Source organism: Bradyrhizobium sp. S3.3.6, from assembly GCF_040546905.1.
Classification (GTDB): Bacteria; Pseudomonadota; Alphaproteobacteria; order Rhizobiales; family Xanthobacteraceae; genus Bradyrhizobium; species Bradyrhizobium cytisi.
The window spans coordinates 1-112519 of the sequence record NZ_JBEPOT010000017.1 but is presented as its reverse complement, the minus strand read 5'-3'; the positions used below and the strand labels follow the sequence as shown (position 1 = coordinate 112519).

Sequence of the window (112519 nt, the reverse complement as noted above, 5' to 3'; positions counted from 1 at the left end):
CGAGCCGCTTGCGCTCGGTGCTCTGCTCCTCCTCGGCGTCGCCCTCATGATCGCGCTCGGGTTTGAGTTCGTGAATGGATTCCACGACACCGCGAATGCGGTGGCGACCGTCATCTATACGCACAGCCTTCCACCGCTGACCGCGGTGATCTGGTCGGGCGCGTTCAATTTCCTCGGCGTGCTGGTCTCCACCGGTGCGGTGGCCTACAGCGTGATCACGCTCCTGCCCGTCGACCTGATCCTTAATGTCGGCAGCACCGCCGGTTACGCCATGATCTTTGCGTTGTTGATCGCGGCGATGATCTGGAATCTGGCGACGTGGTCGATGGGCATCCCGAACAGCTCCTCGCATTGCCTGATCGGCTCGATCATGGGAGTAGGCCTTGCCAACGAACTGGTCGCGCCCGCCGCGCAGGCGACTTCCGGCGTCGACTGGTCTCAGGCCGTCAGCGTGGGCAAGGCTCTCCTGTTCAGCCCGGCAGTCGGCTTCGCGCTGTCGGCTCTGCTGCTGCTCCTGCTGAAAGTCATCGTCCCCGTGCGTAAGCTGTACGAGGAGCCGAGAGGCAAGACGCCGTGGTGGATCCGCGGCATCCTGATCCTGACCTGCACCGGCGTGTCGTTTGCGCATGGCGGCAATGACGGGCAGAAGGGCATGGGCCTGATCATGCTGATCCTGATCGGCGTGGCACCGACGGCCTATGCGCTGAACCGGACCATGCCGGACTCGAGCACGCCTGTATTCATCGACATCACCGCCAAGGCAAAGGGCGTTTTCGCCGCCCATGCCGAAGGCGCACAGCCGGCCAATCCCAACGATGCCAGAGGCCTGATCGGCGACGCGCTCAAGAGGCGCGATCTGAACCGCGCGGAGGTGTATGCGGCATTGGCGGCTCTCTCGGACGATGTCGCCAACGGCGTGAAGAGCTACGGCTCGATCAGCCGCATCCCGGCCGCGGCGACGCCGAACATGCGCAACGACATGTATCTGGCCGCCGATGCCATCCGCCTGCTGCCCGACGCTGGTGCGAATTTCAGCGCCGGTGACGCCGCGATCCTGAAGGACTATCGCGCCAGCCTGGAGGCCGGGACGCGCTTCATCCCGAACTGGGTCAAGGTCTCGGTCGCGATCGCGCTCGGGCTGGGCACCATGGTCGGCTGGCGAAGGATCGTGATTACGGTCGGCGAGCGCATCGGCAAGCAGCATCTGACCTACGCACAGGGCGCGTCGGCCGAGCTGGTGGCAGCGGGAACGATTCTGGGCGCGGAGTTCTACGGCCTGCCGGTGTCCACCACGCACATCCTGTCGAGCGGCGTCGCCGGCACCATGGCGGCCAACGGCTCCGGGCTGCAGACGCCGACGATCCGGAACATCGTGCTGGCGTGGATCCTCACCCTGCCGGCGGCGATGATCATCTCCGGCTGCCTGTATTTGATCTTCCGTTCCGTCATTTGACTAGGACGCGGACTCATTAAGGCGCAGCCATAGCCTGATCGACGCGAGTTGAACCAAGGCAAGATAGTTGGCGGCAAGCCTGTCGTAGCGCGTCGCCACCCGACGACATTGTGAAAATGACCCAAAGCCGAGCTTGTGCAGTGCACATCCCCATTGATATGCTCGATCCGTTCAGTCAGCGGGGAGTCCGAACGATGTCCGATATCTCGCGTCGGGACCTGACACTTGGCGCAGCCGGTGCTTATGCCGCGTTTGGACTCGACAAGCCGATCACGTTTGTCGACACGGCTCACGCTCAACAGTCCGTCACTCAACCTTTCCGCAAATACAAGGTCGGCGACATTGAAATCTTCTCTCTGATCGATGGCATGCGTGACGTTCCGCTGCGGGAGGGCATGGTCAGGAATGTCAGCGTCGAACAGGTCAAGACCGTGTTGCGTGGTGCCGGTTTTCCCGACAATAAGGCGCCCCTGCGGTTTATCGTCATGGCGCTCAAGCTGCGCGATCAAGTGGTCCTGATCGACTCGGGTACGGGCGGTCATCCAATTTATGGTGAGGGCAACGGCCGGTTATTCGAGAGCATGGCGGCGGCGGGCCTTGACCCCAAGGCAGTCAAGACGATCCTCATCTCCCATCTCCACGGCGACCACATTTATGGCCTCATGAGCAATGAGAGCGATGCGCAGGTCTTCCCGGATGCCGACATCGTGGTGCCCGCCGCGGAATTGAAATGGTGGACGCGCCCGGGGGTCGAGTCGATCGATCTCGGACCGACGCGCAAAGGCCTCGCCCAGCGAATTCAGGCCACGGTGGCGACTTGGAAAAACGTCAGGACCTTTGAGGGAGAACCAGAACTCCTGCCCGGTGTGCACGCCGTTCAGGCGCCCGGCCATAGCCCGGGAATGGTCGCGCATCTGGTCACCTCCGGCGGCGAACAGTTCCTGATCAGCGCTGACGTGGTCAATCTTGCGCCACACATTTCAACAAATCCCGAGTGGCAGCTCGCTATCGACCAGGATCCGCAAATGGCTGTCGAAACGCGAAGGAAGATCTTCGATCGCGCGGTCGCCGACAAGCTCACTATTTCGGGTACTCACTGGTTGATGCCGAACGTCGGCACGCTGGCCAAGGATGGCAACAGGTACGTATTCGTAGCCGAGGGGTAATATTCCCGCGACACTATCTGGTAATTGGAACACGACCGCTGCTCGTAGCGGAGAACCGGTCGGCATCTGAGTCAGCTTTTGTCCCATCGCGACATATTGCGCCGCCGCACGAACTCAGCCGAAACCGGAATGGCTTTAGGCTGAATCAACCGGCCGCGGGCTCGTTCACCTCTCCCGCTTGCGGGCCCGCAAGCGAGGGAGGGAGCGCATCTCGCTCGTTGCGACATCGAGCCTGCGCTTTAGGTCTGAGATTTCCGCTGCACAATCCGGAATGATGGGGCTGCAGCTGCCGCCATTGGCACGCCTTCGCCAATCATGTACCCCACCCAAAATACTCCTGGGACGGGACGCTCATGACCACCGCCACCACTGACGATGCGGGTGACAGCACCCGCGCGCTGATCTTTGCGCTGGTGGCGCTCGCCTGCGGGCACATGCTGTCGACCTTGCTGCGCACGATCCCGGCGCTCAGCCTCGATCTGATGGCGGCGGATTTCCACGTGCAGCCACAGGCGCTGGCGAGCCTCACCTCGGTCTATCATTTCGCGTTCGCGGCCTCGCAGATTCCGGTCGGCGCGGCGATGGACCGCTTTGGCGTGCGGCCGGTGTCGCTGAGCCTGCTTGCGGGCACCGTGGTCGGCGCGATCGCGTCGGGCTTTGCGACGGGGCCTTCGAGCTTTGCGTTCGGGCAGTTGCTGCTGGGGATCGCCACCTCTGGCATGCTGATGTGCCCGATGACGCTGGCGGCCAAGCAATTGTCGGCGGCGCGGTTCGGGCTGTGGTCGGGCGCGATCCTGTCGATCGGCAATATCGGCATGCTGCTGTCGTCGAGCCCGCTCGCTTTCGTGGTCGATCACTACGGCTGGCGCGCCGGGTTCTGGATCGCAGCAGCCGGCGGCGTCGTGGTCGCGCTCGCCGTGCTCGCGCTGGTGCCGAACCAGCCGGCCGAGCACAAGGACGAGGCTTCGCCGCTCTCGCAGATGATCGAGGTGCTCAGGCTCGGCCTGTCGCGGCCGTTGCGTGGGCTGATCGCCCTGGCGCTGGTGTCGCTGGCGACCTCGCTGGTGCTGCGCGGATTGTGGGGCGGACCGTGGCTGATGCAGGTCAAGGGATTGACGCGGGTCGAGGCCGGCAACCAGCTCGGCGCCTACACGCTGGCGATGATCGCGGGCCCGCTTCTGATGGGCATGATTGACCGCAAGGTCGGCCGCCGCCGCGAACTGGTGGCCGGCACGCACACGATCGCCGCGCTGCTGGTCGCGCTGATGGCGCTCGGTGCGCCGCATTTTGCGGTTGCATGGCTGTTCGGCGTGGCGGTCATGCCGCCGCAATACGATCTCGTGCTGTTCGTGCTGATCGGGCTTGCGACGTCCGCGCAGCCTCTGCTGTTCGGCATGTGCCGGCAACTGGTCGACGCGCAAGTAGCGGGCAAGGCGCTGGCGGCGGTGAACCTCGCCTTCTTCCTCGGCACCGCCCTGATGCAGTCGACCACCGGCGCGGTCGCGGCGTTTGCGGGGCTGCCGGCGGTGCTGCTGTTCATGGCGGCGGCGCTTCTCGTGGGGGTGATGATCTTTTTGACTTGTACCTCGCCGCGTTCGTAGGATGGGCAGAGCGAAAGCGAAACCCATCATTCTTGCCGGGAAATGATGGGTTTCGCGAAGAGCTCTACCCATCCTACGAGTCTGCGCAAGGAAATGGATCATGCCTGTCGACACCAAAGCCGCCACCGACCGCCTCATGCGCTTCCTCGCGATCGAGGGCGTCACCGGACAGGAGGCGGCGATCGGGCGTGAGCTCACCGCCGCGCTGAAGGAGAGCGGCGTGCCGGCCAAGGCGATCCGGCTCGACGACGCCAACACCCGCATTCCCGTGCCGACCGAGACCGGCAACCTCATCGTCGACCTGCCCGGCCGCGGCGCCCTGCACAACCAGCCGCGCATCATGTTCATGACCCACATGGACACCGTGCCGCTCTGCGCCGGCGCCCGGCCGAAGAAATCCGGCCGAAGAATCGTCAACGAGGCCAGGACCGCACTGGGCGGCGACAATCGCTGCGGCTGCGGCGTGCTGGTGACGCTGGCGGCCGAGCTCGAGAAGCAGAAGCTCGACCATCCGCCGATCACGCTTTTGTTCTGCGTGCGCGAGGAGAGCGGGCTCTACGGCGCGCGCCACGTCAAGCTGGACGAGCTCGGCTCGCCGGTGATGGCCTTCAACTATGACGGCGGCCCAGCCTCCAACGTCACCATCGGCGCCGTCGGTGCCGATCGCTGGAGCGTCGAGATCTTTGGCCGCGCCTCGCATGCCGGCGTCGCGCCGGAGCGCGGCATCTCCTCGACCATGATCATGGCGCTGGCGCTGGCCGACGTGAAGGCCGGCTGCTGGTTCGGCAAGGTGGTGAAGGGCAAGCGGCAGGGCACCAGCAATGTCGGCCCCGTCACCGGCGGCGAGGGCCGCCCCGCGGGCGATGCCACCAATGTCGTCACCGACTACGTCCATGTGCGCGGCGAAAGCCGCAGCCATGACGGAAAGTTCTTCAAGGAGATCACCAAGGCCTACAAGGCCGCGTTCGAGAAGGCGGCCAAGAAGGTGACGAATGCGCAAGGAAAGTCCGGCAAGATCAAGTTCAAGGCCGAGACCGACTATTATCCGTTCCGCATGAAGGACAGCCAGCCCGTGATCAAGCGCGCGGTCGAGGCGGTGTCCGCGGTCGGCGGCACCCCGAACGTCCGCACCGCCAATGGCGGCCTCGACGCCAACTGGATGGTCCGCCACGGCGTTCCCACCGTGACCTTCGGCGCCGGCCAGAACGAGGCCCACACGATCGACGAGTGGATCAATCTCGACGAATACGACCGCGCCTGCGCGCTCGCCGTGCAGCTTGCGACGATGCGGTAATGGATTCGTACGAACCAAAAAACAAAAATCGGGAGGCCATATGCCACGCATCGCGACCCTCGAGACCGGGCTCTACCGGATCCCCCTCCCCGTCACGTTGTCCGACTCCACCCATGGCGAGATCGCGGCGTTCGAGCTGATTACCTGCCGCATCCGCGATGCCGACGGCGCCGAGGGCGTCGGCTACACCTATACGGTCGGGCGCAATGGCGGCGCTGTCGCCGATATCCTGAAGCGCGAGATCCCGCCGCTGGTCGAAGGACGCGAGGCCGACGACACCGAAGCCGTCTGGCATCACGTCTGGTGGGGCCTGCATTATGGCGGTCGCGGTGGCCCTGCGGTGCTGGCGTTGTCCGCGCTCGACATCGCGCTGTGGGATTTGAAGGCGCGGCGCGCCAGATTGCCGCTGTACCAGTTGCTCGGCGGTTTTGATGCGCACGTACCGTGTTATGCGGGCGGCATCGATCTCGATCTTTCGGTCGAGGCGCTGCTCAAGCAGACCGACGGCAATCTCGCAAAGGGCTTTCGCGCCATCAAGATGAAGGTCGGCCGGCCCGATCTCAAATCCGATGTCGCGCGCGTCGCGGCGATGCGGCAGCATCTCGGCGACGGCTTTCCGCTGATGGCGGATGCCAACATGAAGTGGACGGTCGAGGAGGCGATCCGCGCCGCCCGCGCCTTCGTGCCCTACGACCTCACCTGGCTGGAAGAGCCTGTTATCCCCGACGACGTCGCAGGCCACGCGCGCATCATGCAGGCCGGCGGCGTGCCGATCGCAGCGGGTGAAAATCTGCGCTCGCTGTGGGAGTTCAAGAACTACATCACATCAGGCGCGGTGTCCTATCCCGAGCCCGACGTCACCAATTGCGGCGGCGTCAGCACCTTCATGAAGATCGCGCGGCTGGCGGAGGCCTTCAACCTGCCCGTCACCAGCCACGGCGCCCACGACATCACCGTGCATCTGCTCGCGGCCTGCCCGAACCGCTCCTATCTGGAGGCGCATGGCTTCGGGCTCGACACCTATATCGAGCATCCGCTGGCGCTCGAGGACGGCAAGGCGCTCGCGCCGGCCCGCCCGGGCCACGGCATCAGCTTTGACTGGAACGGGCTGGCGAAGCTGGCGGCGTAGCCCATGAGGTCGTCATGCCCGGGCTTGTCCCGGGCATCCACGTTCTTTGTGCCGCAAGCAAGACGTGGATGGCCGGGTCAAGCCCGGCCATGACGATAGAGCGGCGTACTTTGCTGCACGCGAGGCATTCCAAGGGGCTTGATGCACCGCGCGGATAATCCGCTATGCTGCCAGCAGCCGTCACCCTTCGCGAGAGCCACGCCTTGACCCCCGAGCTGCACCAGAAACTGACCGCGTGGCGCCAGCATCTGCATGCCCACCCCGAGCTGTCCCTGCAGGAAAAGGCGACCGCGGCCTTCGTGCAAGAGAAACTCACCGAGCTCGGCATTGCCTTCGAGGCCGGCATCGGCGGTCACGGCGTGGTCGCGACGCTGACGCGCGGGTCGGCGCAAGGGCGCGTCGGCCTGCGCGCCGACATGGACGCGCTGCCGATCACCGAGGATACCGGGCTTGCCTACGCCTCGAAAACGCCCGGCGTGATGCATGCCTGCGGGCATGACGGACACACCGCCTCGCTGCTCGGTGCCGCTGCGCTGCTCGCCGCAGACACAAGCTGGAGCGGCACCGTCGACTTCATCTTTCAGCCGGCCGAGGAAGGTTTTGGCGGCTCGCGCGCGATGGTCGCGGCCGGGCTGTTCGAGCGATTCCCGATGGACCGCGTGTTCGGCTTCCACAACTGGCCGGGCCTAGAGGCCGGCACCATCGCGGTCCATGACGGCGTGGTCATGGCCTCCGGCGGACGCATCACCATCACCATCGAGGGCCATGCGGGACACGCCGGCATGCCGCATCTGACCCGCGATCCCGTGATGGCAGCCGGCCATCTGATCGTGGCGCTGCAATCGATCGTGTCGCGCAGCGTCGATCCGCTCGACACCGCCGTGCTCTCGCTGTGCACGATCGAGGGCGGCACCGCGCCCAATCAAATCGCGGGCAAGGTCGTGATCCGCGGCACGCTGCGGCATCACCGCAATGAGGTGAAGGACATCCTTCTCGCTCGCATCGCAGACATCTGCGCCGGCATCGCCACGAGCCTTGACGTCAAGGTCACGCCCGACATCGTCATGGGCGTCGGCGTGACGATCAACACGCCGGAAGAGGCCGGCTTCGCGCGCATGGCCGCGGACAAGGTGCAGGCGCCGATGCGGCGCGATCTTGCGCCCAGCATGGCCGGCGAGGATTTTGCCTTCTATCTCCAGCAGCGCCCCGGCGCTTTCGTCTGGATCGGCAACGGTCCCTTGCGCGACGGCGCCGAGCTGCACGGCCCGCGCTACGATTTCAACGACGCGATCCTCCCGGTGGCATCGACCTGGATGGCCGAAGTCGCCAGGACGGCGCTGTCGGCGAACTGAGGCGGGCCCCGTGGCTCCCCCGGATCGGTTGCGCTAGGATCAAAGCTCCTTCGAACCAGCGAGATCCGGATGAACCGGCGCGAATTCGTGTCAAGGTTGACGGCGGCAACCGCGTTTGCGGGCGTGGCGTCGCCGGCGGCAGCAGCGGAAGGCAGGCGGGTCGCGCTGGTCATCGGCAACGGTGCCTACAGCAACGTGCCCGCGCTGCTCAATCCGCCGAACGACGCGAGCGACATCGCCGCGGCGCTGAAGCGGCTTGGCTTCACCGTCTCCCTGGCGGCGAACGCCGGCTTCGACGAGATGCGCCGCGGCCTGATCGCATTAGGGCGTGACGCCGCCGGCGCCGACATGGCGGCTGTGTATTTCGCCGGCCATGGCATGGAGATCAATGGCGAGAACTGGCTGATCCCTGTTGACGCAGAACTGAAGCGCGACACCGACGCGGCGAATGAAGCCATCAACCTGCAAAGCGTGATGTTGCAGGTGTCGAACACCACGAGCCTTGGCCTCGTCATCCTCGACGCCTGCCGCAACAATCCGTTTGCCGCCAGGATGAATCGCTCGATTGCCACGCGGGCGGCCACCATGAGCGGGCTCGGCCGCATCGAGCCCGTCGGTAACGTTCTCGTCGCCTATGCCGCACGCGACGGCACCACGGCGCTTGATGGCGACGCGCGCAACAGCCCGTTTGCAACGGCGCTGCTGCGCAACATCGAGCTGCCCGGCGTCGAGGTGACGTTCATGTTCCGCAACGTCCGCGACGACGTGATGGAGGCGACCCGCAACGCGCAGCAGCCGTTCGTCTACGGTTCGCTGTCGCGCCAGGCGATCTACCTTGCCGGCCGGCCAACGGCCGGTGCCGATGGAGCGCCGACCCCGCTTCCGGCCGTCGCCTTGCCTGCTCCACAGCACACGCCGACCTCGCCAACGATCGATCCCGCGCTGGTCGGCACCTGGGAGATCATGGTGCCGAGCGGCCGCGGGCAGTCGCGCTGGATCTGGCAGATCATGGGCGACGGCACCTACAGATTCCACGCCGAGCCGCAGCGCTCGGCTCGTCCGCACGAAGGCACGATCACGGCCGCGAACGGCCACTGGACGCTGCACGCCCTCAGAGGCCTGTCGGGCTACAGCGACGGCGGCGCCTACGAGATCCGCAATGCGCTGGCTGTCATCACAGGCAAGCTGGGCACCGGCGCCTGGAAGCGCAGCGCCGAGTAGATGCTCCTGCGCGCGATGATGCGACCCGAAGGGCCGCGTCATGGCTGCCACCCTGCTCGCTGGAACCCGGATGTCCCCGGCGCCTTGACGCGTGCGCTTGACGCACCGCGCCCGGGCAGCTTTAATGGATTACAAGAACATTTGTTCGCATTCCGAACATTCTGCCGTCGGGCAAAAGCGGGCTCACAACACCGCGTCCGGCACCACCAGAGGAAACGTCACCGATGCAAGCCCTCCTCTCCGGCGAAAGCACGCTCGTCGTCACGATGATCGTCGCCTATATCGCCTTCACCTCCTGGCTCACGCTGAAGCTGCGCAGCCGGACCAGCGATCAGTTCATGACCGCGTCCCGCGCGATGCCGGCCGTCGTCGTCGGCGTGCTGATGATGTCCGAATTCGTTGGCGCCAAATCCACCGTCGGCACGGCGCAGGAAGCGTTCCAGTCCGGCATGGCGGCCGGGTGGGCCGTGCTCGGCGCCTCGCTCGGCTTCCTGCTGTTCGGCCTGTTGATGGTGAAGAAGCTGTACAATTCCGGCGAATACACCATCTCGGCCGCGATCGCGCAGAAATACGGCAAGTCGACCATGCTCACCGTCTCCGTGATCATGATCTACGCGCTGCTGCTGGTGAATGTCGGCAACTATGTCAGCGGCGCAGCCGCGATCGCCACCGCGCTGCATGTCAGCCTCCCCGTTGCGATGTGCATCATCGCTGCGGTTTCGACCTTCTACTATGTGTTCGGCGGGCTGAAAGGCGTCGCCTGGGTGACCATCCTGCACAGCGCCTTCAAGGTGGTCGGCATCATCATCATCGTCGCGGTCGCGATGTCGCTGACCGGCGGCATCGCGCCGATCAAGGCCAAGCTGCCGGCGTATTACTTCTCGTGGGACGGCAAGATCGGCTTCACGACGATCTTCGCCTGGACCTTCGGCACGGTCGGCGCGATCTTCTCGACGCAATTCATCGTCCAGGCGATCTCCTCGACGCCGAGCGCCGCCGAGGCCCGCAAGGCGACGTACTATGCCGCAGCGTTCTGCCTTCCGCTCGGCTTCCTGCTCGCGCTGATCGGGGTTGCCGCAAAATATCTCTACCCCGACATGAACAGCCTCTACGCGCTGCCGGTGTTCCTGGAGAAGATGCCGCCGCTGGCCTCCGCCTTCGTGACGACCTCGCTGGTCGCCTCGATCTTCGTCAGCGTCTGCACGGTGGCGCTCGCGATCGCCTCGCTCGTGGTGCGCGACTTCTACGTGCCTTACTGGAAGCCGACGCCGGAGCGCGAGCTGAAGATGACCCGCGTGTTCTCGATCGTGATCGCGATCGTGCCGCTCATCTTCGTGTTCTTCATTCCGGAGATCCTGAAGCTGTCGTTCTTCACGCGCGCGCTGCGCCTGTCGGTGACGATGGTGGCGATGATGGGCTTCTATCTGCCGCTGTTCGCCAGCAACCGCGGCGCCACCGCCGGCCTGATCGGCGCTGCCGTCGCGACCACGGTCTGGTACCTGCTCGGCAACCCCTTCGGCATCGACAACATGTACATCGCTGCCGCAACGCCGTTGGTCGTGATGGCGATCGAGCGCATGGTGATGGGCCAGGCGCCCGCCGCCGCGCCGCAGGCCGCGCAACCCAATGCTTTCGTTGAAAGGACTTCGACATGACGACCGAGATCGAGGTCACCGCCGAGGGCACAGTTCGGCCGGCGGCCGGCGATCCCGACCGGTTCGACGCCTTCATTCCTTCGCCTTGCGTGCAGAACCACGCCGCCAACCTGATGCCGCTCGCCAATGGCGATCTCGCCTGCGTCTGGTTCGGCGGCACGCAGGAGGGCATGTCGGATATCTCGGTGTATTTCTCGCGGCTTCCGCGCGGCGCGACGCAATGGTCGGCGGCCGAAAAGCTGTCCGACGATTCCGGCCGTTCCGAGCAGAACCCGGTGCTGTTCCCGGCCCCCGACGGCACGCTGTGGCTGATGTGGACGGCGCAGCTGGCGGGCAACCAGGACACCGCGCTGATCCGCCGCCGCCTCTCGCGCGACCATGGCAAGAGCTGGGCCCCGATCGAGACGCTGTTTCCGGAGCATCGCGGCCGCGGCACTTTCATCCGGCAGCCAATCGTCGTGCTCGACAATGGCGACTGGCTGTTGCCGGTGTTCTATTGCCACAGCACGCCGGGCAAGAAATGGAACGGCGACGAGGACACCAGCGCGGTGAAGATCTCGTCCGATGCTGGCGCAACCTGGCGCGACATCGACGTCCCCGGCAGCCGCGGCTGCGTGCATATGTGCATCGCGCGCCTCGACGACGGCTCGCTGATTGCGGTCTATCGCAGCCGCTGGGCCGACAACATCTATCAGAGCCGCTCGACCGATCACGGCCGCAGCTGGTCGGCGCCGGTTGCGACCGCGTTGCCCAACAACAACTCCTCGATCCAGCTCACGCGGCTCGGCAACGGTCATCTCGCGCTGGTCTTCAACGATTCCAGCGCGAGGGATGCGAGCGGGCGCCGCCTGTCGCTCTATGACGAGATCGAGGACGACCTTCCGCCCGTGCTCGCCGGCGATGGCGGCAAGTCGGACGGACGCACCGCATTCTGGGGCGCGCCGCGGGCGCCGATGACGCTGGCGATCTCGACCGACGGCGGACGCTCGTGGGCCAAGCGCAACGTCGAGACCGGCGACGGCTATTGCATGACCAACAATTCGCGCGACCAGACCAATCGCGAGCTGTCCTACCCCTCCGTCAAGCAGACCGCCGACGGCGCGATCCACACGGCCTTCACCTTCCATCGCCGCGCGATCAAGTATGTGCGCGTGACCGAGCCATGGGTGAAGCGGGGCTGAGAGGATGGACAAGAGGCACGCACTCGTCACGGGCGCCAGTTCAGGCATTGGCGCTGCGATCGTCGAGCGCCTGTTGCGCGACGGTTGGCGCGTCACCGGGATCAGCCGGCGCCCTGTAACGTTCGACCATCCGGCGTTCGATCATCTGTCGCTTGACCTGAACGACGTCGACAGCATTGCAGGCGCCGTCGCGGGCCTCACACCGACGGCGCTCGTTCATGCCGCGGGCATGCTGAAGGTCGGTCCGCTGGGATCGCTGAGCCATGGCGACGGTGCTGCGATGTGGCGGCTGCATGTCGATGTCGCCGCACGCCTCGCCGACGCGCTGGCGCCGCGCCTGCCGCAGGGCGGGCGCATCGTCTTCATCGGCAGCCGCACCGCATCGGGCGCGGCCGGCCGCGGCCAATATGCCGCGACGAAAGCCGCGCTGGTCGCGATGGCGCGGTCGTGGGCGAGCGAGCTCGCGCCGCGCGGCATCACGGTGAATGTCGTTGCGCCCGCCGCGACCGAGACGCCGATGCTCAACGACCCGACGCGTGCCACTGTCGCGCCAAAGCTGCCGCCGATCGGCCGCTTCATTAGACCTGACGAAGTCGCAGCCGCCGTGGCGTTCCTGCTCTCGCCCGACGCTGCCGCCATCACCGGACAGCAGCTCGTCATTTGCGGCGGCAGCTCGCTCTGAGGCGGCAGCTCTCCCGTCACGCCTCGTCGAGCAGCTCGAACAATTCCTCGACCATGTCGAACGGGGCATCGCGCGTCTGGCTGTGGTAGACGACGCGATCGCCGTCGCGTTGCAGCGATTTTCCTTTCGACTTCCGCAACCGTCCCGGCAGGAACGTCGCGGCCACCGCGCTTTGCCCGACGTCGAGGCGGACGATGCCTCTGCGCTTGCAGTCGAGCCTCAGCCGCGCGGCTGCAAAGACGTCGCGCGCAGCCGGCGGCAATGGCCCGAAGCGGCGCGAGGTTTCCTCCTCGAGATCGTCGAGGTCGTCCTCGCTGGCGCAGCGCGCGGCACGGGCGTAGAGCTCCAGCCGCACCGGCGCGGATTGCACATAGCTCTCGGGAAGCATGTCCGCGACCGGCAGGTTGAGGTCGGGCACCCACACCACGGACCTGCCGTCATCGACTTTCTCCGAGGCCATTTTCAGAAGATGGCTGTAGAGCACGGGGCCGAAGACCTGGACGTGGCCGGATTGCTGCTCCGAGAACAGATCGCCTGCGCCCCGGAGATCGAGGTCGCGCTCGCTGATGGCAAAACCTGCGCCCGGCCGGCTGAACTCCTCCAGCACGGCGAGCCGCTTCTCGGAGTGCCCCGAGGCCGACTCGGTCAGCAGAAATGCGAAGGCACGGATGCCGCCACGCCCGACGCGCCCGCGCAGCTGATGCAGCTGAGCGAGGCCGAATTTTTCGGGCCAGCACACCACGATGGTGTTGGCGCGCGGGATATCGAGGCCGCTCTCGACGATGTTGGTGGCGAGCAGGACGTCGGCGTTGCCTTCGACGAAGGTCATCATCCGGTCGTCGATCTCGTCGGCCGGCAATCTGCCGTGCAGGCAGACGATCTTGAGATCGGGCGCCACCGCCTGCACGCGCGCCAGCATGGGCTCGAGATCCTGGATGCGCGGGCAGATCAGGAAGCTTTGCCCGTGCCGCCGCTGCTCGCGCAGCAAGGCCGAGGCGATGGCGGCATCCGACAACGGCGCGATCTTGGTCGCGACCGGAAGCCGGTGCACCGGCGGCGAAGCGATGACACTCAGGTCCCTGAAGCCGGCAAGACCCGCGGCGAGCGTGCGCGGGATCGGCGTGGCGCTCATCCAGAGCGTATGCGCATTCCTGGCAAGCCCGGAAAGCTTTGCCTTCTCGGCGGCGCCAAAATGCTGCTCCTCGTCGATGATGACGAGACCGAGGTCATCGAATTTCACGTCCTTCGAGGTGAGCGCCTGCGTTCCGACCACGACCTTCACCCGGCCGCTGCGCAAGCCCTCCCTGGTCTCCCGCGTCTCGGCACCGGAGGTGGCGCGCGAGAGGTTGCCGACCTCGATGTCAAAAGGCGCAAACCGCTTGCGGAAGGTCGCAACGTGCTGCCGCGCCAGCACCGTCGTCGGCACCGCGATCGCCACCTGCTTTCCCGACAGCACCACGGCGGCCGCCGCCCGCAGCGCCACCTCGGTCTTGCCGAAGCCGACATCGCCGCAAATCACCCGGTCCATGGGATGCCCCGACGCGAGATCATCCAGCACGTCGTTGATCGCCTTGGCCTGATCGATCGTCGTGAAATACGGAAAGCGCGCGACGAATTTTTCGTAGGCCGATCCCGGCGGGACCAGCTTGGCCGCCTTCCGCCGCTTGCGCTGGCTGATGTGCTTGGCGAGGACCTTGCCGGCGAGCTGGATCTCCTGCTCGGCGGCGGTGCGGCGGGCCCACCATGTGCTGCCATCCGCCTTGTCGAGCGCGAGCTTGCCGCGCTCCGCTGAATAAGGCCACATCTGCGCCAGATCGGGCGGCGGCACCAGCACCGCGTTGTCGCCGGCGAAGGACAACCTGACCATCTCGCGCAAGGCGCCGCCGCCGGTGTTCACGGTCTGCAGGCCATCGAGCACGGCAAGGCCGCGCTGAAGATGCACGACCACCGTGCCCTGTTCCGGCACGTCGGCATGATCGAAGGCCGCAATCCAGCTTCGCGCCATCGGCTGCGGATGATGCGCACGGCTGCCGAGCACGTCACTCGCTGTCAGCACGACGGCAGCTTTCTTGCCTGGAATGACGAAGCCGGCGTCGAGATCTGCGATCAATGCCACGTCGCGATGGCGCGCACTCGCGGCCTCGTCCCAATCCGCGACGCGCTCCGCGCGCACGCCGCTCATCCGCTCCATCGCGCGCAGATCTTCCTCCTGCGCCGCGACGAGGATCAGGCGCGAACCGGCGCGCCTGGTGTCCTCGACGAAGGCGCGCAGAGCCTTTCTGGCTGACGTCAGCTTGGAAAATTCCGGCGTCGGCTGGAACGGAGCGCTGCGCGGCAGCACCTTCATGCCACGGGTTGCCTGCTTCCAGTCGGGGCGTCCCAGATATTCGCGCTCCCTGTCCGCGCGACCCGCGCCCTCCTCGATCGTGCTCAGCCAGGCATCGGCATGCACCGAAACGCCGGCATCCGCGATCCACCCGGCCTTGCCGCAATAGTCGAACAGCGCCGCGCGCTTGGCCCGAGCGCCAGCGATGGCGAGCCGCTCCGACATGGGATCGACGAGAAGCTCCCTGGTCTCGAAGATGATGTCATGCTCTTTCGGATCGAATGCCACGATGCGGCGGATGGCGCGCGCGGAATGCTCCACCCGGAACGGACCCAGCGCGCCTGCGGGAAATATCTCGAAGGTCTGGCCGTGAAACAGCACGCCGCCCGGATAATCCGGCTCGTCATCGAGGTCATAGCCCAGCTCTTCGAGACGGACGCGAAGCTCGCTCTCGGAGAAATGGCCGCCGACCTTCAAGCCCGTGTTCAAGCGCAACAGGCTCGCCGGCGTCGGCAGGCGCTCCATCACCGCTTCCGCCGTCGAGATGAGAAAGATCGGCTGCTTGGATTTTGCGAGGCGCCGCAGCACCGAGGCGCGACGGCCGGCGATCTCGCGCGATGGCTCCAGTTGATCGAACGGCAGGGTGTTCAGCCGCGGAAACACCAGCACTTCGCAGGACGGATCGAGTGCATGAATGACGCTGCCGAGCCGTTCTGCCCTGTTCTCGCTCTCGGCGAGGAACACGAGACCGCTGCGCCCGGATTCCTTCCACTGCGCCAGCAGATGCAGCGCCATCATGCCGAGCGGCGACGACGACGAGATCGTGGCGCGCTGCGAGCCCTTGCTCGTCGTCGGAGAACTTTTGCTTAGCGGGCGCCTGCTTGTCGAACTTTTGGCGGGCGAACGCTTTTTGGGCGAGCTTTTGACTTGCGAGCCCTTCTTTAGAGAACTCTTGTTTAGAGAACCCTTGGCTGGCCGCAGTTTCTTGGAATGACGCACGTTAATCCGTTTCTCGTCGTAGGCAGTCGTCAATGGCACGCGCAGCCGAGTTCGTCCCGATTCGGTCGCGGATGGTCATGCATATATGGGACAGGGCGCGCGAACGCGCGCCTCCCAAAACATCTCGCGCGACATAGAAGTCGCCGGCACACGCAAAAGCGCCAAGCCCAAAGCGCGATGTATCACCGCGCTTCAGTTTGTTGTTTGAGTATGATCTTTTTCGGAAAATCGATACGCGCTTTTCCGGATCATGCTCGTGCCGCCAGTCGTCTAGCAGACACGCCGGCCCATTTCCACTCTTGTGATCACGTCGCGGCTAAATGATGCCGCCCTGCCGAAGCGCTGCAATCGCGGCCGTGTCGTAGCCGAGTTCCGCCAGCACGGCATCGGTATGCTCGCCGAGCGTCGGCGGGCGCGTCGCGATTTCGCCCGGCGTTTCCGAGAGTCGAATCGCGGCGCGGGCAACCGGGGCCTGCTTCGGCAAGCCGGGATAGTCGACGTCTTGCAAGAAGCCGGCGGCGCGGATGTGGGGATGGTCCAGCGCCTGCTGCGGGCTCAAAACCGGCCCGGTCGGAATCATCGCCTTGCCGAGGGTGTCGACGGCCTCCTGGGTGGTTCGCTCGGCGCACCAGTGCGCCATCCGCTCGCTGATGACGGGTCCGTTGTTGCCGCGGCTGATGTCGTCGGCAAAGCGCGGATCGTTCAGCCACTGCTCCTCCTCGCCCATCAGCCTGGCCCAGCGCTTGAACAGCGGATGACCGGTGACCTGGCACAGCACCCAGCCGTCCCGGGTGCGGTAAATGTCGGCGGGCGCGGCAGTCTGGCCGAGATTGCCTGATGGGACGCGATTGACGTTGATGACGGCCTGCTCGATCAGCGTCGCATTGGTGAACGACAACGCTGTCGCCAGCAGCGCGCCCTCGACGATCTGCCCGCGCCCGGATTTGCCGCGCTCGATCAGTGCGGCGAGCGTCCCGAAGGCGCAATGCAGCGCGGTGCCGAAATCGACCCAATTCACCGCCGCGCGGTAAGGCGGATTGCCCGCGCCGGTCATGTAGACCGAGCCCGACATGACCTGGCCTACGCCATCGAAACCGACGCGGTCGGACCACGGCCCCGGCCCCCCGAACGCAGTGGCCGTGGTGAGGATGATGTCCGATTTGATCGCCTTCAACGAATCGTAATCGAGCTTCATGGCGCCCAAGGTCTGCGGCGGCAGATTGGCGACGACGACATCAGCGGTCTTGACCAGCCGGCGCATCACCTCCTGGCCTTCAGGCGTCATCGGATCGAGCGTGATGCACTTCTTGTTGCGGTTGACCTGGAGGAACAGCGCGCCCTCGCCGCCTTCGCCGACCGGCGCCACGAAGCGATCCTCGCTGCCGTCACGCTTCTCGACGCGAATGACCTCGGCGCCGAACTCGGCCAGCAATGTCGCGCAATACGGCCCCGCGATGTAGCGCCCGAAATCGAGGACGCGCACGCCTTCCAGAACTCCCCCCATCGACCTCTTCTTTCCCTCACTACTTCCGGTCAGATTACAGGGAATGGGTGCCACGGCAAGGTGCAGCGCACACCATGCCCTGTCCTCAAGATGCTGCCTTCAAGATGTCATCATCCAGCCGTTTCGGCCGGCGGAAATTCTGCTCTAGTATAGGCCTGTCGGTCCCTCCAGCCAGAAGCGCACATCCATGCCGCAACAATTCGATCGATCCGCAGAAGATCTCGGCAACGCCATTCATTTCGAGCACGTCAACATCCAGGTTCCGGACCAGCGCCTCGCCACCCTGTTCTACGTCACCGGGCTTGGACTGACCCGCGATCCCTATCTGATGGTGTCCGACACCAACATGTGGATCAATGCCGGAAGGAGCCAGTTTCATCTGCCGAGCGGCAAGGCGCAGGTGCTGCGCGGCCATACCGGGCTCGTCATCGAGGGCCGCGAGGCGCTGCTGGCGCGATTGGCCTCGGTCGCCGGGAAGCTCGAAGGCACCGCCTTCGCATACGCCGAGCACAACGATTATGTCGAAGCGACCTGCCCCTGGGGCAACCGCCTGCGCATCCACGAGCCGGACGCGGCACGCTTCGGGCGCATCACGCTCGGCATCCCCTATGTCGAGTTCGAGGTGCCGGCCGGATCGGCACAGGCAATCTGCGCCTTCTATCCCGAGATCATGGGCATGCCGGCGAGCTTGCGCAACCGCGGCGGCAAGGTTGCCGCGGTGAAGACCGGCCGCGACCAGCATCTGCTGTTCCGGGAGACCGATCGGCCGCAGCCCGCCTATGACGGCCACCATGTGCAGATGTACATCACCGATTTCTCCGGCCCTTATCGCAAGCTGCTGGCGCGCGACCTGATCTCCCGCGAGGACAACCAGTATCAGTACCGGTTCTGCGACATCGTCGATCTCGACAGCGGCAAGCATCTGTTCACGGTCGAGCACGAGGTACGCAGCGCGACGCATCCGATGTGCATGCGGCCGATGGTCAATCGCAATCCTGTCGTCAACAACCGCAACTACGCCTACGGCCACGATCAGGCATCCTGGGCGATGGGGCCGGATCAATATGAGGGATAGGGCTCCCGCGACAAGGCCGCCGACGAAGCGGCTTTGTCAGCTCGAGCCTGGATCCGTCACACCTGGTCGCCCGTCCTCGCCGGCAGCGCGTCCACGCCGCGCGGCGGTGCGCCCGGCTGTCCTTGCACAGGTGTCGATCTCGGCGCCGTGCGGGCGATGCCGGCCAGCGCCTGCTTGCGCCGGCGTCGTTCCTGCAATTGCTGGTCTGCCAACACGCCGATCAGAATCACCGTCCCCATCACCGCGAAGTTCAGCGAATTGGGGATGCCGAGGATATTCACGAGGTTCTGGAGCACCTGCAGCAGCGCGGTCCCCAGCACGATACCGAGAATTGAGCCCTCGCCGCCGCGCAGGCTGCACCCGCCCAGCACGGCAGCCGCGATCGCATAGAGCTCATAGAAATTGCCGAAAGAGCTCGGAGACACCGAGTTCGTGTAGAACACGAACAGGACCGTCGCAACTCCGGCGAGCCCACCGCTGATGATATAGGCGGTTGCGATCACCATGTTGGTGTTGATGCCGGAGAAGCGCGCCGCCTCCTCGTTCTTGCCGACGGCATAAAGCCAGCGTCCGTAGACCGAGCGGTGCAGCACCACGCTGAGGACGAACGCAAGGACGATCAGGAGGATGAAGGTGTTCGGGATGCCCGCCACATGGCCGGAGGCAATGTTGCTCAGTGTCGCTGCCTCGTCGCCGTAGCCGAAGCCGCGCGTCGAGTCGGTCGTGTAGTAGCGGGCGGCGCCGCGATAGATCAGCAACCCGCACAGCGTCACGATGAAGGGCTGCATCTTCAGCCGGGTGATCAGGACGCCCTGAATCGCCCCCAGCACCAGTCCACCCAGCAACACGGCCAGCAGCGCCAAGGGCCAGGGAACCTGGTACGTCGTCAGAAGGTCGACGAAGACGACACCAAGCAGCGCGAACATCGAGCCGAGCGAAAGGTCGATGCCGCCGGTGATGATCACGAGCCCTTCGCCAAGCGCAAACACGCCGAACAGGCCGATCAGATTGGCCATGTTCAGCAGGTTCACCACCGACAGGAAGGCCGGATTGATCATGCCCGTGATGACGGAAATCACCACGAGCAGCAGACCGAGACCGAGTTCTTTCTTGTTCATGGGGCAGCGGCTTCCACGGTTTCCAGCGCCTGGCCCATCGCAAGCCGCAGCACGTTGTATTCACTGAATTGCGGTCGCTCCAGCACACCGCTGACGCTGCCTTCATGCATCACCGCGACCCGGTCTGAGACACCGATGACCTCCTCCATGTCCGAGGAGATCATCACGATCGCGACGCCCTGGTCGGCGAGCTCGCGCATCAGCGCGTAAATCTCGCTCTTGGCACCGACATCGATGCCGCGGGTGGGCTCGTCGAAGAACATCACGCGCGGCTGCATGGAGAGCCACTTGCCCAGCACGACTTTCTGCTGGTTACCGCCGGAGAGGGTCACGGCCTCCATATCGACGCTCGGCACCTTGATGGAGAGCCGCCTGACCTGCTCCTTCGCGACATTGTGCTCGGCCGCGCCGTTGACCAGCCACATCCGCGCGTAATTGCGCAGGCTCGCCAGCGTCACATTCTCGCGGATCGGCAGCTCCAGCACCAGCCCGGTTTTCTTGCGGTCCTCCGGCACCAGATAGATGCCTTGCCTGATCGCATCCCGGGGCGATGCGACATCGACCGGCGCGTTGTCGATCCTGATCTCGCCACCCAGCACCGGATCGATGCCGAAGGCCGCGCGGGCCAGCGAGGTACGACCAGCGCCCACCAGTCCTGCCAGTCCGAGGATCTCGCCATGCCGCACGGAAAGATCGATCTGCCGGTCGGGGAAGGCTGACGTCACGAGGCCGACGATGTCGCAGCCGCCCGGCTGCGGCGGCCGTTTCGGCGGCGTATGCAGCGCTTTGAGGTCGCGGCCGATCATCAGCCGGATCATTGTGGCATGGCTGAGCTGGTCCCGCGCCAGCTCTCCCACCGTGCGCCCGTCGCGCAGCACCACGACGCGGTCGGCGCAGGTCATGATCTCGCCGAGCCGGTGGGAGATGTAGATCACTGCGATGCCGTGCGCCTTCAGATCGGCAATCACCGCCAGCAGCCGCTCGGTCTCCGAAATCGTCAGGCTCGAGGTCGGCTCGTCCATGATGATCACGCGGGCGTCGATCGAGAGCGCCTTGGCGATCTCCACCATCTGACGTTCCGCGATCGAGAGATTTTCGACCAGCGTGTCAGGGCCGAAATCGGCGCCCAGCCGCTGCAGCAGCGGCGTCACGCGGGCGCGCATCTGCGCGCTGTCCACCAGCTTCAGCGGGCCGCCGACGAGCTTCTCGCGTCCGATGAAGACGTTCGCGGCGACGTCGAGATTCTCGAACAGGTTCAGCTCCTGATGCACGAAGGCGATGCCGGTCTGCGTCGCCTCGTTCACCGTCATTTGGGCATGGTCAGTGCCGCCGATGCGGATCACGCCCGCGCTCGGCTCAATCACGCCGCCGAGCACGCGCATCAATGTCGACTTGCCGGCGCCGTTCTCGCCGATCAGGCCCAACACCTCGCCGTGGTGCACGCGCAGGCTGACATCGTTGAGGGCCATGACCCCGGGATAGGACTTGCTGATCCCGACAAGTTCGAACAGGATTTCCGCCATTCACTTCCTCCTGCTCGACGCCCGACGGCTATGGCCGCCGGGCGTCGAAAGGCACTCAGAGTCACTTCTTCAGCAGATCCTTCATGTGAGCGGTGAAATCCGCGACGTTGGTCTTGCTGATCACCTGGGTCGGCACGATCAGCTTGCTGTCGCCCGGAATCCAGGACTTGTCGCCGTTCAGCGTCTTGATGATGTTGGTGGCGGAGAGATAACCGAATTCGAACGGCTGCTGCACCACCGTCGACTCGATCGTGCCGTCGGAGATTCCCCGCAGCGTGCGCTGATCCTCGTCGAAGCCGACGATCTTCACCTTGCCGGCCTTGCCCGCCGCCTTGACCGCATCATAGATCAGCGGGGTCTCGTAGCTCCAAAGGCCGGACAATAGGGCAATGTCGGGATATTTGACGAGCACGTTCTCCATGTTTGCCTTGGCCTTGGCGGAGTCGACCTGGTCGGTGAACACGTCGACCAGCTCGATCTTGGTGCCGGCGATCGCTTCCTTGATACCCTGCACCCGCTCGCGGGCGTTGTCCGCGTCCATCGTGCCGACGAACAGCGCGATCTTGCCGCCGTTCGGCAACGCCTTCTTGAACTCCTCGCCGGCTTGCCGCCCGGCCGCGACGTTGTCGGTGCCGATATAGGCGAGACGCTTGCTCTGCGGCGCGTCGCTGTCCGTCGTGATCAAGATGGTCTGGGACGCGACCTTGTTGAGCTCTTCGGTTGCGTGCGGCGCATCGTCGACCGAGATCGAGATGCCGGCGACGCCGCGCACCAGCAGGTCGTCCAGCTCGCGCCGCTGGCCCGCCGCGGTCGCATCGTTGGTGACGATCAACTGGATATCGTATTCCGGGTGCTCCTTCTGAGCCTTCTCGAGCCCGCGGCCGGCGATGACCCAGAAATCGGCCGCTGCATTGGTCACCAGCGCGATGGTCTTCTTCTGCTGGGCCTGCGCCGCACCCGTGGCCAGCGCGAACGCGGCGGCGGTCGCGAGCAACGGCACTAGCAATGTCTTCATTGATCCGTTCATGTGTACCTCCCTTTGGTCCCCCAGATGCGGGGCTTTACAGCGCTTTTGCGCTCTATTTTATTCACGCAGCGAAGAAATGTTGCAGAGCAGAACATCAAAATCAGGATGCGCTGGCCACTTCTTCAAGCGGAAATAGTACATGAGGCATGATATTAGTAAATATGGCCGCCTCGTCGCGCTCCGCGCTGTGCTTTTCCAATCACACCGCCTCAATACGCGCTCATTAAATTCATGCTCTGAATTAAATAGGACAGCATGACTGACCAGACTGAGTTGCCGAGACGAATTTCAGGCATGACCCGTGGCTCGAACCGGGGCCGCCTGGTGGAAGTCCTGCGACGCCACGGGCCGTTGCCGCGTGTGGAACTGGCCCGGAGCACGGGACTGAGCTTCCCCGCCGTTTCCGGCCTGACCTCCAGGCTGATCGCGGAAGAGTTGCTGTGCGAGACCGAGACCGCGGCCCCCCCATGGTCCGACGATCCCGACGAAGAGGATCCGGATGGGTTGAATGGCCGCCGCCGTGGCCGGCCGGCCGTGCTGCTGACCCTGAACCCGAAGTTCGGCCGCGTCATCGCGGTCTCGCTGCGCATGAATCTGATCGAGACACTGATTGCGGATTTCAGCGGCTTCAGCCTGGCACAATCACGACTCGAAATCGCGACCCGGGCTCTCGATGCGGGCGCATTGTGCGACCTCGTGATCACGCAGATCAATGCGATGCTGGCGGCGACGGCCACACCGCGCCATCGACTGCTGGGAATAGGGATTGCCCTCCAGGGCATCGTGAACGCGGATACTGGCCGGCATCTGTGGAGCCCGGTGTTGTCCGTCACCGACATCGATCTGGCGAAGCCGGTGCGCGAGGCTTTCGGCACCGAAGTCGTGATAGCGAATGATGCTGTCGCGGTTGCGCTCGCTCTCGCCGCCGCGGAGCCGTCACTGGCGCAGGGCCTCATGGCCACGATCCTGATCGGTCACGGCGTCGGCATGGGCGTCGTGGTCGACGGTGAAGCGCGTCTGGGCGCCGGCGCCGGCAGCGAGATCGGCCATACCAAGCTGGGATCGAACGGGCCGCAATGCCGCTGCGGCCAGCGCGGCTGCATCGAGGCCCATCTCGCCGACTATGCGCTCTACCGCGACGCCCGCACCTTTCTCGACTTGCCGCCAGCGGCGTCGCAGCAGCCTTCCGAGGCGCAGATGACCCTCCTGCACGAGCGGGCACGGAGCGGTGATCCCCGTCTCGAGCACGTCTTCCAGCAGGCAGGTCGAGCGCTTGCCGAGGCGGTCGCGGCAACGATATCCGTGCTGCGCCCGCACCATGTCGTCCTGGCAGGTCGCGGCCTGCAGGCATTTGACATGATGCGCCACGCCTATGAGGAGCGGCTCGAGCAGGCGGTGTTGCCATGGCTGCTCAAGTCCACGACGATCCATCTGCGTCCAAGCGATTCGGCGGCCATCGTCGATGGCATGATGCAACGGACGCTGCGGGTCGTGGACCGCAACCACATAGAGACAACCGAATAAGCAACGGCCCCCCCGCCGATCATGAAGGCGATCCTGCGAAGTTGAGGGCGAACTGCGGCAGCCCGCGATCATCTCGCGATTCCCACGGCCCGATTGTATTATCCGCGCATGAGCGAATCCGGCACCGTGGAAGGCGACGCAAGGCGCGTTCGCAAGATCATCCATATCGACATGGATGCCTTCTACGCATCGGTGGAACAGCGCGACAATCCGGAGCTGCGCGGCAAGCCCGTCGCTGTCGGCGGTTCGGCCGAGCGCGGCGTGGTCGCCGCGGCGAGCTATGAAGCGCGTAAATTCGGCGTTCGGTCCGCGATGGCGTCGGTGACCGCGAAGCGGCAATGTCCCGACCTGATCTTCGTGAAGCCTCGCTTCGAGGTCTACAAGGCGATCAGCCGGCAGATCCGCGAGATTTTTGCCGAGCACACGGAGATCATCGAGCCCTTGTCCCTCGACGAGGCCTATCTCGACGTGACGGAGAACCTGCAAGGCATCCCGCTCGCGCGCGACATCGCGCTGCGGATCCGCGAGAAGATCAAGGCGGAGACCGGCCTCAACGCTTCGGCGGGCATTTCCTACAACAAGTTCCTGGCCAAGCTCGCCTCCGATCACCGCAAGCCCAATGGCCAGTTCGTGATCTCCCCGGAGATGGGACCCGCCTTCGTGGAGACGCTGCCCGTCGGCAAGTTCCACGGGATCGGGCCGGCAACAGCTGCGAAGATGAACGCCCTCGGCCTTTTTACCGGTCTCGACATCCGCAACCAGACGCTCGAGTTCATGAACGCGAACTTCGGCAAGTCGGGCGCCTATTATTACTGGATCTCGCGCGGCGTCGACGAACGGCCTGTGCGGGCCAACCGGATCCGCAAATCCATCGGTGCGGAGACCACGTTCTCGACCGACCTTGCCGAATTCGACGCGCTGGTCGCCGAGCTTCGCCCCCTCGTCGACAAGGTCTGGCGCCATTGCGAGACGACCGGCAGCCGGGGCCGCACCGTCACCTTGAAGATCAAGTTTGCCGACTTCGAGATCATCACGCGCAGCAGGTCTCTGCTCGCGCCGGTCGCAGGCCGGGACGAGCTGGAGCGCCTCGCCTGCGGCCTGCTCGACGTCGAGATGCCGCTGCCCAAACGCGTCAGGCTCCTGGGTGTAGCGCTGTCCACCCTCCAGCTCGCAGACGATGCGGAGCCGCAACTGACCTTCGGCATCTGATCCAGAGCCGCATGCGGCAAATGCACAGCTTTGTCCGCGCACGCGGCGGGAGGGAGCGGTGGTCCTCATCTTGATTCAGAGGCATTTGTTGCCCGCCTTAAACGAAATTTGGAATGGCCAGGCCGCTCCATTTCGCTTCTCCTACGCATCTCGCCATCCGCCTGGTGCAACAGGAGCTATTCGTGACCGAACGCCTTCCTTCGTTTTTGATCTCCCGGCGTCGCCTATTGATCACGACGTCCGTGATGGCGGCCGCTGCCCTGACGGCAATGGCGGGTCTGTCACCGGTTCGAAGTGCCGGCGTCTCATCGAACGGCGGTGACATCACCTTCCTTATCGACTCGCTCGGCGGCACCTGGATTCCGAACAACAGCTCCATCTCCAGCTTCCAGGGCCACATCTGGGGCCACGTGACCGACAAGCTCGTCTATGTCGATGCCGACGGCAAGGTCAGTCCCTGGATCGCCGAGAGCTGGGAGCAGAGCAGCGACGCCACCCAGTTCACCCTACACCTCAAAAAAGCTGTGACGTTCTCCGATGGCACTGCACTCGACGCATCGGCTGTCGTCGCCAATCTCGACATCTGGTACGCCGGACGGAAGAGCGAGGGCATCAACCCGGTTGGCCTCTTCCCGAAGACCTACGACCGCGCCGAGGCGGTCGACGCAACCACCGTGAAGGTTGTCTTCAAGGCGCCGACACTCGGCTTCATTCCGACCCTCGGCTATCACGGCTCGATTCTCATCTCCCCAAAGACGCTCGCGCAGCCGGCAGCCCAGCAGGCCGACCTTGGCAAGACATCCGGCAGCGGGCCGTATGTGGTCGCCTCCTGGAAGGAGGGCGACTTCGTAAAGCTGGTCAAGCGCAAGGACTACAATTGGGGTCCCGCAGCCGTCGGCCACACCGGCCCGGCCTATCTTGATTCGATCACATACAAGATCGTCTCCGAACCATCGTTGCGGGTCGCCGCCGTCCAGTCCGGCCAGGCCGATGTCGCCTACAGCCCCTCACCGCAGGAATTGAAATCGCTCAAGGATGCCGGCTTCACCACCGCAACCCCACGCTATCTCGGCTTCGTCAACGGCCTTGCGGTCAACACCAGGCTGGAGCCGTATAACGATGTGAAGGTACGACAAGCGCTCCAGGCCGGGATCGACCGGAAGGAGATCATCGACACCATCTATACGCCCGACTGGAAGCTGGCGACGTCCTTCATCCAGAGCAACGTGCCCGGTGCGACCGACCACAGCGACCTCCTGGCCTACAACCCAGGCAAGGCCGAGAAGCTGCTCGACGAAGCTGGCTGGGTCAAAGGGGCCAATGGCATCCGCACCAAGGGCGGCAAGCAGCTGTCGCTCACGCTTCACTCCAACCCCTACCTTGCGACGGCGAAGTCGATCGACGAGCTCATCGCCCAGCAGCTCGGCAGGATCGGCTGGAAAGTCACCATCCGCGCCTATGACGTCGTGACGTTCGGCGAGAAGGTGCGGTTCGGCGGGCCAGCCGTGCCGGCCTACGAGGTGACCCGCAGTTTCATCGATGCCGGCACGGTCGCCAGCATCCTCACCGACGCGAACAATGGCGAGAACTGGTTCAATCTCGGCGACAGCGACAAGAAGCTCAACGAGCTACGCGACAAGATTGCCGGCGCCGCCTCTCTCGACGTTCGCAATCCGCTGCTCGATGAGTTGCAGACCTACGTCCTGGAGCAGGGCTACTTCATCCCGCGCACGCAGATCGTCCAGCGGATCTACGTGCAGTCCCCGAGGCTCAAGGGCGAGGTCTACAACGGCATCGCGTACGCCAGCTATTACACGGCCACGAAGGGCGAGTGAGGCACCATGCGAGCGAATAACGCGACGAGGGCGCCGGCATGAGCAATGCTTACCTTGCCGACGCCGCAAGGCGCCTCGCGCAGGCCTTCATCGTGATCCTGCTCGCTTACGTCCTTACGTTCGTCGTCGTCAGCATTTTGCCGGGCGACCCCATCACGAACGTCCTGCGTGATCCCCAAAACGGGTTCAGCGAGGACGAGATCAAGGCGATCATCGCCGCGCAGGGCCTGGACCAGCCGATTCCGGTTCAGCTCTGGACATCGCTGTCCCACTTCGTCATCGGCGACTTCGGCCTGTCGATGCGGTCCAGCCGGCCCGTCGCAACCCTGATCGCCGAGGTTCTTCCTTCAACCCTGATCCTCGCATCCGCCGCGTTCGCGATCGCGCTGCTGCTGGCGATGACGATCGCCTATGGTACGCAATTCATTCCGAAGCAATTGGGCCAGGGTTTGCTGCGCGGCTTCCCGTCGTTTTTCCTGTCGGTGCCCAATTTCGTCATCGGCCTGATGCTGATCCACGTGTTCGGCTTCCAGCTCGGCCTGTTCCGCGTGATCGCACCCAACAGCTTCTGGGCGACCCTCTTCGCCGCGGTCGCGCTGGGCATCCCCGTCTCCGCGCGGATCGCCGAGGTGCTGATCGCGAACCTCGACAAGGAGTCCGAGCAGGAATACGCGGCGGTCGCGCGCGGCCGCGGTCTGACGCAGATGCGTCTCTTTGCGAAACATTTGCTCAAGCCGTCTTCGCTCCCGGTCGTCACCGTAATCGCACTCGCCATCGGCGAACTTCTCGGCGGCTCGCTGATCACCGAGACGGTGTTCGGGCGCACCGGCATCGGCAGCCTGGTGCAACGCTCGGTGAGCACGCAGGATTTGCCTGTCCTGCAGGCGGTCGTTTCGCTCGCGGCAGTCGTGTTCGTGCTCGTCAATTTGATCGCGGATCTCGTCTATCCGCTGCTCGACCCGCGCGTGAAGCTGGTCGACGGTCCCGGGGTGCGTCCGACCACCGCTGACGACAGCGCGACTGCGAAATCCGCGGCGGTGACATCATGACCCTCGCCTCCTTCTCCTCTGCTTCGCGCGTCACGTCGATCGGCCGGCAGACAGCTCTTCGGGTAGCGCCGACCGTAGCGCTTTCCTTTGCGGTCATCGCGATTGTGATTGCCTGGTCTGTGGCACCAAGCTTGTTCACGGGCCATAGCCCGATCGTCGGCGTCCCCGCCGACAAGCTGCTCAGCCCCAGCACGGCGCACTGGTTCGGCACCGATCACCTCGGCCGGGATCTCTATACCCGCGTCGTCTACGGCACAGCGTCCTCGGTGACGAGCGCGCTCATCGCCGTCGTCATTGCCGCCGTAGCAGGCGGACTCATAGGCCTCCTGGCGGGCTTTCTCGGCGGCCGGGTTGACATCGTGCTCGCCCGCCTGGTCGACGTGCTGCTGGCGATCCCGAATTTCCTGCTGGCAGTCATCGTCGTCACCGCGCTCGGTTTCGACACGACGAACGCTGCCATTGCGACCGGCGTCTCGGCGGTGGCCGTGTTCGCGCGAGTAATGCGCGCGGAAGTGATCAAGACCCGACAGGCGATTTTCGTCGAGGCGGCGTTCCTGTTGGGCGGCTCACGCTGGCACATCCTGTTACGACATGTGTTGCCGAACGCGTCGCGCTCTGTACTCCCGCTCGCGGTGCTGCAATTCGGCCTTTCGATCCTGGTGATCGCGAGCCTCGCTTTCCTCGGTTACGGCGATCCGCCGCCCGCTTCCGACTGGGGCCTGCTGATCTCGATCGGCAAGGACTACCTCAAATGGCCGTGGCTGGTGTATGCGCCCGCCTTCGTGACGATCGCGACCGTCCTCTCCGTGAACAGGATCAGCCGATGGCTGCGCAAGACAGACTGACCGCCGATACACTGACGCGCGCCGAGCTCATCGCACCGGTGCCGTTGCGCCCGCTTCCGCTGCTCCGGGTCGATGGCCTGTCGGTCTGCTACGGGCCGCACGAGGTCGTGACCAATGTGGGGTTCGAGCTCGGCCGCGGCGAGAGCCTTGCTCTCATCGGCGAGTCGGGCTCGGGCAAGTCGACGATCGCCCGCGCGGTACTGCGGCTGCTCCCCAGCGGCGGGCACGCCACCGGCTGCGTGGCCTTCGACGGCCAGGAGGTGCTGGGGATTTCCGAGCGCGGCTTCCGGCCGCTGCGGGGACGAGCCATCGGTTTCGTGCCGCAGGATCCCGCCAACTCACTCAACCCGGTGCGTACGATCGGCGCCCAGGCGCAGGAGGCGGCCGCGCTGCTCGACGAGGCCGACAAGGCGTTCCGTAAGCAGCTCATCCTGGAGACGTTCGCCGAGGTCGGTCTCGACAATCCCCGGCGGGTCTACGACTCCTACCCGCACCAGCTGTCCGGCGGCATGCTCCAGCGCGTGCTGATCGGCCTTGCGATCCTGCCACGGCCAGCATTGCTGGTCGCGGACGAGCCGACCTCCGCGCTGGACGTCACGATCCAGAAGCGGATTCTCGACCTGCTCACGCGGCTGCAGCACGACCTCAAGATCAGCTTGCTTCTCATCACCCACGATCTGGCGATCGCGGCCGAGCGCGCGAACTCGCTGGTGGTGCTCAAGGACGGCGTCATTCACGAAGCCGGCCGGACTGCTTCCGTCTTCTCCTCGCCTGAGTCGGCCTACGCCAGGAAGCTGCGCGCGGATGTCCCGGCGCTCAACCCTGACCGTTACGCAGCGTTGCGCGATAGCGGTTTTCATGCCATCAAGACAGGCTTCGGCGACACACCGAAGATCGACGTCGGCGCCGTCACGAAGACCTTCATCGTCGACGGCAAGACGCTGACGGCCGTCGACGACGTCTCATTCATCGTCCCGGCCGGAACCACGCACGCACTGGTCGGCGAGTCCGGCTCGGGCAAGACGACGGCGGTCCGGCTGCTGCTGGGCCTCGAGCAACCCGACACCGGGACCATCTCGGTCGCCGGCGAGCAGATCACCGGCCGCTCGCCGGAGGCGCTGCGCGCGGCGTGGCGCCACCTTCAACTCGTCTATCAAAATCCGTTCACCTCGCTCGATCCGACCTGGACAATCGAGCGGCTCGTGCGCGAGCCGCTCGACCGTTTCAGGGTCGGAACCAGCAAGGAGCGGGTCGCGCGCGTTCGCGAGGCGCTGGCCGATGTCGGGCTCGGCGGGCACCTGCTTTCGCGCAAGCCTGGAACCCTGTCAGGCGGCCAGCGCCAGCGCGTGGCTATCGCCCGGGCGCTGGTTCTCAAGCCTGATGTGATCGTGCTCGACGAGCCCACATCCGCCCTCGACGTCAGCGTCCAGGCCGACATCGTCGAAGTCCTGCTCTCGCTACAGGCCAATTTGGGCCTGACCTATGTGTTCCTCTCTCACGACCTCGCCCTGGTGCGCCAGCTCGCTCACACCGTTTCGGTGATGCACCGCGGACGCATCGTCGAACATGGGACCGTCGCCGAGATCTTCGACAATCCGCAGCAGCCCTATACGAGGTCGCTGCTGGCCTCGATCCCGTCGGGTATCGCCGGCGCCGCACACCTACCGCAGGCGCGCCTTCGGCTGATGGCGACTGCGGATTGAGTGACCGCAGTAAACTTCTGCTTGCTCACTTCTCATCATCCAGCGCGAGAACGGCGAAGCTCGCGAGCCAGTGCTCTCCCATGTAATGTTTCTCTATCCCCGTTCGAGCACCTGTGCGATCTCCCAGACATGACCTGAAGGATCGGCAAAGGACGCGGTTCGCCTTCCCCAAGGGCGATCGATCGGCCCATTGAGCAGATCGACGCCGATCTCCCGAAGGGCCGCGCACACTTGGTCGACGTCGACAACCCTGATCGTCAGGAGCACGCGCGGGCCGGCGGAGGACACCCCGACGCGCAGCGGCTCAACGAGCGGAGACGCCTGCGAAACGTCGAGAAGGTTGACCAAGAGCCCACCAAATCTGAGCACGGATGAGACCTTATCCTCCCAGATGGTCTCACATGCGAAAACCCTCGTGTAGAAGGTCCGCGATGACGCGATGTCATCGACGAACAATGTGATGACTTCGACCTCGCTTGGCAAACCAATGGCCATGTCGCTCTGCTCCTCGCCGTTGCAGTGTCGACTTGCGTGAACAAGGCAAGCCGCCGGCCATCATATTTCACGATGTCAGGGCGCGGCGCAATTCCGGCGGACGATCGGCCCGGCCCAGAAGCCTCGAGCCCTAGTTGAACAAATCCGGCTCGGCCTCGGTGATCCAGTCCCACAACGGTTGAAAGCTGAAATAGCCGCCCTTGTGCGTGCCGACCTGTCGCGAGGTCAGGCTGGCGATCTCGTGAGGGATCGGCTTTGGCGTGCCGGCGGCCTCGGCGAGCAACTGGGCGCGCGCGGCATTGTCCATCGCGATGTACCACCAGGCGGCCGCCTCGATCGTCGGTCCGACCGTGAGCAGGCCGTGGTTCTGCAAGATGGCGGCCTTCTTGGACCCCAGCGCTTGCGCGATCTTGCGGCCCTCTTCCGCCTCCAGCACGACACCCGAGAACGGATCGAACAGCACGTGATCCTCGTAAAAGGCGCAGGAATCCTGCGTCAGCGGATCGAGCAGACGGCCGAGCGCCGACCAAGCCTTGCCGTAGGTCGAATGGGTGTGGGCCGCCGCGATCACCTCCGGATGCGCGGCGTGGATCGCAGAGTGAATCACGAAGCCGGCCTGGTTGATCGGCTTGTCGCCGATCAGGATGTTGCCGTCGTGGTCGACGAGTTGGAGGTCCGAGACCTTGATCTGGCTGAAATGCTTCGACAGCGGATTGATCCAGAAGCGTTCAGGGAATTCCGGATCGCGCACGGTGACGTGACCCGCCAGACCCTGATCGAAGCCGTAGCGCGAGAACAGGCGGAACGTTGCCGCGAGCCGCTGCTTGCGATGCAGACGTTCTTCCTCGAACGACGCCGCGGGCGTGCGCTCGATCAGCGAGTATTTCCTGGGCTTCTCGACGACCTTGTTCATTGCAGCGGCTCCTTTTCTAGTATTCGAGATTCCTGTCGAAGACGTCGGCCAGCGGCACGCCATGCGCATAGGCATCGAGGTTGACCAGCGTCTTGTCGGCCAGCCGCTTGACGTCCCCTCCTCCCGTCCACGACACGTGCGGGGTCAGGACGATCTTGGGATGGTCATAGATCGGGTCGTTGTCCGGCGGAGGCTCCGGATCGGTGACATCGAGCGTGGCACCGGAAATTCGCCCCTCGTCCAGCGCCTGCAACAGGGCGTTCTGATCGACGATGCGGCCGCGCGCGACATTGATCAGGTGCAGCGATGTCTTGGCGCGCGCGAGCACGGCGGCGTTGATCAGACGCGCCGTCCTGGTCGTCGCCGGCAGCGCGAGAACGAGATGATCGGAGACCTCGACGAGTTTCTCGATGCTATCGGCGGGCTCGATGCCGGGAATGACATATGGCCAGGCCGAGCGCCGCAAAACCCTGATGTTGACGCCGAACGGCTTGAGCCGCTCCACGACGGCGCGGCCGATCGCACCGAAGCCCGCGATGCCGATCGTCTTGCCGCTGAGCGAGCCCAGCGGGGTGATCTTCCATTGCTCGCGACTGCGCGGCCGGATGTCATGGATACGTTTCTCGAAGCCGAGGATCGCTGCAAGCACATATTCCGCGATCGGATCGGCCGAGATGCCACGGCCGACCGTGACCACGGGACCGTCGAGCAGCCAGGTCGGGAAGAAATCGACGCCCGTCGATGCGGTCTGGATCCAGCGCAGGCCGAACGGCCAGCCGGCAGGCTTCTCCGCAGGCGCCTTGTGCCAGCCCGCCAGCGGCCGCGTCAGCAACACGTCGGCTTCAGGCGCGATCTCCCATGGCGCGCGATCGGCGGGATGGTCGATGATCAGCGGACGGGACCAGTGATCGGCAAGGGCGCCACGAATCTCGGCGCCGAGCTGATTGACGACGATCGGCGACCGCACGCTGATGGAAGCGCGCTTGTTTTCAATGCGGAGAGTGTTCATGTCACGCGTTCATGATGGCTTTGATGCGGACATGCTAGGCGCTCGGCGCAAGATAGTCTTTTCAAAGATCATCGGCATCGGGCAACAACAGGATGACGCTTCCGATCGAGGCATAAGAATTCGTCTTCTGCATGCGGTGCGCCGACGGCGCCCCAGCGCTCACGCCTTGACATCGCCGCTAGCGATCCAATCTTGAGTGGAGATCAAGGACCTGGCTCATGAAAATCCTCAACATCCTGACGCGGCGCTGCCTGCCGCTCGAAGAACTGGATGCGGCCGTCGCCTTTTACGAAACGCTGATCGGCCAGAAAGCGCGCCTTCGCTTTGACTACCCCGAGTACGACCTGAGACTGGCGCAGGTCGCATCGATCCTGCTCATCGCCGGAACCGAGCATAGCCTGAAGCGGTTCGCCGCGACGCACATGACTTTCATGGTGGAGGGCATCGAGGCTTTTGCCGCGTATCTTCCGACGGTCGGCGCGACGATTCTGGAAGCGCCGAAGCCGGTCCCGACAGGCCGCAACATGCTGGTGCGGCATCCGGACCAGACGCTGGTCGAATATGTCGAGCACAACGACAAGCATCCGGCAGACGTGCTGTCGTCGGCCTCCCGCTGATCTGACTGCCTCTATTTCTTGCCGCCGAGGCCCTCAGGCCGCTCAGCCCGCGATTGAGCCGCTGCCTCGCCGGCGCGGCGGAAGACGGTCTCCATCAGCCATTGCTCGTTGGGAAAGTGCTCCGCCCATTCATCCCAGCCGGAGTGCCTGCGATATTGTCCGAGACGTCCGGACGCCAGCACATCCTCCCTGCTGACCGAGACGCGGCGGTCGCAATCGGGGGCGACGTAGATCGCATCTGCACGGCAATAGAGCTCGCACATGAAGCAGGTCTGGCAATCCTCGACGCGCGCGAGAACCGGCAAGCCGTCGGTGCCGGGATCGAGCACATTGGCCGGGCACACCTCGATGCAGGCCCCGCAATCCGTGCAGCGCTCCGCGACGATGAGCTCGATCATGACGTCGTCTCGAGTTGACCAGGTTGGGCGCTTGCAGATGGACGATCCAGCGCGACCCAGACCTGGTCCAGTCCGCCGCTGAGCAGGCGCGCGGCCAATCGCGGATCTCGTGCGGGATAATCCTCGCGACGGTGAAGTCCCCTGCTCTCATCACGCGCTGCCGCGGTCGCAACGGACCACCGCGCCGTGGCCAGCAACGCCGCTGTCTCGCGCAAGGCGATCGAGCCCGCCTGTCCGTGATTGGCCACTTCACTCCATAAATCTTCGAGTGTTTGCGAAGAGGCCGCGAGCCCTGCCCCGGTGCGGAACAAGTTCTTGTCGAACGGATGCATCTCGGCGCGCACGCGGTCCCTGGTTGCGGCCACGTCAATGTCCTGTGGCCGGCCATGCGGACGTAGCCCGGCACGTCCAAGCGGGGTGAGCTCCGCAGAACGACTCTTCATGCTGCGCGCGACGCGCGCGGCCGCGGTTCCTGCGAATACGCCGGACGACAGCGCCCACGCCGAGTTGACATTGCCGCCGCCGGAAATCGCGCCCGCGACCTTTTCGCGCGATGCATTGTCGCCTGCGACGAACAGTCCCGGCACCGACGTAGCGCCGTTCACATCATGGACGCGCACACCGCCAATACCGCGGATTGTGCCGTCGTTGTGCAGGGTGACTTCGAACCGGTCGCGGTAGGGATCGATGCCCCAGCGGTCGAACACCAGCGGCACGTTCGGCGAGATCGTATGCAACCGCGCCTTGACGTCATCAGGCAGACGCTGCAGCGTGCAATAGACCGGGCCGCGCTGGAGCGCGCGGGCCAGGCGGACGGTCTGGTCGGGGCCGAAGGGAAGATCGAGCTCGCCCCCGTCGGCGTCGTAATAAGTCGCGAACGCATAGGCCATGCTTCGCGTCATCGTCGAATGCGCCGGCGCAATGGTGTAGGCCGCAGTGAACTCCATGCCGGACATCTCGGCGCCGGCCTCCGCCGCGATGAGATAGCCGTCGCCCGTGTTGGTTCGCGATCCCAGCAGATGGGACAGGAAGCTGGTCCCGCCGGCCGCGAGCACCACAGCCCCTGCCTCGACCCGATAAGCGCGGCTGCCATCCTGCCGACGCTGGCCACGGGCACCGCCGATCGAGCCGTCGCATCGTGCCAAAAGTTCAAGAACGGGCGATTGATCGAGGATCGTGACGCCGTAGCTCAGCACCTGCTGCCGCAGGGCGCGCATGTATTCGGGCCCGCGCACGGCGCGGTAGTTCACCCGCCCTTCGTCATCGGTCCCGAACTTATAATAGCGCGCGAGGGTCGGCAGCGTGCGCCAAGTCTGGTCGAGGATGCGATACATCCAGTCTGCTTCGCCAAGACCGAGGCCGGCGGCGATACGATTCGCGACGGCCGCGTCTCGCGCCGCGGCAGGATCCGGCGGCACCCACCAATGGCCGGGCCCCGCGGCAGCCGTGACGCCGCTGGTGCCGCAATAACCCTTGTCGGCCAGCACGACTTTCGCCCCGGCCTGCGCGGCGGATGTCGCGGCCCAGGCCCCCGCCATGCCGCCACCGACAACCAACACGTCGGCCGTTATCGACAACTGTTCTGGAAAAGCGGCCAATTTGCTCAACCGGGTCCGGGTTTCACGCCGCCTTGCGTGTACCAGCGCCGGCGTCGGCCTGTGCCAGCGCCTGACCGAGATCCGCGAGGATATCGTCGGGATGCTCAATCCCGACCGACAGGCGGACGTAGCCGGGCGTGACGCCGGCGGCGAGTTGCTCAGCGGCAGTCAGCTGCTGATGCGTCGTTGAGGCCGGATGAATGGCCAGCGAGCGGGCGTCGCCGATATTGGCAACGTGATAGAATAGCTTGAGCGCATCGATGAATCGCCGGCCGGCTTCGACGCCCCCTTTCAGCTCGAAGCCGACCAGCCCGCCAAAGCCGCCCTTCAGATAGGCGTCCGCCCTGCGCCGGTTCTCCCCGCTTTGCAGTCCGGGGAAGATCACGTTCGAAACCAAGGCGTGCCTGGCGAGGAAGTTCGCGACCTTGACCGCATTCTCGTTGTGCTGCCGGATGCGCAGCGGCAGGGTTTCGAGACCCTGAATGAACTGAAAAGCATTTTGTGGCGCGATCGACGCGCCCAGATCCCGCAACAGCTTGACGCGAGCCCGCAGGATGTAGGCGATCGGACCGAGCGGCTTCGCGGCCTCAGTCCAGATCGCGCCGTGATAGGCCTCGTCGGGCTTATTCAGAAGCGGGAAGCGGTCCGCATGTGCCGCCCAGTCGAAATTGCCGCCATCGACGATGGCGCCACCGATCGCGGTGCCATGGCCACCGATATATTTGGTCGTGGAATAGACAATCACGGCAGCGCCGTGCTCAAACGGTCGCGCGATCAGGGGCGACGCCGTGTTGTCCAGGATGAGCGGAACGCCGAGCGAGCGGCCGATATCCGCGACTTCCTTAATCGGAAAGACATTCAGCTTCGGGTTTGGGAGCGTCTCGCCGAAATAGGCTCGCGTCTTTGCGTCCGCGGCCCGACGAAAATTCTCGGGATCGGAAGGATCGACAAAGCGGACCTCGATGCCGAACTGCTTCAAAGTCTGCGACAGCAACGTCCAGGTACCGCCGTAAAGATCAGTGGAGGACACGATGTTGTCGCCGGCCTGGGCAATGTTGAAGATCGCGAAGGCGGAAGCCGTCTGCCCGGAGGCAACTGCGAGGGCGGCCGCCCCGCCCTCAAGTGCGGCAAGCCGATCCTCAAAGGCCTGCTGGGTCGGATTTCCTATACGGGTGTAGATCGGACCAAGCTGCTCGAGCGCGAACAGGCGCGAGGCGTGATCCGTGCTTTCGAACTGGAATGATGTGGTCTGGTAGATCGGAACCGCCACCGCACCGGTGGCGGGGTCGGTGCGGTACGATCCACCATGCAACGCCAGCGTCTCGAAGTTCCGGGTCTCCAACGCCATCTGCAATTCCCTTTCGATCTCCAGAGCGCGCGTCGCGCGCGGCAAGCCGTGCTTGTCGACGAAGATGATGCGGTTGGATTCTTCGGCTGTCGAGCGTGTCAGAAAAATAGCGATGCGCGTCCTGTATCAACGCCGCTTCGTAACGCGTTTCTTTCCACGCCTCCGCTGAATTGGAAAAAAACTCGCCCACGCAAAATGCTAAAAATGGTCGGGCGCACGAGATGTTCTTCGCAATTGACGATCGGACTAGACCATGACGAGACCTCGCGAGCTGCGCGTCAACGCTTTCAACATGACCGCGCCGAGCCACAACTGGGCCGGCCTATGGTCTCATCCGCGCGGCGAGCACGAGATCAACGGCACGCCGCTGCCCGCGAAGAGCTTCTTCTGAGAGCGAACAGGCCGATCCACGGCGTCCGATGCGAGGAGCGACAGATGGGAAAGTCCGACATTCATCTGGTCAGCGGCGATGACGAGGTCGAGAACCAGTTTCGAGCCGTGATGCGGCGCCTGGCCGGCGGCGTCACCATCATCACGGCCGGCTGCGACGAGGACATCACCGGCATGACGGTGACGTCCCTGACGTCGCTCAGCGCCAGTCCGCCGCGGCTGCTGGTCAGCGTCAACCGGCAGGCCTCGTCCTTCGCTCGAATAGCGCGTTACGGCGTATTCGGCGTCAACGTTCTGGGATCTGACCAGCAGGCTCTTGCCGGGCGTTTCAGCGACGGCAGCTTGAAGGGCCACGAGCGCTTCGACGGGATCCGATGGTCCGCGGGGGCGGCCGGCGTGCCGCTGCTTAGCGACACCCTCGCAACCATCGAATGCAAGGTCGAGGAAATCATCGAGCGGCACTCGCATGGCATCATTATCGGCAGCCTGTTGAGCTTCGAGCTATCCCGCGAGCTGTCGGGCCTGGTGTACTGGAACGGCCAGTACATCAGGATCACACATGATTTCGACCTTGACCTCCTCGCCGAAATCAGCATTCCGTTGGCCCATGTCAGATAACCCTCCGGAATCGCCCAGCGGCGGGCGCTGGCAGCTTGACAGGATTGTCGCCGAGCTTCGCCTCTCGCGCGAAGAAACGCACAGCATCAGGCGCGACGGAGAGGCGCGGCGCGCGCCCTCGCGCGAGGCGCTTCAGGCCATTCTGGATGGCCTCACCGAGGCGCTGTTTCCGAGGCATTACGGTCAGTTCGACCTCGACGGCGAGAATATCGACTACTTCGTCGGCAATCGCCTGAGTATCGCCCTCGACGGGCTTTGCGACCAGATCCACCGCGGCGCGCGATTCGTCGGCGACGAGCTGATCCCGGGCTACCGGCGCGAGGACGCGGTCGCGCTGACGCGGCAGTTCGGCGAGCGCCTGCCCGCGGTGCGCGGCCTGCTGATCTCCGATTTGAGAGCCGCCTTCGTCGGCGATCCCGCAGCCAGGAATTTTCCGGAGATCCTGATCGGATATCCGGGCATGACGGCGATCATCCATCACCGGCTGGCACATATCCTTGATGGGCTCAATGCGCGCTTGATCGCCCGGCTTGTCGCGGAGATCGCTCATACCAGAACCGGTATCGACATTCATCCCGGCGCCAGCATCGGATCCGGCTTCTTCATCGATCACGGCACCGGCGTGGTGATCGGTGAGACCGCGATCATCGGCGACAATGTCCGTATCTATCAGGCCGTGACGCTCGGCGCGCGCCACTTTCCGACCAACGATGATGGCCATCTGATCAAGGGCGATGCACGGCATCCGATCGTCGAGGACGACGTCGTGATTTATGCCGGTGCAACCATCCTCGGCCGGATCACGATCGGCCGGGGCGCGACGATCGGCGGCAACGTCTGGGTCACCCAGGACGTGCCGCCGAACAGCATCGTGACGCAGGCCACCGCCCGCAACAAGCAGGGTTAGGCGGCCGGCGCCTTCCAGCGCATCAGGCGGCGTTCCAGCGCCTCGAGGATCGCGTTGAAGACGAGGCCGATCACGGTAATCCCCAGGATGCCAAAATACATCTGTGGGATCAGAAAGCTGTATTGGCTGTTGATGATGAGATAGCCGAGCCCGGATTTCGCGCCGACCATCTCGGATGCGACCAGCACCAGCATCGCGGAGGCGCTCGCCAACCGTATACCGACGAAGATCGTCGGCAGCGACGCCGGCAGGATCACTTTGCGGAACAGCTGGTTCGGCGTCGCCCCCATCGTCCGTGCGGACTTAATCAAGAGCGGATCAACCTGACGCACGGCCGCGATTGTATTGAGCAGCAGCGGCCATGCGCAGCTATAGACCACCATGGTGACCTTCGAGAGCTCGCCGATCCCGAGCAGCAGGATGAAGACCGGCAGCAACGCCAGCGGGGCCGTGTTGCGCGCAATCTCGATGATCTGGTTCAGGAAGTCGCCGAGCCGGGCGTACCACCCGGTGACCAACCCGAGCGGCACGACCAGGACGACTGCGATCAGGAAGCCGCTGAGCGCTCGTAGCATGCTTGCGGCAACATCGTCGTAAAGCTCTCCCGTCTGAGCAAGCTGCCAGCCGGCCGCGATCACCTCCGAGAACGGGGGCAGGAACGTCACATCCACCAGCCCGAGCCGCGGAACGATCTCCCATGTCGCCAAAAACAACAGCACCAACAGAGAGCGCTGCCCAATGGCGCCGAACCCTTTCACGAGGCTCCCCGTCGCCGCGGAGAGCGCGCCAGCGCGTTGCCTAGCCCGATCCTTCGGGCTCCCCTCGGCGAGCTCCAGCAGCGTCAGGATCTCCAGATTAGACATGAGCCACCTCCTTCGTCTTTGCGGCAAGCTCGCCTTCAGCTGCAATTACCTGAGCCCCTTGCGCCTTCAGCACCTCGTCGCGCAGCAAGGACCACACCGCGTGCCTGACATGCCCGAACTGCGGCAGTGACCGGACGTCTTCGGTCTCGCTGTGCAGTTCATCGGGAATGTCGACGATCTGCTTGATGCGGCCGGGACGCGAGGTCATCACCGCCACGCGCTGGCCGAGCACGACGGCCTCATCGATGCCGTGCGTGATGAACAGGATGGTCTTCCCGGTGCTGCGCCAGATCCGCAGCAGCTCGCCCTGAAGCGTCTCGCGCGTCTGTGCGTCCAGCGCCGCAAAGGGCTCGTCCATCAGCAGCACCTCGGGGTCGTAGGCGAGACTGCGCGCGATCGCGACGCGTTGCTTCATGCCGCCGGAGAGCTCGTGCGGATAACGGTCGGCAAAGCCGGACAGTCCGACCAGATCGAGGTAGTGCAACGCCTTCTCCCGCCGCTCCCTGGCTTTCAGGCCGGCAATGTCGAGCCCGAATTCGACGTTCTGCGCGGCCGTGCGCCAGGGGAACAGCGCGTATTGCTGGAATACAATACCGCGATCGCGCGCAGCTCCTTCGATGACCTTGCCGTCGAGGAGGATACGCCCGCTACTCGGCGCCGTCAGGCCACCGAGCAGGTCCAGCAGGGTTGACTTGCCGCACCCGCTCGGCCCAACCAGGGCAAGGAATTCGCCGGTCCGAACATCCAGCGTAATGTCGTCCAGCGCGGTGAAGCGTTGCGCCGGCCCACTATCCTCGCCGCGCACCGAAAAATCCTTGCAGACATGCTCGAAGCGGATCTTGGCCCTCGTCATTTGGCCTCCGCGGTCTTGCCCGGGCGGAAATAATTGAACTCGTTGGTATAGAGGTCCGACGGCTTGAGCTGGTCCTGCTTCAACAAGCCATCCTTGACCAGCCAGTCGATCCACACCTGCAGCTCGGCGTCGCTGATCACGCCGCCTCTGGTCGCTATGCCCGTGCTCTTCCAGTATTTGATCGGCGTGGCGTCCTCGTTGCGCTTTCGCTCGGCGATGATGCGTTCGAAGCGGGCCCGGACCTCCTCAGGCGGGGTGGTCTGCGCCCAGGCAATGGCCCGCGAGACGCCTTCGATCAACGCCCGGGAGGTGTTGGGATTGTCCTTGATGAATTTGTCCCGGAGCACGTAAGACCCCCCGGTGAAGTTTCCGAAGATGTCCGTATCCGCAAACAGCCTGCGGATGCCGCCGCGTTCGAGTGCCTTGTCGCGCAACACGCCATTGAGCGTGCTGATCTCGACCTGCCCCTGTCGCAATGCCTGCTCGCCGGTGACGGGCGGAATCGCGACCAGCGTCACCTGCTTTGCCTCCGCCGGCGTCAAACCGTTGCGGGAGAGATATTCGCGCAGCACGAACTCGAGATGCGCCCCTAACGTGTTGACAGCGACCTTCTTGCCGATCAGGTCCCGAGCGATCCTGATCGGGCTGTCCTCCTTCACGTAATAGCCGTTATAGGTGTTGTCGTCCGATCCGTAGTAGCCGACCACGGCCTTGATCGGCGCCTTGGCCGCGATCAGCTTGATGATCGCGCCATAGAACGCGCCGCCGATGTCGATGTCACCGGTGACGACAGTCTGGATGTCCTGCGGACCGCTGATGGTGTTGCCGACCCATTTCAGCTTCAGCGGCGCGAGATAGCCGAGGTCATCGGCCAGCTCGATGAACGTCACCTGGCCAGCCCAGCCCTGGTAGCGGATTTCGGTCTTTTCGAGCTGCGGCTCGGCCATGGCTTGGCCAACCAGGCCGGCCAGCGCGATGCTAGCGAGAGCAAGCTGGCGGCCTCTTGCGCGCAGGCCCGCAACCAGACGGCGCAAAGTGGAGATAGCGATTATCATTCTCATAACTCCAACTCGTTCAGGCGGCTCTCGCCTGCGGCTTCGCCGCCTCGATGCGGGTGACGCTGTTGCGACCGTCGATGCTGACCGGCACCTCGCCATCGATGGTGGCCCGCCGGACCACGCGGTGCTGGTCGCCGTAATCGTTCACGGCGTAGTGTTGGGTGGCACGATTATCCCAGATCACCACATCGCCTTGACGCCAGCTCCAGCGCACCGTGTTCTCGGGTGCGGTGATGTGGGATTGGAACAGGTCGAATAATTTCTGGCTGTCGTATTTCGACAGGCCGACGAAGCGCTGCACGAAATTGCCGAGCACCAGCGTGCGCTCTCCGGTTTCGGGATGGACGCGGACAACGGGATGCTCAGTCTCGTAGACCGTCGCCGTGAAGACCTCCTCGAATTGCTTCCGATCGGCTTCGCTTGCGCGGGTCTTGACCGCGTAGTCGTAGGCATTGCTGTGCACCGCCCAGAGCTCGTCCGCGAGCTTTCGCAGCGGCGCCGGCAGATCGAGATAGGACGCGGCCGTGTTCGACCAGATCGTATCGCCACCGAACTCGGGGATCACGACGCCGCGCAGAACCGAGATCTTGGGATAGGCGTCGACGAAGGTGACATCGGTATGCCACTGGTCGGCGCGGCCACCGCCGCGTCCGGAATCGAGCTCCAGGATCGACGCCGTTCCTTTTGTCGCGCCAACCGTCGGATGCGGCACCAACTTGCCGAGCCGATGAGCAAACCGCTCCTGTTCGGCATCATCCAGATGGTTCTGGTCTCGGAAGAAGATGACTTTGTGCTCGAGGAGAACCTGGTTGATCGCCGCAATCGTCCGATCCGGCAGATCGCCAGAGAGCTTGATGTTCCTGATTTCGGCGCCGATGCGGGCCGACCGCTTGACGATATCCGAACGCGGAATGTCGTTGTCGATGGTGATTCCGTCAGTCATGTCATCTTCCCCGAGACCGCGATCCATTTGGACAAGGCTCCGCCGTTCGCCGATCGCTGATGCGACGGCGGAGTGAAAGACAGTAATGTTGCGATCGATCCTCTTGCGGGACTGCCGTCTGCTCTGACGACAATCGCATCTTGCGGGATCTTCCGTGGAAGCTGCATCAATGCAGCCTGTGTTCAGTTACACGATGCTAACGCAAGGGCTTCGGAAATAGCTTCCAAAGTTGAAGGCAAGCGGGAAACAGATGCACCTGCGGTGACGGCGTGTCCGTTCGTTATTTGCATTGACCGCGTGGAATGAGCCCTGGAGAGCACCGGACATTCGCCCCGGCGCAGCGCCTTCTAATCGAGATCATGAACCCGCAACATCATCTCTTTCGCTCGCTGCCGCCGCTAGATTCATGCTCGCATCACGCCGAACAACGCAAATCCATTTCATCGACATTTCTCGTTCCGGCAACATAGAGTTGGTCGCGATCACGCCGTCTCTACGGCGCGTAGGACATTTTGGATAGAACGATGTCGACACCAGGCGCGCATTCGGCAACTTCCTCGGCGACTTTTCGCAAGCTGAACGAGCAGAAATCGACGCAGCTTTTGCCGCGCTGGTCGAGACGAAGCGCACATCGGAGGGCCTCTGCCTCGAACGACATCTGCGTTTTGCATTCGCGCGAAAGCCGGGGTCGCAAACCACCCCTTACGTCTCGTAGCCACTCCGGCCATCGAATCTGGGCATTCGAACCATGAGCAACCAACGGCAGCTTGTACTCAACCTCTTCATCTACCCCGGCGGCCACCACGAAGCCGCGTGGCGCTACAGGGGATCTGAACCAGACCGCATTCTCGACATCACTCATTATCAGGAGCTGGCGCAACGCGCCGAGGCGAGCAAGTTCGACGCCATCTTCTTTGCCGATGGGCCAGCACTGGCCGACAACGTCCGCTACGCCCAGCGCTTTCGTTTCGAGCCGATCACCTGGCTCGCGGCGATCGCCGCGGTGACCCAGCGCATCGGCCTGATCGCAACCGCATCGACCACCTATACCGAGCCCTACAATCTCGCACGCCTGTTCGCTTCACTGGATCATCTGAGCCGGGGGCGCGCCGGCTGGAACATCGTGACCACCAGCGCACCGCAGGCCGCACAGAATTTTGGATTGCCAGAGCACCCTCCTCACCACGAACGCTACGAACGCGCCCGCGAGTATCTCGATGTCATCTCGCGACTCTGGGATAGCTGGGAGGACGACGCGCTCGTCAACGACCCCGAATCCGGCATCTTCGCCGATACCAGCAAGATCCACACGCTCGACCACGTCGGGAAGCATTTTCGTGTGCGCGGCCCGCTGAACATTTCGCGCACGCCACAGGGCCGGCCGGTCTATGTGCAGGCCGGCTCCTCCGACGACGGCCGTTCCTTCGCCGCCCGATACGCTGAGGCGATCTTCACCGCGCACCAGACCCCGGACTCGGCCAAGGCCTTCTATGCGGACATCAAGCGCCAGGCCCGCAGCTTCGATCGCGGTCCCGACGAGATCAAGATCCTGCCCGGCATCAGCCCCTTTATCGGCAGCACGCAGGCTGAAGCCGATCGGCTTCAGGACGAGTTCAACGCGCTGATCCAGCCGGAGTATTCCCTCACGCAGCTCCGCCAGATGATCGGGCTCGATCTCACCGCCTACGATCTCGACGGTCCCGTCCCGCGCCACCTCATCGACACCGCGAGCGCGCGCGGCGCCGCCAGCCGCTTCAAGCTCGTGGTCGACATCGTCGATCGCGAGAAGCCGACCATTCGACAGCTGGTGCAGCGCCTTGCCGGCGCGCGCGGCCACTGGGTCATTGCCGGAACGCCGGAAAAGATCGCCGACAACATCCAGACCTGGTTCGAGAACGGCGCGGCGGACGGCTTCAACGTGATGCCGCCCTGGCTGCCCGGCGGCTTCGATGTCTTCGCCGAGCAAGTCGTCCCGATCCTGCGCAAGCGCGGCCTGTTCCGCGAGGACTACACCGGCACGACGCTGCGCGAGCATTACGGCCTCGCCCGTCCCGCCAGCATCTACTCCAACGCGGTCAAGGCGATCGCCTGACACCGCTTCCGTACTGACATCCCAACTCGAGACCAGCAAGAAGACATGAAGACAGCGTTTTTTCTCCTCTCGGGCCTTTTGGCTCTCTCCCCCTTAGCCGCGGGAGATGCCTCCGCACAGCAACCCGCAAAGCCGGAGCTGCGGGTCGGCTTCGTGCCGGGGCCATATATCGATGAGTTCAAGGTCGGCGTCGAACCAGAGCTGAAGAAGAAGGGCTACAAGATCCGCTATGTCGAATTCTCGACCGGCCTTGAAGCCAACAACGCTGTGTTCAAGTCCGAGATCGACGCCAACGTGATGCAGCACACGATCTTCCTCGACTCCTACAACGAGCGCCAGAAAACCGATCTCGTCGGCGTCGTCCACGTCCCGACGCCACCGATGGGCCTCTATTCGAAGAAGCACCCGCTGGGCACGCCGATCAAGCCAGGCTCCAGCGTCGCGGTGCCGAACGATCCGGTCAATCTGCAACGCGCGCTGTGGGTGCTGCGCGATCTCGGCCTCATCGAGATTCGCGACAGCAAGCCGGTCGATGTCACCGAGCTCGACGTCATCAAAAATCCCGGCGGCATCAAGATTGTGCCGCTCGAGGCCGCACAGGCGCCACGGGCGCTCGACGACGTCGACTTCGCCGCCGTCCAGGGCAATTTCGCGATCTTCAGCGGGCTAAAGCTGACCAACGCCTTCGCGCTCGAGAAGATGACGACACCCTATATCAACGTGCTGGCCGTAAAGAAGGCCAATGCCACCGCCGGATGGGCTCAGGACATCGTCGCCGGCTACAAATCGCCTGCGTTCAAGGCAGCGATTCAGGCCGACCGGTTCTATGACGGGTTCACTTTGCCTGATTACATGAAGTGAGCGGAGCGCATGTTCGAATTCACGCTTGAATGGGCCAGCCGCCGCTCCGTCGCATGCGTTCGGCGCGGCGATGGCATCAAAACCACCCATCTCCGACAAGCGCCGTGGAATTTTCCATCCGCGCCCGCGACGACGTCAGCATGATTCAACCAAACTGATCCCGACGAGTATGTAGCAATGTCCAACGCCATCCCTGCCGTGATAGCGTTCCCGCGTTCTCGCCCTACACCGTTGTCCGGAGTGAACATGAGCTATCTCATCTCGCTGCAGTCAGGCTGCGCTCGTTTGATCGAACAGGCACGCGGATGGTTCCAGCGCTCGCTGCAGCCGCGGACAGGCGGCCCGGACAACACACAGGACGATCTCTACGAGATCTTCCTGTTCGGGCCTCACGGCTGACGCCAGGCAACGCCGTCCAACTTTCATCACACTGAGGTTTCAGACATGACCGACGCTGCGCTGCAGCTCGCCGAAACCGGCCGCCGTCTCGACGCCATCGACCGCAAGATCCTGGCCGTCCTCCAGGAGGACGCTTCGCTCTCGGTTGCGGAAATCGGGGACCGCGTCGGCTTGTCCTCGACACCGTGCTGGAAGCGCATCCAGAGGCTGGAAGCCGACGGCGTGATCCTGAGACGGGTTGCACTGGTCGATCCGAACAAGATCGGGCTTGGGCTCTCGGTATTCGTCTCCGTGGAGAGCTCCGACCATTCGGATGCCTGGCTGAAGCGCATCGCCGAGGCTGTCAGCGCCATGCCCGAAGTGATGGAATTCTACCGGATGGCCGGCGATGTCGACTATATGCTTCGCGTCGTGATTCCGGACATGCAGAGCTACGACGTGTTCTACAAGAAGCTGATCAACGCCGTGCCGCTCAAAAACGTCACCTCGCGCTTCGCGATGGAGAAGATCAAGTCGATCACGGCGCTGCCGGTGCCGCTGGTGGTGGCGGACTAAGGAGCGAGCGGAGACGACTCTGCCCTCCGCGCCGAGCGGCTGGGCTAACGACAGCACGGTACCCGCACGCACGCATTGCATCGCGCCCAACCTGTTCGGAAGTTTTTCTTCATGTCGCCACGTTAACGGTCCCTTGATGCTCACGGCGCCGACGGCGTGCACCGATAGCTTTCCGCTCGCAGGCGATCACCGGACGTGTAGCGCGGATAGTCCGGATAGCGGCACATCGGACGTGAGCCCAACAGCTTGAATGGCGGCGAGTTCTCCTTGACTGTCTGAATCAGGGCATCAGGCGGCGGCGCGCCATCACTCACCCAGCGGTCCAATGGATCGAGCAGATCGACCATGGTTGGCACCGGGCTGCCGTCGGTCACGCTGGCCGCTGCACCGCTATGGGTCGAGGCGGGTGAAATAAACAGGCGCGCCGAGCGATCGACCATCGCCTGCCCAACCCTTGCAGACACCGAATTGAAGTAGTTGATCGCGGCCAGGGGACTCAGTGCAAGGTCGCCGGTGTTGGAGCGCATGATCAGCTTGCCGCCGCGTGCGAAAAACGCCGACAGATCGGGATTGGTGGAGTCGAGCAGTTCCGATAGCTCGCGAAGGCGGTCGCGAAACTTGTTCGGATCGAACGTGCTCGGATCGAAGAGCGCGTCCTTCGCCACAAAGAATCGAACAAAATTCGCGGCATAGAGCCAATGGATCGAGGACGTATCGATGTCGACGGCCGCGTTCGGCGCCGCCGTCCCTGTGATCCAGCGCATCATGTGCGAGCTGCGGCCATCCGGCGTAATCTCGTTGCCGTAAAGCCATTGCGGATAGGCCGCGAGCCCGTTCGGTACCGCGAACGGCAGTTCATAGGGTGAATGGAGCGCCACGACGGTCGCGATTTGTGCATCGGACAGGCAGGTTTCACCGCTGTCAGCGCCGTTCGCACAGCGCAATTCCTTCAGATCAACATGCGAGGGACAAGCGAGATAATTATTGACGACGCCGTCGACCAGCCCGTCCAAGGCGTCACAACGATCGGCGACGAATTTCGCAAACATGCCGAGCTTGGCAGGCGGTATCCATCCGCCGTGGACCTGCGGGATCTCGTGATGCAAGAAGGCTCCGCCAATCATTGACAGCTGAATGGCGGGCACCACGCTGACGATGCCGTCGTAGTCGGCCGGGAATCGCTGCGCCATCGTCAGGCCTTCGCGCCCACCCTCCGAGCCGCCGAAATAATACACCCGCGACGGCGGCTGTCCGTAGAACATGCCTATCATGTTCACGCTGACGTCCCTGACCTTCTTGTAGGACGCATAGGCGTAATTCACCACCATCTCGTCATTGAGGCCGAACTGTCCAACGCTATTTGGCGCAAACGCTGACGCCTGATGGCCCGAATCGGTTCCGAAGGTCACGTAGCCGCGCGTCAGCGGCAATGGATCGTCCGATGCAGCATCGCGCAACGGCGCAAGTCCGGTGATAAGCGTGCCGTTGTAGCCGCCACCGCCGTACTGCACTGCCTTGCCGTTCCACGCGATCGGCAGATTGATCTGGAAATTGATCAATTGTGCCGCGGGATCGACCGGCGCGATGCTGCCATTTACCCTGCAAAACTCGGGCGTGGCCGGCGTGGCAGTGGCGTTAGCGGCAACAATCGTCCCGGAAGCAATGGTAGCTTCCCCGCTCGGCAGTCCAATCGACGCTGCGGGAATCACACGGCCGGCGAGCGTCGAACAGATTGCCTTGAGTTGCTCGGCGCTTGGCAAGGCCGCCATGGCTTTCTTGGCACAGATCGTCTCACTACCCAGGAGGATCGAAAGCGCGAGCAATGCCAGTCGGAGTGGTGAGCGGTAGTTCATCTGATCCCCAATTTTTTCGTTTCTTGTGCCAACGAAGACTCGAGTCGATGAGAATAGCGTGCTGCTCCGCGTTGCGCCAATTTAAACGCCCGCTCTTCAGCTGTCGTGAATGCATTGAACGAACTCCCGAAGTCGCATTAATCAATGATTCAGCAGAAGGGTTGCTGGTCAGGTGCGCACGAACCCGACCTTCTGGAACAAGTAATCGCTGGATTCGGACGCGAGGCGCTTCGCTCGTACAACGAGAGCATCGTCGAGAATCCGGCCGCCACACTTTCATGGGCCTGTCGGCGACGAAAACCGCCTCGATGCAACCGGCGTCCGCCGCGCCGACGATCGCATCCACCGACACTCCCTCCCCTGTAAGCCTCTCTTCGTCTTCCCGCGGCGGACGCGCAGATCAGATCTTCGGGATCTTCGCCCGCTCAACCACACCCGACCACTTCACGATTTCGGACTGGATCAGCTTCTTCATCTCTTCCGGAGAGCTGCCACGGACTTCGCCGCCGACGGCCGTTTCCAGGCGCTGCCTGATCTCGGGCTCGTTGAGGATGTCGAGTGTCGCCGAGTTGAGTGCGGCGATGACGGCAGACGGGGTGCCCTTGGGAGCGAGAACGCCCGCCCAGGTCCGCACGTCATATCCCTTGACGCCGGCTTCCTCGACCGTTGGAACATCCGGCAACAGCGCAGTCCGTGTTGGCGAAGTCACCGCCAACCCGCGAATGCCACCGCTCTGGATCTGCGCCGCGAGCAGCACGGGCGTGCCGACGATGACCGGAACCTCTCCGCCAAGCAGCGCGGTGACGGATTGAGAATCCCCGCGATAGGGTACATGGACCATGTCGATGCCGGCCATCGCATCGAGCAGCTCTCCCGCGAGATGATGCGTGCTGCCGAAACCGACCGAGCCAAAGCTGAGCGCGCCGGGCTTCTGCTTTGCCATCGCGATCAGTTCGCCCAGCGATTTGGCCGGGTAGTCGTTGCGCACCGCAATGACCAGCGCGTAGTAGACCAGCGTCGAGATCATGTCGAAACTGTCGGCCGGCTGGTAGCTCAGGCTCTTGTACGTCGCGGGCGATATGGCGTGGGCGCCTGTGACGAGTCCGATCGTGTAGCCGTCGGGCTCAGCCTTGGCGATCGCGTCCGCCCCAATGTTGCCGCCGGCACCGGGCTTGGCTTCGACGACGATCGGTTGCCCGAGCTTCCTGGAGAGCCCGTCGGCGATAATGCGCGACAGCGTGTCGGCCGCGCCGCCGGCGGCAAAGCCGTGAATCAAGCGTATGGGGCGCGAAGGATAGTTGTCCGCCGACTGGGCAGGGCCGGCCGCCATAAAGCTGCCGAGCAGAAATCCGGTCGCAGCAAACCGCTTCATCCACCTCATGGATGCATCCTCCCTTTGACTGTTGCCTCGTTGGCCGCGGCGAAGCGGCGGTCTTCCAAACGAGTGCCGGGCCGCCTAGCGGGCGAACTCGACGCATTCCGGTGATGGCGGCAGACCCCAGACGTCGCGCGGCAGCCCGACCCAGACTTTCGGCCGCTGCGGACGATCGCGATGCCAGGGACGCGGATCGAAATAGCCAAGCTCCTCATCGATCATGCGATCGAGATCGTGGAACAGCTCGACGAGATGGCCATCCGGATTGCGGTGATAGACCGCGGTGTTGTGGCCGGGGCCGTGACGGACCGGTCCCCAAAGGATATTGAGCTTGTGGCGGGCGAGATGATCGCAAGCCTGCTGCATGTGGGAAGGGCCGCGCAACTCGAATGCGAGATGATGCAGGCTGCGCACGGGCGCACGGGCGAAGTTCAGCGTATGATGTTCGTAACCGCTGCGCAGGAAGACGAAGCGGTCCTCGACCCAGTCGGAGACCCGCAGGCCCATGACGTTCGCATAGAACTCCGACGCCGCAAGCGGATCGGGCGTACGAAGCGCGACATGGCCGAGCTTGGTGACGGCGAGCGCACCGATCCGCTCCTGCGCCGGTGTCGGCGTCCAGCCCTGGATCAGTTCGAACCGCGTTCCCTCGGGATCGGTGAAGGACAACAGCCTGGAAATTCCAGGCAGAGGATCACTCCGCAGTTCGGGACGCAAATTCGCGCGCTTCAGAGCGGCCCCCAATGCGTCCATCTCGACATTCGGAGAGATCTCGAACGCGATACTCGTCAACGCCGCCTCGCCGGGCTCGATCACGAGCGAAAGCTGCTCGGAATCGCTGGCGAGAAAAATGCGATCTCCATCGCGACCGACCAGGCCAAGACCGATCACGCCGCGGTAGTAATCGAGCAATCGCTCGGAATCCGGCGAGGCGAAAGTGGCGTGTCTCAGCCGTGTGAATCGGGCAATCGGTGCCTGGGTCGTCATTGTACTGGTTCACTCTCTCATGGCGTCATGATGATCTTGCCGAGCGCGGAGCCCTGCTCGAGCAAGGTGTGAGCTTCCCTGACCTGGTCGAGCTTCAGTGTCGCCGAGATGGCCGGCTTGATCGCGTTGCGGCTCAAGGCGTCGATCACGTTGCGCATCAGGGCGCGACGGCCCTCGCGATCATGGTCATAGATGTGGAAGGAGAAGCAGCGCACGGCCGGGCAAATGTCGAGATGATTGCGCATCGCCGCCATCAGATTCTCTTCCGGCAGCCCGGCGAAGGCGTTGTACGACAGCAGCGTGCCCCATTTGCCGAGCGCGCCGAGATAGGAGGTAAACTCCGGTCCGCAAACGTGGTCGAGCACGAGGCCGACGCCCTCGCCTTTGCTCAGTTCGCGGGTCCGCGCCACGACATCCTCGCGGCGATAGAAGATGACGTGATCGGCACCGTTGCTTCGCGCGAATGCGGCCTTCTCCTCGGTGGAGACCGTGCCGATCACGGTCATTTGTGCGAGCTTGGCCAGCTGCACCAGCGCGGTGCCGACACCGCCGGCCGCGCCGATCACCAGCACACTTGCGGGCGCGCGCGGATGGCGGCACTCGTGCAGCAGTGCGTAAGCCACCTGATAATTCGACAGGCACACTGCGGCTTTCAGATCGACATTGTCGGGAAGTGCATGAACGGCATCGGCGGGGGCGACGACGTATTCGGCGTAGCAGCCGCCGCGCTGCGACAGGTCACGCGCGCTCAGCAGGATCTTCTGGCCGACCTGCAAGCCTTCAACGCTCGACCCGAGCGCGGAAATACGGCCAGCGACATCATTGCCGGGATTGGCCGGCAGCGGCGGCATCCATTTGTAGACGCCGCGGCGGATCAGGACGTCGGGCTGCCCCACGCCGAATGCTTCGGCGCGGATCTGAACCTGTCCGGCACCGGGCGCTGGCACCGGCACTTCGACCAGCTCGAGGGCATCCGACCCGCCCGGCTGACGTACCAGAACCGCTCTCATGAGCTCATCCCCTCTCCTCGGACCATATTTTCGAAAATACTAGCTATTACGAAAATTATTGCAAGATGCTCGTTGGCGCGGCATCTTGGGGCATCAATTGATCGGCAGAACCATGCCTGAGACCGCCATTCGCTCCCGCAAGGAATTCGGCAAGACGATTGCCGCCGATATTACTCATCGGCTGCGCGAGGAGATCGTGACCTGCGGTCTGCCCCCCGGCGAGCCGTTGCGGTTCGACGTGTTGCGCGAGCGCTTCGGCGCGAGCTTCACCACATTGCGGGAAGCGCTGACCGCCCTTACCGCCGAGGGACTTGTCGACGCCCAGGAGCAGCGCGGATTTCGCGTGGCGCCGGTCAGCCACCAGGATCTGGTGGAGGTCACCGATGCCAGGGTGCTGATCGAGGTGGAGTTGATCCGCCGCTCGATTGAGAAGGGCGATGACGACTGGGAGATTGCCGTCATCTCGACCCTGCACAGGCTGAAGCGGATCGAGCAACGCGATCCCGAGCATCCGCTGCGCGATCCCGAATGGAAGATCGCCCATCGCCAGTTCCATCAGGCGCTGGTCTCCGCCTGCGGCTCGGCGACGCTGCTCTCGATTAGAGCCGAGCTGTTCGATCGCGCCGAGCGCTACCGGCACCTGTCGGCCAATTTCCGGCCCCGCCCGCGCGACAAGGCCGGCGAGCACCAGGCGATCATGCAGGCCGCCATCTCCCGCAATGCTGATCAGGCCGTGCAACTGATCGAGACACATATCCGCACTACCGCCGACAATGTCGCGAAATACGCCGGGCACCTGCTAGACGCCGAATAGACGGCGCTTTTTCAGGTCCCGCGGGCTTGCGCTCCGGACAATTTTCGAAAATACTATAAATCATCGAAAATCCTCACTGGTGGATCACAATCATGAAGCTGCTGTCGTTCCTGGACGGAAATCGGGAAAGCTGGGGAGCCATTGTCGAAAACGGTGTCGTGGATCTGGGCCGCGCCCTGCCCCAGTATCCGATCCTCGCAGACTTCGTCGGCAGCGACGACTACGCGCGCCGCGAGGCCATCGTCGCCGGGCACAAGCCCACGATGGCGCTCAGCGACGTCGAATATCTCCCCGTGATCCCGCGCCCGGAGAAGATCGTCTGCGCCGTGCGCAACTATCTCGACCACCACAATGAAGCGGTCGCCTTCGGCATGAAGCGCGAGATCACCGAATTCCCGCCCATCTTCCTGCGGGTCTGGCGTTCCCAGGTCGGCCACAACGCCCCCGTGATCCGACCGAAGGTCTCGGACAATTTCGACTGGGAGGGCGAACTCGCCGTCGTCATCGGCAAGGGCGGCCGTCACATCAGCCAGGCCGACGCCTGGGATCACGTGGCGGGCTACTCGATCTACAACGACGTCAGCGTCCGCGACTGGCAACGCCATGCCCAGCAGATCGCCTCCGGCAAGAACTTCGTCGGCACCGGCCCGTTCGGACCGTGGCTGGTCACGCCGGACGAGATCGGCGATCCCACCAAATTGAAGCTCGAAACACGCGTCAACGGCGCGGTGGTGCAATCCTCCGACACCTCGATGCTGATCTTCTCGATCCCGCGGCTGATCGAATACTGCTCGACCATTTTCGACCTCGTCCCCGGCGACGTCATCGCCACCGGCACGCCGGCCGGCGTCGGCTTCACCCGCAAGCCGCCGATCTTCCTCAAGCCCGGCGACGTGGTCGAGGTCGAGATCGAGAACATCGGCGTGCTGCGCAATCCAGTCGTGGATGAGGCATAGGCTCGCATGTCCTCCTATGACATTCGCAAGACCGCGCTCAGCGTCGAGACGGTCTGGCACGAACGCGGCCCCCGGCTGGAAAAGCCGCTCCTGATCGGGACGGCCGTTGCGGTCGTCGCCAATCCCTTCGCGGGACGCTACGAGCCGAACCTGATGCCGTTTCAAGCTTCGTTGCGAGAGCTCGGGCGCGAGCTCGCAACGCGCCTGATCGCGCAGCTCGGGGGCGCTGCGCATATCGAAGCCTATGGCAAGGGCATCATCGTCGGCGAGGATGGCGAGCTCGAGCACGGCGCCGTCTGGCATGAAGCCGGCGGCCAGGGCATGCGCGAAGTGCTCGCTCAGCCCAAGGCGATCGTCCCGGCGGCGAAGACCATCGGCGGTCCCGGCACGCGCCTGATGGTCCCGCTTGGACACATCCATGCGTGCTATGTGCGCAGTCATTTCGGCACCGCGGAGATGACGCTCTGGGACGCGCCCAGGCGTGACGAGATCTGTTTCGGCCTGGTGATGGCGACCGGCGGCAGACCGCATGCGCGGATCGGCGGGCTCGCCGTATCGGACATCTCTGTGCACGATGGGCAGCGCTAGGCAAACGAAAGAGACATTGACCGCAGCAGCAACCCGGCGCGCTTCCGTCGGCTTTGCTCAACGTCATCGACGGTCCTGGATCCCGTTTCATCGGATTTGGACGCAGGTATTCATGCTTTCCTCCTCATACTGTCGAGCTGCTGAAGAGTTCTGAGGCGAGCGCGGACGACCTCCAGCTGGACAGTCGAACTCCCCTTGAATTATGCTCCCAAAGGGGAGGACGGCGATGAACATAAGCACAAAGAAGCAGCGTGTTCTGTCTCGCGTTATCGGGCTGCTTTCGGCGCAGCATGCAAGCAATCAGGAACTCAGAGCCATCATTGGACCGTTGTTGCTCGACCTGCTCGATGCCGATTTCTATGCGTCCTACACCTGGAACTCACGCAAACAAGCGTTCGAGCTCGGGGTCTCCGTCAATCTGGACGACGCCTGCGTCCCGAATTACGAGCGCTATTTCCAGCACCGGCACAAGGCGGGACTATCCCGCTGGTTACGCCAAGGCGTCAATCCCGTCAGCGCGCTGATTTCGCACCGCGACCTGATGCGAACGGAGATCTACAACGAGTTCTTGCGTCCGTTTGGACACTACTACGGCATCAACCTGTTTGCGTTCGATGGGCGTGAAAGCATCGGCGACGTCAGAATCTGGCGGAGAAACGGACGGCCCGATTTCGACGACAACGAAATCGAGCTGCTTAAGCTGATTGAGCCCGGATTTACGCAGGCGCTGAAGCGCACTGCGCTCTCATGCGCACCCAGGCTGCTGCCAGGCCTGCAGGCCAAATTGTCGCCGCGCGAGGCGGCCGTTGCCGGCCTAGCCGCGAAAGGCCTCGCCGACAAGGAAATCGCCCGACGCCTCGCCGTGACCTTTGCAACGGTCAGGGCTCATCTCGACAGCGCATTCGCCAAGCTCGGGGTTCGAAACCGCACCCAGCTTGCTTCTCTCCTGCACGCTGCCGACGTAACGCAAGGCACGCAGAGCCGCACCAAGCACTGAACGGATCGGACGCTCCGGCGCTTTGCAGCTCGATCCAGCCTGTTGACCTCCCTCAAGCCTGCACCTCCCCAATCTTGGGGAGATGATCTCACTCGCGCGCGCTGTTATCCTCACCGAGCCATTTCGGATAAGCAGACGCCATCATGCGAAACGCCCTCTCAACTCTTCTCAGGACCGCGCTGGCGGCTCTCATCGTTCAGCTTGCGCTGATCAGCTTCGCCACAGCTCAAACCAAGATCACCATCGGCGTGCCGCCGGTGCCCGAGTTCGTGCTGCCGATGATCGCGGTCGAGCGGGGCTATTTCCGGGATCACGGCATCGACGCGACGATCAAGATCATTCCCGGCGGTCAGTCGATGCCCGCGGCTCTGCAGTCCGACTCGCTTCAGATCGCCGCGCTGAGTACGGCGTCCCTGATCCAGGTAACAGACAGCGGTCTCGATCTCGTCATTGTGTCGGGAGGCGCCATCGCGTCGGTCAACGACACCAACTACGGGATCGTCGCCGGCGCTAACTCGGGCATCGAGAAACCGGAAGACTTCGTCGGCAAGAAGATCGGAACGCCGGGTCTGGGCAGCTTCTTCCACATCATGGCACGCGAATGGTTTCGGCGGAGCGGCGTCGACTGGCAGAGGATCACCTTCGTCGAAAGCACCTTTCCGCAGCTCGCCGATCTCTTGAAGGCCCGTACGGTGGACGCCGTACTCTCGACAAACCCCTTTCTACAGCGAGCTGCCGCGCCGGGGATCGGCGGGAAGATCTTCTACATTGCCGCCAACCTCCCCGACCGCCTGCCCCCATTCGTCTATGCCAGCAGCAGAGCCTGGGCTGACGCGCATCGCGAGGCAGCCGCCGGATTCAAGCTCGCCCTGGACAAGGCGATTGCCTTTGAGCAGAGCGACTTGCCGGCGACGCTCGAAATCTTCGGCAAATACGTGAAGATGCCGCCCGAGGTGCTGAAGACGCTGACGATAAACAAGCTGGACACAGATGTGACGCCGCAGCAGGTCCAGCTCTGGGTCGACATGATGGACAAGCAGGACATGCTGCGGAACTTCAAGTCACCCGAAAAGCTCTTCGCGAAATGAACAAAATCAGCTCCCGGCTCGCGCCCGCCGCCGAGGCTTGCGCGCAGCCTGCTATTGCGTTCGACGGCGTCCGGCTCGATTTCGGCGGCAAGTGCGTCGTGGACGGCCTTTCGTTCACGGTCGCTCCCGGTGAGTTCGCGTGCGTCGTCGGCCCTTCCGGCTGTGGCAAGACGACCTTGCTGCGGCTCGTGACAGGTTTGCTGTCGCCGACCCGGGGCGAAGTGCGTCGCCTCGGGGTAACCGTCGACGGCCCGTCGCGTGACGTGGCGATCGTGTTTCAGGATTATGGGCGGGCTTTACTGCCTTGGCGAACCGCAGCAGGCAACATTGCCCTCGCGCTGGAAGCGATGGGGGCGCCGCGCCTGGCGCGCGCCGAGCGCGTTACCGCCCTGCTCGACAAGGTCGGTCTCGCCGGGCATGGCGACAAGTATCCGGCGCAACTGTCCGGCGGCATGCAGCAACGTGTGCAGATCGCCCGCTGCCTGGCCCAGGGGCCGCGCGTTCTTCTCATGGACGAGCCGTTCGGTGCCCTCGATGCACTCACCCGTCAGGCTCTCCAGGACGAGATCGCGAGGCTTGTGAGGGACAGCAGAGCAACTGTCCTCCTCGTCACCCATGATCTCGATGAAGCCATCTATCTTGGCGATCGGGTGTTCGCACTGCAAGCCAATCCCGGCCGATTGGCGGAAGTGATCGATGTCGGATTGCCGCGGCCCCGCGACCAACTCCGGACCCGCGAGCATCCGGAATTCCTTCGGCTTCGCCACGTGCTGTTCGACCATGTCCAGAAGACACATTGATATCGTGCTGCGCGCCTTGCCAGCGTGGCTGGTCCCGCTCGCATTTCTCGGCATCATCGAACTCGCAATGCGCGCCTCAAGCATCGAGAGCGATGGGCTCGCACTACCGAGCCAGACCGCGGCCGCCCTGCTCGGCCTGATCACCGATGGCGAGATCTTCCTGCGAACGGCGGAGACGATCGGCGCAATCGCGGTCGGTGTTCCCATCGGGGGCACGCTCGGCTTGCTGCTTGGCGTGTGGCTGGGCCTTTCCCCCACAGCCGCACGCCTCGCCTCGCTGTCGATCGAATTGTTTCGTCCGATCCCACCGGTTGCAGTCATTCCCTTGATGATGCTGATCTACGGTCTCGGCATCAGAATGGAAGCGGCGATCATCGCCTTTGCATGCTTCTGGCCGATGCTGCTGCTGACTCGCGACGCCGTGCTCGGCGTCGAGCCGCGATTGATCGAAGTCGCCCGCATACTCGGCCTGCCGCGCCGCAAGCAGATCACAAAGATCGCGCTGCCAGCAGCGGTTCCGCGAATCTTCACGGCGCTGCGATTGACCCTCGGCATCGCTCTGATCGTCGCAGTCACGACCGAAATTGCGGCCAACCCGATCGGCATCGGCTACGCAATCATCTCCTCCGGGCTCAGTCTCCGTCCCGAGGTCATGTATGCCTTCCTGGTCTGGCTCGCAATCCTCGGATGGCTGCTCAATGAGAGCCTGATTGCCATGCACCGGCGCCTGTTCGGCGCGGCGTACGGGGACGCGGCGACATGAGCAACTGGTCCCTGCGGGCAGGCTCCGTCCTCGTCACCTTGTCGATCCTTCTGCTCTGGCAGTTGGTGACGACCACCGGGTTGGTTCAGCCGATTTTCCTGCCTTCGCCCTCCTCGACATTCGCCAACCTCTTGCGGGGCCTGACCCGTGGCGACCTGCTCGCGCTCACCATCTCGACCATGGAGCGCATGATCTATGGCTGGACGCTGGCATCGCTCGGCGGCATCCTGCTGGGTGCCCTGATCGGCCTGTCGCAGCGCGCGCGCTATTGGCTGACGCCAACGCTCGAGCTCCTGCGTCCACTGCCTGCATCGACGCTCCTACCCGTGGGCATTGCGCTGTTCGGACTACATCCGAACATGCTGCTGGGTATCATCGCCTTTGGCGCAATCTGGCCCGTGCTTCTGCCGACCATTCACGGCTTCAGCGCGATCGACCCACGGCTGCGCGAAGTTGCGAGGAATCTCGGCATCGGCCCGCTGGCATTTGCGCTCAAGTTCGGACTGCCGAACGCGCTGCCGGACGTGACCGCGGGGATGCGGCTGTCGCTGACCGCCTGCCTGATCATCACGGTGGTCGGTGAAATGATCACGGCGCAGCAGGGGCTCGGCTCCACCATCATCATGGCGGCGCGCTCGTTCCGCAGCACCGACCTCTATGGCGGGATCGTCCTGCTCGGAGCGGTGGGTGCAGCCAACAACGCGCTGCTTGGACTTGTCGAACGCGCGCTCACGCCGTGGCGTAGGGCTCGAGCCTGATCTTTATGAATCTCTCCTGGAAGGACTTCGCCGATGAATGAGATGGCTGGCTTCAATCGCGACACGACCGCAGACGAGGTACTCGCGGGCATCGATCTGTCCGGCAAGGTCTACCTCGTGACGGGCGCATCGTCTGGCCTGGGCCAGGAGACCGCTCGCGTGCTCGCGTCGCGCGGCGCAAAGGTCATCATGGCCGTCCGATCGCGCGACAAGGGCGAAGCAGCCGCCACAGCGATCAGGACGGTCGTGCCGGGCGCTGCGCTGGACGTCCGCCTGGTCGATCTCGCTTCGCTTGCCAGCGTGCGCGCGTTCACGGCGACCCTTGCAGGTTCGTACGGCGGCCTCGACGGCATTGTGGCCAATGCCGGCGTGATGGCGATCGACCATGCCCTCACCGCGGACGGTTTCGAGATGCAGTTCGGGGCCAATCACCTCGGGCACTTCCTGCTCGTCAATCGGCTGGCGCCGCTTCTCGAGGCGCGCGCACCCTCGCGGCTCGTCGTGATGACATCGGGCGCCCACCGCTTGCACAATGTCGACCTTGAAGATCCGAACTTCCGTCACAAGCCGTATGACCGCTGGGACGCCTACGGCCAGTCGAAATCGGCGAATGCTCTGTTCGCATTGGCCTTCGACGCGCATCACCGCGACGCGGGCGTGCGCGCGTTCACGGTTGCCCCAGGAATCATCACCGATACCAACCTCCACCACCATCTGACCCAGGATGATTTCGCGCCGCTGCGCCGCCGTCAGCCGGAGGTCGCCAATCTTCCGCGAAAAACTCTGGCCGCCGGAGCTGCAACGATGGTCTGGGCGCTCGTTCATCCCGAGCTCGACGGTCTTGGCGGCCGCTTTCTCGAAGACTGCGGCTTCTCCGAGGTGAATCCCGATCCGCGCCTGCCCAATGGGATCATGCCATGGGCCCTCGATCAGGCTCATGCCGAAGCGGTCTGGGGCTTGTCGGAGCGCCTCGTCGGCGAGAGCTTTGCAAGAACTGCAGATTCGGGCGTCAAGATGTCCGCGACGGCTCCCTCGGCGGCCGCTGTTGCCAGCGGGCTGTCCGTAAACCGGCAGCCCAGCACGAACCGGCTGCAAGGCCAGACATTGGAAGTCGCACTCGAAGCAGACAGCAAGATAATCCTGGAATTTCTACCAGATGGCGTGCTGCGCTGGCGCGGCCTGCCTGGTCTCGCGCTGGATCAAAGCGGGTTCTGTCCGGTCGACGTGGTGGAGGCGGCTCCAGACGTGCTGCTCATCGTGGCGATGCTGCCGGCACAGGGCCGCGAGACCATGGCCATCGTGCTCGACCTCAGCACGCATCACGTGTTGTTCGTCGCATCGCAGCTTGCCGACGGTCGGCGCCCGTTCGAAAGAAAGACCAGAGTGACGCAAAGATTCACGAAGGGACAAATTCGTGGCTCTCGACCTTCGTTGCAATCCTCTGCCCCCGAGCCTACACGCGACCTCATCGGAACGCGGGCGATCTACCGCTACAGCGAGGACACTGTTTACGAGCACCTATATCTGAACACGCACTGGTACTCATATCAGTGCCTGAAGGGCGTACGCCGGGGCGATTGCGGCACGGATGAAGCGAGTTATTGGAAGATCCGGGATGACATCTATGTCGTCACCTGGCGGGAGATCCTGATCGATCTCGCCGCCACTTTCGTCTACGACATGAAGGCCTGTCGGAGCACCGGCTGCGCCTGGGGAACGCCGGGCGGATCGCCGGAGCCCCGACATATCCTGACGGGAGCCTTCTTTGAGAAGCTCAAGGACGCGGGCTATCCTGCCGACATCGAGCTCATTTGACCTGTGGCTGAGAGGCGGATCAGCCCGATCCGCCCTCCCTTTCTTAGCCCCACTTCATCTCGCCCTTGGCGACCTTGGAGCCGATATCGAGTGCCACGCCCATTCCGAGATTCGGGAAGCGGGCTTCCATAGCCGCCTTGAGCGCGGCACCGTCAGCTGCCTTGGCGAACTCTTCATCGAACGCGAGCAGATATTTTTTGGTGTGCTCGACGGCGGAGAGATCGACGGCAACGCTCGGCGCCATGTGACCCGCCACGACGATAGACGGCTTGCGGGCGGCGATCTGGTCGAGGTTCGCGACCCAGGCCGCGCGCTGCTCCTTGGTCGGCGTATCGGCGGTCCAAACGTGAACACCGGAGAAGATCATCACACCGCCGAACACGGCGTTCAGGGAGGGAACGAAGAGATAGCGGCGGTTGGCAAGGCCGTCGGCATTGACGATTTCGATCGTCTCGCCGTCAACCGCGAAAGAGGTTCCATCGAAAGCTTCCGGCAGCACGATGTCTGCCAGGGTCTGCGGACCGTTCTCCTTCAACTGCGGGCCCCAGACGGCGAGCTTTTTCTCCACATTTCCCTTGATGGCCGCAAGCGTCGCGGATGCCGCCAGCACCTTGGCATTCGGAAAGGCTTCGCGCACGGGCTTCAGGCTGAAATAGTAGTCGGGATCAGATTGGCTGATGTAGATGGTCGTCAGCTTCTTGCCCGTCGCCTTGATCGCCTCGGCCAGCGCACGTCCGTCGGGATAAGAGAATCCGCCGTCGATCAGGACCGCCTCGGTGGGACCTTCGAGCAGCACCGGAGCACGAAAAAACCCGTTGGGGCCGGCGGGAAAATGCTTCCAGCTCAGCTTGGACTCAGTGGCGTACCCGACATCAGCGGGAGCAAATACGGCGGCGGCGCTGGCAGCAAGGATCGTTTTCACGATCTGTCTCCTTGAGAACATCGGTCTCTCCATCAAACTTCGTCAGTGGGATAAGTCGGTCTTGAGCCTTCAAGCCGCGCGCAACTGGGCAGCCAGCAGATCGAAGCGCCCGAACAACAAGCTGCTGCTCAGCAACCGGCGCCCGGCACTTTCACCAGCCACCAGCGCCGGCACGCCATCGACGGCAAATCGCGCCATCTCGGAACGGGCAGCTTCGACCCGTCCCCGGTAAGCCGCGAGGAGGGCATCGTCTGGCGCCCGAACGCGGCCAGCCGCATCGGTGAATTGCGCTTCGTCGAGCACGTCGGCGACGACCTGAAGACTGGAATTGTCCCGGCCGTCGACATAGCGAGCGCGCTGCAAGAGTTTTAGCGCCTCCAATTCGCGAGCGGGCTCCGCGAGGCCGACTGCGACCAGGCCAAGGGTTGCGGGGGCCGAGTCGAACATGCCGCCGATATTGCTGAGGATCTGGTTGCGATAAGGCTCAGTGAAAGCTTGGCCCGTGAGTCGCGCAATGCGCTGATCGTTCTGCCAGGCATAGGCCGCAAAATGCTGGTCCATTGGTCGGGCGGCCTCACCTGCGAACATGCCGGTCGGTGCGAGCTCCAGCCTCGTATCGGCCAACCGAGCAAGCCGGTCCAAAACCGGTCCAGCGCCGTAGCACCAGCCGCACAGAGGGTCGAAGAGATAGGTGATCCGCATGATTTCAAGCCGATGCGATTCCATGTGCCGCAGAATTAGCCGACGCCAATTGATTGATAAACGCTATATAATGATACATATTGTTAGCTGCTGGCTTACAATCACTGGGTCCAATGGAAACGATCAACCTCAATCGCCTGGCCTATTTCGCGGCAGTGGTTGACGCGGGCTCCTTTACCCGCGCGGCCGAGCGGCTCGGCATCACCAAGACGGTCGTCAGCCAGCAGGTCGCGCGGCTCGAGGCCGAACTGAAGACGGCGCTCCTGCTGCGGACGACCAGAAGAGTGGGGCCGACCGAGGCCGGACGCCTGCTGCACGCCCGCTGCGTCATGATCCTGCGCGAGGCCGAGTATGCCATAGACGAGCTTGCCCAGACGAACGCCGAGCCCATGGGGGTACTGCGGATCGCAGCGCCGAACGACTACGGTGCATCGACCATTGCGCCGGTCGCGGCCGAATTTGCGCGGAAGTACCCGGCATGCGGCGTCGATCTGGTTCTCTCGGATACCAGGACGGACCTCATCGCCAACCAGATCGATCTGTCGATTCGCGTCGGCTGGCTGAATGACTCAAGTCTTCAAGCCCGACGGCTCGGGACGTTCCGCCAGTTATTGGTAGCCCCGCCGGAGATCGCCGTGGCGGTTCGCGTGGACAAGCCCGATGACCTTGCGGCTTTGCCGTTCATCGCCAATGGGGCGCTCAGTGAGCCGCTGGTCTGGCGCTTCACGAGAAACGATATCGAAGTCTGCACAGTTCGCATGCGACAAGCGATCGCGATCAACACGACGCCAGCAGTGCTTGCGGCGGCACTTGCCGGCGGAGGCCTGTCCGTGCTGCCCGACTTCCTTGTTTCGGAGCATCTGAAAGCCGGACGGCTTGTCCATGTCCTGCCGTCCTGGGCCCTGCCATCAGGCGGTATTCATGTCGTCTATCCCGCCGCCCGCTTTCGCGCGCCCAAGGTCACGGCATTCGTTGCGATGCTGTCGCGGGTCGCAAAACGCTCATCTTAGTTCTTTTATCATCATCGTCGGAGCGTTGGTGTTGCCGGAAACGAGACGCGGCACGATCGACGCGTCGGCGATCCGGAGGCCTTCGACTCCACGCACCGTCAGATCCTCCGAGACGACCGACATCGGATCATCGGCCGCCCCCATTCTGGCCGTGCCGGATGGATGGAACACCGTCTTCGCTGACGAAGGCTATGCATCGTCGGTCTGAGCAACTACTAACCTCCCAGCGCCTGCAACAGCTCCATAAGACTCAGCAGTCCTCGAGGCCGCCAGTTCATTCATTGATGCAACAAGGTCGATCAAGCAGCATCCTTGATGGATCCCGCGCCCAACCTGCGTGACAGAAACCTTCGGATTTTCTCAACCATCATGAACTTGTGAAGAAATCTTTTGTTTGAACTACTCTGCTTAACGCGGCGGCCACCAAACGAACGCACGGACACGCGATCACTCGCTTGTCTGAGCTGCTTTTTGACTCGATACGGCACTTGGCACTGAATGTGTGCTGGCGACCTTGCTTCACCGAGCTACACCATCATCGTGGACACGACAGGTTGTCCGATTTGTGCGCCGTAATGAGCTATTCTACGATGAGCGCATCACAGATCTGTCGGCGTGGCCTCCCTGCGGTATATGTTGCGGATGAAAGCCACACAGATAGGCCAGTATGGTCGCTGTAATGCACCACACCGTTTAGTTCGATTCTGGAACGAGCATCAGAAGCTCCATTTCCAGACTCGCCCAAAAATTCGGCGGGAATAGAGCTGTTACATAACGAACTTAGCAGCTTTAAGTGCTGGCTGGGGCGGGAGGGATCGAACCTCCGAATGGCGGAATCAAAATCCGCTGCCTTACCGCTTGGCTACGCCCCATCAGGCGACGAAGGGAACGGCGGAAGAACCGACTACCGCAGATTCCCTCTGGTCGCAGCCGGTCTATAGGGAGCGGCGCGGCATTTCAACCGCTTGGAGGGGCAAAATACCACGGGCCGGGGTCGACCCGCCCACGCTCTATTATAAGCTCGATCCCTGCCCCGCCCCGGCCCTCCCGCCCATTGAGACGACAGGCGTTTCATGGGAATACGGCGCCAAACCTGTCCTCGGGAGTGAGCCATGACCTACCGCGCGCCGATCTCTGACATGCTGCTGTCGCTCAACCATGGCGCCGGCCTGAAGGCCGCCATCGAGGCCGGCCATTACGGCGATTTCGACACCGATATCGTCGCCGCGGTGCTGGAAGAGGCCGGCAAGTTCGCAACCGATGTGCTGGCGCCGCTCAACCGCGTCGGCGACGAGCACGGCATCAAGCTTAGCGACGGCAAGGTCACCACCGCGCCGGGCTGGCCGGATGCCTACAAGCGCTGGACCGCCGGCGGCTGGAACGCAGTGTCCGGACCGGAAGGTTTCGGCGGTCAGGGCCTGCCGACCGCGATCAACGCCGCCTGCACCGAGATCTGGAGCGCGTCGAACGTTGCCTTCGGCCTCTGCCCGCTGCTCACGGCCTCCGCGATCGAGGCGCTCGATGCGCATGGCAGCGACGAGCTCAAGACGATCTATCTCGAGAAGCTCGTCACCGGCGAATGGACCGGCACGATGCAGCTCACCGAGGCGCAGGCCGGCTCCGACGTCGGCGCGCTGCGCACCCGCGCCGAGAAGCAGGCCGATGGCACCTATCGCATCAAGGGGACGAAGATCTTCATCACCTATGGCGAGCACGACATGACCGACAACATCGTGCATTTCGTGCTGGCGCGCCTGCCGGACGCACCCGCCGGCACCAAGGGGATTTCGCTCTTTCTTGTTCCCAAGTTCATGGTCAATGCTGACGGCTCGCTCGGTGCGCGCAATGATATCTTTGCGAGCGGCGTCGAGCACAAGCTCGGCATGCATGCCTCGCCGACCTGCACCATGACCATGGGTGATCATGGCGGCGCGATTGGTTTCCTGATCGGCGAAGAGAACCAGGGCATGCGCTGCATGTTCACAATGATGAACCAGGCCCGCCTCGGCGTCGGCCTGGAGGGTGTCGGCGTCGCGGATCGCGCCTATCAGCAGGCACTGGCCTATGCGCAGGAGCGCAAGCAGGGCCGCGCTGTCGGCAAGAAGGGCGACGGGTCGGATTCGATCTTCGTGCACCCCGATGTCAAGCGCATGCTGATGCGGATGCGGGCGCAGACGGCGGCCGCGCGCACCATCTGCTATGCCACAGCAGTCGCGATCGACGTCTCGACGCGTGCCAGGGATCCGAAGGTACGCGCCGATGCGGCCGCTCGCGCCGCGCTGCTGACACCGATGGCAAAAGGCTATTCCACCGATATCGGCAACGAGGTCGCCTATCTTGGCGTGCAGGTGCATGGCGGCATGGGCTTCATCGAGGAGACCGGCGCCGCGCAGCATTATCGCGATGCCCGCATCACCGCGATCTATGAAGGCACCAACGGCATCCAAGCGATCGACCTCGTCACGCGCAAGCTTGCGGCGAACGGCGGGGCATCGGTGTGGGCGCTGCTCGACGATCTCGCGGCCACCGTCAAGCAGGTCGAAGCCTCGAACGATCCCGCTTTCGGCACCACGGGCGTGAAGTTGCGCGAGGCGCTGGAGGCGCTGACGCGAACGAGCAAGTGGCTGCTGGAGCGCGTCACATCCGCGCCGAACGAGGCGCTCGCCGGCGCGACGCCGTATCTGCAGCAGTTTGGCTCGACGCTCGGCGGCTGCATGCTGGCCTCCGAAGCGCTCGCCGCCAAGGCCGGCGGCAACACCGAGGCCGCGCGCTACGTCTCGCTCGCGCGCTTCTTCGCCGAGAACATCACCGTGCAGGCGCCCGCGCTCGAGCGCACCGTGACGGAAAGCGCGGAGTCGGTCGCGGCGGCGGATGCGGTGCTGCTGGGGTAAAGAAGCCTCCCTCCTCCTTGCTGTCATTCCCCGCGAAAGCGGGGAATCCAGTACGCCGCTGCTTCTCGATCAACGACGGACGTCTCGGAGTACTGGGTCGCCCGATCAAGTCGGACGATGACACCGAATGTGTAGGACGCGCGTGCCACGCTTATCCGTCCTACGAAGCTGCGACCTCGGCTCTTTTTCCCGGCCGCCACAGCACGATGCCGGCCGCGACGACATCGAGCACAACGCACATCGCGAACGCCATGGTGTAGTCACCACTCGCGCTGCGCACGAGGCCGACGATGCCCGGGCCGAAGGCGCTGACGACGCCGCTGATCGACGTCCCCAACCCCATCGCGGCCGCGAAAGCCGTGCTGCCGATCTCGCGCTGGATGATCAAGGGGGGGAACGTGATCATGTTGCCGATCGAGAAGCCATAGACGGCGCAGCACATGAGCAGCACGGTCGGGCTCTGGCTTTGCAGGAGAACGAGCAGCGCCGCCGCCTGGCTCGTCATCGACGCCGCGCAGGCAAGCCGCGGATCGAGCCGGTCGACGAACAGGCCGAGCGACAGCCGGCCGACCACCGCCATCGCCGCCATGATGGTGACCGCGAGGCCTGCACTGGCGCGGCCGATCAGCGGCTCGAGAAACGTCACCTGGTGGATGATGAATCCCATCTGCGCCAACAGCGCGATCGCGATCGGCAGCACCATGGTCCAGAATGACGCGTTGGCGAGCAGCTCCTTCCGCGAATGACGCGCGGCCTTGCCCCCAGAGACACCTGCTGCATTCGGCGACGCGTCGACCGGCCAACCGGTGAAGACGATGACCACCGGCAGCACCAGCACCACCATCACGATGGTGGCCGCCAGCATGGCTGAACGGAAACCGATACTGCTGCTCAGCGCCAGCAAAACCGGAACGAGGATGATGCCGCCGAAGGTGGCGCCGTTGAAGGCGAGGCTGAGCGCGAGTCCGCGGCGCCGCGCGAACCACGCGTTCAGCACCGTCGCGATCACCACCGAGCCCATGCCGGTCCAGCCGACCGACATCAGCGCATAGGCAAGATAGAGCTGCCAGGGCGCCTGCATCAGTCCCAGCAGCGCCGTCGATGCGCCAAGCGCCGTCAGCCCGCACAGGATCAGCGCCCGCAACCCGATGCGGGCGAGCAGATCATCGGTGAAGATGACGAGGACGGAGGTCAGCAGGAACGAGAAGGTGCTGGCCGCGGACACCAGCGTACCGGGCCAGCCATGGGCGTGCTGGAGCTCGGCGAGATAGACACCCTGGCCGTAAAGACCAAAGCCGAACATGAAGAAGGCCATCAGGAAGCAAGCCAGCACCACGCGCCAGCCGCGGTAGTGAAGCGAGGATTCGTCAACGCCCGTTGCGGCAATCATCGATCAAGTATCGACCTCATGGAACGAGACGGCTGATCGTGACGCACAACCACCGGTTTTTCAATCGAAACATTGTAGCCGATTGTTGCAATGCGCAAAACTCCGCAGCACATGTGATCCAGCTTTTCGCGCCACGGTTCCCGGACGAGCGCCATCATCGGACGGGTGTCATGCGACCGCTCGCGGGTATCACCACCGAAATGGTTGAGCCGCAGGATTGGCACGCCTGCCCGATCATGTAGGCTGCGCCTCGCAAGAGTCGCCGATGGCAGGCGCCGCGGCGGCCGCAGGGAGTCGTCATGCCGAACGGCAATATCGTCGTCACCGAAGAGCGTGGAACGCGCGTGATCACCCTGCGCCGCCCGGGCAAGAAGAACGCGATCACCCAGGACATGTATCGCGAAATGAGCCGCGCGATCGACACCGCGCAGAACAATCCCGACATCCGCTGCATGATCATCACGGGCGGCTCCGGCGTGTTCACGGCCGGCGACGACATCGACGATTTCATCAAGGCCGACGCGTCGCGGCCCGAGACGCTGTCGGACGGCGCCAAATTCCTGTATTCGCTGGCCCTCAACGTCAAGCCGATCATCGCAGCCGTGGACGGCGCCTCGATCGGCATGGGCACCGTGATGCTGTTTCATTGCGACTACGTGCTCGCCTCCAACGCCGCGACCTTCTCGGCGCCTTACATCAATCTCGGGCTCGTGCCGGTCGGCGCCGCCAGCCTGCTGATGCCGAGCACCATGGGTTACCAGCGCGCCTTCGGCATGCTGGTGATGGGACGCAGCTTCACCGCCGCGGAGGCCCATGCCGCCGGCTTCGTCAACACCGTGGTGTCGCCGGGACATACCGAGGTCGAGGCCCGCAAGGTGGCGCGCGAGATCTGCCGGCTGCCGGCGGAGGCGGTCGCAATCTCGCGCAAATTGCTGCGCCCAGCCCCGGAAGAGCTCACCCGCCGCATCGACCAGGAAGCCCATTTATTCGGCGAACGGTTGAAATCGGACGAGGCCACGGCCGCGTTCAATGCGTTTGCGAACAGGAAGAAGAGGTAGGCAAGAGAACTTTCGTGAAATCTTCGCGCGGAATGACTAATCTTGTTCCATGCGACATCTTCTCCGCCTGACCAGCTTCGCCCTCGCGCTCGCCGCCCTGCCCGCCGCGGCCCAGACCGCGGCGCCCGTCGAGCTGCGCATTCTCGCGATCAACGATTTCCACGGCAATCTCCGTCCGCCGCCGGGCGGCATCCGCATCAATGATCCCGAAGACAAGAGCAAGAAAGTGATGGTCGCCGCCGGCGGCGCCGAGTACATGGCAACGCTGGTCAAGCAATTGCGCGAGGCGCACAAGAACACCATCTTCGTCGCCGCCGGCGACCTGATCGGGGCGAGCCCGTTCCTGTCGGCGATGTTTCACGACGAGCCGTCGGTCGAGTCGCTCTCGATGATGGGGCTTGCGATCACCTCTGTCGGCAATCACGAATTCGACGAAGGCAAGACCGAGTTGCTCAGGATGCAGAACGGCGGCTGCCATCCGGAGGACGGATGCCAGGGACCGCATCCTTTCACCGGCGCAAAATTTCATTATCTTGCGGCCTCCACCATCGAGACTGCGACCGGCAAGAGCGTGTTGCCGCCTTACGAGATCAGGGAGTTCGAGGGCGTCCCGGTCGCCTTCATCGGGCTGACCTTGAAGGACACCGCCGGCATCGTCTCTCCGTCAGGCATTGCCGGGCTCGAATTCCGCGACGAGGCCGAGACCGTGAACGCGCTGGTGCCGCAATTGAAGGCGCGGGGCGTCGAGGCGATCGTGGTGCTGATCCACCAGGGCGGCGAGCCAAGCGGCGATTACAACGAATGCCCGGCGATTGCGGGGCCGATCGTCGACATCGTCAAGAAGTTCGACCGCGCCGTCGACGTCGTGGTCAGCGGCCACACCCATCGTGCCTATGTTTGCCAAATCGACGGCCGGCTGGTGACGAGCGGCGACAAATACGGCACGCTCGTCACCGCGATCGACCTCAAGCTCGATCCCGCAACACGCGACATCGTCAGCGCCACGGCCGAGAACGTCGTCGTCGCCAACGCTTCGCTCGCCAAGGATCCCGAGCAGACCGCTCTGATCGACGCCTATGACAACCTCTCGGCGCCGATTGCCAACCGGCCGGCCGGATCGGTGACGCAGACGCTGTCGCGCGTGCCGAACGAGGCTGGCGAAAGCGCACTCGGCGACGTCATCGCCGATGCGCAGCTTGCCGCAACCAGGGACGCCAAGGATGGCAGTGCTGTCATCGCGTTCACCAATCCCGGCGGCATCCGCACCGACATCATCCCGAAAGAGAACGGCGCGGTGTCCTATGGCGAACTGTTCGCGAGCCAGCCGTTCCGCAACCGCCTTGTCACCATGACGCTGTCAGGCAGCCAGCTCAAGGACATGCTGGAGCAGCAATGGCTCGATCCGAAGCGGCCTCGGATTCTCCAGGTGTCGATCGGGTTCAGCTACAGCTGGGACGCATCAAAGCCGCTCGGCGAGCGCGTGATAGCCGACAAGATGACACTCAATGGCAAGCCGATCGAGCCGGGTACCGGCTACCGTGTGACCGTCAACGATTACCTCGCCGTCGGTGGCGATGGTTTTACGGTCGCGAGACAGGGCGCTTCGCCGCAATATGGCGGCTATGACGCCGATGCGCTGTTTGCCTTCTTTAAAGCACATGGTCCGATCGGCCCGCTGCCGTCGACCCGCATCCTGCGGGTGAATTGATCCGGATCAAACCTGGGCGGAACGGGACGCCCTTTGCCATTCGCGATGGAACGCATAGATTGGGTTTTGCATTGCGTTTTGTCGTTGGATGGGCCAAGCGACGTCGAGAGTTCGTTCCCAGTGAGGCCGACCTGATGAGCACGCTTCTCCTTTCCCACAAGGCCTGCCTCGACCACGTCACGCCGCCGGGACACCCTGAAAGACCCGACCGCCTGCGCGCGGTGGAGGAGGCGCTGTCGGTTGAGCGCTTCCAGTTCCTGGCCCGCGACCTGGCGCCGGAGGGCGATCTCGACCTCGTCACGCTGTGCCACAACGAAGATTACGTCACCGAGCTGCGTCACATCGCGCCGGCCAGCGGCCAGGTCTATATCGACGGCGATACCTCGATGTCCCCCGGCACGTGGGAAGCGGTGATGCGCGGCGTCGGCGGCGCCGTGGCTGCGACCCAAGCGGTGATGAACGGCGAGCACCGCAACGCCTTCGTCGCGGTGCGCCCGCCCGGCCATCACGCCGAGATCGGCAAGCCGATGGGCTTCTGCTTCTTCGACAATGCCGCGATCGCCGCGCGCCATGCGCAGCGCAAATATGGCATCAAGCGCGCGGCCATCGTCGATTTCGACGTGCATCACGGCAACGGCACCCAGGACATCTTCTGGTCGGACCCGACCGTAATGTACTGCTCGACGCATCAAATGCCGCTGTTTCCGGGCACCGGCGCCAAGGGCGAACGCGGCGATCACGACACCATCGTCAACGCACCGCTCGCTTCGGAAGACGGCGGGCCCGAATTCCGCAGTGCGTTCGAGAATTTGATCCTGCCGCAACTCGAAAAATTCAGCCCCGAATTGCTCATCATCTCCGCGGGCTTCGACGCGCACTACCGCGATCCGCTGGCCTCGCTGAATTTGCGTGCTGAGGACTACAGCTGGGTCACGCGCAAGCTGATGGACCTTGCCGACAAGTCCGCTGGCGGGCGCGTTGTTTCTGTGCTCGAAGGCGGCTACGACCTGCAAGGACTGAAAGAATCTGTTACGGCGCATGTCGGCGCCCTGATGGGCGCCTAGACAGACCCGCCACATTAAGCCCGCAAAACTCTGCTGTTTTATACGAGAAGCGAATCGGGCAATCGGAAACGGATATGGCCGAAAATACCCAAGTCGACGTCTCCCGGCTCACCTTCGAGCGCGCGATCGAGGAACTCGAAACGATCGTGAAGCGGCTTGAGGACGGCAAGGTGCCGCTCGAGGAATCCGTCACGATCTACGAGCGCGGCGAAGCCCTGAAGCGCCGCTGCGAGGAGCTGTTGCGCCAAGCGGAGGCGCGCGTCGACAAGATCACCATCGATGCCAGCGGCCAAGCCAACGGCACTGCACCGCTCGACGTGCAGTAAACGCCGCCGCACAAAAGCCGCCCGTTTTGGGCAATGGCCGCCTGCAATTTTTCATGATCGCACGCTGCCCTTCCCTTCAAGGGCTAAATGGCTGGGCCCATGAAGATTGGGGAACTGCCCCGCGAGGGAACCTCCGGCCTCTCGAATCCATCCGAAAAAGCCTCGCGCTTGCCCAAAATCCTGCCAAGGAACTGGGCAAGGCTGGAACCGTCCGCCGGCGCCAGGATTAACCACCCTGGCCCACGGGTTGCACGGGCATGCCCGTAATCGGTCGGGCCGGGTTGGCTTTGGCCCAAGCTTTGGTGTAAAGCTGCGCAGAGTGTGGCTTTTTGTTAGCTTTGACGTGGGGACCGATTTCCGACGACAAGCGCTTCAAATCGCTAATGAAATTGGCTGGGACGGACGAAGCCGATCTACGTGACAAGGATCACAGAGACTGAACCGGAGCGCACTTAAGCTCACCTAAGCTTGAAGACGGGGCTTTTGCCCCATGCAGGTGGCTCCGACGGTTTAAGGACTCGCGCTGCGCCGACATTGTGCAAACCCATCGCGCACCGGAACGATCTTCCGGCGCTGACAAATTGGAAATCGCCGTGAACGCATATAGTAAAACGCCGCTTCTCGACACCATCCGGACGCCGGACGACCTTCGCAAGCTCAAGGTGGAACAGGTTCGCCAGGTTGCCGACGAGCTGCGTCAGGAGACCATCGACGCCGTCTCGGTGACCGGCGGTCACTTCGGCGCGGGCCTCGGCGTGGTCGAGCTCACCACCGCGATCCACTACGTCTTCGACACGCCGCGCGATCGGCTGATCTGGGACGTCGGCCATCAGGCCTATCCGCACAAGATCCTCACCGGACGCCGCGACCGCATCCGCACGCTGCGCACCGGCGGCGGCCTCTCCGGCTTCACCAAGCGCAGCGAGAGCGATTACGATCCGTTCGGCGCCGCGCATTCCTCGACCTCGATTTCCGCCGGCCTCGGCATGGCCGTCGCACGCGACCTCGCCGGCGGCAAGAACAACGTCATCGCAGTGATCGGTGACGGCGCGATGTCGGCGGGCATGGCCTACGAGGCCATGAACAACGCAGGCGCCATGAACTCGCGCCTGATCGTCATCCTCAACGACAACGACATGTCGATTGCGCCGCCGGTCGGAGCCATGAGCGCCTATCTGTCGCGCCTCTACTCCGGCAAGACCTATCGCACGCTGCGCGAGGCGGCCAAGCAGATCAACAAGCGCCTGCCGAAGATCCTCGCCAACCGTGCCAACCGCGTCGAGGAATATTCCCGTGGCTTCATGATGGATGGCGGCACGCTTTTCGAGGAGCTCGGCTTCTATTACGTCGGCCCGATCGACGGTCATAACCTCGATCACCTGCTGCCCGTACTGAAGAACGTGCGCGACATGGAGACCGGCCCGATCCTGGTCCACGTCGTGACGCAAAAGGGCAAGGGCTACGGCCCGGCGGAAGCTTCCGCCGACAAGTACCACGCCGTCGTCAAGTTCGACGTCGCGACTGGCACCCAGGCGAAAGCCAAGCCGAACGCGCCGGCCTACCAGAACGTGTTCGGCCAGAGCCTCGTCAAGGAAGCCGAGAAGGACGACAAGATCGTCGCCATCACCGCGGCGATGCCGTCCGGCACCGGCGTCGACATCTTCAACAAGGCCTTCCCCGACCGCACCTTCGACGTCGGCATCGCCGAGCAGCACGCGGTGACGTTTGCCGCCGGTCTCGCGACCGAAGGCTACAAGCCGTTCTGCGCGATCTACTCGACCTTCCTGCAGCGCGGCTATGATCAGATCGTGCATGACGTCGCGATCCAGAACCTGCCGGTCCGCTTCGCCATCGACCGTGCGGGCCTCGTCGGCGCCGACGGCGCAACGCATGCCGGCTCGTTCGACAATGCCTATCTAGGCTGTCTGCCGAACATGGTGATCATGGCGGCGGCAGATGAAGCCGAGCTGGTGCACATGGTCGCCACTCAGGTTGCGATCAACGACCGCCCGAGCGCGCTGCGCTATCCGCGCGGTGAAGGCCGCGGCATCGAGATGCCCGAGGTTGGCGTTCCCCTCGAGATCAGCAAGGGCCGCATGATCCGCCAGGGCAGCAAGATCGCCCTGCTCTCCTTCGGCACGCGTCTGGCCGAGTGCGAGAAGGCAGCCGACGAACTCGCCGCCCATGGCCTCTCGACCTCGATCGCGGATGCGCGCTTCATGAAGCCGCTCGACACCGAGCTGGTGCTCAAGCTCGCCCGTGACCACGACGTCCTGATCACGGTCGAGGAAGGCTCGGTCGGCGGCTTCGGCTCGCATGTCGCGCAGTTCCTGACCGACCAGGGCGTGCTCGACACCGGGATGGTCAAGTTCCGCACGATGGTCCTGCCCGACGTGTTCCTGGACCACGACACGCCGAACGCGATGTACGCCCGCGCCGGTCTCGACGCCAAGGGCATCGTCGCCAAGGTGTTCGAGGCGCTCGGCAAGGACGTCAAGACCGAGACGGTCAAGCTCGCCTGAGGGCGAGCTTCGGCCTGACGCGAAGCAGTGCGACGTTCATGAAAATCTATCTGGCAGGTCCCGACGTGTTCCTGCCGGATGCGGTCGAGATCGGCCGGCAGAAGGCCGCGATCTGCGCTGCCCATGGCCTCACCGGCCTGTATCCGCTCGACAACGCCATCGACCTCGCCACGCCTGACGCTTCGCGGCAGATCTTTGCCGGCAACGAGGCCATGATGGACGATGCCGACGCCATCATTGCCAATCTGACGCCGTTCCGCGGCGCCGGCGCCGATCCGGGCACTGTCTACGAGCTCGGCTACATGGCCGGCCGCCGCAAGTTTTGCATGGCCTATTCCAACGATGGCACCACCTACGCCGACCGTGTCGGCCGCTTCATGCACGTCGCCTCCGAGGACGGGCGGCTGGTCGACGCACAGGGGCTGACGGTCGAGGATTTTGGCCTCGTCGACAATCTCATGATGATCCATGCGCTGGAGCTGCACGGCTGCCCGCTGGTGACGCCGGCCAAGCAGCCCGTCGACGTTTGGCACGATCTCGCCACGTTCGAGACTTGCGTCCGGATGGCAGCCGCGCGATTGATCGCTAGATAAGCGCTTCAGTCGTCTTTGGAGAACCGATGTCCCCTGCCCGCAAGCGCGCGGATGTTCTGCTGGTCGAGCGCGGCCTGTTCGAGAGCCGGGCGCGGGCGCGCGCGGCGATCGAGGCCGGCCTCGTCAGGGCTAACGACAAGCAGGTCGCAAAGCCCTCGGAGACGATCGCCGAGGACGCGGTGATCCAGGCCGAGCCTGCGCACCCTTACGTCTCGCGCGGCGGCGTCAAGCTCGCGGGCGCACTGGAGCGCTACCCAATCGACATCGAGGACCATGTCTGCCTCGACGTCGGCGCCTCCACCGGCGGCTTTACCGAGGTGCTACTGGCCAACGGCGCGAGCCTGGTGTTCGCCATCGACGTCGGCACCAGCCAGCTGCATGCTTCGCTGCGCGATCATCCCAAGATCGTGTCGATAGAGGAGACCGATATCCGCAGCTATGAAGGCAAGCGACTACCGGCGCGGCCCGATGTCGTCGTCATCGACGTCAGCTTTATTTCGCTCAAGGCGGTGCTGCCCGTGGCGCTGTCGCTCGCGGCTGCGCCGATGAGCCTGCTCGCCCTGATCAAGCCGCAGTTCGAGGCGGATCGGAAGCACAACAAGAAAGGCATCATCCGCCACGCCGCGGTGCATCAGGAGATCTGCGACGACATCGCGGCCTTTGCCGCGTCGCTCGGCTGCACCGACATCGAGGTGTTTCCCTCCCCGATTGCGGGCGGGGACGGCAACATCGAATTCTTCCTGGGCGCGCACCGTGGTTGAACGCGTCACGATCGATCATGTCGGCCATCGCGGCGATGGCGTCTCGCTGACGACCGGCGATGCGGTCTACGTGCCCTACACGCTTGGCGGCGAGAGTGTCGAGGCAGACCATGTCGCGGGCCATCCTGACCGCCGCAAGCTGCTCGCGGTCGACGTCGCAAGTCCCGAGCGTGTTGAGCCGTTCTGCCCGCATTTCGGCATCTGCGGCGGCTGCGCGATCCAGCATTGGGCGGCCGAGCCCTATCATGCCTGGAAGCGCAACATCGTGATCGAGACGCTGGCGCAGGCCGGCATCGATTGCGAGGTGGCGCCGCTGGTCGATGCCCATGGCGTTGGCCGCCGGCGCGTGACGCTGCACGGAAGGTTCGGCACGCATGACGTGCTGAAGGTCGGGTTCTCGGCGGCAAGCTCGCACGACGTGATCCCGATCCATCGCTGCCCGATCCTCGATCCCGCGCTCGATGGCGCGCTCGATGCCGCCTGGGCGCTCGCGGAACCGCTGACGTCAAAAATGCCAGTGACGAAGCCGCTCGATATCCAGGTCACCGCGACCGCCAGCGGCCTCGATGTCGACGTGCGCGGCTCCGGCCCGCTGCCGACGCCGCTGGTCACGGCGCTGTCGCGCGTCGCCGAGCAGCATCGCCTGGCGCGGCTGACGCGGCATGGCGAGCTGGTGCTGCAACGCGTGCCGCCGACATTGCAGATGGGCCGCGCCGAGGTGACGCTGCCGCCGGGCTCGTTCCTGCAGGCGACGGTGGCGGGGGAAGAGACCCTCGCTGCACTCGTTGCCGAGCGCGTTGGCAAGGCAAAGGAGGTTCTCGACCTCTTCTGCGGCGTCGGCCCGTTCGCTCTGAGGCTCGCCGAGAAGGCGCGTGTCGCGGCTTACGACAACGACGCCGGCGCGATTGCCGCGCTCGCGAAGGCCGCGCGCACGCCGGGGCTCAAGCCGATCAAGGCCGAGCCACGCGACCTGTTCCGCCGTCCGCTGGTGCCGCCGGAGCTGCGCGATTTCGATGCCGTGGTGTTCGATCCGCCGCGCCAGGGCGCACAGGCGCAGGCGCTCAAGCTTGCCGCGAGCAAGGTGCCTGTCGTGATTGCGGTATCCTGCAACGTCGCAACCTTTGGCCGCGACGCGCGGCTCTTGATCGACGGCGGCTACAAGATCGACGCGGTAGTGCCCGTCGACCAATTCCGCCACACGCCACATGTGGAGCTGGTGGCAAAGTTTACGCGTTAGCGCCGAAGCGCGCCCAACGCCGGCGACTCGCCCGGCAGCATGTTCGACCTGATGTCGCTGTCCATACGGCCCGAGTCCCGCTGGGTGAACCCGGCTCCGAACGACAGGCTGAGGTTAGATGTCGGCCTGAATTCGACACCGCCAAATGCGCCATAGCCGGGTGCAGCGCCGGAGGTCAGCGGCGCAACCGAACTGCCAATGCCGTTGCCATATTTCAGTGTGTCGAAACCGGCAAAGAACGTCACGGGCATGCCGCCCGCGCTCTTCATGTTGTAGCCGAACTGCGTGCTGTCGTAGGACAGCGCGCTGAGATTGCCGGCCAGACCTGCCTGGCTGAAACCGCTCAGACCGAGATTGCCGCTCTGGCTTCCGACAAAGAAACCGGGGCGAAAGCCGTAACCGTCGCGGGCATCGCCGGCATTGAAGCTTGGAAAGTTGCCGTAGCTGTCGGCGCTGCTGCCAAGACCGAAAGCGCCGCCCGGAATCCAATACTGCAGGGGTGCGACCTGCGCATGAATGGGCGCCCCGCCGAGGCAAAGCACGGCGAGCAAAGCTGCAAAACCACAAGAGCGTGCGAGGCTGGACATTCCGGCTACCGTCAAAAGTGCTTCGATTATACCCTCCGAACATCGCGAATGCCAGCGGAGCAGCGCCGGCTGGCGCGTCATCAAGTTCCGGGATTACGTCTTGCCGACACGTTGAACCTCGCCCTCGCCGGATTGACCCACATAGAGGACGCACATGCTCAGGCCGCGGCTTTGACCGCGAAAGCCTGCGCAGTCTTGCAGCGCGCAATTGCGCAGACCCTTGAAAATGCCCAACGTTGGTATGGAGGCTGTCATGGAGGTCAATTCCGACAGGTTGAATGCCTTTATGGGAAAGATGATCACCGAGGTTGGGGCCGCGATCAACGCGTCGCTGGTCCTGCTGGGCGACAAGCTCGGTCTCTACCGCGTCCTTGCCGCCAAGGGACCTATGAATTCCGCTGAGCTGGCAAGCGCCACCGGAACGAACGAACGCTACGTCCGCGAGTGGCTGGCGAGCCAGGCGGCTTCCGGTTACGTGGAATACGACTCCGTTTCCCGCAAGTTCTCGATGCTGCCGGAACAAGCAATGGCGCTTGCCGACGAGGACAGCCCGGTGTTTCTCGGCGCAGTCGGCAATGTCATCGCCGCGGCGTTTCTCGACGAGCCGAAGATTACGGATGCATTCAAGTCCGGTAAGGGCGTCGGCTGGAACCGGCGCAGCGAGTGCCTGTTCTGCGGCACCGCCCGCTTCTTCCGCACCGGCTACATGCATCATCTGGTGCAAGAGTGGTTGCCCGCGCTCGACGGTGTCGTAGACAAACTGAAGCGTGGCGCCAAGGTCGCCGATGTCGGTTGCGGGCACGGCGTCTCGACGCGGCTGATGGCGGAAGCCTTCCCGAACTCGCGCTTCTATGGCTTCGACTATCACGAGGGCTCGATCGAGGCGGCGCGCAAGGCGGCAGCCGAGGCCAAGCTCGGCGAGCGCGTCAGCTTCGCGGTTCACTCGGCCAAGACCTATCCGGCCGAGGGCTACGATCTCGTCTGCTTCTTCGATTGCCTGCACGACATGGGCGATCCCGTCGGCGCCATCAGCCATGTGCGTCAAACCATGGCGAAGGACGGCACCTGCATGCTGGTCGAGCCGTTCGCGGGCGACCGCCTCGAGGACAACCTCAACCCGGTCGGGCGCGTCTACTATGCGGCGTCGACCATGATCTGCACGCCGGCCTCGCTCGATCAGGAGGTGGGCCTCGCGCTCGGCGCGCAAGCCGGCGAGGCAAGGCTGCGCAAGGTCGCCAGCGAAGGCGGCCTGTCGCGCTTCCGTCGCGCCGCCGAAACACCCTTCAACCTGATCCTGGAGGCACGGATCTGATCTTCACCGGGCGCCGCAATCCAGACTGTCACTGAGGAGAGATTCTGGATTGCTTCGCTGCGCTCGCAAAGACGATGCGGAGACAATGCAGCCCAACAGGAAGCAGCCGTAAGCGGCTACGCCGTCATGTCGACCGAGGACGATGAATCCGCCGGCGGATATTTGGTCACCGGCACCATGAAGGACTTCATGCCGACCTGGTAGATGATCTTGCCATTCTTCCCGTCATCCATCGCGATCTGGGATTGCCCGAACATGATGACGTTCTTGTAGACGATGCCGGTGCCCTGGCGGGTGATGCCGTCGGTGGTGACGTTGACCTGCGCTTCGTTGCCGTTGACGGACAGCACGCGAAAGCTCGCGCTCTTGCCGTTGTCGCTGGAATAGCCGCCCCAGCTTCCCATCAGACGGCTGTCGGAGGCCGGCGGCGCTTGTTTCGCCAGCGTCGCGGTCTGCTTGCCGGCGCCTCCCGCCGAGAACAACAGCACGAGGTTCTTGCCGTCCTTGGTGCCGACCGTCACCGAAGGTGATGAGCGAGCCGGTGATCTGGGCAAAACCACGCTCGGTGTGCCCGTTATGGGTGTACTCGACCTGTGCACGGCTGCCGCGGATGTTCACGACCTTGAAGCCGACGGGCTGGTTATTGCCTGCCCAATTGCCCTTCCATTCACCGAGCAGAGCGCTCAGGTGATACATCCGCTCATTGGCGGGCGAAATCTGGCTGGTGCTTTGCGTGACGATGGCCATGAATCTGCTCGGAAGCAGCGTCAGAAACATTCAGAAACACATCGAATAGGCCACGCCGCAGTTAATGAACGGTTAATCCAACCATCGCGCGCGGCGAGACAATTGGCCTCACCGGGGTGGAACTTTAGCGGCCCCAGCGGTCCGACCAGATTTTCTCGCCGATCAGGCAGTTCACGCGCGGCTCCTTGTCCTTCTCCGCAACGTGTACGACCGGATGCTCGGGTGTGCGGCCGGCAACTTCCATCAGCAGCTTGGTGCGGATCGCTTCCTTGAACTTTTCGCGATCCTTGATCGAGATCACAAAGGAGCCGGGACCGCCGATGACGCAATCCTCGTAATAGTAATCGAGGTTGTCGATATCCATGGTCGAATAGGATGGCTCCTTCACCATGATCGGCAGGCCGTTGATGATGATGCCTTTCTCGAGCGCAGCATCCCGCGCCAAGGTGACCGGGCTGCCATTGTTGTTGGGGCCGTCGCCGGAGATGTCGATGACGCGGCGAATTCCGCGATAGGGATCCTCATCGAACAGCGGCATCGCAAATCCGATCGCGCCGGAGATCGAGGTGCGTGAGGCGCGCCGGATTGGCGTCTTCATGATCTCGGTTGCGACCGCGTCCGCCGTCTCCGGTCCGTCGATGAGACGCCACGGGATGATGATCTTCTGATCGGAGGACGCGGCCCATTCGAAATAGGTCACCGCGATCCTGCCGTTGGGGCCGACCTTCAGCGCCTGCAAAAACTCCTTGGACTGGATCGCCTGCGCATAACCCTCGCGCTGAATCGCGAGTTCGTCCATGTCCATGGAGTAGGAGACGTCGACCGCGAGGATCAGCTCGACATCGACCGACTGCGCGTCACCGTCGGCCGCCTGTCGCTGATGTCTTGACGGTTCAAATTTCGGCGGTTCAAATTTAGGACTTGGTGCCGCGATGCCCGCGACATCCCCTCCGGCAAGCACGCCGGCCACCAGCACAGCCCCGATCGAGAACAGCAAGCGCATCGCAGCCTCCCGTCGTATGACGCGATGGTGACATGCAAACGGCTTGCCGCAAAGTGCGAAGATCGCTTGTGCTTCACATTCAGGTTAGAGATTTGCAGGTTAGATATTTGCCAGGTTAGAGATTTGCGCGTTGGGATTTTCGTGCGTTGCGCGAAACCGCCGCCATATAGCCACGCTGGCGCCGCCATGGGACAGAGCGCCCGCCTACTTGTTCCCTGTGATTTCCATGCTAGGCTGACCATGCAGATGGGGATGGAGTCCCCCGACAACCGCCCGGCGGCCGAACGACCGTAGTGGGCTGATGACTCCTGCTTGAGGTGAGGCATTCATGAGCCTCTGCCTTAGGCGGGAGCATGGACAAGCCCGCCGCTGGCGGGTTTTTTGTTGTCTGAATACGAAGGTCAGGACGTGACGACGACCACACCGAATGCTGCGCGCACCAGGCTGCCCAGGGGAATCTGGGTGCTCGGCTTCGTCTCGATGCTGATGGACATCTCCTCCGAGATGATCCACGCGCTGCTGCCGGTCTATCTCGTCGCCGTGCTCGGCGCCTCCACGCTCACCGTCGGCTTCATCGAGGGTATCGCGGAGGCAACCGCTTCGATCACGAAAATCTTCTCCGGCGCGTTGTCGGACTGGCTCGGCCGGCGCAAGCTGCTCGCCGCCCTCGGCTATGGCCTGGCCGCCCTGACCAAGCCACTGTTCCCGCTCGCCCCCAGCGTCGGCTGGCTGGTCGCGGCGCGCTTCATCGACCGCGTCGGCAAGGGCATCCGCGGCGCCCCCCGCGATGCGCTGATCGCCGATATCTCGCCGGCGGGCCTGCGCGGCGCGAGCTTCGGCCTGCGACAATCGCTCGATACGGTCGGCGCCTTCGTAGGACCACTCGCCGCGATCGGCCTGATGTGGTGGACGGCGGATCATTTTGCCGCGGTGTTCTGGGTGGCCGTCGTACCGGCGTTTTTGTCCTTTGGCCTGATCGCATTCGCGCTCAATGAGCCGGAGCCGGACGCAAGTCGAAAGCCTGCCAAGAACCCTCTCAACACCGCCGCCATGCGGCAGCTGGGGCCCGTATACTGGCGCGTCGTCGCGGTCGGCGTCGTCTTCACGCTCGCCCGCTTCAGCGAGGCCTTCCTGATCCTGCGTGCGCAGAACATCGGCCTCAATGCGATGTGGGTGCCGGCGGTGCTGGTGCTCATGAACATCACCTACGCGCTCTCGGCCTATCCGGCCGGTGTGCTGTCGGATCGGATCAACCGGACTGCCCTGCTCGCGCTCGGCCTCGTTTTTCTCGCCGGCGCCGACCTCGCACTCGCACTGCTGCCGAGCCTCCCCGGCCTCGCACTTGGCATCGTGCTCTGGGGTCTGCACATGGGACTGACGCAAGGCTTGCTCTCGGCCCTCGTCGCCGATACTGCACCATCAGCGCTGCGCGGCACCGCCTTCGGCTATTTCAACCTGTTCACTGGGCTTGCCTTGCTGGCCGCGAGCGTGATCGCCGGCGCGCTGTGGGACGCCTATGGTCCGGTCAGCACCTTCCTAGCAGGGCTTGGCTTCGCGCTGGCCGCGCTCGCGGGACTGCTTGCCGTCGGCAACGACTTGAGAACGGAGAGCAAGGAATGACGGGAGACGGTTCATCGTGCTGAGCGGAGTGATCGCAATCATGGTCGGCTGCGTGCTGGGCGGCTGCGCCCGCTATTTCGTTTCCGGCGTGATCGCGCGGCGAATGGGGGAGACCTTTCCCTGGGGCACCATGACGATCAACGTCACTGGCGCCTTCCTGATCGGCATCTTCGGCGCGCTCGCGACCCATCCCGGCTCGGTGTTCGCCGCACCCAATCCGTGGCTGTTTGCCGTGACGGGGTTCCTCGGCTGCTACACCACGGTGTCTTCGTTCAGCCTGCAAACGCTGACACTCGCCCGTAACGGTGAGCCGGCGCACGCACTCGGCAATGTCGTGTTCTCGGTTGGACTGTGCCTCCTCGCCGTCAGTTGCGGCTTCTTCCTCGCCGACGGCTTTGGGGGCTAGAGGCGGATGAAATTGCCCTCTTTCACCGACCGCTGGCCCAGCGCGATGCTTTATGCCTGGGTTTCCTTCGGGAGCATCCTTGGCGGGCTGGCGCGCTATTTCGTCTCGCTCGTGCTCGAGACCGGCCCGGGTTTTCCGTTTGCGACGCTGTTCATCAACGCCACGGGATCCATGATCATCGGCTTTTATGCGACGTTGACCGGTCCTGACGGCCGCGTGCTGGCGCGGCCCGAGCACCGGCAGCTCGTCATGACCGGGTTCTGCGGCGGCTACACCACGTTCTCGGCCTTCAGCCTGGAAACCTTCCGCCTGTTCCATGACGGCATGAAATTGACCGCGCTCGCCTATGTCGCCGCGTCCATCGTCTGCTGGCTGGTGTCGGTCTGGCTCGGCCATATGATGGCGAGCCGCTACAACCGCTTGAAAAGGAGTTGACCATGCAGATCCCCAATCAGGCTGTTTCACTCCGCATTTTCATCGGCGAGAGCGACTATTGCGAGGGCAAGCCGCTCTATGAAGCAATCGTGCTAAAGGCGCGCGAGCTGCACCTTGCCGGTGCCACAGTGCTGCGCGGCCCCATGGGCTTCGGCAAGTCGAGCCGGCTACACACCTCGAAGATCCTGCGGCTGTCGGAGGATCTGCCGTTGCTGATCGAGATCGTCGACAGCGAGGACAACATCAACGCATTCCTGCCCATCCTGGATGGCATGATGTCGAGCGGGCTGATCACCTTGGAGAAGGTGCAGGTCCTGCAATATGGTAAGAAGGCCGCGAGCTGATCGCCGGCAGGAACCCAAGCCCGCCGTTTCCGGGAGGCGGAATGAACGACACTGTCACCACGCCGAAAACCAGGACCAGGACCAAGGTCGAGCGGCCAAAGCTGCACAAGGTCATCCTGATCAACGACGACTACACCCCGCGTGAATTCGTAACCATGATCCTGAAGGCCGAATTCCGCATGACCGAGGATCAGGCCTACAAGGTCATGATCACCGCGCACAAGTTGGGCGCCTGTGTGGTCGCCGTGTTCACCAGGGACGTCGCTGAAACCAAGGCCACCCGCGCCACCGACGCCGCCCGCACCAAAGGCTATCCGCTGCTGTTCACGACGGAGCCGGAGGAATAGGGCTTTAGCCCCGGCTCCGACGCACGCGAGGCGCCTTGCGCCGGCTGCTCGTGGGCGGATGCTCCTGAACGTGCGTCCAGAACGCTTCGGCCGCCGGCGTCAGTCGCGATCGCGGGCGGAACACGCGGATCTCGATCGGTATCTCCCACTCCTGTCCGCCGGCCTTCACCAGCGCGCCCGATGCAAGCTGATCAACGATGAGGCTCTCGGGAAGCCAGGCCATGCCGCGGCCGGCCTGGACCATGGTGACGAGAAGCTTTGCAAGATGCGACGTGAACGCCGGTTTCAGATGCGCGCCAAGCGGCGAGGTCGAACGTACCGCGTCGAGGATTTTTCCCATTCCGGACTCCTGACGGTAGCTCAGGACCTGCACCGGTGCGTCTTCCGTTCCAGGAAGCCTGAAGCGCGCGGCCCTGCCTGATCGCGATGCCGGCACGGATGCCGGGATCAGGCAGTCGTCGCCGACATGAGCCGAGCGGAATTGCGAGGTCGTCAGCGCTGTGACGACGGCGGGATGATGGTGGCAAAGCAAAAAGTGCACCTCGCCCGCAAGCAGCATGCGCTCGCACGCCTCCATGTGGTTGGCGACCAGCTGGACGTTCGGCACGAATGACAGCATCGTTTCGATTCCGCGCAGCCAGTCCGGAAAGAACGTCAGCGACAGCGCATTGGTCGATGCGAATTTCAACACGTCGGAAGCGCCGCGCGCGAGCTCCTGTGCCTCCAGGCGGCCGGCGGACAGGCGGCGGACGATGTCCTCGGCGGTCAGGCGGAATGCATCACCGGCGGGCGTGAGGCTGACCGCGTGGGTCGTGCGCTCGAACAGCGCCGCCCCGGCCCACACTTCCAGCGCCTTGATCCTGCGGCTCAGAGCCGGCTGCGACGAATTCCGCTGCTCGGCCGCGCGCGAAAAGCTGCGGGCCGATGCCACCGCGATGAAATCGTGCAGCCAGTTGATCTCCATGGCACCGCCTTGCTTATGCAAATACCGCATAATCATATCACGAGGTGACATTGGATTTCCAGAAGGCCGTCCTGCACCCTCGAAGAAAGTCAGATTTCTCTGGAGAGGCCGAATGTCCGGGCGCACGCTCTACGACAAGCTGATCGATACGCATATGGTTCGGCGCCTCGACGATGACGGGCTGGTGCTGCTCTATGTCGATCGTACCGTGCTCAACGAATATACCAGCCCGCAGGCCTTTGCCGGCCTGCGCGCCGCCGGACGCAAGGTCTGGAATCCGTCCGCAGCGCTGATGGTGGTCGATCACGTCAATCCGACCGCGGCTCGCCGCACACGACAGATGCCGGATGCCGACGCCGCGCGTCAGGTCGATTATTTCGCCGACAACGCCCGCGACTTCGGCATCGAATATTTCGACATCCTCGATCCGCGCCAGGGCATCGAGCATGTCGTCGCCCCCGAGCAAGGGTTGGTCATGCCGGGCATGGTCATCGCCGCCGGAGACAGCCACACCACCGCGTACGGCGCCTTCGGCGCGCTCGGCTACGGCGTCGGCACCTCCGACATCGAGCATTATCTGGCGACGTCGACGGTGTGCTACCGCCGACTGAAGACGATGCGCATCCATGTGACCGGGCATCCACCGCTCGGGGTGACGCCGAAGGACATCGTCATGGAGATCATCCGCCGCATCGGCGCCGATGGAGCCACCGGCTATGCGGTGGAATTCGCCGGCCCTGCCGTGACAGAGATGAGCGTCGAGGGACGCATCGTGATGTCGATCATGATCGTCGAAGCCGGCGCACGCGGCGTCGTCATCGCGCCCGACCAGAAGGTGCTCGATTATCTCAAGGGGCGGCCACGTGCGCCGAAGGGCGAGATGTGGGACCGCGCCGCAAAGACCTGGTTGCAGCTTCGCTCCGATTCCGACGCCCGCTTCGACCGGGAGATGACGATAGATGCCGGCGCTGTCGCACCGCTGGTGACATGGGGCACCAGCCCGGACCAGGCGATCGCCGTGACCGATCGCGTGCCGGATCCCGACAGCAATGTCACGGCGGAGCGCAAGACGGCGGACACACGTGCGCTCGCCTATATGGGCCTGACGGCGGGAACGCCGATCCAGTCGGTGCCGATCGATTTCGCCTTCATCGGCTCATGCACCAATTCGCGCATCGAGGATCTGCGCGATGCGGCGCGCATCTTCAGGGGCCGTCACGTCGCAACCGGCGTCCGCGCGATCGTCGTTCCCGGATCGACACAAGTCCGCGCGCAAGCCGAAGCGGAGGGGATCGCGCAGATCCTGATCGATGCGGGCGTGGAGTGGCGGCAATCGGGCTGCTCGATGTGCCTTGCGATGAACGACGACATTCTCGCGCCGGGGCAGCGCTCGGCCTCCTCGACCAACCGTAATTTCGAGGGCCGCCAGGGGCCCGGCGCGCGCACGCACCTGATGAGTCCGGCGATGGTCGCGGCCGCCGCCGTCACCGGCCGCATCACCGATGTGCGCGACCTGATCGGAGGAGATTTGCAATGACGCCGTTCCATCGCGTCTCCGGCGCTGCTGCACCGATGACGACGCCCAATATCGACACCGACGTGATCATGCCAAAGATGTTCCTGAAGGGTGTCGACCGCAGCGGTCTCGGCGACGGCGCCTTCAACCTGCTTCGGTTCATCGCGGGAAAGCCCAATCCAGATTTCGTGCTGAATAGGGACGGCTATCGTGACGCCAGCTTCCTGATCGTCGGATCGAATTTCGGCTGCGGGTCGAGCCGCGAGCACGCCGTATGGGGCCTCCAGCAGCTCGGCATTCGCGCCCTGATCGGCACCACCTTCGCCGGCATCTTCAACGACAATTGCGCCAATAACGGCCTGCTGACGATCAGCCTCGATGCCGCCACGGTCGGCACCCTCGCCGGCATCGTCGCGAGCCCTGCAAGCAACAGGCTCACTGTCGACCTCGAGCAGCAGACCATCCGCAGCGACGGCGGCACCATTCTCTTCGCGATCGAGTCGGCGCGGAAGGAGGCGTTCCTCACGGGGCGCGATGCGATCAGCTCGACGTTGGTCTTTTCCGATGACATCCGCGCCTTCGAGGCGCGGCACCGGGCGGACAATCCCTGGTTCTGAGCGCGAGCGGAGCGCGCAGACCGGCAACCAAACAAACATAAAACGACAGAGGGAGGCATTGTTGACCGACACCACCATCAAGCTCACGGAGACGACGCAACCATCCGCGCTCACCGCGTTGAAAATCGGTCCGCTCCCGATCACCGTCTATTTTCCCGCAGCGCTCGTCTGCGCCGCCGCGGTCTATTCCGGAAAACTGCCAAATGATGTGATCGGCGGGCTCTCGGTGCTGATGCTGCTCGGCTTCCTGCTCGGCAAGCTCGGCCAGACCATTCCCGTCGTGAAGCGGATCGGCGGCACCGCGATCATGTGCCTGTTCGTGCCGGCCGCGATGGTTGCCTACGGCTTGATGCCGGAGACGGCGCTCAAGGCGATCACCACGACGTTCCGCACCGCGAACTTGCAGTATTTCTTCATCGCCTGTCTCGTCGCCGGCTCGATCCTCGGCATGCCGCATCGCGTCCTGGTGCAGGGGTTTCTCCGGATGTTCGTGCCGCTGCTGGTCGGCACAATCAGCGCCATCACCATCGGCATCACGGTCGGACTGCTGTTCGGTCATAGCCCGAGGGAGACGTTCTTCTTCGTGATCATGCCGATCATCGGCGGCGGCCTCGCCGAAGGCGTGCTGCCGTTGTCCATTGCCTATTCTGAAATGCTGCACCGGCCGCAGGTCGAGCTCGTGGCGCAGATGGTGCCTGCGGCGCTGCTCGGCAACGTCGTCGCCATCGTCGCGGCCGGACTCCTCGCCCGCCTCGGCGAAAAACGGCGCGACCTCAACGGTCAGGGCATGCTGATAAAAACGGGCGATGACGACATTCTGGGCCCGGCGCGATCCGACCACCCGATCGATCTCAGCCTGTTAGGTGCCGGCATTGTGCTGTCCTGCGTACTGTTCGTGCTCGGCATGGTGCTCGCGCCCTATACCGGCATTCCCGGCCCGATCCTCATGATCATCGCCGCGGTCGCGCTCAAGCTGACAAAGCTGTTGCCGGCCGAGATGGAGCTCGGCGCCTACCAGATCAACAAGTTCATGTCGACCAGCCTCACCTTCGCGATCCTGGTGGCGATGGGAACGCTGCTGGTGTCGTGGCAGCAGCTCGTGGCGTCGTTCAATCCCGGCTACATCGCGATCTGCACGACGACGGTGCTGGCGATGGTCGCATCCGGCTTCTTCGTCGGAAAATGGCTGAACATGTATCCGGTCGAGGCGGCGATCGTGACGGCCTGTCATTCCGGGCTCGGCGGCACCGGCGACGTCGCCATTCTCGGCGCCGCGGACCGCATGGGACTGATGGCCTTTGCCCAGATCGCAACCCGCGTCGGCGGCGCCATCATGATCGTGATCGCAACGCTGGCGATGAAGATCGCGTACTAGGGTCTTCACGCGACGGCCGGCATTGCCGCGCAACGCCGGCTAGCCCTTGAGGCGCGCCATGATGATTTCGTCGTGATAGGTGCCGTCGATCACGATCGCCATCCGCTTGATGCCCTCCTCGACGAACCCAACCTTGCGATAGAGGGCGGCAGCGGCGGTGTTGGTCGCGAAGACGCCGAGCTCGATACGCCTGAAGCCGAACACATCTGCCGCCTCAATGGCTTGCCGCAACAGCCGTTCGCCAAAGCCTTTGCCACGGAACTCCGGTACAAGCCCCATGAAGAGATCGCCGACATGCGCCGAGACCGCACGACTGGCCGGCGGCACGTTGCACCATCCGACCACGGCGCCGTCGACGACGGCGACGATTTGCGGATAGCCGCGCTCGACATTGCGTGCGACGAAGGCGCGGACCTGCTCGATCGGCGGCGCCTCCACCAGCGCGATGTATTTGCGCTCGCGGGCGACAATGTCGACGGCCGCACGAAAGGCGTCGGTGTCAGCGATCTCGATCTGGCAGAATTCGACATTCATGGGCGGCTTCGGTGCCTCACGCCATCACCACCGGCGTCTCCTCGGCGAGCCCGTATACCCGCTGCGCCTTGGAAAATCCTGCGATCGGAAAATCGCCGAGATCGCGCCAGTCATGCTGGCAGACATTGGCGAAGCCCTCTGACGCCACGACGGTGCGTCCCAAGCGGCCGGCGATTTTCTCCATTCTTGCCGCGAGATTGACGGCGGGGCCAATGCAGGTGAAGTCGAGCCGGTTGCCGCCGCCGATATTGCCATAGAGGATGTTGCCGACATGCAGTGCGACGCCGAAGCGGAAGCGTTCTATGACGTCGCCAACCGGAAAAGCGAGCGCCTCGACGCTGGCGCGGGATTCGCGGGCGGCTTCCAGCACGCGCGTGCAGACATGCGCGGCATCGCCGACATATTCGTCGATCGGGAACACCGCGAGCAGGCCGTCACCCATGAACTTCAAGACTTCGCCGCCGTGGCCGCGGATCGCCGTGACCTGGCAATCGAAATAATGGTTGAGGATCTCGACCACGGTCTCGGCCGGCAGCCGGTCCGACAGCGCGGTGAAGCCGCGCAGATCCGACAGCCAGATCGCAGCCTGCATGGTGTCGTTGTGACCGCGGCGGATCTGGCCGCCCAGGATACGTGCGCCGGCGCGGTTGCCGACATAGGTGTCGAGTAGCATCTCGGCGGTGCGGCGCAGGCTGATGATCTCGCTGACGCGTGCGAGCGGCGCCACGAGGGTCCGGATCGCGGCGATGTCGTCTTCGCTGAAACCGCCGGGACGTCGCGTGACCCAGCTCGTCGCGTGGATCGAACCGTCGAGATATGGCATCGGCATCGCGAAATAGTCGGTCACGCCTTCGGCGCGCATGTCGTCGAGGAACGGAAACCGCTTGCTGTCCGGATCGTCCATCCGTCCCCGGACCTCCAGCCCCTCCTCGAACACGATCCGGAGCGGGCTCCTGGCGAATTCGGGCGTGTCCAGAATCTTGAAATCAACGGTGCCGATCTCGACCTTCTGGCCTTCCCGCCAGATGAAATTGCGGCCGAAGATTTCCGGATGCAGCGTGCGGATGAAGATGCCGAACCGCCACAGCGGCAGCCCGGCCTCGACCAGATGCTCGCAGACCTCGGCGATCATCTCGGAAGGGGCCCCGGACGACCTCGCGCCGTCGATCAGCCAATTGGTGATGCGCTGGATCTCGGAGTTTTGCATGTCCGCATTTGCGGACGAAGTTTTGGGGACGTCAAGCTGCGCGGTGGCTAGTACCGCGACACGAACGCCTCGCCCTGCTCTATCGCCCGACCTGCCCGCGATCGCGCAAGAAGTGATCGGCCAGCACGCAGGCCATCATGGCTTCGCCAACGGGGACGGCGCGAATGCCGACGCAGGGGTCGTGGCGGCCCTTGGTCATGATCTCGGTGTCGGCGCCCTGCCGATCGACAGTGAGACGCGGCTGCAGGATCGACGAGGTCGGCTTCACCGCAAAGCGCACCACGATCGGCTGTCCGGTGGAGATGCCGCCCAGAACGCCGCCGGCGTGATTGGACAAAAAGCGCGTGCCATCATTGCCGGTGCGCATCTCATCGGCGTTCTCTTCGCCGGTGAGCTCGGCCGCGCCAAAGCCGGCGCCGATCTCGACGCCCTTCACGGCGTTGATGGTCATCATCGCACCCGCCAGATCAGAGTCGAGTTTAGCGTAGATCGGGGCACCAAGGCCGGGCGGCACGCCTTCGGCGACGATCTCGAGCACGGCACCGATCGAGGAGCCGCTCTTGCGGATGCCGTCGAGATAGGTCTCGAAGAACGCTGCCTTGTCCTTGTCCGGACAGAAGAACGGATTTTTGGCGATCTCGTCCCAGTCCCACTTGTCGCGGTCGACCTTGTGCGGGCCCATCTGCACCAGCGCGCCACGCACCTTGATGTCAGGCAGCACTTTTCGCGCGATCGCACCGGCGGCGACGCGCGTCGCCGTCTCTCGCGCCGAGGAGCGCCCGCCGCCGCGATAGTCGCGCAGGCCGTACTTCGCCTCGTAGGTGAAGTCGGCATGGCCGGGACGAAACTTGTCCTTGATTTCCGAGTAGTCCTTCGAGCGCTGGTCGGTGTTCTCGATCAGAAGCCCGATCGGCGTGCCCGTCGTCACCTGCACGCCGGTCTCCGGATGCGCCATCACGCCGGACAGGATCTTGACCTGGTCCGGCTCCTGGCGCTGGGTGGTGAAGCGCGACTGGCCCGGCTTGCGGCGGTCGAGGTCGCCCTGGATGTCGGCTTCGGTGAGCGGGATCATCGGCGGGCAGCCGTCGACCACGCAGCCAATTGCCACCCCATGGCTCTCGCCAAAGGTGGTGACGCGGAACATGTGGCCGAAGGTGTTGAAGGACATCGCTGCTCGCTGGTTGGTAAGTCAGTGCTGACTTAGCTCGCCCTGAAATATGGGTCAAATATACCGACGGCCGTCATGGCCGGGCTTGTCCCGGCCATCCACGTTCTTGGTCACAACGAGAAAGTCCGTGGATGCCCGGGACAGGCCCGGGCATGACGGCGGAGGGCGGGGCGACGAGCCGGGCTAACTATACTTGTCCAGCCGGCCATCGCGGAACACGTAGACGGCGCCCTGCTCGATATAGAGCTCGGCGGCGCTGGCCGGCGTCTCCAGGCCGAGCGAAACCATCAGGGCCCGGCAGGTGCCGCCGTGGGCGACCGCGACGGTGTCGGTCCGGAGCTCGTCGTACCAGGCGCGCACGCGGACCTGCACATCGGCGTAGGTCTCCCCGCCCGCGGGCCCTACGGTCCATTTGTCGGCGAGGCGCCTGGCATAGATGTCGGGATCGGTCGCCTCACTCTCCGCCAGCGTCAGCCCTTCCCAGACGCCGTAGCCGATCTCGCGCAGGCGATCGTCCAGCGCGTAGTCGGCAGGCGGCAATTCGAGCTTGCCGCGCACGAGTTCCATGGTCATGCGCGAACGCCCGAGCGGGCTCGACACGTAGGGCAACGCGGCCTTGTCGCGGCCGTCGCGCTTGAAGAGATCGGCGAGAATGCCGCCGGCTTGCACCGCCTGATCGCGCCCGCGCGCGTTCAGCGGAATGTCCTTGGTGCCCTGGAGCCTGCCGAGCGCATTCCACTCGGTCTCGCCGTGGCGAAGGTAATAGATCGTGGGCACGGGCATTGCTGGTCGTGGTCAGTCCTTCGGCGCATCGGGTCGCATCATGCCCAGCACGTTGTAGCCGGAATCGACATGGTGGACTTCGCCGGTAACGCCGCGCGACATGTCCGACAGGAAATACACTGCGCTGTCGCCGACCTCCTCGATCGTCACGTTCCGCCGCAGCGGCGCGTTGACCTCGTTATATTTCAAGAGCAGGCGTGAATCGGCGATGCCGGCGAATGCCAGCGTCTTGATCGGGCCGGCCGAGATCGCGTTGACGCGGATCGCCTTCTCGCCGAGATCGGCCGCAAGATAGCGCACGCTGGCTTCGAGCGCGGCCTTTGCTACGCCCATCACATTGTAGCGCGGCATCCACTTCTCGGCACCATAATAAGAGAGCGTGACGATCGAGCCGCCGTCGGTCATCAGCTTCTCGGCGCGCTGCGCGAGCGCGGTGAGCGAGTAGCAGGAGATCAGCATCGACTTGGAGAAGTTTTCCGGCGTGGTGTCGACATAGCGGCCGTCGAGCTGTTCGCCATAGGCGATCGCGTGCACGACGAAGTCGATCTTGCCCCATTTTTCCTTGAGGGCATCGAAGGCAGCATCGATGGTCGCGGCATCGGTGACGTCGCAATGGCCGAGCACGAGCGCGCCGAGTTCGGCGGCGAGCGGCTCGACGCGCTTTTTCAGCGCATCGCCCTGATAGGTGAGTGCGATGTCGGCGCCGGCCGCTTGGCATGCCTTGGCGATGCCCCAGGCGATCGAGCGGTTGTTGGCAACGCCGAGGATCACCCCGCGCTTGCCTTGCATCAGTCCTTGCATCAGTCCTGAATTCTGCGCCATTTGCTAACGTCCTGTAGCTCTCGTTAGCGTCTGGAGGTACACCAGCCCTCCCCTGCGGTACAGTCCTAATACGCGGCGTTAACGCTGTTTCGAGCGCCGGAATAGCCGTTCCGTTCGGGTGTTATGATCGTTGAGGCGCTCGCGCCTGATGTGAAGGACGTCTAGACGGCAATGAGTGCGTTTCGCCAGAGCGTGGAAGCCATGATCCCGGCGTTGCGCCGCTACGCCCGCGCGCTCACGCGCGATGCGGATGCGGCCGACGATCTGGTGCAGGATACGCTGGTGCGTGCGTTGCGTTCGGAGCGATTGTTTCTCGGAGGCGACGTCAGGAGCTGGCTCTACACGATCCTGACCAACCTCAACAAGAACCGGCGGCGCTCGCTGGCAAGGCGGCCGCAATTCATGCAGCTGACGGAGAACAACCCGGATGCCAGCGGGACGGAGGCGGAAGGACGTGACATCGAACGTGCACTCTCGACGTTGGTCGAGGAGCAACGCTCGGTGCTGCTCCTGGTAATGCTGGAGGGCATGAGCTACCGCGAGGTCGCCGACATCCAGGGCGTGCCGATCGGCACCGTCATGTCCCGCCTGGCACGCGCCCGCGCACACGTTAAAGCGTCGCTGGAGGGCGAGCGCCCGGCGCTCAGGCGGGTGAAATGATGGCAGGATTGATGCATCGCGCATGCCACGTCCGCTGCACGGAGAGAGAAGCAGCGCAGTTGAACCACGTCAGATATTTTGGGCCGCAGAGCCAGAGACGACCGATATGAACGACCGCAATATTCCCGTAACCGAAGACGAGCTACACGCCTTTGTCGATGGCGAGTTGCCGACCGAGCGCCGCGCCGACGTCGAGGCCTGGCTTGCCGCACATCCTGAGGATGCCGAGCGGGTGCAATCCTGGCGCGCCATGGCCGAGATGCTGCATGCTCGCTACGACAACGTCGCCCAGGAGCCGGTGCCGGTCCGGCTGGAGCTCGAGCGGCTGGAGCGCCGTCCGCGGCAATGGCTCTACGGCGCGGTCGCCGCTACGCTGGTTGCCTTCATCGCCGGCGGCGCGGCCGGCTGGGTGGCGCATGGCGCCGCCAACGCGCCCTCGACCTTCCAGAGCTTTACGGCGGATGCGCTCGATGCCCACCGCCTTTATGTCGTCGAGGTCCGCCATCCCGTCGAGGTCGGCGGCAACGAGCGCGACCACCTCCAGGCCTGGCTGACCCGGCGCTGCGGCTGGACCGTGTTCGCCCCCAATCTGGAGGGGAGCGGGCTGAAGCTCGTCGGCGGCCGGCTGCTGCCGGGGTCGAACGGGCCGGCGTCCTTCCTGATGTATGAGGGCGCCTCGGGCGAGCGCTACACGATCTACACCGCCAAGACCGAAACCGGCGCAACGCAGATGCGTTACGCCAAGGCGGACAAGGATGGCGCGCTGTTCTGGGCCGAGCGCGGCGTCGGCTACGTCGTCAGCGGCGGCGGCGCCGACCGCGATCGCCTGACCAAGGTGGCGCAGGCGGTGTACGACCAAGCCGAGAAAACCGGCGGCTGAACAACCCGCCATATCTCAAGCTTCGCTTGGGCGTCCTTCAAACCGCGCCGTGCCTCGATTCCGTCATTGAAAATTTCGAATCAAGACATGTGTGCGTCTCATTATCGCACCGGGTGTTCACGCGAATATGAGCAGCGTTCGATCCGCCGATCGACGCGGGCGGCCTCGATTGGGGTTTTTGGTACCGCGCTGGTCCCCCTCTCGAGGCCGCACCTTTTTATCGGCTGCCCCGCCGGACATCCGACACGTCGAGCATACGAGCCGAGAAGCGCTACCGCGCCTCAGGCGTATGATGAGCATCATCTGCTGGAAGATGCGCTAGACCGTAGGAGAACCCCTCCGGTTGGATCTCGCCCTAACCAAGCCCGCTACGTGGATTGTAGGGGTGTTGGTCCCGCCACTTCTCCATCAATGCTTCAAGCTCGGCGTCGTTCCCGTCCGGTAGCATAATCCTGATGGTAACGAAGAGATCCCCGGTTCCGCCAGATTTCGGCAGGCCCTTACCTTTGAGTCGGAAGGTCCGGCCGCTGGAGGTGTTTTTCGGGACCGACAGTTCCACGGCATTGCCGAGTGTGGGCACGCGGACCTTGCCGCCGAGCACAGCTTCGTAGAGCGTGACCGGCAGGTCGATCCTGAGGTCGGCACCCTCGATCTTGAAGAACGGGTGCGGGGCGATGCTGATGGTGATCAGGAGATCGCCGGGCGGATGGCCTTGGGCGGTCTCGCCCTGGCCGCGCAGCCGGATCTGCTGACCCTCGACGACGCCCGCCGGAATCTTGACGTTGAGTTCCTTGCCATTCGGCAGCCGGACGCGCTTCTCGCCACCCTTGACCGATTCTTCCAGCGAGACGGACATGGCGACGTTGACGTCGAGATCGAGCCCGATCCCGCCGGTGTCGAATTCGAACTGGGCACCGCCGCCGGCCCCGGGGCGCGCACCGCGCATCCCGCCGCCGAACATGCTGTTGAGGATGTCCTCGAACGCGCCCGCGCCTTGGCCGGGGCCTGCCCCGCCGCCACGGAAATTGTAGCTCTCGAACCCGCCGGGACCTGCGCGACCGCGCGGCCCGCCGCCGCCCGGAAAGCCCTGGAAGCGCGGTTTGCCCTCGGCATCGATCTCGCCGCGGTCGAACTGCTTGCGCTTGTCTTCGTCGCCGATGATCTCGTTGGCCGAATTGATCTCGGAGAAGCGCTCGGCGGCCTTGGGATCATCCTTGTTGCTGTCGGGATGATGCTTCTTGGCCAGCTTGCGATAGGCGCTCTTGATCGCGGCAGCGCTAGCGCTCCGCGGCACCCCCAAGACCTCATAGGGGTCGCGCATCCGTCACGTCTCCTCTTGGGAATACGAAATGTCGAAAGGGCTGCCCGCCCCCATCTGAGCCACATGTGGGGGCGAGTGGCATTTTTGCAACTAGTCAGTCGAGCCGAATCTCTAAGTCTGGAGCATGATCTTATCGGAAAACCGGCCTCCACTTTTCCGGATCATGCTCAGCTCCGCCACGGCTTTAGCGTATGAATCTCCCAACGGCCACGGCTGCTTTGGCAGCCGGCACCCTGGAGCCAGCTTTCGGTCGTCCCGTTGACGTAGCTCGCCAGGAAATCGCGGCACTTGCGGCCGTCCTCGGCGGCGTAGGATTGCGCGATCGGCGTCACCGAGCCGCGCGCGCCGGTTTCAGGATTCTCCCAGTGCTGGGATGCATCCTTGTCGCCCTTGCTCAACACGTCGGAGGCTGCGTTGCGGGCGAAGGCGAGATCGGTCTCGGTCGGAGGGGCGTCCTTGGCCGGCCGTGCGATCGAGCCGGTGAGGTCGTTGTCGTCGGCCTTGGCGTAGGCATTGGTGTCAGTTCGGGGCAGACTGCAGCCGCCGGCGCCGAGCCCGATCAAAATCATCGTCATGGCAAGGCCCGACGGCCGCATCGCCGATAGGCCAACGCGTCCCCATGCCCTATATAGGGCAGTAGCAGACAACAGCGCGCTTTGGGCCGCGGGACGCAATTCGGACTCCAGACATGACCGACACGACCTCGATGAAACACCAGACACCCTTAACATCCGGTGATTTCACCGCCGCCGACGAGCCTTTTGCGCTGTTCGAAGCCTGGCTGAACGAGGCGATCAAGAGCGAGCCGAACGATCCGAACGCCATGGCGCTCGCAACCGTCGATCCCGACGGCCTGCCCGACGTGCGCATGGTGCTGATGAAGGGCTTCGATACCGAAGGTTTTGTCTTCTACAGTCACATCGCAAGCCAAAAAGGCCGCGAACTCGCCGCAAATCCTAAGGCGGCTTTACTTTTTCACTGGAAGTCGCTGCGCCGTCAGGTCCGCATCCGCGGCAACGTGACGCCGGTGACCGATGCCGAGGCCGACGCCTATTTCGCGACGCGACCGAAGCAGGCGCAGATCGGCGCCTGGGCCAGCAAGCAGTCGCAAGAGCTGGAGAGCCGCTTCGCCTTCGAGCGGGCCATCGCCACGGTCGCCGCCAAGCATGTCATCGGCGAAGTGCCGCGGCCACCGGGTTGGAGCGGCTGGCGCGTCACGCCGGTGCGCATCGAGTTCTGGCACGATCGCCCATTCCGTCTGCATGACCGCATCGAATTTCGCCGTGACGCGGCCGGCCAGAAGTGGTCCAAGACGCGGATGTATCCTTGAGCCTTGTCTCGAATCTTGTCTCGAATCTTGGGCCGACCTGAAAGATGTCCATGCCGCATTCGTCCAATGCGCCGCGCCGCACGCTGCTTCTGACCGGAGCTAGCCGCGGTATCGGCCACGCCACCGTGATCCGCTTCTCGTCGGCGGGATGGCGCGTCATCACCTGCTCGCGGCATCCCTTCCCCGAAGATTGCCCGTGGGATGCGGGCCCCGAGGACCACATCCAGGTCGATCTCGGCAATCCCCAGGACACCACGCGCGCGATCTCCGACATCCGCGACCGCCTCGAGGGCGGCATGCTCCACGCGCTGGTCAACAACGCCGCGATCTCGCCGAAAGGTCCCGGCGGCTCCAGGCTCGGTTCGGTCGACACCGACCTCGACACCTGGACGCACGTCTTCCACGTCAACTTCTTCGCGCCGATCATGATCGCGCGGGGCTTGATCGAGGAATTGAAGGCGGCCAGGGGCTCGGTCGTGAACGTCACCTCTATCGCGGGCTCGCGCGTGCATCCCTTCGCAGGCGCGGCGTACGCAACCTCCAAGGCCGCACTCGCGTCCCTGACGCGCGAGATGGCCTCGGACTTCGGCCGCGTCGGCGTGCGCGTCAACGCGATCGCGCCGGGCGAGATCGACACCTCGATCCTGTCGCCGGGCACCGAGAAGATCGTCGAGCAGCAGATTCCGATGCATCGCCTCGGCACACCGGACGAGGTCGCCAAGATCATCTACGTGCTGTGCACGGAGACCAGTTCTTACGTCAACGGCGCCGAGATCCACATCAACGGCGGCCAGCACGTCTAGGCCGGGTGACGCATGGGCCGGTTTGCGAGCACGGCGTCAACTTACGAGCACTTGCGGCCGCCCTACCCGGGCGCGTTCTTTCGCAGCGTCGCGCAGAAGCTCGGCCTCTCCGAACGATGCGCCTTGATCGATCTGGGCACCGGCCCCGGGTTGCTCGCGCTGGGCTTCGCACCCAATGTCGGCCGTATCGTCGGCGTCGACCCTGAAATCGCGATGCTCGAGGCTGCGCGACAAGCGGCGGCGCGCGCAGGGCAAGAGCTCACGCTGATCGCAGGCAAGGCCGAGACGCTCGCCTCCGAGATCGGCACGTTCGACATCGTCACGATCGGCCGCGCGCTACATTGGATGGATCGCGACGCGACGCTCGCGCGGCTGGATGGACTGGTCGCGCGCGACGGCGCGATCGTGATCTGCGCCTCGTTCTCGGTCACCGACGGCCGCAACCCATGGCTTGATGGCTACAACGAGATCCGCCGCCGCTGGTCACCCGCGAATCTCTGGGAGGCAGCCGGCCGGGGCACGCGGACCCATCGCGACCTTCCCGCTTTCTTCCGCGGCAGCGCCTTTGCACCCACCGAGCTCGTCACGGTCGAGACCCGCCACATGGTCAGCATGCAGGACCTGGCGCAACGCACCCTCACCTATTCGTCGTCCTCTCCGGAAGCGTTGGGCGACAACGTCGAAGCGATGTTGCACGACGTCGAGAGCCATCTGGCATCGTTCAGCCGCGACGGCGCGATCGCCGAGACCATCGTCTCGACGGCGCAAATCGTGAAGCGCTGATTTGCCGCGAAAGGCGGGAAGCCAGGCGATCCAGACAACGCCGCCGCAAGACTGGATCGCCCGCCCTTCCTTCCACTCCTCAATCCAGGCGAATCCGACGCGACCGTTCGCGCAGCCGCGGAGCGGCGGCTGCGTTGAATGCAGTCGAGCAATCGTCATCGTTCTCGCCATCGAGCAGCGGAGCACCACAGTGCCGGCACATGCGTGCCGACAACGACGGCGCCTTGCCGCTCGCCACAGCCTGACGATAGCTCGTCAGGTCGATGACGTTGCGGGGCGTCGTTATCTGTTTTTCAACCATGGCTGTTCCTCGCGGCTAACCCGTTGCTTATCGCAGACAAGTTTCGCGCAAACGTTCAGCCCACTGCTCAAATTTTACCGGAGGAATTGGGGCACAGCACACGCATCACCGCATAGCCGCAATGACGCTCTATTCTGCGACACCATCAGCCCTGTCTCTACGACCGGCGTAAGGTCTCGGTCACTATTTTCGGAGCGCAGGCCGGCTCAGAGCCACTTCTTCCACTTGAAGATCCAGTACGGAACGATCGCTGCGAACAGCATCAGCACCAGCGCAAACGGATAGCCGTGCGTCCATTCGAGTTCCGGCATCGACTTGAAGTTCATGCCGTAGATCGAGGCGATCAGCGTCGGCGGCATCAGGACAACGGCCATGACCGAAAACAGCTTGATGATGTTGTTCTGCTCGAGATTGACGACACCGAGCATGGCGTCGAGCACGAAGGTGATCTTGCTGGAAAGATAGGAGGCGTGGTCGGTCAACGAGACGACGTCGCGCTGCATGGTCTTGAGCTGCTCGCGCATGTCCTTTGACCATTTCACGCCCTCCACCACCGCGGACAGGAACGTGACGACGCGGCCGATCGACACCAGGCTCTCGCGTACCTTGGAGGTCAAATCGCCCTTGCGGCCGATCGAGATCAGGATCTGCGAATATTGCTTGGCGTGGCCGTGACGCTCGCTCTCGGGCTCGAAGATGTCGTGCGAGACCTGGTCGATCTCGGCGCCGCAGCGTTCCAGGATGTCGGCGCAGCGGTCGATGACGGCATCCAGCAGTTCCATCAGCACCATCTCGCCGGTGATCCCCGGGGTGCAGGACCGCGCCAGCTTGGCCTCGACCAGGGCGAACGGCTTGGGCTGATCGTAGCGCACCGTGACCAGGCGATGGTCGCCGAGGATGAAGGTCACTGCCGTGGTCCGGGGCATGTCGGTATCGGAGTGACACATCAGCGTCGCGGTCATGTAGCGGGCGCTGTTCTCGATATAGAGGCGGCTGGAGATCTCGATCTCCTGCATGTCCTCCCGGGTGGGGATCGCGATCCCGGACAGCTTCTCGACGGCCTTGTCCTCGGCTGCGGTCGGATTGACCAGATCGATCCACACCGCGTGCTCCGGTACCGCCGCGAGGTCATCGACAACGGCCTTCTTCAGGGAGGAGTCGGTCGGAACGAACACAGAAAACATCAACAACTCCAGCGAAGCCTGCGACAGATTGACGGCGCTTAGCGCGATTCTGACAAGTTCATGATGACAAGCACATTAACGGAGCGTTTGCATTTGTGGCGCCGACGCGGCTCAACCGTGGCACGGAATCGACAATTCGGCATTTCCTGCCCAAAAACCGGCCCAAGGGCGCAAAACTTGCGGCAAAAAAGCCACAGGTTGGGTCTCGCAGCGCGGGAAAAGCCCCTAAACGCTGGAATTGTGGCAGATTTCAACGATAATGAAATCAACGGAGTCGAAGGCCTTGGGTACTACGCTCAGGACCTGCGCGGTATTGTTCGATTGGAACCAAACCATGTCGTCGCTGAGAGTTATGTTGGGAATATTGGCTGCCGGCTTCATGCTATCGGGCTGCATGCAGGCCACGCATTTCGAAGCCACCAACACGCAGAATTTCAAGCCGAAGGACAAGGAACTCCTCGCCAAGATCCGGTACGAGAATACGCCGGTGGCAGAGCCGTTCCGTCGCGCCATCGTCGACTATCACCGCAAGGAGTCGCCGGGCTCGATCGTGGTCGATTCCGACAACCATTACCTCTATTACGTGATGGATGGCGGCAAGGCGATCCGCTACGGCATCACCGTCGGCGAAGAGGCCATGGCTTGGTCCGGCATCGCCAAGGTCGGCAGCATGACGGAATGGCCGGCCTGGCACCCGACGCCCGGCGAGATCTCGCGCCTTGGCGTACCGACCTTCGTCGCTCCGGGCCCGGACAATCCGATGGGCTCGCGCGCCATGTACCTCTACTCGGGTGGTAAGGACACGCTGTTCCGCATTCACGGCACCAACCAGCCTGAATATATCGGCGCTTCGATCTCGTCGGGCTGTATCCGCCTGACCAACGAGGACGCAATCGACCTCTACAGCCGCGTCAAGATCGGCACCATCGTCGTGGTGCTCGAGCCGAAGCACGGCGACTCGCCGTACAACTCGCGGCTCGCGCTCCAGGGCGGCGGTTATCAGACCAGCAACTAATTGATCTCCGCGTGATCTGAGGGTTTTTGAAAAGCGCCGGTTTTACCGGCGCTTTTTTGTTGGCGGCTTGCTCTTGCCGGAGTCGGCTGCCGGCTTGTCCGGCGGCGCGGCAGGTTTCGCGCTCTCCTGATCGTCAGCCTCATCCTTGACGCCATCCTTGGTACCCTCAGACTTGGCCGCGACCTCGCGTGGCGGAGCCTCCTCGGGGCGCTCGGCCGGCAGCTGAGGCGCGACCTGGGGCAAGGGGTCCCAGACGTTCCACTGGCAGATCCGGTAGTCGTTGCGCCGCTGCGCGAGATCGAGGTGGATGTGGTCCTCGTGGTACCAGTCCGAGCCCGGGCCGAGCACCGTGGAAAAGCGCGAGCAGACCGAATGCAGCACGCGCTCGCGCACGTCGCGCGACAGCGTGCGGTCGGTCAGGCCGATCGACTGGCCGTCGGCAAGCTTGAGCGAGCGCACGTCGAGCGCGTTGGCCTTGCCGTGCTCGGACAGCATCGCGCCGACGATGCGGTTGCGACCGCGACACTCAAAACTGTCGAAATTGTCGAGGTCGGTGATGGTCGAGCCGAGGCTCGCGGCCAGCGGCACCATGTCGGCGCGGACCCAATCGGCGATCGCTGATGCCATGGTGCAGCGGAGGATTGCCGCCGGCTTGACTGCGACCTTGCGCTTGTCCGGCAGCACGATCGCTTCCAGCCGCACCAGATCCTCGCCGCCGCAGGCGCCGGGGCCATGGATATCGGGAATGGACGGCGCGACCGCGATCTCCTCGGTCAGCGCAATACGGCAGGCCGAGAGCTGCTTCTCGGGTGGCGGCGCGGCCTCGGCCGGTTTGGTGGGTTTATCCGGGGAAGGCTTGCCGTCGGCCTCCGGCGCGGCCTCGTCCGTCGCTTTGGGTGCCTCCGCGGGACGAGGCTTTGGTAGCGGTATCTTGGCGGAATGGACGCTCCGGCGCGGCCGAGGTGTACCAAAACCAAAGATATCGAGCGGCGCAGCATAGTTTCGCGCCTCCGCCCGATCCGCGAGCACAAGCGTTAGCCCGAGCGCGGCGGTAACCATTGCCGCGCGGGCGGACATATTGCCGCGACAAGACCATTTGCGGCGAAAGTCCGGCAGGCTAAAACTCATGACAATTCTTTGGCCCTGCGCTGAGAGCGAAAACGCGCCCAGCGACTTCTCGGAGGAACGCCTGAATGCTCGGCTTGATGCAAGATTGGCCCCTGCTCTGCCACCGGATCATCGAACACGCCGCCAGGATTCATGGCAAGCAGGAGGTCGTAACGCGATCGGTCGAGGGACCGATCCATCGCACCACCTACGCCGAAATCCACAAGCGCGCGCTCAAGGTCTCGCAGGTGCTGGAGCGCGACGGCATCAAGCTCGGCGACCGCGTCGCCACGATCGCCTGGAACACCTGGCGCCACCTCGAGGTCTGGTACGGCATCATGGGCATCGGCGCCATCTGCCATACCGTCAATCCCCGGCTTTTCCCCGAGCAGATCGCCTGGATCATCAACCATGCGCAGGATCGCATCGTGATGGTCGACCTCACCTTTGTGCCGGTCGTCGAGAAGCTCGCCGACAAGCTGCCGAGCGTCGAGCGCTACGTTATCCTCACCGACAAGGCGCATATGCCGCAGACCACGTTGAAGAACGTCGTGGCCTACGAGGACTGGATCGCCGAGGCCGACGGCAAATTCAAATGGAAGGACTTTGACGAGAACACGGCGGCCGCAATGTGTTACACGTCTGGCACGACCGGCGATCCGAAGGGCGTGCTGTATTCGCATCGCTCCAACGTGCTGCACGCGCTGATGGCCAACAATGTCGACGCGCTCGGCACCAGTGCCTCTGAGACGATGCTGCCGGTGGTTCCGCTGTTCCATGCCAACAGCTGGGGCATCGCCTTCTCCGCGCCCTCGCAGGGCACCAAGCTGGTGATGCCCGGGCCCAAGCTCGACGGCGCCTCGGTCTACGAGCTGCTCTCCACCGAGAAGGTGACGCACACCGCCGGCGTGCCGACGGTGTGGCTGATGCTGCTCCAGCACATGACCGCCAATAATCTGAAGCTGCCGGACCTGAAGATGGTGATCTGCGGCGGCTCGGCGATGCCGCGCTCGATGATCAAGGCCTTCCTCGACATGGGCTCGAACGTCCGTCACGCCTGGGGCATGACCGAGATGAGCCCGATCGGCAGCGTCTCGGCGCTGAAGCCACCGTTCCACAACGCGATCGGCGATGCGCGGCTCGACGTGCTTCAGATGCAGGGCTATGCGCCCTTCGCGGTCGAAATGAAGATCACCGATGATGCCGGCAAGGAACTGCCTTGGGACGGCAAGACCTTTGGCCGCCTCAAAGTCTCGGGCCCGGCGGTGGCCAAGGCCTACTTCCGTCTCGATGCCAACATCCTCGACGAGGAAGGCTTCTTCGACACCGGCGACGTCGCGACCATCGACGAGGGCGGCTATATGCGGATCACCGACCGTTCCAAGGACGTGATCAAGTCCGGCGGCGAGTGGATCTCCTCGATCGACCTCGAGAACCTCGCGGTCGGCCACCCGGCCGTGGCGGAGGCTGCGGTGATCGGCGTCTTCCACCCCAAATGGGACGAGCGGCCGCTGCTGATCGTGCAGCTCAAGCAGGGCCAGCAGGCCACGCGTGACGACATCCTGAAGTACATGGACGGCAAGATCGCCAAATGGTGGATGCCGGACGACGTCGCGTTCGTCGACGGCATCCCGCATACCGCGACCGGCAAGATCCTGAAGACCGCGCTGCGCGACCAGTTCAAGGACTATCGCTTCCCGAACGCGGCGGCGTAAATCGCGATCACCGTCATGCCCGGGCTTTTCCCCGGGCGTCGACGTCCAGGCGGCAAGAAAGGCGTGGATGGTCGGGTCAAGCCCGGGCACGACCATGCAAGAGCCTGCGGAACTCTTGAATTTGCCACCGGGCCGTGGTCTCAACGGCTCGACGTCGCGCCAAATCGGCCGGCAAGCCCCAAGACCCCGGCAGAGCTCACCCGATGGCCCGCAGGTTTTCCGCTCCCTATCAGTCGGAGCCCGTGTCCAGCCTCGCGAGCTGGGCGCGCAATCTGGCCGTGTTCGCGGTGGTGACGGTGGTGGTGTCGACCATCATCGTCCGTTTCGACTTCCTGGAGATGAAGCCGGCGCTGGCCACGTTCTTCGGCGGCCTCGCGATTGCCGGGCTTTCCATCCTGTTCGGCCTCGCCGGCTTTGCCGCGATCTGGCAGAACGGCTCGCGCGGCATGGCGCGCATCCTGCTCGCCTTCCTGATCGACGGGGCGATCCTCGCCTATCCCGCGTATCAAGCTCTGCTGTACCGCAAGCTGCCGCCGATCCACGACATCACCACCGACCCGATCGACCCGCCGCGCTTCGACGCGCTGTCGCGCCTGCGCACCGGCGATGGCACCAACACCGCCGTTTATGCCGGTCTCTATTCGGCCGAGCAGCAGCGCCAGTTCTATCCCGACATCGAGCCGATCGAGCTCGAGATCCCCGTTGACCGCGCCTATGCGATCGCGCGCCAGCTCGTCATCAAGCGCAAATGGACCGTTATCGACGAACGCGAGCCGCAGCCGCCGCGGCGCATGGGCCGCATCGAGGCGGTGGCGCGCACGCCGATCATGGGCTTTCGCGAGGACGTCTCGATCAGGGTCGTGCCTGACGGCGACGATTCACGCGTCGATATCCGCTCCGCCTCGCGCTATTTCGAGAGCGATCTCGGCAGCAACGCCGCGCGCGTGACGAAATTCATCGACGACCTCAACACCGCAGCCGACGCCGACGCGCTGAAGCCGGTGAAGAAGACCCCGGTCGCGCCGCCGAAGGCGCCGGCGAAGACGGTGAAGAAGTGAGATCGGCGAATGGGGAGTAGCGAATAGCGAATGGGACGGCTGCCTATTTGCTACTCGCCATTCGCTATCCGCCCTTAGGCCATCCGATACGTCCCGCCGATCACGGGATCGCCGTCCGTCGCGACAATGCCGCGTGCGACGAGGTCCTCCAGATGCGCCAGCACGGAATAGCCGGCGGCCGTCGTCAGCCGCGGATCGATGCCGATATAGATCGCGCGCACCATGGTCGGGATATCCGTCTCGCCCTTGGCGAGGCGGTGCAGGATCGAGGCCTCGCGCGCCTTGCGGTGGCGGATCAGGAAACGCACGTAGCGCTGGCCCTCCGGGATCTCCGGACCGTGGCCGGAGAAATACAGATCCTCCTCGCGCGCAGCGAGCCGGTCGAGCGACGCCATGTAGTCGATCATCGAGCCGTCGGGCGGCGCCACGATCGAAGTCGACCAGCCCATGACGTGATCGCCGACGAAGTTGAACTTTCGCTCGGGCCAGGCGAAGGCGAGATGGTTGGCCGTATGGCCGGGCGTCGCCACGGCCTCGAGCCGCCAGCCGGCGCCTTCGACGACGTCACCGTGGGCGATCCTGATATCGGGGACGAAGTCGCGATCGGAGCCGGATTCCGGATTGTGCTTCTCGCTCTCGAAGCGCGGGCGCGAGGCGCGGTGCGGGCCCTCGGCATAAACCGGCGCCCCGGTTGCCTGCTTGACGCGCGGTGTATTGGGCGAGTGGTCGCGGTGGGTGTGGGTGACGAAGATATGGCTCACCGTCTCGCCGCGCACGGCGTCGAGCAGCGCAGCCGCATGAGCCTCATCGTCGGGACCGGGATCAATGATCGCGACGTTGCCGGTGCCTACGATGTAGCTGACGGTACCGGTGAAGGTGAACGGGCTCGGATTGTTACAGAGCACCCGCCGCACGCCGGGGCGGACTTCCTCGACGACACCGGCTTTAAGCGGAAAGTTGCGGTTGAACGGAACATCGTCGTTGTCGGACATGGCACTTCCTGTACGTACCCCCATACTCTCGTCATACCCCGCGAAAGCGGGGTATCCAGTACGCCGCGGCGCCCGAGGCGAAGGCGAGGTCCCTGGGATACTGGATCGTCCGCTTTCGCGGACGATGACAGCGGAGCAAGGCAACCGCCACGGAATACAGGGCGCTCAGAAAAACGCCTGAATGCCCGTGATCGCGCGACCCAGGATCAGGGCGTGGACGTCGTGGGTGCCCTCGTAGGTGTTGACCGTCTCGAGGTTATGGACATGACGCATCACGTGGTACTCGGCCGAGATACCGTTGCCGCCGTGCATGTCGCGGGCGACGCGAGCGATGTCGAGGGCCTTGCCGCAATTGTTGCGCTTCATGATCGAGATCATCTCGGGCGCGAATTTGCCCTCGTCCATCAGGCGACCGACGCGCAACGATCCCTGGAGGCCGAGCGCGATCTCGGTTTCCATGTCGGCGAGCTTCTTCTGCACCAGCTGGGTCGCGGCGAGCGGCTTGCCGAACTGCTTGCGGTCGAGCGTGTACTGGCGGGCGCGATGCATGCAATCCTCGGCGGCGCCGAGCGCGCCCCAGGAGATGCCGTAGCGGGCGCGGTTGAGGCAGCCGAACGGACCCTTCAGGCCGGAGACGTTGGGCAGCAGCGCGCTTTCCGGCACCACGACGCCGTCCATCACGACCTCGCCGGTGATGGAAGCGCGCAAGCTGAGCTTGCTTCCGATCTTCGGCGCAGAGAGGCCCTTCATGCCCTTCTCCAGCACGAAGCCACGGATTTGGTTGTCGTGCTCGGCCGATTTGGCCCAGATCACGAACACGTCGGCGATCGGCGCGTTCGAAATCCACATCTTGCTGCCGGTCAGGCGATAGCCGTCGGAGACCTTCTCGGCGCGGGTCTTCATGCCGCCGGGGTCGGAGCCGGCATCGGGCTCGGTCAGGCCGAAGCAGCCGACCCACTCGCCGCTGGCGAGCTTCGGCAGGTACTTCTTGCGCTGGTTCTCGTCGCCATAGGCGTAGATCGGGTACATCACCAGGGAGGACTGCACCGAATTCATCGAACGATAGCCGGAATCGACCCGCTCGATCTCGCGCGCGACGAGGCCATAAGCCACGTAGCTCGCGTTGGCGCAGCCATATTCCTCCGGCAGCGTGATGCCGATCAGGCCGAGCTCGCCCATCTCGTTGAATATCTCGCGGTCGGTCGTCTCTTCGAGATAGGCCTTGGTGATGCGCGGCAGCAGCTTGTCCTGGGCGTAGGCGCGGGCGGTGTCACGCACCATGCGCTCGTCTTCGGTCAGTTGCTCATCGAGCAGGAACGGATCGTCCCACTGGAAGGAAGCCGCAGCCGGCTTGTCCTTGGTCTGAGGGCGCACGCTCATGAAACGTCCTTTCGGTCTGGTTCCGTCTAAAAATTGCCGGACAAACTAGTGCGCCGCGGCAACAAGTGCAATTGCGTTGCAGAAATACGGGTCTGCGTGAATCCCGGGGATGCGTGTCGCGCCTCCCGGAATGACAGCGCTAGCTTTCAAGCTGCTCGTTGGCGACGATCTCGATGCCGAAGCCCGAGAGGCCCTTGTAGTCATGCACCGACGAGGTGAGATGACGGATCGAGGTGACGCCGAGATCGCGCAGGATCTGCGCTCCGACGCCGACTTCGCGCCACTGGCGGTTGCGATCGGCCTCAGTCGCGCTCTCATCGGGTAGCGGGGCCACGGGGACGCCGGCCGCGCCGTCGCGCAGATAAACCAGCACGCCGCGGCCGGACTTCTTGAAGTGCTCGAGCACCGCCGCCATGCGCTTGTGGCCGGTAAAGGTGTCCTTGACGATGTTCGGCTTGTGAAAGCGCGTCAGCACGTTCTTGCCGTCGCCGACGCCATTGTAGACGAAGGCCACATGGGCGATGGAATCGAACGGCGAACGGTAGGCATAGCCCTGGAGCGGCCCGATCGGGCTTTCGGTGGTGAAGGTCGAGACCCGCTCGATCAGCTTTTCGCGCGCCTGGCGATAGGCGATCATGTCGGCAATGGTGACGTGCTTCAGCTTGTGCTGGGCGGCGAAGCGGGCGACCTGTTCGCCCTTCATCACGCTGCCGTCGTCGTTCATCAATTCGCTGATGACGCCGACCGGCGGCAGGCCCGAGAGCTTGCAGAGATCGACCGCGGCCTCGGTATGGCCGGAGCGCAGCAGCACGCCACCATCCTTGGCGATCAGCGGGAAGATGTGGCCCGGACGGGCGAAGTCGTTGGCTCCGGCATTGGGATTGGACAGCGCACGACAGCAAGAGGCGCGCTCCTCGGCCGAGATGCCGGTGCCGCCGTCGGGCTTGTAGTCGATCGAGACCGTGAAGGCTGTGGTGTGGGCGGAATCGTTGTGAGCGACCATCGGATCGAGCCGCAGCCGCCGCGCGTCCTCGGTGGTGATTGGCGCGCAGACGATGCCGGAGGTGTGGCGGATGATGAAGGCCATTTTTTCCGCTGTGCAGAACGAGGCGGCGACGATCAGATCGCCCTCGCCCTCACGATCCTCGTCGTCGGTCACGACGACGAGCTCGCCCCGGGCAAAGGCCTGCAAAACTTCCTGAACGGTATCGGGCATGTCCCAATCTCTATCGGTTATGGGCCGGAGGCTTAGCCGGACGCCTTAGCTGGACTTGGGCCCAAGCGCTAGTGTCCTGGATGCAACCGCATATGTCCGGAGGCCAGCCTGCTAACGAGGCTTGCACCGAAGATACCAGGGATATAGGCGCGCCCGGCCCCGACGGAAGACGGGCGGACGCTGTCAGGGTAGCACTTCGCGCCGCTCGCCGAGCCGAGCATCGAGCTCGGCGCGCTTGTCGGCCAACAGGCCGGCCTGGGCCGCCTCGATCACCGTAAACAATTCATGAGCGTCGCTGAGCCGGGTCACGGTGACATAGCTGGCGCCAGCCGCATAGAGCTCGCCGACGTCGGACAGGAGATCGGCGGTGGCGACGATCAGGGCCTTGGGGTTGAGGGTGCGGACGTGGCGAACCAGCTTCTCGTTGCTGGCGCCCTTCAGCAGCGCGTCCGGCACGCTGAGGATAATCATCTCGGACTTGCCGATCCCGGCATGGAGCAGCGTGTCGGCGCTGCTGATGTCGCCATAGATCACGTGCAGGCCGCGCGAAAGCAGGGTCTGGTACACATTGGGGTTGAAGTCGATCACCGTGATCTGCTCCAGCAGCACCGGCGCCTGCCGTTCGATCTCGGCCAGCAGGGCGCTCGCGCTGCGGAAAAAGCCGAGAATGACGATGCGGCGCGCCTCGCCGTGGCCGCCTTCGCCCGCCTCCTCGGCGTGGCCGTTGCCGTAGTCGAGGTCGCGCAAGCCGATCCGCTTGAGTGGGCCGATGGCCCAGCGGGTGATCTCGTCGCTGCGGGTCATGACGAAGGTCGAGAGCACGGCCAGCACCACGAAGGCGAACGAGGCTGCATTCGCCGTCTCGGCTGCGATGTGATTGTCGCCGACGCCAGTCTGGATCACCACCAGCGAGAACTCGGAGATCTGCGCCAGATTGATCGCGGGCAGCAGGCTCGCGCGCAGACCCTGCTTCATCAGATAGAGCGGCGTGAAGGTGGTGACGAGGCGGCTCACCACCGTGAACGCGGCAATCATCAAGGCCAGCCCAATCACCGAGAGGCCGGGCACGGGAATGGTCATGCCAAGCGCCACGAAGAACAGCGTGATGAAGAAGTCGCGGAGCGTCGTGACCTTGGCTGTGACGTCGAGCGCGTAAGGAAAGGTCGAGAGCGAGACGCCGGCGATCAGCGCGCCCATCTCGCGCGAAAGCGAGAGCTGCTCGGCGGTCTCGGCGACGAGGAAGCACCAGGCCAGCGCCCCGAGCAGGATCAGCTCGGGCCGGCGGGCGATCTGGTGGAACAGCCGCGGCAGCACATAGCGGCTGACCAGCAGCGCGGCCGTGACCAGCACTGCGACGCGACCGATCGACAGCAGGATGACGCCGACTTGCAGGTTTGCGAGACTCGGCTGCACCGCCAGGAACAGGATGGCAAAGATGTCCTGAAGCACCAGCACGCCAAGCGTGATGCGGCCGGGCAAGGTGTCGAGCTCCCGCTTCTCGTAGAGCACCTTGACGATGATGACGGTTGAGGAGAGCGCGCAGGCAATGCAGAGATAGAGCGCGTCGAAATGGCCGCCGCCGAGCGAAAGTCCGATGCCTGCGAAGAACAGGATGCCGAGCAGGCAGCCGCCGAGGAGCTGGCCGCCGGCCGCGAACAGGATCACCTTGCCCGCCCGCACGATCTTCTTCAGGTCGATCTCGAGCCCGATCATGAACAGCATGAAGATCAGGCCGAGTTCGGAGATGACGCTGATCGATTCCTGCGACTTGACCCAGCCGGCACCGAATGGACCTATGCAGAAGCCGGCGATAAGGTAAGCCAGGATCAGCGGTTGCCGGGAAAAATGGGCGAGCAGGCCCAGCATCCAGGCAAACAGGATACATAGAGTGATGTCGCGAATGAGCTCGTGCATGCCAGATCGGTCCGTTTTGCCGCACCCTAGAGACCGGCTGCAGCGCGGCAAGCGAGCAATTCGTCACATGCGGGCCGGCCTTGCCACTGCAATGCTGCTATGCCCCCTCGCCTTCGCCGAGCCGGCGGCCGCGCAGCCCAAAGTGAACCTCGAACAGGCCTTCGCCGATTCGCTCACGGCGCTGCCAAAGGAGGAGCTCGCGGTCTCCGGCGGCTTCTACGTGCCGGCCTATTCCAGCGTGGCGATGAGCCAGGGCAAGCTGCGGGTCGATTTTTCGGTGACGCTGAGCGTCCACAACGCCTCCGAGACGCAAGCGCTGGTGGTCCGGCGCATCGCCTATTTCGACACCGCAGGAAAACAGGTCGAGAGCTATCTGAAGGCGCCGGTCGCCGTGAAGCCGCTCGCCACCGTCTCGATCTTCATTCCGACCGACGATGTGCGCGGCGGGACCGGGGCCAATTTCATCGTCGACTGGGCCGCCACGGGCGAAATCGCCGAGCCGGTGGTCGAGGCCTTGATGGTTGGCGGCGTCGCCAATGCGCATTACGCTTTCATCAGCCAGGGCCGCCCGACCCGGACGGCCGGCAAGAAGTGAAGCTCGCATCGAGGGCGGCTACGGCCGCCGCTTCGAGTGAGTGCTGCAGATCGAAAAGTTCGAAAACAACCCCATGCACAGTAGCCGGATCTGCAAAATCAGTGGCTTATTGGTCCCGCGCGACACGGATACGGATTTTACGAATTTTATTTGACGCGTCGGGCAAAACACTGGCATGATGACATCATCGAAATCGCGGCGCCCGGTCGGCACCAGGCCGGCCGCTCAATAAAAATAACGAGGAACGCTCCCATGACGTCCAGCTTCGATTTCGCGCCCCTGTTTCCCGCAGGGCTGCCGGCCCCCGCTGCGCGCTGGACCGGCCTTGCCAGATACAGCTTTGTCGGCGGCAATAACGATTCCGAGCAGCTGCCGCTCGACGATCTGATCGAGGCTGCCAATCAATCCTTGAAACGCGAGGGCCGCTCGCTCGCCACCTACGGGCTGGCCCACGGCCCGCAGGGCTATTTGCCGCTGCGCGAATTCCTGGTGACAAAGCTGAAGCGCGATGCCGGCATCAGCTGCACGGTCGACGATCTCCTGATCGTCTCCGGTTCGCTCCAGGCGCTCGACCTCGTCAACAATACGCTGCTGACGCGCGGCGACACCGTGATCGTCGAACAGGAGAGCTATCAGGGTGCGCTGAACCGCCTGACGCGGCTGGGCGTCAACACCATCGGCATTCCGCTCGACGACGACGGCATGCGCATGGACGCCCTGGCCTCGACGCTGGCCGACCTCAGGGGTCGCGGCATCCGGCCGAAATACATCTACACCATTCCGACCGTGCAGAATCCGACCGGCAGCATCATGCCGGAGACACGCCGCCTCGAGTTGCTGCGGTTGTCGACCGAATATGGCGTGCCTGTCTTCGAGGACGATTGCTATGCCGACCTGGTCTGGTCCGGGCAGCGACCGCCCGCGATCCACGCCTTGAGCAAAAATGGCGGCGTGATCCATATCGGCTCGTTCTCGAAGTCGATCGCGCCGGCATTGCGCGTCGGCTTCATTGTGGCGCCCTGGGATGTGATGTCGCGGATGCTGGCGCTGAAGACCGACGCCGGCTCCGGCGCGCTGGAGCAGATGGTGCTCGCCACTTATTGCCGGCCGCATTTCGCAAGCCATGTGCCGGCACTGACGAAAACGCTGCGCACCAAGCTCGACACGCTGATGGAAGCGCTCAACGAGCAGTTCGGGACTGCGGCCGAATTCGAGGCGCCCAAGGGCGGCATCTTCCTCTGGGTGAAGCTGCCTGACCAGGTCGATACGCTCAAGCTCTCACAGGCTGCGCTTGCCGCCGGAGTCTCGATCAATCCGGGGCCGGAATGGTCGACCAACAAGAGCCACTCAGGCTCACGCCTGCGGCTGTGCTTCGCGAGTCCTTCGCATCAGCAGATCCGCGACGGCGTCGCCGTGCTGGCCGAAGTCTGCCGCAAGGAGTTCGGCGTACCGGCCCGCAGCGCCAATGTGGAGAAGCGAGCCTAAGAGATTCTCTCAGGCCGCCAGGCAAGACCAGCGCGACGACGCCTCCACAACAGCGCTGCGATTAACGATCGTTCTGATCCTGAATATCCATTCAGAAATCTCTTCCCGTTGCTCCGGAACGTTTCGCACGTATGCGCCGTTCTCAATTGCATTACGTTGGAGGAGGACTCATGAAGAAGCTTCGTTATGTCGTTGCCGCTCTGGGTGCGCTCGCGGTTGCGGCGCCGACGCTGGCAAGTGCGGAGACCGTGATCGTCAAGCACGGTCATCACGGCCCTTACGGCTCCCGCGCTGAATTCCGCGAGCATCGCGACTATGGCTGGCATCGCGGCTGGCACCATCACGACCGTGCCGTCGTGGTCAAGCGCGGTCACCGCCTCTGGGACTAATGCGCAACGCAAACAGGGAAATGGCCCCTCGCGGGGCCATTTCTTTGCGTTCTTTGTCCAGCGGATGGATTGGTAACAGAACAGACCGGATGGATGGGTGACACTGTTCATGATTTGGTCGGCTCCGGCGCTGCGCTAGAGCGTTAGCCGATCAGGTTGCAAGTACCCTGCGGCCACGAAGTAGTTTGTGGATTCTGCGGGCGTGTAGGTGTCGACGATGCGACCAAT

104 protein-coding genes, 1 tRNA gene, 3 pseudogenes and 1 riboswitch (1 of these 109 cut by a window edge) are annotated in these 112519 nt (G+C 64.0%); of the genes and pseudogenes, 65 read left to right on the top strand and 43 right to left on the bottom strand.

The annotated features are described in order from the left end of the window. Positions 1-1453, top strand: the 3' portion of a protein-coding gene (locus ABID59_RS34325; protein WP_354086297.1) for an inorganic phosphate transporter. 167 nt of this gene lie to the left of the window's left edge; only the last 1453 of its 1620 coding nucleotides appear in the window; the start codon falls outside the window, past its left edge; it ends in the stop codon at positions 1451-1453. On the opposite strand, the pseudogene ABID59_RS34320 reads toward ABID59_RS34325, so the two are convergent. After that, positions 1454-1579, bottom strand: a pseudogene (locus tag ABID59_RS34320) (IS5/IS1182 family transposase); the annotation flags it as partial. It abuts the gene before it with no gap. 68 nt (positions 1580-1647) lie between these two features. Between ABID59_RS34320 and ABID59_RS34315 the strand changes: the two are divergent. The 9 genes from ABID59_RS34315 to ABID59_RS34275 all read left to right on the top strand — a co-directional run bounded on the left by ABID59_RS34315 (position 1648) and on the right by ABID59_RS34275 (position 12734). Further along, on the top strand, positions 1648-2619 hold the full coding sequence (locus ABID59_RS34315; protein WP_354086296.1) for an MBL fold metallo-hydrolase: 972 nt from the start codon (positions 1648-1650) through the stop codon (positions 2617-2619). A gap of 353 nt (positions 2620-2972) precedes the next feature. Next, a complete protein-coding gene (locus ABID59_RS34310) occupies positions 2973-4220 on the top strand; it encodes an MFS transporter (RefSeq protein ID WP_354086295.1) in 1248 nt (415 codons plus the stop codon). 100 nt (positions 4221-4320) lie between these two features. Continuing rightward, positions 4321-5514, top strand: a complete 1194-nt coding sequence (locus tag ABID59_RS34305) for a M20/M25/M40 family metallo-hydrolase (protein ID WP_354086294.1) — start codon at positions 4321-4323, stop codon at positions 5512-5514. Between the two features lie 40 nt (positions 5515-5554). Further along, positions 5555-6643 (top strand): mandelate racemase/muconate lactonizing enzyme family protein, encoded by a 1089-nt coding sequence (locus tag ABID59_RS34300; RefSeq protein WP_354086293.1) that lies wholly within the window; start codon positions 5555-5557, stop codon positions 6641-6643. Positions 6644-6846: 203 nt separating this feature from the next. Beyond that, entirely contained in the window at positions 6847-7995 is a 1149-nt protein-coding gene (locus ABID59_RS34295; protein ID WP_354086344.1) for an amidohydrolase, read from the top strand. A 69-nt stretch (positions 7996-8064) separates the two neighbouring features. Beyond that, positions 8065-9216 carry a caspase family protein gene (locus ABID59_RS34290; protein ID WP_354086292.1) on the top strand — a complete coding sequence of 384 codons (1152 nt, stop codon included), beginning with the start codon at positions 8065-8067 and terminating at the stop codon, positions 9214-9216. Between the two features lie 224 nt (positions 9217-9440). Next, entirely contained in the window at positions 9441-10871 is a 1431-nt protein-coding gene (locus ABID59_RS34285) for a sodium:solute symporter family protein (protein WP_354086291.1), read from the top strand. Next, on the top strand, positions 10868-12052 hold the full coding sequence (locus tag ABID59_RS34280) for a sialidase family protein (protein ID WP_354086290.1): 1185 nt from the start codon (positions 10868-10870) through the stop codon (positions 12050-12052). The genes ABID59_RS34285 and ABID59_RS34280 overlap by 4 nt, the downstream gene beginning before the upstream one ends. Before the next feature lie 4 nt (positions 12053-12056). Further along, positions 12057-12734: an SDR family NAD(P)-dependent oxidoreductase gene (locus ABID59_RS34275; RefSeq protein ID WP_354086289.1), complete on the top strand. Its 678-nt coding sequence runs from the start codon at positions 12057-12059 to the stop codon at positions 12732-12734. A gap of 16 nt (positions 12735-12750) precedes the next feature. Here ABID59_RS34275 and ABID59_RS34270 read toward each other — a convergent pair whose 3' ends face one another. Beyond that, entirely contained in the window at positions 12751-15858 is a 3108-nt protein-coding gene (locus ABID59_RS34270; protein ID WP_354086288.1) for a DEAD/DEAH box helicase, read from the bottom strand. On the opposite strand from ABID59_RS34270, the gene ABID59_RS34265 reads away from it, so the two are divergent. Continuing rightward, positions 15857-16054: a hypothetical protein gene (locus tag ABID59_RS34265; protein WP_187434976.1), complete on the top strand. Its 198-nt coding sequence runs from the start codon at positions 15857-15859 to the stop codon at positions 16052-16054. The genes ABID59_RS34270 and ABID59_RS34265 overlap by 2 nt on opposite strands. A 321-nt stretch (positions 16055-16375) precedes the next feature. On the opposite strand, the gene ABID59_RS34260 is transcribed toward ABID59_RS34265, so the two are convergent. Further along, positions 16376-17563: a CaiB/BaiF CoA transferase family protein gene (locus tag ABID59_RS34260; protein ID WP_354086287.1), complete on the bottom strand. Its 1188-nt coding sequence runs from the start codon at positions 17561-17563 to the stop codon at positions 16376-16378. A 187-nt stretch (positions 17564-17750) separates the two neighbouring features. On the opposite strand from ABID59_RS34260, the gene ABID59_RS34255 reads away from it, so the two are divergent. Next, positions 17751-18638 (top strand): VOC family protein, encoded by an 888-nt coding sequence (locus tag ABID59_RS34255; RefSeq protein WP_354086286.1) that lies wholly within the window; start codon positions 17751-17753, stop codon positions 18636-18638. Positions 18639-18694: 56 nt separating this feature from the next. On the opposite strand, the gene ABID59_RS34250 is transcribed toward ABID59_RS34255, so the two are convergent. The 3 genes from ABID59_RS34250 to ABID59_RS34240 all read right to left on the bottom strand — a co-directional run bounded on the left by ABID59_RS34250 (position 18695) and on the right by ABID59_RS34240 (position 22306). Next, on the bottom strand, positions 18695-19756 hold the full coding sequence (locus tag ABID59_RS34250; RefSeq protein ID WP_148752452.1) for an ABC transporter permease: 1062 nt from the start codon (positions 19754-19756) through the stop codon (positions 18695-18697). Continuing rightward, positions 19753-21279 (bottom strand): sugar ABC transporter ATP-binding protein, encoded by a 1527-nt coding sequence (locus tag ABID59_RS34245; RefSeq protein WP_354035924.1) that lies wholly within the window; start codon positions 21277-21279, stop codon positions 19753-19755. The genes ABID59_RS34250 and ABID59_RS34245 overlap by 4 nt, the downstream gene beginning before the upstream one ends. A 61-nt stretch (positions 21280-21340) precedes the next feature. Next, positions 21341-22306 (bottom strand): sugar-binding protein, encoded by a 966-nt coding sequence (locus ABID59_RS34240; protein ID WP_187434977.1) that lies wholly within the window; start codon positions 22304-22306, stop codon positions 21341-21343. Positions 22307-22561: 255 nt separating this feature from the next. On the opposite strand from ABID59_RS34240, the gene ABID59_RS34235 reads away from it, so the two are divergent. The 6 genes from ABID59_RS34235 to ABID59_RS34210 all read left to right on the top strand — a co-directional run bounded on the left by ABID59_RS34235 (position 22562) and on the right by ABID59_RS34210 (position 30471). Continuing rightward, on the top strand, positions 22562-23830 hold the full coding sequence (locus ABID59_RS34235) for an ROK family protein (RefSeq protein ID WP_354086285.1): 1269 nt from the start codon (positions 22562-22564) through the stop codon (positions 23828-23830). Between the two features lie 108 nt (positions 23831-23938). Beyond that, entirely contained in the window at positions 23939-25039 is a 1101-nt protein-coding gene (dinB, locus tag ABID59_RS34230; protein WP_354035929.1) for a DNA polymerase IV, read from the top strand. Between the two features lie 245 nt (positions 25040-25284). Then, positions 25285-26874, top strand: a complete 1590-nt coding sequence (locus tag ABID59_RS34225; RefSeq protein WP_502916845.1) for an ABC transporter substrate-binding protein — start codon at positions 25285-25287, stop codon at positions 26872-26874. A 38-nt stretch (positions 26875-26912) separates the two neighbouring features. After that, positions 26913-27923, top strand: a complete 1011-nt coding sequence (locus tag ABID59_RS34220) for an ABC transporter permease (RefSeq protein ID WP_354086283.1) — start codon at positions 26913-26915, stop codon at positions 27921-27923. Beyond that, positions 27920-28768 carry an ABC transporter permease gene (locus tag ABID59_RS34215; RefSeq protein ID WP_148752459.1) on the top strand — a complete coding sequence of 283 codons (849 nt, stop codon included), beginning with the start codon at positions 27920-27922 and terminating at the stop codon, positions 28766-28768. The genes ABID59_RS34220 and ABID59_RS34215 overlap by 4 nt, the downstream gene beginning before the upstream one ends. Continuing rightward, the gene (locus ABID59_RS34210; protein ID WP_354086282.1) at positions 28747-30471 is read left to right on the top strand and encodes a dipeptide ABC transporter ATP-binding protein; all 1725 of its coding nucleotides are present in this window, start codon (positions 28747-28749) and stop codon (positions 30469-30471) included. The genes ABID59_RS34215 and ABID59_RS34210 overlap by 22 nt, the downstream gene beginning before the upstream one ends. 93 nt (positions 30472-30564) lie before the next feature. Here the strand turns inward: ABID59_RS34210 and ABID59_RS34205 are convergent, their stop codons facing one another. From ABID59_RS34205 to ABID59_RS34195, 3 genes are all read right to left on the bottom strand, one after another. Continuing rightward, on the bottom strand, positions 30565-30966 hold the full coding sequence (locus ABID59_RS34205) for a VOC family protein (protein ID WP_354086281.1): 402 nt from the start codon (positions 30964-30966) through the stop codon (positions 30565-30567). A gap of 130 nt (positions 30967-31096) precedes the next feature. Then, on the bottom strand, positions 31097-31879 hold the full coding sequence (locus ABID59_RS34200) for a class II aldolase/adducin family protein (protein WP_354086280.1): 783 nt from the start codon (positions 31877-31879) through the stop codon (positions 31097-31099). A gap of 16 nt (positions 31880-31895) precedes the next feature. Beyond that, a complete protein-coding gene (locus tag ABID59_RS34195) occupies positions 31896-32888 on the bottom strand; it encodes an NAD(P)-dependent oxidoreductase (protein ID WP_354086279.1) in 993 nt (330 codons plus the stop codon). A gap of 218 nt (positions 32889-33106) precedes the next feature. Here ABID59_RS34195 and ABID59_RS34190 point away from each other — a divergent pair, with 218 nt between their 5' ends. After that, positions 33107-33505 carry a VOC family protein gene (locus tag ABID59_RS34190; protein ID WP_354086278.1) on the top strand — a complete coding sequence of 133 codons (399 nt, stop codon included), beginning with the start codon at positions 33107-33109 and terminating at the stop codon, positions 33503-33505. A gap of 11 nt (positions 33506-33516) precedes the next feature. On the opposite strand, the gene ABID59_RS34185 is transcribed toward ABID59_RS34190, so the two are convergent. The 3 genes from ABID59_RS34185 to ABID59_RS34175 all read right to left on the bottom strand — a co-directional run bounded on the left by ABID59_RS34185 (position 33517) and on the right by ABID59_RS34175 (position 36849). Continuing rightward, positions 33517-33903 carry a 4Fe-4S dicluster domain-containing protein gene (locus ABID59_RS34185; RefSeq protein WP_148752465.1) on the bottom strand — a complete coding sequence of 129 codons (387 nt, stop codon included), beginning with the start codon at positions 33901-33903 and terminating at the stop codon, positions 33517-33519. Then, positions 33900-35462 (bottom strand): FAD-binding protein, encoded by a 1563-nt coding sequence (locus ABID59_RS34180; protein ID WP_354086277.1) that lies wholly within the window; start codon positions 35460-35462, stop codon positions 33900-33902. The genes ABID59_RS34185 and ABID59_RS34180 overlap by 4 nt, the downstream gene beginning before the upstream one ends. Positions 35463-35523: 61 nt before the next feature. Then, positions 35524-36849 (bottom strand): O-acetylhomoserine aminocarboxypropyltransferase/cysteine synthase family protein, encoded by a 1326-nt coding sequence (locus ABID59_RS34175; protein WP_354086276.1) that lies wholly within the window; start codon positions 36847-36849, stop codon positions 35524-35526. A 253-nt stretch (positions 36850-37102) separates the two neighbouring features. Between ABID59_RS34175 and ABID59_RS34170 the strand changes: the two genes are divergently transcribed. The 3 genes from ABID59_RS34170 to epsC are packed head-to-tail and all read left to right on the top strand — an operon-like array spanning position 37103 to position 38764. Next, entirely contained in the window at positions 37103-37240 is a 138-nt protein-coding gene (locus ABID59_RS34170; RefSeq protein WP_354035952.1) for a hypothetical protein, read from the top strand. A 44-nt stretch (positions 37241-37284) separates the two neighbouring features. Next, on the top strand, positions 37285-37857 hold the full coding sequence (locus ABID59_RS34165) for a flavin reductase family protein (protein WP_354086275.1): 573 nt from the start codon (positions 37285-37287) through the stop codon (positions 37855-37857). Then, positions 37847-38764: a serine O-acetyltransferase EpsC gene (gene epsC, locus ABID59_RS34160; protein WP_354086274.1), complete on the top strand. Its 918-nt coding sequence runs from the start codon at positions 37847-37849 to the stop codon at positions 38762-38764. Before ABID59_RS34165 ends, epsC begins: the two co-directional genes overlap by 11 nt. Here epsC and ABID59_RS34155 read toward each other — a convergent pair. The 4 genes from ABID59_RS34155 to ABID59_RS34140 are packed head-to-tail and all read right to left on the bottom strand — an operon-like array spanning position 38761 to position 42481. After that, positions 38761-39627, bottom strand: coding sequence for an ABC transporter permease (locus ABID59_RS34155; RefSeq protein WP_354086273.1), 867 nt, complete (start codon positions 39625-39627; stop codon positions 38761-38763). The two genes, epsC and ABID59_RS34155, sit on opposite strands and share 4 nt — an antisense overlap. Continuing rightward, positions 39620-40480 carry an ABC transporter ATP-binding protein gene (locus tag ABID59_RS34150; RefSeq protein WP_354086272.1) on the bottom strand — a complete coding sequence of 287 codons (861 nt, stop codon included), beginning with the start codon at positions 40478-40480 and terminating at the stop codon, positions 39620-39622. The genes ABID59_RS34155 and ABID59_RS34150 overlap by 8 nt, the downstream gene beginning before the upstream one ends. Beyond that, the gene (locus ABID59_RS34145) at positions 40477-41535 is read right to left on the bottom strand and encodes an ABC transporter substrate-binding protein (RefSeq protein WP_354086271.1); all 1059 of its coding nucleotides are present in this window, start codon (positions 41533-41535) and stop codon (positions 40477-40479) included. Before ABID59_RS34145 ends, ABID59_RS34150 begins: the two co-directional genes overlap by 4 nt. A gap of 19 nt (positions 41536-41554) precedes the next feature. Then, positions 41555-42481 carry a TauD/TfdA dioxygenase family protein gene (locus ABID59_RS34140; protein ID WP_354086270.1) on the bottom strand — a complete coding sequence of 309 codons (927 nt, stop codon included), beginning with the start codon at positions 42479-42481 and terminating at the stop codon, positions 41555-41557. 748 nt (positions 42482-43229) lie between these two features. Here ABID59_RS34140 and ABID59_RS34135 point away from each other — a divergent pair. The 4 genes from ABID59_RS34135 (at position 43230) to ABID59_RS34120 (ending at position 46388) form a co-directional block, all read left to right on the top strand. Beyond that, a complete protein-coding gene (locus tag ABID59_RS34135; RefSeq protein WP_148752472.1) occupies positions 43230-44573 on the top strand; it encodes an LLM class flavin-dependent oxidoreductase in 1344 nt (447 codons plus the stop codon). Positions 44574-44618: 45 nt separating this feature from the next. Beyond that, on the top strand, positions 44619-45434 hold the full coding sequence (locus ABID59_RS34130) for a MetQ/NlpA family ABC transporter substrate-binding protein (RefSeq protein WP_148752473.1): 816 nt from the start codon (positions 44619-44621) through the stop codon (positions 45432-45434). A 246-nt stretch (positions 45435-45680) separates the two neighbouring features. Continuing rightward, a complete protein-coding gene (locus ABID59_RS34125) occupies positions 45681-45833 on the top strand; it encodes a hypothetical protein (protein ID WP_187434980.1) in 153 nt (50 codons plus the stop codon). 45 nt (positions 45834-45878) lie between these two features. Beyond that, entirely contained in the window at positions 45879-46388 is a 510-nt protein-coding gene (locus tag ABID59_RS34120) for an Lrp/AsnC family transcriptional regulator (RefSeq protein WP_148752474.1), read from the top strand. A gap of 140 nt (positions 46389-46528) precedes the next feature. Here ABID59_RS34120 and ABID59_RS34115 read toward each other — a convergent pair whose 3' ends face one another. The 4 genes from ABID59_RS34115 to ABID59_RS34100 form a co-directional block, all read right to left on the bottom strand. Then, positions 46529-48211: a tannase/feruloyl esterase family alpha/beta hydrolase gene (locus ABID59_RS34115; RefSeq protein WP_354086269.1), complete on the bottom strand. Its 1683-nt coding sequence runs from the start codon at positions 48209-48211 to the stop codon at positions 46529-46531. 430 nt (positions 48212-48641) lie between these two features. Continuing rightward, complete coding sequence (locus ABID59_RS34110; RefSeq protein ID WP_148752476.1) at positions 48642-49622, bottom strand: tripartite tricarboxylate transporter substrate binding protein; 981 nt, start codon at positions 49620-49622, stop codon at positions 48642-48644. Between the two features lie 75 nt (positions 49623-49697). Next, positions 49698-50603 carry a VOC family protein gene (locus ABID59_RS34105; protein WP_148752477.1) on the bottom strand — a complete coding sequence of 302 codons (906 nt, stop codon included), beginning with the start codon at positions 50601-50603 and terminating at the stop codon, positions 49698-49700. Between the two features lie 17 nt (positions 50604-50620). After that, positions 50621-51613 carry a zinc-dependent alcohol dehydrogenase family protein gene (locus ABID59_RS34100; protein ID WP_148752478.1) on the bottom strand — a complete coding sequence of 331 codons (993 nt, stop codon included), beginning with the start codon at positions 51611-51613 and terminating at the stop codon, positions 50621-50623. Between the two features lie 112 nt (positions 51614-51725). On the opposite strand from ABID59_RS34100, the gene ABID59_RS34095 reads away from it, so the two are divergent. The 9 genes from ABID59_RS34095 to ABID59_RS34055 all read left to right on the top strand — a co-directional run bounded on the left by ABID59_RS34095 (position 51726) and on the right by ABID59_RS34055 (position 60192). Continuing rightward, entirely contained in the window at positions 51726-52427 is a 702-nt protein-coding gene (locus ABID59_RS34095) for a GntR family transcriptional regulator (protein WP_148752479.1), read from the top strand. Between the two features lie 92 nt (positions 52428-52519). Then, positions 52520-53383, top strand: a complete 864-nt coding sequence (locus tag ABID59_RS34090) for a fumarylacetoacetate hydrolase family protein (RefSeq protein ID WP_148752480.1) — start codon at positions 52520-52522, stop codon at positions 53381-53383. Positions 53384-53389: 6 nt separating this feature from the next. Continuing rightward, positions 53390-53971 (top strand): amino acid synthesis family protein, encoded by a 582-nt coding sequence (locus ABID59_RS34085; RefSeq protein ID WP_354035979.1) that lies wholly within the window; start codon positions 53390-53392, stop codon positions 53969-53971. Positions 53972-54197: 226 nt separating this feature from the next. After that, entirely contained in the window at positions 54198-54968 is a 771-nt protein-coding gene (locus ABID59_RS34080) for a helix-turn-helix transcriptional regulator (RefSeq protein WP_354086268.1), read from the top strand. 143 nt (positions 54969-55111) lie between these two features. Further along, positions 55112-56056 (top strand): ABC transporter substrate-binding protein, encoded by a 945-nt coding sequence (locus tag ABID59_RS34075; RefSeq protein ID WP_354086267.1) that lies wholly within the window; start codon positions 55112-55114, stop codon positions 56054-56056. Beyond that, positions 56053-56856, top strand: coding sequence for an ABC transporter ATP-binding protein (locus ABID59_RS34070; protein WP_354086266.1), 804 nt, complete (start codon positions 56053-56055; stop codon positions 56854-56856). The genes ABID59_RS34075 and ABID59_RS34070 overlap by 4 nt, the downstream gene beginning before the upstream one ends. Next, on the top strand, positions 56837-57619 hold the full coding sequence (locus ABID59_RS34065; protein ID WP_354086265.1) for an ABC transporter permease: 783 nt from the start codon (positions 56837-56839) through the stop codon (positions 57617-57619). Before ABID59_RS34070 ends, ABID59_RS34065 begins: the two co-directional genes overlap by 20 nt. Beyond that, positions 57616-58377 carry an ABC transporter permease gene (locus ABID59_RS34060; protein WP_354086264.1) on the top strand — a complete coding sequence of 254 codons (762 nt, stop codon included), beginning with the start codon at positions 57616-57618 and terminating at the stop codon, positions 58375-58377. The genes ABID59_RS34065 and ABID59_RS34060 overlap by 4 nt, the downstream gene beginning before the upstream one ends. A gap of 33 nt (positions 58378-58410) precedes the next feature. Next, entirely contained in the window at positions 58411-60192 is a 1782-nt protein-coding gene (locus ABID59_RS34055) for an SDR family NAD(P)-dependent oxidoreductase (RefSeq protein WP_354086263.1), read from the top strand. Between the two features lie 43 nt (positions 60193-60235). Here the strand turns inward: ABID59_RS34055 and ABID59_RS34050 are convergent, their stop codons facing one another. Both ABID59_RS34050 and ABID59_RS34045 read right to left on the bottom strand, forming a co-directional pair. Next, the gene (locus ABID59_RS34050) at positions 60236-61135 is read right to left on the bottom strand and encodes an MBL fold metallo-hydrolase (RefSeq protein WP_354086262.1); all 900 of its coding nucleotides are present in this window, start codon (positions 61133-61135) and stop codon (positions 60236-60238) included. A gap of 48 nt (positions 61136-61183) precedes the next feature. Then, entirely contained in the window at positions 61184-61816 is a 633-nt protein-coding gene (locus tag ABID59_RS34045; protein WP_354086261.1) for a DsbA family protein, read from the bottom strand. A gap of 113 nt (positions 61817-61929) precedes the next feature. On the opposite strand from ABID59_RS34045, the gene ABID59_RS34040 reads away from it, so the two are divergent. Further along, a complete protein-coding gene (locus ABID59_RS34040; protein ID WP_354086260.1) occupies positions 61930-62826 on the top strand; it encodes a LysR family transcriptional regulator in 897 nt (298 codons plus the stop codon). Here the strand turns inward: ABID59_RS34040 and ABID59_RS34035 are convergent. After that, positions 62818-63009: pseudogene (locus ABID59_RS34035) on the bottom strand (GMC oxidoreductase); the annotation flags it as partial. The gene ABID59_RS34040 and the pseudogene ABID59_RS34035 overlap by 9 nt on opposite strands. A gap of 614 nt (positions 63010-63623) precedes the next feature. Then, positions 63624-63698: transfer RNA gene (locus tag ABID59_RS34030), tRNA-Gln, on the bottom strand. A 240-nt stretch (positions 63699-63938) separates the two neighbouring features. Between ABID59_RS34030 and ABID59_RS34025 the strand changes: the two genes are divergently transcribed. Further along, positions 63939-65717, top strand: a complete 1779-nt coding sequence (locus ABID59_RS34025; RefSeq protein ID WP_354086259.1) for an acyl-CoA dehydrogenase family protein — start codon at positions 63939-63941, stop codon at positions 65715-65717. A 160-nt stretch (positions 65718-65877) separates the two neighbouring features. Here ABID59_RS34025 and ABID59_RS34020 read toward each other — a convergent pair whose 3' ends face one another. Beyond that, complete coding sequence (locus tag ABID59_RS34020; RefSeq protein ID WP_354086258.1) at positions 65878-67107, bottom strand: MFS transporter; 1230 nt, start codon at positions 67105-67107, stop codon at positions 65878-65880. Between the two features lie 299 nt (positions 67108-67406). Between ABID59_RS34020 and ABID59_RS34015 the strand changes: the two genes are divergently transcribed. From ABID59_RS34015 to ABID59_RS33980, 8 genes are all read left to right on the top strand, one after another. Further along, the gene (locus ABID59_RS34015) at positions 67407-68165 is read left to right on the top strand and encodes an enoyl-CoA hydratase-related protein (RefSeq protein WP_148752565.1); all 759 of its coding nucleotides are present in this window, start codon (positions 67407-67409) and stop codon (positions 68163-68165) included. 49 nt (positions 68166-68214) lie between these two features. Then, positions 68215-69873 (top strand): bifunctional metallophosphatase/5'-nucleotidase, encoded by a 1659-nt coding sequence (locus ABID59_RS34010; RefSeq protein ID WP_354086257.1) that lies wholly within the window; start codon positions 68215-68217, stop codon positions 69871-69873. A gap of 134 nt (positions 69874-70007) precedes the next feature. Continuing rightward, complete coding sequence (locus ABID59_RS34005; protein ID WP_148752567.1) at positions 70008-70937, top strand: histone deacetylase family protein; 930 nt, start codon at positions 70008-70010, stop codon at positions 70935-70937. Positions 70938-71011: 74 nt separating this feature from the next. After that, the gene (locus ABID59_RS34000) at positions 71012-71263 is read left to right on the top strand and encodes an exodeoxyribonuclease VII small subunit (protein ID WP_148752568.1); all 252 of its coding nucleotides are present in this window, start codon (positions 71012-71014) and stop codon (positions 71261-71263) included. Positions 71264-71856: 593 nt separating this feature from the next. Continuing rightward, positions 71857-73785, top strand: a complete 1929-nt coding sequence (dxs, locus tag ABID59_RS33995; RefSeq protein ID WP_354086256.1) for a 1-deoxy-D-xylulose-5-phosphate synthase — start codon at positions 71857-71859, stop codon at positions 73783-73785. A 38-nt stretch (positions 73786-73823) separates the two neighbouring features. Continuing rightward, positions 73824-74378, top strand: a complete 555-nt coding sequence (locus ABID59_RS33990) for a nucleoside 2-deoxyribosyltransferase (RefSeq protein ID WP_148752570.1) — start codon at positions 73824-73826, stop codon at positions 74376-74378. Positions 74379-74404: 26 nt separating this feature from the next. Next, positions 74405-75139: a TlyA family RNA methyltransferase gene (locus ABID59_RS33985; RefSeq protein ID WP_354086255.1), complete on the top strand. Its 735-nt coding sequence runs from the start codon at positions 74405-74407 to the stop codon at positions 75137-75139. Then, the gene (locus ABID59_RS33980) at positions 75132-76376 is read left to right on the top strand and encodes a class I SAM-dependent RNA methyltransferase (protein WP_354035998.1); all 1245 of its coding nucleotides are present in this window, start codon (positions 75132-75134) and stop codon (positions 76374-76376) included. Before ABID59_RS33985 ends, ABID59_RS33980 begins: the two co-directional genes overlap by 8 nt. Here ABID59_RS33980 and ABID59_RS33975 read toward each other — a convergent pair. Then, positions 76373-76963 carry a hypothetical protein gene (locus tag ABID59_RS33975; RefSeq protein WP_354036020.1) on the bottom strand — a complete coding sequence of 197 codons (591 nt, stop codon included), beginning with the start codon at positions 76961-76963 and terminating at the stop codon, positions 76373-76375. The two genes, ABID59_RS33980 and ABID59_RS33975, sit on opposite strands and share 4 nt — an antisense overlap. Before the next feature lie 253 nt (positions 76964-77216). Here ABID59_RS33975 and ABID59_RS33970 point away from each other — a divergent pair, with 253 nt between their 5' ends. Continuing rightward, positions 77217-78275, top strand: coding sequence for a class I SAM-dependent methyltransferase (locus ABID59_RS33970; protein ID WP_354086254.1), 1059 nt, complete (start codon positions 77217-77219; stop codon positions 78273-78275). A 116-nt stretch (positions 78276-78391) separates the two neighbouring features. Here ABID59_RS33970 and ABID59_RS33965 read toward each other — a convergent pair. Continuing rightward, positions 78392-79022 (bottom strand): annotated as a pseudogene (locus ABID59_RS33965) (hypothetical protein). Positions 79023-79146: 124 nt separating this feature from the next. Continuing rightward, positions 79147-80025, bottom strand: a complete 879-nt coding sequence (locus ABID59_RS33960; RefSeq protein ID WP_148752576.1) for a DUF1194 domain-containing protein — start codon at positions 80023-80025, stop codon at positions 79147-79149. A 239-nt stretch (positions 80026-80264) separates the two neighbouring features. Then, positions 80265-80343: riboswitch (Fluoride riboswitch) on the top strand. A 90-nt stretch (positions 80344-80433) separates the two neighbouring features. Here ABID59_RS33960 and ABID59_RS33955 point away from each other — a divergent pair. From ABID59_RS33955 to clpS, 5 genes are read left to right on the top strand one after another with little or no spacing between them, the layout of a single operon-like run. Next, a complete protein-coding gene (locus ABID59_RS33955; RefSeq protein WP_354086253.1) occupies positions 80434-81645 on the top strand; it encodes an MFS transporter in 1212 nt (403 codons plus the stop codon). Between the two features lie 16 nt (positions 81646-81661). Beyond that, complete coding sequence (gene crcB, locus ABID59_RS33950; protein ID WP_148752578.1) at positions 81662-82051, top strand: fluoride efflux transporter CrcB; 390 nt, start codon at positions 81662-81664, stop codon at positions 82049-82051. A 6-nt stretch (positions 82052-82057) separates the two neighbouring features. Next, positions 82058-82486, top strand: a complete 429-nt coding sequence (gene crcB, locus ABID59_RS33945; RefSeq protein ID WP_354086252.1) for a fluoride efflux transporter CrcB — start codon at positions 82058-82060, stop codon at positions 82484-82486. Between the two features lie 2 nt (positions 82487-82488). Further along, a complete protein-coding gene (locus ABID59_RS33940; RefSeq protein WP_148752580.1) occupies positions 82489-82830 on the top strand; it encodes a DUF190 domain-containing protein in 342 nt (113 codons plus the stop codon). Positions 82831-82871: 41 nt separating this feature from the next. After that, positions 82872-83177 carry an ATP-dependent Clp protease adapter ClpS gene (gene clpS, locus ABID59_RS33935; protein ID WP_354086251.1) on the top strand — a complete coding sequence of 102 codons (306 nt, stop codon included), beginning with the start codon at positions 82872-82874 and terminating at the stop codon, positions 83175-83177. 4 nt (positions 83178-83181) lie between these two features. Here clpS and ABID59_RS33930 read toward each other — a convergent pair whose 3' ends face one another. After that, the gene (locus tag ABID59_RS33930; RefSeq protein WP_354086250.1) at positions 83182-84171 is read right to left on the bottom strand and encodes a LysR family transcriptional regulator; all 990 of its coding nucleotides are present in this window, start codon (positions 84169-84171) and stop codon (positions 83182-83184) included. A gap of 82 nt (positions 84172-84253) precedes the next feature. Between ABID59_RS33930 and leuC the strand changes: the two genes are divergently transcribed. The 3 genes from leuC (at position 84254) to ABID59_RS33915 (ending at position 87649) form a co-directional block, all read left to right on the top strand. Next, positions 84254-85678: a 3-isopropylmalate dehydratase large subunit gene (gene leuC, locus ABID59_RS33925; protein WP_354086249.1), complete on the top strand. Its 1425-nt coding sequence runs from the start codon at positions 84254-84256 to the stop codon at positions 85676-85678. Further along, positions 85675-86274 (top strand): 3-isopropylmalate dehydratase small subunit, encoded by a 600-nt coding sequence (leuD, locus tag ABID59_RS33920; RefSeq protein ID WP_148752583.1) that lies wholly within the window; start codon positions 85675-85677, stop codon positions 86272-86274. The genes leuC and leuD overlap by 4 nt, the downstream gene beginning before the upstream one ends. A gap of 61 nt (positions 86275-86335) precedes the next feature. Beyond that, positions 86336-87649 (top strand): 2-hydroxycarboxylate transporter family protein, encoded by a 1314-nt coding sequence (locus ABID59_RS33915; protein ID WP_354086248.1) that lies wholly within the window; start codon positions 86336-86338, stop codon positions 87647-87649. Positions 87650-87688: 39 nt separating this feature from the next. On the opposite strand, the gene ABID59_RS33910 is transcribed toward ABID59_RS33915, so the two are convergent. From ABID59_RS33910 to fabI, 5 genes are all read right to left on the bottom strand, one after another. Continuing rightward, the gene (locus ABID59_RS33910; RefSeq protein WP_354086247.1) at positions 87689-88183 is read right to left on the bottom strand and encodes a GNAT family N-acetyltransferase; all 495 of its coding nucleotides are present in this window, start codon (positions 88181-88183) and stop codon (positions 87689-87691) included. Between the two features lie 16 nt (positions 88184-88199). Further along, positions 88200-89390: an adenylate/guanylate cyclase domain-containing protein gene (locus ABID59_RS33905; protein WP_354086246.1), complete on the bottom strand. Its 1191-nt coding sequence runs from the start codon at positions 89388-89390 to the stop codon at positions 88200-88202. Positions 89391-89469: 79 nt separating this feature from the next. Beyond that, positions 89470-90558 carry a chorismate synthase gene (gene aroC, locus ABID59_RS33900; RefSeq protein WP_354086245.1) on the bottom strand — a complete coding sequence of 363 codons (1089 nt, stop codon included), beginning with the start codon at positions 90556-90558 and terminating at the stop codon, positions 89470-89472. A 183-nt stretch (positions 90559-90741) separates the two neighbouring features. Further along, entirely contained in the window at positions 90742-91341 is a 600-nt protein-coding gene (locus ABID59_RS33895) for a histidine phosphatase family protein (protein ID WP_354086244.1), read from the bottom strand. A gap of 12 nt (positions 91342-91353) precedes the next feature. Further along, positions 91354-92163, bottom strand: a complete 810-nt coding sequence (fabI, locus tag ABID59_RS33890; RefSeq protein ID WP_148752589.1) for an enoyl-ACP reductase FabI — start codon at positions 92161-92163, stop codon at positions 91354-91356. 171 nt (positions 92164-92334) lie between these two features. Here fabI and ABID59_RS33885 point away from each other — a divergent pair, with 171 nt between their 5' ends. Together ABID59_RS33885 and ABID59_RS33880 are read left to right on the top strand one after the other, a co-directional pair. Further along, entirely contained in the window at positions 92335-92823 is a 489-nt protein-coding gene (locus ABID59_RS33885) for a sigma-70 family RNA polymerase sigma factor (RefSeq protein WP_128953175.1), read from the top strand. Positions 92824-92929: 106 nt separating this feature from the next. Further along, positions 92930-93703, top strand: coding sequence for an anti-sigma factor family protein (locus tag ABID59_RS33880; RefSeq protein WP_354086243.1), 774 nt, complete (start codon positions 92930-92932; stop codon positions 93701-93703). A gap of 355 nt (positions 93704-94058) precedes the next feature. Here ABID59_RS33880 and ABID59_RS33875 read toward each other — a convergent pair whose 3' ends face one another. Then, positions 94059-95024 carry a DnaJ C-terminal domain-containing protein gene (locus ABID59_RS33875; RefSeq protein WP_354037652.1) on the bottom strand — a complete coding sequence of 322 codons (966 nt, stop codon included), beginning with the start codon at positions 95022-95024 and terminating at the stop codon, positions 94059-94061. A gap of 167 nt (positions 95025-95191) precedes the next feature. Further along, positions 95192-95599 (bottom strand): RT0821/Lpp0805 family surface protein, encoded by a 408-nt coding sequence (locus tag ABID59_RS33870; protein ID WP_187434996.1) that lies wholly within the window; start codon positions 95597-95599, stop codon positions 95192-95194. Positions 95600-95712: 113 nt separating this feature from the next. On the opposite strand from ABID59_RS33870, the gene pdxH reads away from it, so the two are divergent. Genes pdxH through ABID59_RS33855 form a run of 3 tightly spaced genes read left to right on the top strand, consistent with a single transcriptional unit; the run spans position 95713 to position 97940 of the window. Beyond that, entirely contained in the window at positions 95713-96354 is a 642-nt protein-coding gene (gene pdxH / locus ABID59_RS33865; RefSeq protein WP_354086242.1) for a pyridoxamine 5'-phosphate oxidase, read from the top strand. A gap of 50 nt (positions 96355-96404) precedes the next feature. Continuing rightward, positions 96405-97157 (top strand): SDR family NAD(P)-dependent oxidoreductase, encoded by a 753-nt coding sequence (locus ABID59_RS33860; protein ID WP_354086241.1) that lies wholly within the window; start codon positions 96405-96407, stop codon positions 97155-97157. Between the two features lie 12 nt (positions 97158-97169). Beyond that, positions 97170-97940, top strand: coding sequence for a class I SAM-dependent methyltransferase (locus ABID59_RS33855; RefSeq protein WP_354086240.1), 771 nt, complete (start codon positions 97170-97172; stop codon positions 97938-97940). Positions 97941-98019: 79 nt separating this feature from the next. On the opposite strand, the gene ABID59_RS33850 is transcribed toward ABID59_RS33855, so the two are convergent. Beyond that, positions 98020-98241, bottom strand: coding sequence for a hypothetical protein (locus ABID59_RS33850; protein WP_148752596.1), 222 nt, complete (start codon positions 98239-98241; stop codon positions 98020-98022). Between the two features lie 206 nt (positions 98242-98447). Beyond that, positions 98448-99425 carry a magnesium transporter CorA family protein gene (locus ABID59_RS33845; protein ID WP_148752597.1) on the bottom strand — a complete coding sequence of 326 codons (978 nt, stop codon included), beginning with the start codon at positions 99423-99425 and terminating at the stop codon, positions 98448-98450. Positions 99426-99759: 334 nt separating this feature from the next. Here ABID59_RS33845 and ABID59_RS33840 point away from each other — a divergent pair, with 334 nt between their 5' ends. Further along, positions 99760-100440, top strand: a complete 681-nt coding sequence (locus ABID59_RS33840) for a L,D-transpeptidase (RefSeq protein ID WP_148752598.1) — start codon at positions 99760-99762, stop codon at positions 100438-100440. 42 nt (positions 100441-100482) lie between these two features. Here the strand turns inward: ABID59_RS33840 and ABID59_RS33835 are convergent, their stop codons facing one another. Continuing rightward, entirely contained in the window at positions 100483-101568 is a 1086-nt protein-coding gene (locus tag ABID59_RS33835; protein ID WP_354086239.1) for an extensin family protein, read from the bottom strand. Between the two features lie 65 nt (positions 101569-101633). Here ABID59_RS33835 and ABID59_RS33830 point away from each other — a divergent pair, with 65 nt between their 5' ends. Both ABID59_RS33830 and ABID59_RS33825 read left to right on the top strand, forming a co-directional pair. Beyond that, complete coding sequence (locus ABID59_RS33830) at positions 101634-103262, top strand: fatty-acid--CoA ligase (protein WP_148752600.1); 1629 nt, start codon at positions 101634-101636, stop codon at positions 103260-103262. A 203-nt stretch (positions 103263-103465) separates the two neighbouring features. Beyond that, entirely contained in the window at positions 103466-104320 is an 855-nt protein-coding gene (locus tag ABID59_RS33825) for a DUF1499 domain-containing protein (protein ID WP_148752601.1), read from the top strand. Positions 104321-104394: 74 nt separating this feature from the next. On the opposite strand, the gene ABID59_RS33820 is transcribed toward ABID59_RS33825, so the two are convergent. From ABID59_RS33820 to ABID59_RS33805, 4 genes are all read right to left on the bottom strand, one after another. Beyond that, entirely contained in the window at positions 104395-105312 is a 918-nt protein-coding gene (locus ABID59_RS33820) for an MBL fold metallo-hydrolase (protein ID WP_354086238.1), read from the bottom strand. A gap of 165 nt (positions 105313-105477) precedes the next feature. Further along, on the bottom strand, positions 105478-106692 hold the full coding sequence (locus tag ABID59_RS33815) for an acyl-CoA dehydrogenase (RefSeq protein ID WP_148752603.1): 1215 nt from the start codon (positions 106690-106692) through the stop codon (positions 105478-105480). Positions 106693-106831: 139 nt separating this feature from the next. Further along, entirely contained in the window at positions 106832-107908 is a 1077-nt protein-coding gene (gene ribB, locus ABID59_RS33810; protein ID WP_354086237.1) for a 3,4-dihydroxy-2-butanone-4-phosphate synthase, read from the bottom strand. Positions 107909-108091: 183 nt separating this feature from the next. Further along, entirely contained in the window at positions 108092-109822 is a 1731-nt protein-coding gene (locus tag ABID59_RS33805; protein WP_354086236.1) for a cation:proton antiporter, read from the bottom strand. A 67-nt stretch (positions 109823-109889) separates the two neighbouring features. Between ABID59_RS33805 and ABID59_RS33800 the strand changes: the two genes are divergently transcribed. The 3 genes from ABID59_RS33800 to ABID59_RS33790 all read left to right on the top strand — a co-directional run bounded on the left by ABID59_RS33800 (position 109890) and on the right by ABID59_RS33790 (position 112291). Beyond that, positions 109890-110417 (top strand): DUF3124 domain-containing protein, encoded by a 528-nt coding sequence (locus tag ABID59_RS33800; RefSeq protein ID WP_354086343.1) that lies wholly within the window; start codon positions 109890-109892, stop codon positions 110415-110417. Positions 110418-110669: 252 nt separating this feature from the next. Then, on the top strand, positions 110670-111902 hold the full coding sequence (locus tag ABID59_RS33795; protein ID WP_354086235.1) for an aminotransferase-like domain-containing protein: 1233 nt from the start codon (positions 110670-110672) through the stop codon (positions 111900-111902). 170 nt (positions 111903-112072) lie between these two features. Further along, positions 112073-112291, top strand: a complete 219-nt coding sequence (locus tag ABID59_RS33790; protein ID WP_354086234.1) for a hypothetical protein — start codon at positions 112073-112075, stop codon at positions 112289-112291. Positions 112292-112519: the final 228 nt, after the last annotated feature.

What these genes read in the sequence shown, in the direction of transcription:
- leuC (WP_354086249.1), top strand. Translation starts at nt 84,254, where the DNA reads ATGTCCGGGCGCACGCTCTACGACAAGCTGATCGATACGCATATGGTT.
- ABID59_RS34265 (WP_187434976.1), top strand. Translation starts at nt 15,857, where the DNA reads ATGCCGAGCGGCGACGACGACGAGATCGTGGCGCGCTGCGAGCCCTTG.
- clpS (WP_354086251.1), top strand. Translation starts at nt 82,872, where the DNA reads ATGAACGACACTGTCACCACGCCGAAAACCAGGACCAGGACCAAGGTC.
- ABID59_RS34245 (WP_354035924.1), bottom strand. Translation starts at nt 21,279, where the DNA reads ATGGCGGAAATCCTGTTCGAACTTGTCGGGATCAGCAAGTCCTATCCC.
- ABID59_RS34195 (WP_354086279.1), bottom strand. Translation starts at nt 32,888, where the DNA reads ATGAACACTCTCCGCATTGAAAACAAGCGCGCTTCCATCAGCGTGCGG.
- ABID59_RS33910 (WP_354086247.1), bottom strand. Translation starts at nt 88,183, where the DNA reads ATGAATGTCGAATTCTGCCAGATCGAGATCGCTGACACCGACGCCTTT.
- ABID59_RS33985 (WP_354086255.1), top strand. Translation starts at nt 74,405, where the DNA reads ATGTCCCCTGCCCGCAAGCGCGCGGATGTTCTGCTGGTCGAGCGCGGC.
- ABID59_RS33930 (WP_354086250.1), bottom strand. Translation starts at nt 84,171, where the DNA reads ATGCGGTATTTGCATAAGCAAGGCGGTGCCATGGAGATCAACTGGCTG.
- ABID59_RS34025 (WP_354086259.1), top strand. Translation starts at nt 63,939, where the DNA reads ATGACCTACCGCGCGCCGATCTCTGACATGCTGCTGTCGCTCAACCAT.
- ABID59_RS34300 (WP_354086293.1), top strand. Translation starts at nt 5,555, where the DNA reads ATGCCACGCATCGCGACCCTCGAGACCGGGCTCTACCGGATCCCCCTC.
- ABID59_RS34120 (WP_148752474.1), top strand. Translation starts at nt 45,879, where the DNA reads ATGACCGACGCTGCGCTGCAGCTCGCCGAAACCGGCCGCCGTCTCGAC.
- ABID59_RS33835 (WP_354086239.1), bottom strand. Translation starts at nt 101,568, where the DNA reads ATGAGTTTTAGCCTGCCGGACTTTCGCCGCAAATGGTCTTGTCGCGGC.
- ABID59_RS33970 (WP_354086254.1), top strand. Translation starts at nt 77,217, where the DNA reads ATGGAGGTCAATTCCGACAGGTTGAATGCCTTTATGGGAAAGATGATC.
- ABID59_RS34005 (WP_148752567.1), top strand. Translation starts at nt 70,008, where the DNA reads ATGAGCACGCTTCTCCTTTCCCACAAGGCCTGCCTCGACCACGTCACG.
- ABID59_RS34130 (WP_148752473.1), top strand. Translation starts at nt 44,619, where the DNA reads ATGAAGACAGCGTTTTTTCTCCTCTCGGGCCTTTTGGCTCTCTCCCCC.
- ABID59_RS34185 (WP_148752465.1), bottom strand. Translation starts at nt 33,903, where the DNA reads ATGATCGAGCTCATCGTCGCGGAGCGCTGCACGGATTGCGGGGCCTGC.
- ABID59_RS33795 (WP_354086235.1), top strand. Translation starts at nt 110,670, where the DNA reads ATGACGTCCAGCTTCGATTTCGCGCCCCTGTTTCCCGCAGGGCTGCCG.
- ABID59_RS34285 (WP_354086291.1), top strand. Translation starts at nt 9,441, where the DNA reads ATGCAAGCCCTCCTCTCCGGCGAAAGCACGCTCGTCGTCACGATGATC.
- ABID59_RS34215 (WP_148752459.1), top strand. Translation starts at nt 27,920, where the DNA reads ATGACCCTCGCCTCCTTCTCCTCTGCTTCGCGCGTCACGTCGATCGGC.
- aroC (WP_354086245.1), bottom strand. Translation starts at nt 90,558, where the DNA reads ATGTCCTTCAACACCTTCGGCCACATGTTCCGCGTCACCACCTTTGGC.
- ABID59_RS34225 (WP_502916845.1), top strand. Translation starts at nt 25,285, where the DNA reads ATGGCGGCCGCTGCCCTGACGGCAATGGCGGGTCTGTCACCGGTTCGA.
- ABID59_RS34015 (WP_148752565.1), top strand. Translation starts at nt 67,407, where the DNA reads ATGCCGAACGGCAATATCGTCGTCACCGAAGAGCGTGGAACGCGCGTG.
- ABID59_RS34100 (WP_148752478.1), bottom strand. Translation starts at nt 51,613, where the DNA reads ATGAGAGCGGTTCTGGTACGTCAGCCGGGCGGGTCGGATGCCCTCGAG.
- ABID59_RS34275 (WP_354086289.1), top strand. Translation starts at nt 12,057, where the DNA reads ATGGACAAGAGGCACGCACTCGTCACGGGCGCCAGTTCAGGCATTGGC.
- ABID59_RS33975 (WP_354036020.1), bottom strand. Translation starts at nt 76,963, where the DNA reads ATGTCCAGCCTCGCACGCTCTTGTGGTTTTGCAGCTTTGCTCGCCGTG.
- ABID59_RS34145 (WP_354086271.1), bottom strand. Translation starts at nt 41,535, where the DNA reads ATGATAATCGCTATCTCCACTTTGCGCCGTCTGGTTGCGGGCCTGCGC.
- ABID59_RS34240 (WP_187434977.1), bottom strand. Translation starts at nt 22,306, where the DNA reads ATGAACGGATCAATGAAGACATTGCTAGTGCCGTTGCTCGCGACCGCC.
- ABID59_RS33820 (WP_354086238.1), bottom strand. Translation starts at nt 105,312, where the DNA reads ATGTCCGACAACGACGATGTTCCGTTCAACCGCAACTTTCCGCTTAAA.
- ABID59_RS34235 (WP_354086285.1), top strand. Translation starts at nt 22,562, where the DNA reads ATGACTGACCAGACTGAGTTGCCGAGACGAATTTCAGGCATGACCCGT.
- ABID59_RS33960 (WP_148752576.1), bottom strand. Translation starts at nt 80,025, where the DNA reads ATGCGCTTGCTGTTCTCGATCGGGGCTGTGCTGGTGGCCGGCGTGCTT.
- ABID59_RS34090 (WP_148752480.1), top strand. Translation starts at nt 52,520, where the DNA reads ATGAAGCTGCTGTCGTTCCTGGACGGAAATCGGGAAAGCTGGGGAGCC.
- ABID59_RS34125 (WP_187434980.1), top strand. Translation starts at nt 45,681, where the DNA reads ATGAGCTATCTCATCTCGCTGCAGTCAGGCTGCGCTCGTTTGATCGAA.
- ABID59_RS34220 (WP_354086283.1), top strand. Translation starts at nt 26,913, where the DNA reads ATGAGCAATGCTTACCTTGCCGACGCCGCAAGGCGCCTCGCGCAGGCC.
- ABID59_RS33880 (WP_354086243.1), top strand. Translation starts at nt 92,930, where the DNA reads ATGAACGACCGCAATATTCCCGTAACCGAAGACGAGCTACACGCCTTT.
- crcB (WP_354086252.1), top strand. Translation starts at nt 82,058, where the DNA reads ATGAAATTGCCCTCTTTCACCGACCGCTGGCCCAGCGCGATGCTTTAT.
- ABID59_RS34255 (WP_354086286.1), top strand. Translation starts at nt 17,751, where the DNA reads ATGCCGCAACAATTCGATCGATCCGCAGAAGATCTCGGCAACGCCATT.
- ABID59_RS34075 (WP_354086267.1), top strand. Translation starts at nt 55,112, where the DNA reads ATGCGAAACGCCCTCTCAACTCTTCTCAGGACCGCGCTGGCGGCTCTC.
- ABID59_RS33855 (WP_354086240.1), top strand. Translation starts at nt 97,170, where the DNA reads ATGGGCCGGTTTGCGAGCACGGCGTCAACTTACGAGCACTTGCGGCCG.
- ABID59_RS33905 (WP_354086246.1), bottom strand. Translation starts at nt 89,390, where the DNA reads ATGCAAAACTCCGAGATCCAGCGCATCACCAATTGGCTGATCGACGGC.
- ABID59_RS34250 (WP_148752452.1), bottom strand. Translation starts at nt 19,756, where the DNA reads ATGAACAAGAAAGAACTCGGTCTCGGTCTGCTGCTCGTGGTGATTTCC.
- ABID59_RS34045 (WP_354086261.1), bottom strand. Translation starts at nt 61,816, where the DNA reads ATGCGGATCACCTATCTCTTCGACCCTCTGTGCGGCTGGTGCTACGGC.
- ABID59_RS33860 (WP_354086241.1), top strand. Translation starts at nt 96,405, where the DNA reads ATGCCGCATTCGTCCAATGCGCCGCGCCGCACGCTGCTTCTGACCGGA.
- ABID59_RS34200 (WP_354086280.1), bottom strand. Translation starts at nt 31,879, where the DNA reads ATGAACAAGGTCGTCGAGAAGCCCAGGAAATACTCGCTGATCGAGCGC.
- ABID59_RS33805 (WP_354086236.1), bottom strand. Translation starts at nt 109,822, where the DNA reads ATGCACGAGCTCATTCGCGACATCACTCTATGTATCCTGTTTGCCTGG.
- ABID59_RS34135 (WP_148752472.1), top strand. Translation starts at nt 43,230, where the DNA reads ATGAGCAACCAACGGCAGCTTGTACTCAACCTCTTCATCTACCCCGGC.
- ABID59_RS34270 (WP_354086288.1), bottom strand. Translation starts at nt 15,858, where the DNA reads ATGATGGCGCTGCATCTGCTGGCGCAGTGGAAGGAATCCGGGCGCAGC.
- ABID59_RS34315 (WP_354086296.1), top strand. Translation starts at nt 1,648, where the DNA reads ATGTCCGATATCTCGCGTCGGGACCTGACACTTGGCGCAGCCGGTGCT.
- ABID59_RS34280 (WP_354086290.1), top strand. Translation starts at nt 10,868, where the DNA reads ATGACGACCGAGATCGAGGTCACCGCCGAGGGCACAGTTCGGCCGGCG.
- ABID59_RS33800 (WP_354086343.1), top strand. Translation starts at nt 109,890, where the DNA reads ATGCGGGCCGGCCTTGCCACTGCAATGCTGCTATGCCCCCTCGCCTTC.
- ABID59_RS34190 (WP_354086278.1), top strand. Translation starts at nt 33,107, where the DNA reads ATGAAAATCCTCAACATCCTGACGCGGCGCTGCCTGCCGCTCGAAGAA.
- ABID59_RS34065 (WP_354086265.1), top strand. Translation starts at nt 56,837, where the DNA reads ATGTCCAGAAGACACATTGATATCGTGCTGCGCGCCTTGCCAGCGTGG.
- ABID59_RS33870 (WP_187434996.1), bottom strand. Translation starts at nt 95,599, where the DNA reads ATGACGATGATTTTGATCGGGCTCGGCGCCGGCGGCTGCAGTCTGCCC.
- ABID59_RS33845 (WP_148752597.1), bottom strand. Translation starts at nt 99,425, where the DNA reads ATGTTTTCTGTGTTCGTTCCGACCGACTCCTCCCTGAAGAAGGCCGTT.
- ABID59_RS34040 (WP_354086260.1), top strand. Translation starts at nt 61,930, where the DNA reads ATGGAAACGATCAACCTCAATCGCCTGGCCTATTTCGCGGCAGTGGTT.
- ABID59_RS34020 (WP_354086258.1), bottom strand. Translation starts at nt 67,107, where the DNA reads ATGATTGCCGCAACGGGCGTTGACGAATCCTCGCTTCACTACCGCGGC.
- epsC (WP_354086274.1), top strand. Translation starts at nt 37,847, where the DNA reads ATGTCAGATAACCCTCCGGAATCGCCCAGCGGCGGGCGCTGGCAGCTT.
- ABID59_RS33790 (WP_354086234.1), top strand. Translation starts at nt 112,073, where the DNA reads ATGAAGAAGCTTCGTTATGTCGTTGCCGCTCTGGGTGCGCTCGCGGTT.
- ABID59_RS34260 (WP_354086287.1), bottom strand. Translation starts at nt 17,563, where the DNA reads ATGGGGGGAGTTCTGGAAGGCGTGCGCGTCCTCGATTTCGGGCGCTAC.
- ABID59_RS33875 (WP_354037652.1), bottom strand. Translation starts at nt 95,024, where the DNA reads ATGCGCGACCCCTATGAGGTCTTGGGGGTGCCGCGGAGCGCTAGCGCT.
- fabI (WP_148752589.1), bottom strand. Translation starts at nt 92,163, where the DNA reads ATGGCGCAGAATTCAGGACTGATGCAAGGACTGATGCAAGGCAAGCGC.
- ABID59_RS34055 (WP_354086263.1), top strand. Translation starts at nt 58,411, where the DNA reads ATGAATGAGATGGCTGGCTTCAATCGCGACACGACCGCAGACGAGGTA.
- ABID59_RS34085 (WP_354035979.1), top strand. Translation starts at nt 53,390, where the DNA reads ATGTCCTCCTATGACATTCGCAAGACCGCGCTCAGCGTCGAGACGGTC.
- ABID59_RS34060 (WP_354086264.1), top strand. Translation starts at nt 57,616, where the DNA reads ATGAGCAACTGGTCCCTGCGGGCAGGCTCCGTCCTCGTCACCTTGTCG.
- ABID59_RS33840 (WP_148752598.1), top strand. Translation starts at nt 99,760, where the DNA reads ATGTCGTCGCTGAGAGTTATGTTGGGAATATTGGCTGCCGGCTTCATG.
- ABID59_RS34205 (WP_354086281.1), bottom strand. Translation starts at nt 30,966, where the DNA reads ATGGCCATTGGTTTGCCAAGCGAGGTCGAAGTCATCACATTGTTCGTC.
- ABID59_RS33830 (WP_148752600.1), top strand. Translation starts at nt 101,634, where the DNA reads ATGCTCGGCTTGATGCAAGATTGGCCCCTGCTCTGCCACCGGATCATC.
- pdxH (WP_354086242.1), top strand. Translation starts at nt 95,713, where the DNA reads ATGACCGACACGACCTCGATGAAACACCAGACACCCTTAACATCCGGT.
- ABID59_RS34290 (WP_354086292.1), top strand. Translation starts at nt 8,065, where the DNA reads ATGAACCGGCGCGAATTCGTGTCAAGGTTGACGGCGGCAACCGCGTTT.
- leuD (WP_148752583.1), top strand. Translation starts at nt 85,675, where the DNA reads ATGACGCCGTTCCATCGCGTCTCCGGCGCTGCTGCACCGATGACGACG.
- ribB (WP_354086237.1), bottom strand. Translation starts at nt 107,908, where the DNA reads ATGCCCGATACCGTTCAGGAAGTTTTGCAGGCCTTTGCCCGGGGCGAG.
- ABID59_RS34310 (WP_354086295.1), top strand. Translation starts at nt 2,973, where the DNA reads ATGACCACCGCCACCACTGACGATGCGGGTGACAGCACCCGCGCGCTG.
- ABID59_RS34170 (WP_354035952.1), top strand. Translation starts at nt 37,103, where the DNA reads ATGACGAGACCTCGCGAGCTGCGCGTCAACGCTTTCAACATGACCGCG.
- ABID59_RS33990 (WP_148752570.1), top strand. Translation starts at nt 73,824, where the DNA reads ATGAAAATCTATCTGGCAGGTCCCGACGTGTTCCTGCCGGATGCGGTC.
- ABID59_RS34175 (WP_354086276.1), bottom strand. Translation starts at nt 36,849, where the DNA reads ATGGCGTTGGAGACCCGGAACTTCGAGACGCTGGCGTTGCATGGTGGA.
- ABID59_RS34210 (WP_354086282.1), top strand. Translation starts at nt 28,747, where the DNA reads ATGGCTGCGCAAGACAGACTGACCGCCGATACACTGACGCGCGCCGAG.
- ABID59_RS34000 (WP_148752568.1), top strand. Translation starts at nt 71,012, where the DNA reads ATGGCCGAAAATACCCAAGTCGACGTCTCCCGGCTCACCTTCGAGCGC.
- ABID59_RS34140 (WP_354086270.1), bottom strand. Translation starts at nt 42,481, where the DNA reads ATGACTGACGGAATCACCATCGACAACGACATTCCGCGTTCGGATATC.
- ABID59_RS34070 (WP_354086266.1), top strand. Translation starts at nt 56,053, where the DNA reads ATGAACAAAATCAGCTCCCGGCTCGCGCCCGCCGCCGAGGCTTGCGCG.
- ABID59_RS33850 (WP_148752596.1), bottom strand. Translation starts at nt 98,241, where the DNA reads ATGGTTGAAAAACAGATAACGACGCCCCGCAACGTCATCGACCTGACG.
- ABID59_RS34105 (WP_148752477.1), bottom strand. Translation starts at nt 50,603, where the DNA reads ATGACGACCCAGGCACCGATTGCCCGATTCACACGGCTGAGACACGCC.
- ABID59_RS34050 (WP_354086262.1), bottom strand. Translation starts at nt 61,135, where the DNA reads ATGTTCTCAAGGAGACAGATCGTGAAAACGATCCTTGCTGCCAGCGCC.
- ABID59_RS34080 (WP_354086268.1), top strand. Translation starts at nt 54,198, where the DNA reads ATGAACATAAGCACAAAGAAGCAGCGTGTTCTGTCTCGCGTTATCGGG.
- ABID59_RS33825 (WP_148752601.1), top strand. Translation starts at nt 103,466, where the DNA reads ATGGCCCGCAGGTTTTCCGCTCCCTATCAGTCGGAGCCCGTGTCCAGC.
- ABID59_RS33940 (WP_148752580.1), top strand. Translation starts at nt 82,489, where the DNA reads ATGCAGATCCCCAATCAGGCTGTTTCACTCCGCATTTTCATCGGCGAG.
- ABID59_RS33885 (WP_128953175.1), top strand. Translation starts at nt 92,335, where the DNA reads ATGAGTGCGTTTCGCCAGAGCGTGGAAGCCATGATCCCGGCGTTGCGC.
- ABID59_RS34305 (WP_354086294.1), top strand. Translation starts at nt 4,321, where the DNA reads ATGCCTGTCGACACCAAAGCCGCCACCGACCGCCTCATGCGCTTCCTC.
- ABID59_RS34155 (WP_354086273.1), bottom strand. Translation starts at nt 39,627, where the DNA reads ATGTCTAATCTGGAGATCCTGACGCTGCTGGAGCTCGCCGAGGGGAGC.
- ABID59_RS34110 (WP_148752476.1), bottom strand. Translation starts at nt 49,622, where the DNA reads ATGAGGTGGATGAAGCGGTTTGCTGCGACCGGATTTCTGCTCGGCAGC.
- ABID59_RS34010 (WP_354086257.1), top strand. Translation starts at nt 68,215, where the DNA reads ATGCGACATCTTCTCCGCCTGACCAGCTTCGCCCTCGCGCTCGCCGCC.
- ABID59_RS34095 (WP_148752479.1), top strand. Translation starts at nt 51,726, where the DNA reads ATGCCTGAGACCGCCATTCGCTCCCGCAAGGAATTCGGCAAGACGATT.
- ABID59_RS33895 (WP_354086244.1), bottom strand. Translation starts at nt 91,341, where the DNA reads ATGCCCGTGCCCACGATCTATTACCTTCGCCACGGCGAGACCGAGTGG.
- ABID59_RS34150 (WP_354086272.1), bottom strand. Translation starts at nt 40,480, where the DNA reads ATGACGAGGGCCAAGATCCGCTTCGAGCATGTCTGCAAGGATTTTTCG.
- dinB (WP_354035929.1), top strand. Translation starts at nt 23,939, where the DNA reads ATGAGCGAATCCGGCACCGTGGAAGGCGACGCAAGGCGCGTTCGCAAG.
- ABID59_RS34165 (WP_354086275.1), top strand. Translation starts at nt 37,285, where the DNA reads ATGGGAAAGTCCGACATTCATCTGGTCAGCGGCGATGACGAGGTCGAG.
- ABID59_RS33815 (WP_148752603.1), bottom strand. Translation starts at nt 106,692, where the DNA reads ATGAGCGTGCGCCCTCAGACCAAGGACAAGCCGGCTGCGGCTTCCTTC.